Consider the following 99,132-nt stretch of genomic DNA (forward strand, 5'->3'; position numbering starts at 1 on the left):
ATCCGAGTACATCTGGGCGAAAGCAACGGCAAGTGCAATAGAGAAATTTACCACAATGCTACTTCCTAACGACTATCCAAGTATAATAAAACTACATGAACAATACTTGGCCGATCATGCAATGTGGGCACAAGAGACATTTGGTGGTAAAACGATGGTATGGGCACACAATATTCATATAGCTAAAGGAATTATCGATGAGAAATTATACCCTTATGTTGCGGGGCAGTTTTTGAAGGAACGTTTAGACAATAATTATGTCACAATTGGTAGTACAACTACGGAGGGAAATTTCACCTTATACAGCGAATATGATCCTTCCACTGGAGGTAAGATTACAACAGACACTATTCCACAAGATGTAAAAAGTTTCAATTATACTCTCGGAAAAGTGCCATATAAAATGTTTTTATTGGATAACCGTCACCTTAAAGGACAAGCAGAGAAATGGGCTAAAGCAAAAAGACCATTACTAAGTATAGGGGGACAAATCATCCCGAACAGTTCGGTATACTTTGAAACTTCATTGCTTGAGCAATTTGATATTATTTTTCATATTCGAAAAACAAGTCCATCTCATATTAAATAAAAGTACAAAATAATCCCGTTCTTGCATATGCAAAAACGGGGTTGTTTTGTGGGGATTAATAAAGTGAAACTTTAATCAGCAGGTTTTTGTTCATCCCCCACTGATTATTAGCCTTCACCAATCGTGCGTTTACCGGCAGCCCGCCCCCCCACCTAACGCTGAATTTTGAGGTGGGAGTCTTACTGCCCAGTAAATAGCGGGATAAAAGCATCTTTTTTAAACAGAAGTAGGCTGCTCTCCCCTTTTTAATATCATTTAGAACTGTCATATGACACTTTTACACTAGTGAGACTGACAAAAAAAGCAGTATGATTCGGTTATTACATAGATAGGAGTGATGAACTTTATGAAATCAAGATTCATCCATAATGGTTATTTTTTATTGCTAACTTTCGGTACAGGATTTTTTTATTTTTGTTTTTACCTAATAGCTCTGCTATTTAGTTTAACGCTTTCATTTACTGTTGTTGGGATTCCATTAATTATACGCGTACTACAGACTACCACACCCTTTATCCAATTCGAGCGCATACAAACGAAAATTTATACAGATATTTCAACAGACTCTTACGATAGAAGTATAACAATGGATACATCGAACTGGGCTCAGGTGAAATTAGCGCTTACAGATCGTCGCACTTGGTGTGCTGTCTATTGGTTAATGCAGAAATTTGTGATTGGCATTTTCAGTCTCATTAGTGCAATCATTTTTTATGTAATGCCACTTATGTTCCTGTTGGCACCACTACTGTATCGATACATCGATATGAATATTATATTTATACAGATAGATACTTTTGCCAAGTCACTCTTTGTAATGTTTATGGGTATAGTATTTACCGCCATAAGTATTAGAATAGTAGATGGTTTGACAAAGAAAATTGGGGGCTATACACGTAGTATGATTCGGCAACTAAATCAATAGAAGTTTACAGTCTGTGAGTAGTATCACAGTTTTAAATTAAAAAGTATAATAAGGCAGGAAGGATTAAATTATAATATAGGAAGTAAAATGGTAGGCTATTTAGGGGGTAAAGGACTTGTTAGATATGGTTAAGTATTGGTTTTGGTATGATTGGATTATGTTAGGAGTACGCCTACTTGCTAGTGTGTCTATCATTCTAGCTACATTAAATTTTCAGGATGGTTTAACATTACCACTTTGGATTATTATTCTTTGGGAAATTATTGCCTTCTCAATTCCATGGGTAGCCTTACTATTCAATTATAAATATTATTTGTTCACAGAAATACTGCTATATGGTGGAATATGTATATATTTAACCTCATTATTTCCGGAAGCTTACAACACATTTCTTATATCGGTGTTTCTAATTGCTGCAAATAGTAAGCATTTGTCCTATTATTGGACAGCTCCAATAACAGTTTTTATAACAACTGGAATTTTCTATGCGATTGCGCCAAGTAATAGCTATTGGATTATGGTTACCTATTATGGATTCGCATATGTAATGGGCTTCGCTTTTCATTTATTAATCGTCAATCATAAGCAAAATGAATCAATTCGTAAACAAAACGCGGTACTTGAGCAATATATGTCTCAAATTGAACGCATCACACTGGCGGAAGAACGAAACAGACTGTCGAGTGAGCTTCATGATACAGTTGGTCACGCTTATACTTCTATTATTATGGGAATGGAAACGTTGCGCACCGAACTTGCTACTGAAATGGGTATACAGAGGCTAGATTCTCTGCTTGAAATGGGACGTAAAAGCATCGAGGACGTGAGAGGTTACCTACATCAAATGGAGTCTCCGTGTCAATCGCCTTCCTTAATTCAATCTCTCAAAAATCTTGGAGCCGAATTTCAGGAGCACGCTCAGGTTAATGTAAGTTTTCGGACATACGGAGAGGAATATGAATTGTCTCGGCAAACGAAGATAGCGTTCATTCGTTGCTTACAAGAGTCCCTTACGAATGCAGTACGTCATGGTCAGGGAACTGAAATTATAGTTTCATTGCAGTTTGAACAACAATATACGAGATTAGAAGTTCAAGATAATGGAAAAGGAAATGTAGAATGGCAGGAAGGCTTCGGTATGAATACGATGAAAGAACGAGCAATGAATTTGCAAGGTCAATTGTCTGTATATACAAAGCCAGATGAAGGAATGCTTGTTACATGTACCATACCGCGACAAACTGAAATAAAAGATGGACTTATTCGTTTGTTAATTGTAGACGACCAGCCGTTTGTTCGGGAAAGTTTGAGGACACTACTCGATAGATATGAAGATTTAAATGTAGTCGGTTTGGCCGAGGATGGCAATGAAGCCATCGATTTGTGTGGGCGCCTTCAACCTCATGTTATACTTATGGATTTAGATATGCAACACATGGATGGAGTCGAAGCAACCAAAAAGATTAAGCAACAATGGCCACATATCCGCATATTGATTTTTACAACTTTTCAGGATACCGAACAGGCGTTGGAATCGCTTCGCAACGGTGCGGATGGTTTTTTACTCAAATCTATTGAAACATTGGAGCTAGCTAATACGATCCGACTTATTCACAAAGGTGGGACACTGATTGATCAGGGAATGTCTCACAAAATATTTGAGAAGTTTGATGCGCCAAAAGAGACACCACAATCAAAAGCAACCGCTTATGAGCTAACAGCTAGGGAGATAGAAATATTGCAGCTAGTAGCAAAGGGACTCCGATACACTACCATAGCATCAAGGTTATATTTATCGAATGGTACGGTCAGAAATTATGCTTCCACAGCTTATACAAAGCTAGGAGTCCGTAACAAAGAAGAAGCTGTTCAAAAGGCTCTAGAAATTGGAATTATTGAATAAGAAAAATGTTTTTTGTTTCTCTACAGCAAGATGAAATGTAGTTACAAAATACACAGAGGATAAATTTAATTGGATATCATTTTCTATATTAGAAATTAGACATCTTTATTATTGCTATAGGGAAGGCTGTTTCAGGTCTTTTCACATGAAGATTCCTCTAAGCCAAATGCCCCCTCCCTAATACACTTGTTGCCTCTGAAAATAACTATTTAAAAATATGGTTGCTAATTTCATTTCAATCTTCCTTGCACCCAAGTGGCAATATTATTTATAACATACTCTGGGATATTAGCAGGCTATAATATTCATTCGATTGACTTAATTCTCCATCTCCTTCTGTAAAGAAGTGATTTCACTTTCGATACAGTCGATAATTAATGTTATCTCTCTCTTAATTGTTTTTTCCAAAAAGGATTATCTATCATTCTTTATGAATAACATCATTACATTGATCTTTTTTCGAGAGTACAATTCCTTTATATAATTGAACTGTAATCAAGTAATAAATCGAGTAAATTACTACAAAAATAACAAGTGGTAAGCAAATACGAGAGTACGGATCGATTAAAATAGGACTAAACATGTTCATACCAAATAATATATGAGTAATCCCGTCAATTGCTGGGAATAAAAACATGAAGTATAACTCTTTATAGATTGAGTTTGTTAATAATTCTCGGCGGACAACAATTTTACGAAACGTTTGATAACGTGCCACATCTTTTGATGCTCCCGACAGAACTTTAAACATTAAGCAACTTGCCATCGTTGCTAAAAATGCAACTCCAACGAAGAACCCCATAAACATTAGTCCGCTAGCAAAATCATGACTCACAATATTGTGACTAAAAACCGGGAAAATAATAATAACTAGTTACTATTATTATTTATTTGTCACTTTTAAAGCATCTAACACTATCTTGGTTGCTTCTGCAATAAGCTTATCATCGTATTTAGCATCCTCTTTATCATGATTAGAAAGTATCGCAAGAACAATTGGTTTTTTATTTGGTGGCCAAATAATTGCGATATCATTTCTGGTTCCATAAGATCCCGAGCCAGTCTTATCAGCTACTTCCCATCCTCCTGGAACTCCGGCACGAATTAAGTTGTCTCCGGTAGTATTCCTTTTCATCCAATCTATTAATAAATCCCGTTTCTCAGTTGAAAGTACATCTCCTAGCGTAAAAGCCTGAAGACTAGTAGCTAATGCCTTTGGGGTACTAGTATCACGTACGTCTCCTGGAAGCACTTCGTTTAATTCTGGTTCAAAACGTTCAGGATTTGTAACGGTGTCTCCTACTTCTCTTAGTGATTTTTTGAATTCACTAGGTCCACCTAATTGTTTAAGAATAAGATTTTGTGCAGTATTATCACTATATCGAAGAGAAGCATCTGCAAGCTCTTTCAGGGTCATACCACTATCAACATACTTTTCTGTAATTGGATTGTAATTAACAAGATCTTCACGGGTATACAAAACTCTTTGATTTAGATCTTCTATTGATTTCTTTTGTAAAAGTACTCCCACAGCTAAAGCTTTGTGAGTAGATGCGTATGCAAACCGTTCATCTGATTGATAAGTAACGGTTTGATTCGTATCAGTGTCCAATGCATAAATACCGAGTTTAGCATCAAATTCTTTTTCAAGTTTAACAAAAGAATCATTACCAGTAATTTCTTGTTTGATTGGATTTGTTTGTTTCGTTTGTTTAGGTAATTCAGATTGAGTATTACCATCAGAACAGCCTATAAGCGTTGCACATGAAAGAAATACTACAGGTACCATCTTTTTGTAATGTAAAATGTTAAAAAACTTGTTTAAGACTATCATACATTTTCAACCTCTTTCAAGAATATATGTTTTTTTAGGTGTTATACATATCGATACAATTAAAGAGTGTATCGGATATCACTCTCTTGCATCTCACTTTTCATAAAATGAGTGAACTATCATGAACCCCTGTTTTATACGTATACTTAATAGACAACCTAAATAACAAGTTTGTTCCATTTTTATCAGTAGTCGTATCTAGAAACCTAAAAAAGTCCATTTAGAAAATCTAAATGGACTTTTTCACTCATATAATCCTATCTATAGTTAAACGAATAAGATTAAATAAATTTAATTTTTCTTATTTTATCTAATAAACTGTTTAGGCATTTCTTTAACGTGCTCATCATCATCACGCCAATCATAGGTTTCTTTCTGTGAAATATCTAAAGTTTGATCTCCAATTCTAACAATATTCTTATTTACCCATTCAATATATGGATCGGTATCTGGATAATTCCAATATATATTTTTCTCTGAATCTGTATCAAGGTTAACTAATTCACCCCTAACAGCATCCGCACTTAATGATCCTGCATTATGAAAATAAGTCTTGATGAGATATTTTCCATCTGGAGATTCCACTGTTCGAATTAATTCCCCTTTTGGAACACCTTGCAAACTAAAAAGTTTCCAATATCCAAATCCAATTATAATTACTAACATAGTAAGTATAGTTAGTAATACTTTTCTTTTCGTTTTTTTAATTTCACCTTTTGTATTTATAATACTCATTCAACTCCATTCCATAGAACCAATACCATATTATACCATCAAATAAATGGGATAATATATCAAAAATAAAAATCCTCCCGTAATAGTATTATAAAAAGGGCATGTGATGATCTCCCTATTTATAAAGTGAAACTTTAATCCCCCTCACCAATCGGGCTACCCGTCAATGCGGGATAAACATGACAATTCCCCTTTAAGAAAAATATAAAAAATCAGACAGTATACTTGAATTGCTCTTCGCAAGAGAATATACTAATAAAGCAGGCTATGACGTTCCTTCCTTCTAACTTCTTTGGCGAAATAGGGATGTTACTTTCCTGCTAAACACATAGGCTATGACAATTCTTCCTTCTTTGTAGAAATTTCAAATTGTTTTAGAGTTGTCAATTTCCTATGAAAATAATTAAACCATAAAACCTCTTTCTTCTTTGGGATTGAATAAACTTTAGTTTATCAACCATTGATGTAGAGGTTTTCTTTTCTTCATTAACAAATTACCACTTAACAACTAAATGTTATACCCCTAATTTTTCACTAAAAAATAGCTTTATACCCTCTGTGCATTTTTCTACAATTAGTGTGTTTATACATATAAAAATAAAAATCTACCACTGAAAGGAGGACAGTCGGACTATTCCCCTCTTTTATAAGGAGTGAATAATCGGCGTTCTCATGAAAAATTCTATTTATATAAGAAGAAGTTTGAAAGTAATTATAAAAAGAGAAGAAAATAAACTACCGAACATGTATTTAGCCACTGTTTTAAAAAACTTGGAAAGTTTAGGATTTACTTTTTCTGAGCCTTTAATAGAAGAGTTGCAAACACTTTCGGTTGATGCATTCACATCGTTTTACAAAGAGTTGGTAAAACATTTAAAAGAAATGGTTGGTGCACATATTCAGTTTACTCCTATGTATCCAAACTTTCCGCAACAAATGATGGATTTAAGTGACGCTGATTTATACATCAATGCCGTTATTCATTATGTGACGTTGCGCCTGCCTATATCAAAAGTTGAAGAACGACTTCCTCTTTTAGATAGCGTTGATTTGAAAGTTATTGACTTAGGAAGTGAAGAAGATTTCAATCAAATGATTTCTCAATTGATTCGTGCAAACAGCTCTATTTCCTCAACTGATAAGACAGATGTAGAATGGGCTATTACACACACTGAAGATGTTTCCTGTTTTCTACCTAATGTAATTCCTCATAAGGAAAATATGTCTTTTATAATTGGGGTTTTATTAATAAACAGAAAAATATCAGCCGATGCTGCTGCAAAGTATTTTAAAACGGCAACTGATGTTCTTCGCCTTGCAGTTGCTTTATCTGAAGGCGATGTGAGTTTAGCATCCTCCGTTCGATTCAAGAAGTTTAACCGAGCAGAAAGACGCTTCCTTTTAGGATTGTTAGAGCAATGCGGAAACATTACAGAAGATATGCTTCGATACAAAAAACGTTGGATTCGTTTAGGTGAAATTCTTCATCCAGCAGAATATCATACTCGTTTCCCAAAAACCAACCGAGCATTTGAGATGCTTCGCAACAACATTAAAGTTGAAACATTTAATGGAAAAATAGAAGCAGCTTTGTTGAATCGTGATATCATGACAGCAAAAAATCTTTTAAAAACTCGCCCGGGGGAATTTGCCAGACGTTTGGATCATTTAATCCGTTTATGTAGTAATAAGTCAACAGATGTTTTCAATATTCTCGAAGATTTTCTAAGTATAATAGGAAACGTTTCTACTCCTGTATTACTTCAACTCACGGCTCATTTTAAGCATCGAAATGATAAAAATGAATTTCGTACATTTTTTCCAAAGGGAAATGTAGCAAAAGCTATAGGTATTGAAAATACACTTCCATTTATCTCAGAGGATATTTGTTTAATGATTGTAAAAATGTGTGAAGATACTTTAAAAAATCGCTTCGCAGAACTTCCAAGTCTCGGAAAAGTATTTTTGGATGAACAGTTAAAAAATCACTTAGTTCCCTTCTCTCAACGTTCAGCCAGCAAAGCGCTTCGTACATTATCTCGAGGGAGTAAAGTAGATTTGCCAGAAGGAGATACGATTCGTTTTTTCCTATGGTGGAAAGAAGGCTATGTGAATGGACAACATACAGGACGCGTTGACATTGATTTATCTGCTGCAATGTACGACGAAGATTGGCAATACAAAGAACATGTCTCCTTCACGAACTTACGTTCAAAAAAATTTCAAAGCCTACCATAGCGGAGATATTACTTCTGCACCAAAGGGGGCATCTGAATTCATTGATTTCGATATTCCGTCTGTGCTGAAATATGGTGGACGCTATGTAGTCATGACTTTGCTTTCTTACACAGATCAACCATATAAAGATTTACCAGAATGCTTTACTGGTTGGATGGTTCGTCAATATCCTGGTTCAGGTGAAATATTTGAACCTTCTACTGTTCAAGATAAAGTGGATATTACTGCCGACACCCAAATCTCTATTCCAGTTATTTTAGACTTAAAGGAACGAAAATTGATTTGGACAGATTTGTCTCTTACAAGAGATCTAACATATGATAATACCATCGAGGCTAATCAAAAAGGTATGATACTAGTTGGAAAGGCTTTAACTAATTTAGTTAAACCGAATTTATATGACTTGTTCCGATTACATATTGAAGCTAGAGGTGAACTCGTTCAAGACATCGAAGAAGCAGAAACTATTTTCTCTTTGAATAAAGGGATTACTCCTTTCGATATCGAAAAAATAATATCTGATTTTATCGCTGACCCAAAAGGCTAACTACATTACAAACATTGATAATGTGTGGAAAATATCGATGTATAATGTCTATGTGAAACAGGACCTGATAGATGCATATCAGGTCCTGTTTTTTATTTAGTAGATACTAAATAGTCTGGTTAATCACTATTCATCTAAATACACTATACTAATAAAGTGAAATTTATTCGAAAGAAGTTCATTAGTTAATACGTAACTAATTAAGAAACACTCATATACCAGCCCAAACATCTTTTCCGTATCGCCCTTCATCTTGCACACGATCCAACCAATTTCTTGCTTCTTGTTCACTTACTTCATGAATTTCTTGATATGCTTGACAAAGGGTATCTTCTACATCCGGAGCCATTTTACTTCCATCACCACATATATAAAGATGAGCTCCATTATCTAATAACGAAATTAAATTGATTCTATCTTGTTTTATCAAATGCTGTACATATGTTTTTGGATGTCCCTCTAAACGAGAAAAAGCTGTGTGTAAAGAGATTAATCCATCTCTTTCATCATTTTCTAGTTCTGTACGATAAAGATAATCTTTTTCAGGATGACGACAACCAAAATATAGATGCGCTTGTCCTAAGTTCATACCTTTTTGCTTTTGAACACGACGCGCTTGCAAGAATCCACGGAATGGTGCAATTCCAGTACCTGGCCCCACCATAATAATTGGTGTTTCTGGATCTTTAGGTAATTCAAAGTTTGATTGCGGCGTTCGAATGAAACAGATAATCTCATCTTTATTATGACGCTGAGCTAAGTAATTAGAAGCGACTCCTTCATATGTCCCTTCCCCACTCCATGCAGGCGCATTAACAACACCGACCGTAATGCTCAGACGATTGTGTGCAACGAGTGGAGAGCTTGAAATAGAATAGTAACGCGGTTTGAGCGCAGGAAGAAGTTCTAAAAAGCGTTCAAATCGGATTTCACAAGCCTCATACTTTTCAAGAAGGTCCAACATTGAAATCCGTTTCTTTAGTATTTGTTCATGGTAAACTCCTTCTTCTAATAATGCTTCCAATTCTTTTTTATGAGGAGGACATGCTGTGAACGTTACCATTTCTCGTATTTGTGCTCGAGTGGCTGCTTCTTGAACTTCAACACTATAACTAAGAAGGTCCAATAAACTAACAGGACTGTCTAAAGGTATGTGATTTATACTTCGTCCACTTGCACTCAGTATAACTTGATCCTTCCCATTTAATCCAAAACGTTTTAAAATTCGGTTGATATTTTTCTCGCTATTAACTGGCAACACTCCAAGGTGGTCTCCTTCTTTATATGTAGCACCTTCTGGCAAGGATACCTCGATATGTCGTGTACTTCTATCACTGCTGGATGATTGGAGTTCACGATTTTCTAGTATAGATGCATACACTGCTTCATATGTTCGTGCAAGAGGAGATCCTCCAAGACGACTAACAAATTGCAGACTCAAAGTACTGCGCTCTTTTTCCATATTTTTGTTTAGTTCCAATCCAAATGCCTTCATCGCATCAGACCACATGCTTTGTTTCCATTGCTCGAGCTGTTCCTCGAAATCACCACTTGCATCTGCTTCTCCGCGTTTAGAAAATCTTGTTGCTCCTTTTTGAGCCATCTGCTCATCAATGTATCTTGGAATCCGTTGGTAGGTACTAGCCCAATTATGATCTCCACAACCAAAAACTGCGTATTGAACACCTTTTAGCTCATCTGGTTTTAATTCCTCCAACCATTGCACAAACTGCCCTGCATTACTTGGCGGTTTTCCATTATAAGAAGAAGTCACAATAAGTACCGCTCCTTCTTTTGGCAAACTTCCAATTCGATCGTTAAGAGCTACCACTTCCGTTCGAACTCCTTCTAAACTAGCTGTATCTGCTAATTCTCTTGCAATACCTTCTGCTACACCTGTATCCGAGCCATACAGAACAAGAAGTGAAAGATTATCGGCCCCAATAATAGAAGGTGGCTTCTGAACGTGCTGCTTAATTTCATCGTTTTTCAGCTTTTCCTCTGTAGGTGCAAGAACAGCAGGATGACTAATAGTTTGTTTTCGGGGTAGAATCCTAATCTTAAAATCACCGGGCTTTAGCGTTAATGTTTGTTTTACGTCCAGCTGATAGTTTTGATAATCGATTAATTCAAAATGTTGAAGAAGCATTCCCATTACAAGAGTGGCTTCATGAAGTGCAAATTGCATACCGATACATGCTCTCTGGCCATTTCCAAATGGCTTATAAGCATGATGAGGAACCTTATCCAGCTCTTCAAATCGTTCAGGTTGGAATTCTTCCACATTGTCTCCCCATGCATCTTTATCCCTATGTAGCTGTGGAATAAGAACAGAAATACGATCTTCTCCTTTCTTAATTGGGTATTTCCCACCAATCACTGTATCTTCTTTTGCATAGAGACTGAATGCTGGAGCAGTAGGCCATAGACGTAGTGATTCATTTAAAATCATCCGGATATACTTCAGTTTCATAACTTGTTCGTATATTGGAGTAGGATCTGTCAAAACACGGTCTACTTCTTCATAGGCTTTTTTCAATTTATCCGGATTCTTTAATAAAAAGTAAATTGCAAAAGATAACAATCCACTTGTTGTCTCATGTCCAGCTATTAAAAAGGTAATAATTTGGAAACGAATATTTTCATCATCTAATTTTTCACCAGTTTCCGGATCTGGCACATTTAACATACGGGAAAGTAAATCATTTTCTTCCTGATCTCCACTACTTTTACGTTCAGCAATAATATTATCTACTAAAGAAAACATAGATTGAATATCATGCTGAAATTGACGTTTCGTTCTCCACATGAGTTTATCTTCTATATCCAGCCTCTGTAATTGGTGCATCGCCTCATCTAGAGCACGGGTCATGCTAGTAATAAAAGGATGAGGTGTCTCACGATAAAAGCTATTGAATCGGTAATTAAAACCACATAGACCAATTGTATCTAACGTAAGACGAGTCATATCCTCCGGAACATCTACGTTTTCATTCGGATTAAGCCGTGCCCATTTTTGAACGAGTTGTACAGCAATATCGACCATCATGGCATGGTAATCTTTCATTGCCCGTTGGCTAAATGTAGGCATCAAAATATTATGAGCTTTTTTCCAGTTAGGCTCGTGAGTCTCGCTAGTAAATAATCCGTCCCCAGCAAAGGCACGAACTTTTGCTAAAGCACCCTCTATACTTTTATCGAAACGTGTTTCGTCACAAACTTCTGCTACCAATTCATGTCCAGAAACGACAATGATGGTATCACTTAAAGTTTGAATTTGAAAAATGGGACCATACTCTTCCGCTATCTTGATAAAGGATAGGGTCGGTTTATCTTTATCGATTAATGGGAGATTACCCAGCGGTCCATATGTTTTCGGCTGAGGAATAGCAGATACTTTTTTTTCCATTAAAAACACCCTTTCAAAAAAGCATGAAATAAAGATATGTAATTGATTACCTTATTTTATCTTTTCCCTAACTATTCATGATTATGATATTACGTATAAGCTTGGCAATTAGATTTATAACTTGTAGAAAAATACTAAATTAAAATGAAGCGAATAAATATAGTTGGACCCTTTTAATGTTGGTGTTAAAAGATAATCTAAAATTATAATGTTTATGAGAAATTGCAAACGGATCTCATCTCTTGTATTTGTTTATAAAACAATCATTTTAATTCATTTTCTTCTAAAACACTCCAAAATAAAGAAGGTGACGAGCTTAAGATTGTAGTATTCGAAAAATCAGTAGTTTAGTTAAACCAATACGATAAGCAAGTATACCTTGTTATTAATGAAAGAGGACCTGATATGAACATCAGGTCCTCTTTTACTATATAATTATTTCCCTGCTTCTTTTAGTTTTTTCTAGCTTTAAATACCGGCGCCTTAGCAGCAAAAAAACTTGTAGGAATCTTTATCTAACGTTTTATTCTTCTCTACCGATTTAACTTCTCGACAGCTTCCGCACTTGTATCTACACGTTTAACGAAAAAAACTAATAGTAGTGCAACAACATTCATGCCAAGCGCTACATAGAATGAATACTGAATTCCAGATAATAAAGCCTTTTGAGTTACTATTGCCTTCGTAGTTTCTGTGAAGGTTGTTGGATCTATATCAGACATTAAACTTTCAACTTTTGTTTTTGTTACAGAATTCATAATCGTAACAAGAATAGCAGTACCAATCGAACCGGACACTTGTTGAGCTGTATTATTAACAGCTGTACCGTGCGGATTTAAGCGAGTTGGCAATTGATTAAGACCATTTGTCATAAGTGGCATCATCACCATCGCCATCCCAAACATCCGCAGTGTATAAATAAGAATAATATGTGTATGACTAGAGTCAATTTGCAGACTTGCCAACATATAAGTTGAAACAGCTGTAATGGAAAGCCCTACTATGCCAAGAATCCGAGGACCATATTTATCAAATAGTTTACCTGTAATTGGTGACATAATCCCCATTATTACCGCACCTGGAAGCATCATCAGCCCAGAGCTCAGCGGCGAAATACCACGGACGTTTTGTACATAAGCTGGTGTTAAAATCATACCCGAAAACATGGCCACCGCGTTGACAATTGCAATTACAGACGCAAGTGCAAACATTGGGTACTTGTAAACACGTAAATCCAATAACGGCTCATCCATTTTTAATTGGCGGATAATAAAAGCAATTAGGGCAATAGCGCCTATGATTAAGGTTGTTAAGACAACTTTATTTGTCCAACCATCGGAGCTTGCAGAACTGAATCCATATAACAAACCGCCAAAACCGACAGAAGATAATAGTAATGAGAGATAATCAAGTTTTGCATTTTTGTTTTGTTTCATGACATTCTCAGATTTCCAAATCCCTAACAGTAAGCTAATGATTGCTAACGGTAAAATCATTTCAAAAAGCAAACGCCAGTCATAATACTCTACAATATAACCTGATAGTGTCGGTCCAATTGCTGGAGCTGTAATCATAACTAGTCCAAAAATCCCCATTGCTGTTCCCCTTTTTTCTCTTGGAAAGCTTACTAGCATAATATTCATTAACAAAGGCCCCATAACTGAAGAGCCTGCCGCTTGAACCATCCGACCAGTAAGTAATAAACCAAAATTCGGCGCTACAGCCGCTAAGGCAGTACCAAGAATAAAAATCACCATAGATGTAATAAATAGGCTCCTATTTGAAAAACGCGTTATTAAAAATGCTGATGCCGGAATTAATATACCATTTACAAGCATATACCCTGTAGAAAGCCACTGGATCGTTGAATAATCTTGAATGTTTAAATCTTTCATTATTGATGGCAAGGCTACATTTAAAAGGGAGTTATTTAGAAATGAAACAAATGCCCCAATAAAAAGGATTACAAGCATTACATATGGTGGTTTTCTTTTATGTAATGTTTCACTCATATATTTAATTGCCCCTTCATTATAAATTTCATTGATTCGTTTAAATCGTTTACATATTTGCACAAGAAAACATTACCCTTGCAGTATTTTGCCAAACTCTTCGAATGGATATTCTCTTTTTAGCAATTCCACTTGCCCAACATAACATTTTAAAATCTTTTTCTTGATGAAACCTTTATAAAAACGTTTGTTAACGGAATTTAAATTAGGCTGAAATACACAAAATAAGCAACTGAAAATCCCCTTCTAAAATAAAGTGAAACTTTAAATCAACAAGTCCACACACCCATTCCTTTAAATACAGGCTTGTAGATCTAGTTATGTAACCATCCATAAAAAGGAATATTACATAGGCTAAGTCTAACATTACATTTTTAAAGTGAGGAGAATAAGCGTATGGACCAATATTGGTATTTGAATTCAAAGGGAAACGGGGAACAATATACTAACCAAATTTCATTATATTCACAGCCCGAAATAACTAAATCTGAGGTAATGAATGATTTGAAGATTCCTGAGAATTGGAGTTATCGAGTCTATCCAGTTAGTTGGGATTCATCAGCCAATTATACGGGATTCAATCCCCAACCCCCTCCCTTCTCTTGGGGGCAGCAGCCAATCAATTATGCAGGGACAATACCACAAGGTCACCCTACTAATTGGACTCCATTACCAAGTCATGCAGGTTTTAATTTTCAAAAACCTCCCTTCCCCTGGGCCCAACCATTCAATCATACAGGGATGTTCGCACAAGGTCATCTTGCCGCTTTACTATCGCCGCCAGCCAAGCCTTTTCATTTCAATACCAATAACTCGGGTGTTTTTGGAAACCCTCCAGGATGGGGTGGTCCGTGGGCCCCAATGGGATGGGGAAATAACGGAGGTAACGGTCAGCTAGGAATGCTTGGAAACTTACTTACAGCAGGAAAAGGCACCATGAGTGGAATAGGAATGATTAGTAGTCTAATCGGGATGGGGAAATTCTTCTTTTAGTTAATTAAAGTGATAGAATTGGTCCGCAGCTCAAATAGTCCAGTATATAACAAAAAGCATTGGATACCCAATGCTTTTTACACTTACGCAAATAGAGACGTATTCGCATATAAAGCTGGTGAACCACCTGAATGTACGAATAAAATATTGTCTTCCTTATTAAATTTACCTTTTCTAATTAAGTCGATTAATCCCGCTACTGCCTTACCTGTATACACTGGATCAAGTAAAATACCTTCTGTTTTCGCAAGTAACTGAACTGCCTCTACCATTTCCGGCGTTGGTAACGCATAGCCTGGCCCTACATATTCATCAAAGCACGTAACAGCGTCGCGTGGGATAAAGTTTGGAATACCAACGTGTGCTGAAGTTTCCTCTACAAGTTTTGCTACTTTCTCTTCTTGCTCAGCTTTTCCTCTACTTACGTTAATCCCGATTACAGGAATATGGCTTTGCGTTCCAGAAAAACCAGTAATTAAACCAGCATGCATACCAGCGCTTCCACTTACACAAACAACTGAACTGAAATCAATTCCTTGCTCAAATGATTGCGCCATAATTTCTTGGGCACAAGCAACGTATCCCATTGCGCCTGTAGGATTTGATCCACCAACTGGAATTACATATGGTGTACTACCTTTTTCACTTACTTCTTGTGCTACTTTATGCATTTCTTCCATCAGGTCTGCTCCGTTCGGTACAACAATGACATTCTCAGCACCTAATAAGTGATATAAGAAATAGTTTCCGTTAAAGTCTCTCTTCTCTTCTGGCTCAAGCCCTTCCTCTAATACAAGAATACATTTCATTTTTTCTTTTACCGCAGCAGCAAGTGTCAGGCGGCAATGATTTGACTGAATACCACCAGCTGTAATTAATGTATCTGCACCCTTTTCCTGTGCATCTGCAACTAGAAATTCTAACTTTCTCGTCTTATTGCCACCGGCTGTTAAACCAAGTAAATCATCTCGTTTAAAATAAATAGTCGGACCACCAAGTGATTCAGAAAAATTGTTTAACTTTTCAATTGGTGTATATGATTCTGTATATTTTTTTCTCGGGAATTTAGCTAAATTCATTGTAACGCTCCTTTTGTACTTCTTTCACAATATATGTAACGTTACTATTATTACACGTAAAAATGGTGAAGTCATCTTTCTCGGTTAAAAATGTATTAGAATTTCATTTTGATAAGTAAAACCGTATTAATGATTTTAACTTAATTACGGTACATGAAATTTATATCAACGATTTTTTAAATATATCGTTCATTACTTACAATATATCAACGATTTTTCAAATATATCGATCGTAACTTGCAGTATATCAACGATTTTCTTAATATATCGATCTATCGACAAAAAACGACAGACAGGCAACCCCTTTCTCATCAACAAAAAAAGAGCCCACACATTCAAATGCAGACTCCCTCCAATCACTTATTTACCGTAAAACGAAGTAACTGCGTTAATCCCGGCTCTAAATTCATTTCACCTTTATGGCGTACGTATACGACTTTATCTCCATCAAATTTCGGAGGATTTGCTTTACTATACGTATGCCACTCATTCGTTCCTTCTATAGTGTACTCCATATATTCAGTTGCACCGACAATTATATTTTTACTATCATCTGCTGTTACATTTGGTGCCATCTGCGCAATTTTTGAATCACTAATTAATAACTTCTTTATATCCTTATCACGTTTGTAATCGTAAGCTGTCACAATTACATCGTTACCATATGCTTTCACTTGCAACCCTTGTTTAAATGAATAGCCATCAGGAGCAGTCCTCTCTCCTCCATTTGGTCCAGCCGACATCCAGCCCGTTTCAATCCCGCCCGTATTTACAACAGTAAATCCTTTTTTATCTCCGCCTGCAATTTTCTTTTTACCAGCCCAGTCCGGTAAGTTTAAATCCCAATGCGTATGACTCGTAAAGAAAACGACCTGCGGATAGTCTTTTAATATATCGTACAATTTATCAACGTTTAAATAGTCTTGTAAATATGGTGATTGTCTTGATCCAGATACTGTATCAGGTAAAACGTGATGAGAGAAAATGAAAATTGGTTTATTTTTATCTTTTTGGCTGTACTCTTCTAAATTTTGTTTTAGCCAACCTAGTTGCTCATCACTCATATATACTTCATCCCACATTTTTGAATCATGGTATTTCATATATTTTTCCGTCCCTAAAAATAGAAGCGGATAACCATCTAATTCTTTTTTATGATATACCTTTTCTTGTCCACTAAATTTCAGATAGCGGTTAAATAAAGTTTCCTCAGTTACACCATTTGGCCATGTACTTTGAGAGAGTTTCCCATCCGCTGTCCATTTACCAGCATAAAACTCATGATTCCCAACAGTAGACCATACATTTTCTGGATGCTTATTTTTATTTAACACACGCTTTACATCATCATATTGTGACTGTTGTCCAGTCGGCGTTATATCCCCATTCATAATAAGCGCTCTAGAAAGTGGCGTCACTTTGTTCATATCTTTTAGCACATGATCAAAATCCCCTAAATCCCCTTGAATATCACTAATAACATTAAAAGTTGTAGCTGATTTTCGGGCTTGCTCTTTCCCTTCCGCATGCACTGAAAACGTCGGTAATAATGCCGCCATAACTGCTAACGAAGCAACTGTCTTTTTCATACAAATTCTCCCCCTAATAATAGAATGTACAAACTGACATGTTCTGCTTTCTCTTAGGTGCTTGTCCAATTCACATTATAAGGAGGGATTGTAAAGATAGATGGAGTAAAAAATTAAGTGTTTTTTAAGAGATTTTGTTGTTTTTTGCACTCCATAGCGCTACCTTTTCAAGTATCCTATTAATATTAAATGAATGTAAAGTTACACGATAAATCTCTTGGTTTGGTATGTTGTATTTTAATCTATTTTACACTCTCTCAATAAAGCGCTTTACCCCTTCAAATTTTCTTCATTTAATCTGAATAACTCTTGTAAAATAAAATGTCCATTTTTTCTTATCAGTACATCATCAAACCAAATTTCACCACCTCCATACCCTGGTTTTTGAATGTTTACTAAATCCCAATGTATCGATATTCCCGTTGTCTGCATCATATAATGAATCTCGCATATTATTCATGGATGTAGTATATAAGGATTAAAAACTAGAGCATACTCTACAACTAGATAGATTTATTAAATGAAATAATTTTCCTACAGGGCGAAAAAATATTTTACACTGAATTTTCTGTTTATTTATCCCTTTAAGTTATATAATTAAGTAGTAATATACTTCACAAAAAAAGGATGGTGCCATGTATATGCAAAAGGAAGAATGGGTTCAAAGATTAAAAGAGGGTCGATATTATGTAACTTCTTATGAAAGTATCATGAAAAAGATACACAAACGTCCTAGCCGTATACCTGGGATATTAATTGCATTCGTATTATTGATGATCTTACCAGGAGGATTATTTAGTTATAATGATACAAGTAGTATGTTTATTATGTGGTTTTTTTTAATTGTATTTGTTGCTGCGTGGCCATCTATAATACACGTGTTTAGAAAATTTACTGCTTCTAAATATGACCCTCAAATTCAAGAATATGATCAAAAATTTCAAAGTAGTATACCAATCCCAATTAAGTATTTTTCAGTCAAAAAAATTGATGCATGTATAGTAGCGCTAGAAAGCGGAGCAGCAGATGATTTAAAAGAAGCTTTAGCAATCTGGCAAGTTACTGAAACAAGTACAGTGCAGCATACTTTGTTAGAAGAACAAAATACTCTTTTGAAACAGCAAATACGTACAACAAAACAGGCTGCAAATGCGGCAAGGGATGCGGCAGATGCTGTAGATCAACTCCGCCGTTAGTAATAGAAAACATAAAAAAAGATTCCTTCTGACAGTAGCACTCTACCATACTTTCTAACTCAGGACTTTTCACGTTGGTTAAAAGTCCTGAATCCGGTTATATCATTAGAAAAAAGACACAGAGATTCCTCCCCATGCCTACTAATTTCCTACCTTTTCACCGCATGCACATAATGCACTGTCTCAAAAGCTTTCAAATAATCGTTTCGTCCTTCAAAATATAATTTATTTATGTCTTCTGGCGATAAATGTTCATAAATGAGTAAGCCCGCCTTCTCTAACAGTGCTTCCATTTCGGCATAAGAAAAACATGATTTCATCGGTTCTCCGCCTACCGCAGCCATTTTTACCATATTTTCAACTCGATTGGACAGTCCCTTTTCTGTAAACAAGTTTTCATCGGGATAATCAAAAACGATAGAACTGCCTGCCGGAACCATCTCGAATAAACATTCTAATAAACTAGCAAGTTCCTCTTTCGTTAAATAGTACGTAACACCTAAAAGGCTAAAGAAAGTCTTTTTATGTTCAAATCCTTCATTGCTTAACTGTTCATAGGAAAATCCTTTCGTAAAATCCATTGAAACAAAATGAAGGTTTTTTGGAACTTCAAGTTCTGTTTCTTTTATTCTTTCCTTCTTAAACACCTGCGTAGAAGGATGATCCACTTCAAATATTTCTATTTTATTTTCCAATTCTCGGTGTCTAAAACTGAACGTATCTAAGCCTGCACCGAGTATGACGTATTGTTTCGCTCCTAATGTAATTTCATGTAGTAATACTCTTTCACAATATGCAGCACGTGCTAAAGGTGTTGGTGATAATTGCACTTGTGTAATCCATTTTAATATTTCTTGTGGATTATCTTGAAACTGCTGTGCAATGTCTGTATTGAAGAAATGTATTCCTTGAACCATATTCGTTTCAATATTAATTCGTTTTTTTGGCGAAATGAACTCTTTAGCTACATAATCATCAAAGATTTTCGGATTATCAAATTCACTATGATATGCCCTGCTGAAAGCTGATACTAACGACGTTACACTTGCTTCACCTTGTTTCACGCACATACACTCTCCTTCATTTTCACAACAAAAATAGGGTTCCCCTGGCCAGGAGAACCCTATTATACACCTTATTTTTATATTGGTAAATTATAGCATAAATAAGTTTTTTTGTCAAGTTTTCAGCCTACTAACGCTCCAACAATTTGTGTAATCTCTAGCAGGAAGATTTCGATCTACACTGAATATTCCAGTTCATAACAATACAAATGGAGGGCGTCATGAAAAGATTAGTCATCATTACAGTTTGAAAAACACACAGTGGAAAAACTACATTTGCAAGAGCATTAGAAAAAGAGTTACCCCACTCTTTCGTTATGGATCAAGATAATCAAGCTGAATTTATTAGCACGCATTATGAAAAATTACAACCGACAGAAGGATCAAATACACTAAAGCACAGTCTTTCAAAATTCATTGTTGATTATGCGAAAGAACATACAAATTTACACCTTATTATTTGTAATTCCAATCGCAGTAAAAACGGAAGATTCTATTTACTAAACGAATTATTTCCACAGAATGAATATGTACGCATATTAGTTCATTTTGACATTCCAGATGATGTACTTTATGAAAGAGTGGCTCGAAGCACGCGAAGTACGAATATTTTTAGAGGTGGATATTCTAGTTTCAAAGAAGTACTTGATCGACAACAAACTGAATCACTTCACGATAATGTGGTAGATCCTGTAGAAAACGAGGCTGATTATTTGTTTGTTATTCGCAATAATAAAGATGTAAGCTTTACTATAGAAGAAATTGTTCATCTAGCTAAAGGTTTATCCCCTACCCCAAATAAGAGATTATAAAAATTACATAATCATAGATTATTATGCAAATCCTTCCTCTAAGCGCCTAACATAGTATATAATAATAAGATAATCTACTTCTATATGCTCATTTTTACACAAAACAGTTCATGCATATGAAAGAAAAGAGGTACAAAAATATGAAAACAAAACAAACAATCGCTGCGTCTACACTAGCTTTAGCAATGATTGCTGGCGCGAACCCTGCTCATGCGGAAGTAAATGATGCTACTCCTCAGCAAAGTACGGGAGATCGATTAGCTGAAATTAAGCAACATAAACAAGAGTTAGATGCGAAATTGCAGCAACACAAAGAAAACGTGGATCAAACATTGAATGAACTTAACAAGGTTAAGGAAAATGTTGATACGAAGGTGAATGAACTACATGAACGTAAACAAGTTGCTGATGAAAAAATTAACGAGATTAAACAACATAAACAAGAGTTAGATGCAAAACTTCAGCAAGACAAACAAATCGCCGAAGATAAAATCGCTGAAATTAAAGAGCATAAAAAACAAGTAGAAGATAAAGTTGCTGAAGTAAAAGAGCATAAGCAAAATATCGATAACAAAGTGAATGAGATTAAAGAACATAAACAAACTGTCGATGAAAAAGTGAATGAAATGAAGCAACATAAAGAGAACATTGATCAAAAGGTTAATGAACTTAAGGAAGTTAAAAAACAAGTAGATGAAAAATTAGCTGAGTTAAAAAAAGCGAAACAAACTGCTGAAGACAAACTCGCTGAACTAAAAGAAAACAAGCCGAATACTGGTGACACGTTAGAGGAACTTAAGAAAATTAAAGGCAATTTAGACAGTCTTTCTGCTAACTTAGAACTAGCTAAACAAGATGTAAAAAACAAACTAGCTGAATTACAAAAGGCTAGAGAAGATTTACTAAATAAAATTAACGAAATTAAACAATCGAAACAAACTGTTTCAGACGATTTAACAAAGAAAAAACAAGACTTAGATATTAAAATCAACGACTTTAAGCATACTGAGAAAAAAATTGACGACAAATTAGCTGAGTTACATACAACGAAGCAAAATGTTGATAACAAGATTAATGAAGTGTCACAGTCTAAACAAACGCAAGCAGATAATAGTACTAAAAACAATAACGCTAAAGAACTTCCTAACGCTGGTAGCGAGCAATCAAACAATATGGCTCTAGGAATGCTATCTGTATTAGGCGGGATTTTATTAATAACACGCAATAAAATTAAAACGTTATTCTCAAAATAAAGCCATTATACTTATTAAAAACAATGATACAAAGGCCAACCGCATATACGGTTGGCCTTTTTCTTTATATTAACTGTCCATCTCGAAGCGTCAATATACGATCACATACATCAAGCATTCTTTCATCATGTGTAATCATAATTGCTGCTTTTTGGCTCTCTTTCACTTCACGTTTCATCATTTCAACAACTTCACGTGCGCGTTTTGAGTCTAAGCTTGCCGTTGGCTCATCCGCTAATATTAAATCTGGGTTGTTCATGAACGCACGAGCAATTGCTACCCTTTGTTTTTCCCCACCAGATAGTTGATTTGGATAATGATTTTTTCTTTCTCCTAATCCAAATGCCGCTAATAAATGATCCGCACGCTTTTCTGATTCTTGTTTACTTTCTTTTTTTAGCTTTGCAATATAAAGCAATTGTTCTTTCACATTTAAATATGGAACAAGATTTGCAAACTGGAAAATGAAGCCGATTTTTTTCAAACGAATGTCTGTCATTTCCTTTTCTGATAGCTTCGTAATATTTTGCTCACGAATGTAAATATCCCCTTTTGACGGTGATAATAGTGCACCTGCGATTGATAATAATGTACTTTTCCCTGATCCAGAAGGACCGACGATTCCGATAAACTCTCCAGCTTTCACATCAAGCGACATCGGATGAAGGGCTGTTACTTCCGTATTCCCTTCTCCGTACACTTTACTTACTTTGTCTAATTTCAATAATGAAGTCATTACATCCCGCCTCCAATTGCTTCTAATGCATCAACTTTTAATACTTGGTATAACGAAATAAGTGTTCCTAAAATACTAATTACGATAAAGATTGCTGCGTATTGTGCAATCATCGGTGTTGTTAATAAGAACGGCATACCCGCTGGTAAAATTTGTTCTAACCCTTGTACAAGAACGATACTAATTACCATCGCAACGACTGATAAGAATAACGCCTGTACGACTAAACTATTTGCTAAATATGAGTTCTTTGTACCAATTGCTTTTAATACACCTAATTGCTGTGTTTTTTGTAGTGTAATAACATAGAAGAATACACCAATTAATAACGCAGCGATCACAAGTAAGAACGCAATGATCATCGTTAATGTTCCTTGCTCTTCTTTAAATCCTGGAATACTTTGCAGTACTTCTTTTTTATCGATAACGTGAGCATTTTTAATTTCTTTATCTGTGTTAAGTGCAATTGCACTATAATCTTTTTGGTTTGGTTGTGAAATAGATCCCCATACGTCTTCATTTACATAAACGACTGGTGTATGGCTAAACATTTGATCTTTCGTAAATCCGACGATTGTAAATTCTTTCTTTGAAACAGGATCGATAATTGTATCTCCAATATCGATTCCCTTCTCTTTAATCGATTCATCAGCAACCATCTCGTTGTTTGCTGTACCTAATTTCTCACCTTTTACAATGTTCGGTTCTAAAAATGAATCTCGTTCGCTTGAGAAAATAGCGATATCAACCTTTTTCGAACTATCTTTCTTTTCATATGTTGAAACTTTCACACGAAACGGAACTGCCTCTTTGTCACCTACTTGATTTACTACGTTATCTACATCGTCTTTCTTAATTTGTGAACGAAGTAATTTATTTTCCGCATCATCTGCTAAAACGAACTTATTTGCCTCCATATTTTGAATCGATGAAGCATTATCATATGATAATCCATTTGCTAATCCTGAAATAACAAGGACTAAAAATGATAATAACACCATAATCAATCCGATTAATCCGTATCGTAATTTTGATTGTTTTAATTCACGCAGAGCTAAAAACATTTCGCTCGCTCCTTCCTCTTTCTTTCTATGCACTTATCATAAAAAAGAAATATGAACGGAATATGAACAGAAGATTACAGAGGGTAAGATTTAATTTTCAGAAAGTATTGAAAATAATTGAAATCCTTGATACAATTCAGTCAAATAATCTTGACCGAGTAATTTCATTTAAGGAGTTGATCATTTTGAAGCCCGTATTAACACTAACTACTTATAGCCAACTAAAAGCATTAAGCGATCCACTACGTGCCGAAATGATGATACGTCTATGCGAACGTCCTTATACTGGACAATTACTATCTGAGAAATTCGGCATTTCAAGGGCGAAAATTCATTATCATTTAAAAGAATTAGAAAAGAATGGTCTTATAGAGATCGTTTATACAGAGGAAAAGAATGGGATTATTCAAAAGTTTTATCAATCTGTCGCGAAAGGCTTCACCCCTGCTACAGATCTATTACCTCATTTAGAGATAGTAAGCGAATCAGGTCGCCAAATCTTTTTACAAATGATAGAAAGAACGAAAAGCCAAATTCTCGCTGCACCAGAAGAAGCTTTTACATTACGAAATGCAAGTGAAGATCCAGCTAAGTGGAATTACGTTTCATCCTGCTGGGAATTTGATGCTACGCCAGAACAATTTCAAGTGTGGGTAAAAAAGTTTTATGAATTAATGGCTGAATTAAACGAAATTACAAAAGGTGCAGATAAAGATCCGAATAGTAAACCTTATTATATTTCTACTACTGCACTTCAAATCGCTGAGAGAACAATGCAGCAATTTATTAAAAAAGAAGAAAAATCGTAATACGATTTTTTTTACATAAACGGTCAAATTTATTTTACCGAATAAATTTATTATAAAGGAGTAGATAAAGTGGACATATTAAAAAACCGGAATTTCCTCTTATTATTTTTAGGAAGAATTTTCACCAACATAGGAGATAGTTTGTATTATGTAGCCGCGATGTGGCTCGTATACAAATTAAGTGGTAATCCTTTTTATTCTGGATTGGCTGGTTCCCTTACGTTATTACCTTCTGCATTACAATTTCTTACTGGTCCATTCGTTGATAGATGGTCCATTAAAAACACCCTCGTCATTACACAAGTTCTGCAATGCATTCTTATTTTAATCATTCCTATTACACACTACTTCGACCTACTAACAGTCCACCTACTACTCATCATCATGCCTATCGTAGCCTTTATTGAACAATTCGCCTATCCCGCACAATCAAAAGCTTTACCACTTCTACTGCATAAAACACAATTATTAAAAGGAAATTCACTCTTCTCATTTGCATATCAAGGCATTGATTTAATTTGTACGACGCTTTCTGGAATATTAGTAGCACTATTTGGCGCGATCACTTTATATGTAATTGACTCTTTCACATTCGCAATTACTGCCCTTTTGTTCTTTTCATTGAAAATACCAAAGCAAACCGAAACGGGCACATCACTTTCAACTAAACAATATTTCTCTGATTTAAAAGAAGGTTTTTCAATTGTCTTCCGTTCCTTAATGGGCGTATTCTTAATCGGTTCCGTTGTCGCTAATTTTTCAATCGGTATGACGATGGCAATACTCCCTTCTTTCGCTGATTCTTTAGGCGGTGTAAAATTATATGGTTTCTTTTTAGCCGCTATATCCGACGGTTGTTTAATTGGAGCACTATTCAGTTCATGGGTTGGTAAACATAATGTTGGCCGTGTCTCCATTATTAGCTTTGCGACTGGCGCTTTCTTTTGGTTTCTCTCTACAGTTGTACCGTTTCAATGGTTATCCATTTTTTTATTCGGCTTAGCTTGGATACCAATTGGTGCGACCAACATATTATTTGCGACTATTGGTCAAATTGTAATTCCAAACCAATATCTTGGGCGTATCAATTCAGTCACACGAAGCATGGGCACAATTGCTATGCCACTCGGCTCTTTAATTGGCGGATACACTGCGAATGTATATAGTAGCCAACTCATTTTCGCGCTTGCTAGCATCGGGATTTTATTCATTTCCCTCGTATGGCTACTTCATCCGAAATTACGGGCTTTTCCAAAAGCTGATGAAATTACAGCGGATACTTTTGAGCTTCAGTTTAAAGAAGAGTGCGGGAAAGGTGCGGCTTTATAACAGAACAAACATAACCCCGTTCTAAATTGGGGACGGGGTTAAAAATATAATTATTTCATTTTGGATGTAAAATACTTCACTAAAAATATACCAATGAAGTCGTTTGAATATCTAAAATTTATTCAACAATAGCACCAACTAAAAGGTTCCGTTAACGCTTTGATGGCCATGCCCCCTGCATTTTCCTTAATTGAATAATTTGGCCTGTATGATAAGCATCATGAAGCATGATGTCCAGTAATTTACCTTCAAGTGAATTTTGTTCAAGCTCTCTTTCAGAAATTGCACTTAATACCTGTCTTAAATTACGCTGAGCATTTTCAGAGCGTTCAACGACTTCCTTCCATTCCGTATCATTATTAGATTGCTTAGTAAGATAAAAGGTGTCATTACCGTCAAGATTATGTGTCCATTCACGTCCTTCCAAGTTTGCAGCAAGTCTTTCTTTGTAATAAGTGAGATGATTAACATTCTCCCAAATGGTATTCGTTGTCTCTCCAGCTGGTTTCCACATAGCCTGTTCAGCTGTAAGTCCTTCTATAGCATGTTTAAACGGTGCATACCAACTCTCTTTATCGAATGTTGAATCTAGTGTGTTTAATAACAAGTCAATTCGTTTCAAAGTAATTTCCTCCCTACACAGTTCAAGTTTTAATACACTCCCTCTAACTCTGTAGAGATTCTACATTTTTAAATAAACTTCCTCCTAATCCCACTCCATAAACTCATCCGATTATGCAATTAAAATGACTCATATTTTTTCATTTCACACGTATACTAGCGACAAAAAAGAAGAGGCCATTTTCAAACAGCCTCTTCCATCTATTTAGGAAGCTCCACCCGAACAGTGGTCCCTTCCCCCTTCGTACTATATACCGAAACGTTTCCGTTATGCAGTTCAACAATCTTCTGCACGATTGATAATCCTAAACCGCTACCTTCTACGTTTCTTGCCCTTGCTGTATCTACTTTGTAAAAACGATCAAAAATACGATCCATTTCTTCTTTTTCCATACCAATTCCGTTATCCGATATAGAGATAATGACACTAGACTCTAACTCTTCGACAAAAAACTCAATCGTTCCACCATCGTTTGAAAACTTGATGCTATTCGTGAAAATGTTACTCCATACTTGATGAAGTAAGTTTTCATCACCTTTTATAGTGATATCTGGCACATCAAATTCAACGGCAATATCTTTCTCGCGCCATTTCCACTCAAGCATAAAAATGACGTCTTTAATTTGCTTCTGCAGATTGAATTCTCTTATTTGTAGAACCTTTTCCTCTTTATCTAATGAAGCGAGCGTCAGTAACTGTTTACATAAACTAGACATTCGCTTACTTTCGCCTTCAATAATTTGTAAGTAATGATTTCTTTCTTCCTCACTCATCTTTTCTGTTTGCAACGTTTTTGAAAAACCTTGTATGGAAGAAAGCGGCGACTGGAATTCATGTGAAACGTTCGAAACAAATTCTTGTCTCATTTCATCTAGTTCTTTAATACTCTTCGTCATCTTTTGGAAGCTTGTGGATAACGTTCCTATTTCATCTTTTCGTTTTACATCTAATTCAATTTCATATTCCCCACTCGCAATTTTTTGTGTAGCCTTCGTAAATTTACGGATTGGGCGAACGATATAACCTGCTGCAATCGCTATAAAGATAATACTTAATAGTACGATAAACCCAAGTAATACCGCTAAGAAAATTCGCATCTCGCCAAATTGGTTCTGAATGTCAGGACGAATAAATAACGCGTACTGTTTATCACCGTGCTTTACCGGTACACCAACACTATTTATTAATTCATTATCGAAAAATCCTGTAATAAAAAGACGCGTTGGATACGTAGAAATACCATTAAACGTTTCTCCTTGCAATACTTTATGAACAGTAGCATCGCTAATAGACGTCTTACGAAACGCATTGCCGATACGCTTTCCATTCTTTTGATCATCGACAATATAAATTTCATACCCTAACTTTGCAATAGAATGCAAATACGTCTCTTGATTTTCTTCACTTTGCTTTTCATATAATGACTTAACTTCTTCCGCATACTTTAAAATCTTCTCACTGTTATACGGTTTTAACTTCACTTGATAATATACGTTCGTTAATAAAAAGCCGATAATACTACTAAGTAGCATAATACCGACCGTCATAAATACAAATCTAGAATATAGTGATTTCATTTTATTTCAGCTCCAACTTATATCCGAGTCCGCGTACTGTCGTAATTTGAAAATCATCCGTTCGTTTTGAGAAACGATCTCGGAGCCTTTTCACATGAACATCAACTGTTCGTTCATCCCCTTCAAAATCCATTCCCCATACTAGTTCAATTAACTCTTCTCTTGAAAATGTTCTTCCAGGATAACTAGCAAGTTGTGATAATAGCTCAAATTCCTTTAAAGGAAGCAAAATTGTTTGACCGTTACACTTTACTTCCACACCTTTTCGATCAATTGTCGTTCCGTGCAACGTAATAATATCTGCACTCAGCATTTGATAACGACGTAATAAAGCTTTCATACGGAAAATGACTTCAGCTGGTTCAAATGGTTTTACGATATAATCATCTGTACCAGAAATGAATCCTTTTTCTTTATCCACTAACTGGTCTTTCGCAGTTAATAAAATAACAGGAATATCATGATACTTCCGTATTTCTTCACATAACGTATAACCATCAACGAAAGGCATCATAATGTCTACGATCGCAAGATGAATGTTTTCCTTCTCTAATACGTCTTGCGCTACCTTTCCATTTTCCGCCTCAAAAACTTTAAACCCCTCTTTTTGTAAATGATAATGCAATAACTCTCTAATATGTTTATCGTCATCAGCTAATAAAATATGTATCATCTTCATTAAACCCTCTCTCGTTCATCCTGCTACATCACTACATTAAGAAACAATTGGATTTTTTGCAAGAAAAAGAAAAGGATTCCTTAGAAGATACTCTTGTTATCATTGTGGTCAGCTGCTTTATTACTCTTATAACTTGGTGATGTTGTACTCTGGTGTACGAATAAGTGATCTATTACTTTTTTAGTAAGTGGCATAAAGAAATTCAGTAATAGCCCACCTAAACAAACAGTTAATATAGTCCCAACACCAATTGGTCCATGTAAAATCGTTGCCATTATTAAGAATATAAGGTAAATACATGTTCGTGATATAAAGATATTCGTTCTAGTTAATTCTTGTATGATTAAAGTTAATCGATCAATTGGAATGGGAGCAAAATTTGTTTGTAAATATATTGCAGTTCCTAATCCTGTAATAACTAATCCGATTCCAAAATAAATCATTTTACTGTACCATATTTCAGGTGTAATTAAATTGCGTAATAAAAATAGCCACACATCAATACCAATACCCGTTATGAATGCTGTTAACAACCCTAGTATCTCTGGTCTATGTCTTTTTAAAATTGAGTTACAACATATTAATAATAAAGCTATTATTATTTCCCAGCTTCCCACAGTAAGTCCCACATTTAAAGAAAGTCCTACTAAAAGCGCATCAAAAGGTGACGTTCCAAGATCTGATTGTATTGTGAAAGAAATACCAAGGGTTAATATTAAAATTCCTAATACATAAAAAACATACTTCATTTTAATCAACCTCTTCATCGTTATTTTTGTTGCATTTACAATAAAAATATTTTATATTAAATGTAACTTCAAATTGTTGCATTTGCAATAAAAATAAAAGATAAGGAGTTCATTATGAAAGAAATTCTTCGTGAAATTGGCATGATTGCAAGGGCATTAGATTCTATTAGTAATATAGAATTTAAAGAATATGAGCTTACAAAAGGTCAGTATTTGTACCTTGTGCGAATATGTGAAAACCCAGGAATCATTCAAGAAAAGCTATCTGAGATGATAAAAGTAGATCGTACAACCGCAGCCCGTGCTATCAAAAAGCTTGAACTCAATGGATTTATCGAAAAGAAAGAAGATGAATCTAACAAGAAAATCAAAAAACTTTTCCCAACAGAAAAAGGGAAAAACGTCTATCCTTTTATTAAAAGAGAAAACGATTATTCAAATACTGTTGCATTAGAGGGATTTTCGGAAACAGAAGCGGAAACTATTTCTAACCTTCTTCAAAGAGTAAGAAAAAATATAGAAAAAGATTGGGAATTTGTAAAAAAGGGAAATAAGAGAGATTATTGATTATATAAAGGAGCGAACTATTAATATGACTACACATATAGAAAAGTGCACCCTTAAAGATATACACAAACTTCAAGAAATTAGTTATGAAACATTTAATGAAACTTTTAAACATCAAAATTCACCCGAAAATATGCATCATTATTTGGAAAAGGCATTTAACTTAAAGCAATTAGAAAAAGAATTATCCAATAACTCTTCTCAATTCTTTTTTGTCTACTTCAACGATGAAATTGCTGGGTATCTGAAGATCAATACTGATGATGCTCAGTCTGAAGAAATGGGCGATGAATCACTTGAAGTCGAGAGAATTTATATAAAGAGCTCCTTTCAAAAACATGGTCTTGGTAAACACCTACTAAATAATGCTATTGAAATTGCAATAGCAAATAATAAAAAGAATATTTGGCTAGGCGTATGGGAAAAAAATGAAAATGCTATTGCTTTTTATAAGAACTTAGGTTTTGTACAAGCTGGCTCTCACTCCTTTTATATGGGCGATGACGAACAAGTTGACCTTATCATGATCAAAACACTCATATAACTTTTTTGAGAGGTGGGCTATTATGTATATTCCAAAGTATTTTAAAGTCACAAATGTTGATGAAATTTGGGATTTTGTTCAAAAAAACTCTTTTGGAACAATCGTCACAACAAAAAAAGAGAAACCAATCGCAACTCATTTGCCTTTTGGGTTAACTAAACAAGGTGATGATTATTTTATTACTGGACATATGGCTTATGGGAACCCCCAGTGGAGAACATTTGAAACCTGTGAGGATGTTCTTATAATGTTTCAGGGACCGCACTCTTATATCTCTTCTTCTTGGTATGAAAATGAAGAAGTTCCAACATGGAATTATCAAGCTGTCCATATATATGGTAAAGCAAGTATTTTAGATAAAGAGGAATTAATAGATGAATTAACAACAATGCTGAAAAAATATGAAGAGCATCGTGAAAATCCAGTATTATGGGATAAACTTTCCCCTACTCTCTTAGAAAATGAACTGAAAGGTATAGTTGGATTTAAGGTTAAGGTGGGAGACATCCAGGCTGCATATAAATTAAGTCAAAATCGAAATGAGACGGATTATATTAACATTATTGAGAAATTGTACGATGAAGAAAATCCAGATGCAAAACAAATGGCGAAACTCATGGGGAGTAGATTAAAAAATCACATATAATCCATCGTTATTCAACTCTCACATTTCAAAATTAAAGAACAGACTGGAGCGCTTTATCGGCGGTTTTCTTTAGAACGTAAAAGATTGAACTGAAAGTGACTGGCGTTTAATTAAAAAAGAATCTATTTTGAAAACAGATGATTCAAAATAGATTCTTACGTTTTAGTATTAAGATTATTTTAATCAAAAACAATTTCTAAGCCTTCGAAATATCAACAAATCCTTCTCCGAACACATCACGAACATCGTGTATAGCGATGAACGCAGCTGGATCTGTAGTTTGAACAATCCGCTTTAGCTTCACTACTTCTTGCTTATTAATAACAACATAAAGAATTTCCTTCGGAGTTTTCGTGTAATAGCCATGACCTGAATACACAGTAACCCCTCTACCCATTAAAGTCGTCACCTTCCCAGCAATTTCATCTGGTTTATCAGAAATAATCGTGATGGCCTTTTTCGGATTTAAACCTTCAATTACAAATTCCATTACTTTCGTTCCTACATATAACATAATAATTGTCAGCATCAGTTTTTCTGCACCAATGATGAAATAAGATGAAAACGCAACGATTAAATCGAAGAACAGTAGACCATAGCTAATACTCCAGCCTAAATACTTATGCGTCATTCTTGCTAAAATCGTAGTACCTGCAGTTGTTCCGCCAACACGAATGATTAGACCAATACCACACCCAATAAATATTCCACCGAAAATGGCATTTACGAGCATTTCATCAGAAGCAATCGTCCAGCCTTCTGTTAAATGAAGAAATAGCGAGTTGGTCACTACAGCAATAATCGTATAAATCGTTGTAATCTTATTTAAAAATTTATAACCGACTATTAACAAAATCGCATTTAAAATTAAGTTAACTAAACCTGGTGACCACTCAAATAAATAGTACGTAATAATCGTGATACCTGTTACCCCGCCCTCACCAAACTCGTTCGGAATAACAAATAAATTGACACCTAACGCAAAAAGAAATGCACCGATAATAATAAAAATAATGTCTGTCGTTCTTTTTTTCATACAGTACCTCACTTCTTATGTAAATATTTATTCTGCCATAAACTCTCACTATTATATCGTGGAATATTCAAATCGAACAGTGGTTTGTTTTTATTTTAATATAGGATAAAAAATCAACATTATTTATTATGTACTGCAAATAAAGTTTTGATTTCACCCGTAATTTACTCTTAAAAAGAAATGCTGAACATTGACTTGCACAAATTTCAAATAAAAAAGTACCCATCTAATTGTCATACGCAATGAGAATTAGATGGGTACTGCATGATACATTTAGTTTTTACATGTATTGTTTGGAGAAAATTGCAAATAACGACCTATACTCGCCTTATTAAGACCAAATCCATACATCATCATTATTTTCAGTGTTCGTCTTTGCTTCATGAACTCTTTCGATATGATCAACTGTGTTCCAGTTAATAGAACTTCCGCCCCAGCCTACATACTTCATATCAATTTTTACTTTCTCACCCGTATTAAATACTTGTCCCTTTGTTAAGAAAACATCAATAATATCTTTCTTCCCATTTAGCGATGGATATTCAACTACGACATATTTAGTAGCACCGTCTCCCTCATCTTCCATCGTTCCTACTTTTGCTACTTCTCCAATTACATAATCAGGTGAGCCATCTTCTTTCATATGCATACCTAACTTGTTTGTTGTATTTTCAACTGCAGTTGCAACCATATATTCTGTAAAATTACGCATCATAGATCCAGTAGCTTTTACTTCATCTCCTACTTTAACGTTTGAAAGTGAATCAATATACACACTAACAGGTTCCTCATATTGCTTAGATTTAACAACAATTACACCGTTATCTACTTCTACTACTCGTCCTTCTAACGTCGAGAAGTTCGATTCAATAGAAGCTGCACTCGCTTTTGTTAGTTCTAATCCTGGTACATTTGTTCCTGATAATGCTGCGATCCCTAAAGCACCTGCTAAAATTATTTTTTTCATACCCATTATGAAACATCTCCATTCATGATGATTTTATTTTTGATTGGTATCGACCAACCTGTAATCATTATAGTTACAGGTTATAAAAATAACAACCGTTTTCCTCATGCAATGTTGCATACTGTGATTTTCAAATGTAAATTTTAACCAAAAATGTTTGTAGATTATTCCTATATTCAGCACTAATACTAAATTCTCAAATTACAGCAGGTGAACTTATTGGAGGCGGAGAAACTAATGTCATGTACAATGTTCTTCAACTCTACGGTTTGTATAGCCGTAGTCCATTACATTCTGTAGCAGCGGAGTTAACATGTTAATAAAACCATAGAGGTTACAAGCAGGAGATATCGTGGCGACAGTAAGTCCTTCATGGGGAGGCGCAGGTGATTCTGAGATAAGATAACGATATGACTGTGAATTAGTACTTTTCAAATGATAAAGGGGGATTTACGTGTATGGAAGTAACATTTACAGTAAGTAAATGGGATGAAAAACCAATTGATGATACTAGAAAAGATTTTCCTATTAATATTGCTCATGTTGAATATGATATCGATGGGGAATTACAAGGAAAAGCTTTTGTTGAATACTTATTATATTATTTGGACTCAAATATAAATGATGGTCACTTGGCTACTGCTAAAATTTCTGGTTTTTTACACTTCGAAGGAATTTATAAGGGGCAACAAGGGACATTTACAGCTATAGAGCAAGGAATATTTGATAAAGGAAATTTAGATTCCCCAGGAACAATTATTAAAGCTACCAGTAACTTAGAAAATCTGAGAGGGTCCTATAATTATCAGTTTACAGGTCAAACTAGTAAACTAATTTTAGAGTTTGAACTTTAGCAACATACCCTATAATTTAGTGGAAAGGACATTTCTTGTAATACTAGGAATGTCCTTTTTGTTGACGAGCTAGTACGTTATAGTCACTGCCAATTTTTGTAGGCAGCGTTGATGTTAATAGTCCTTGTACAGCGAATCTCCCCTGTTCATCTTTAGATCCTTCTGTAAATAAAACAACATCCTCTCTCGTAAAAGTTCTTTCAAAGGTAATTTTTTCGCCTACTTGCAACTTCATCGATCCTCCTCCTCAAATACACTTGTAAAATAAGAAAAACCGAAACTAAAATCATTTCGGTTTTTCAAAACTATAGAAATCAATATTTACTTTAAAGAATGAACAAACAACCCACTACGCAGTTTCGGTTCAAACCACGTTGATTTCGGCGGCATGACTTCTCCGGCATCTGCGATTGCTAATAAATCTTCCATAGATGTCGGATATAATGCGAATGCTGCTTTGTATTCGCCGCTGTTCACAAGGCGTTCTAGTTCTTCTAGCCCCCGTATTCCGCCAACAAAATCAATGCGTGAATCAGAACGCGGATCATGTATTTCAAGTACTTGGCTTAATAAATGATCTTGCAGGATAGATACATCTAAACCTCTAACAAGATCATTCGCATCAAATGTTTCTTCTTTCACAGTAAGCTTATACCACTTCTCATTTACATACATACCAAATGTTTTTGGCTCATTTGGTTTATACGGAGAAACAGGTGCTTCTTCTACATAAAAGTACTGCGTAATTTGATTTAAAAACTGTTCCTCTGATAAGCCATTTAAATCTTTCACAACTCGGTTATAGTCCCAAATCGATAATTCATCATGAGGGAATAGAACCGATAAGAAGAAATTAAATTCCTCTTCTCCTGTGTAATTTGGATATTGTTCTCTTCGCATAAGTCCTACTTTTGCAGCTGATGCAGAACGGTGATGCCCATCTGCAATATAAAGATTAGGAATATCTTCAAATGCGTTTACTAAAGTCGTAATTACATCTCCATCTGCAATCTTCCACGCAATATGCTTAACACCGTCTTCTGCTGTAAATGTATAAATTGGCGCATGCTCTTCTTTCCAGCTTCTAATTAAATGCTTTACTTCATCTTTTGTACGGTACGTTAAAAAGATCGGACCTGTATTGGCGTCACACACATCTACGTGGCGAATACGATCTAGCTCTTTTTCATGACGTGTTCTTTCATGTTTTTTAATTGTATCATCTTCATACTCATCAATAGATGTACAAACAACAAGACCTGACTGCATTCTTCCTTGCATCGTCAGTTCATAAATATATAGCGCTGGCTCTTCATCTTGTATGAACACTTCTTCTCGTATAAATTGCTTTAAATTGTCACCCGCTTTTTCATACACGCGATCATCATACGGTGACAGTTCAGGATCTAAATCAATTTCTGCTTTATCAACATGCAAGAAAGAATATGGATTCCCTTTTACAACTTCCCTTGCCTCTTCACTATTTAATACGTCATACGGTAAAGCTGCCACTTGTGCCGCTTTTTCCTCTACTGGACGAATGGCCCGAAACGGTCGTATTTTTGCCACATTCCTCTCTCCTTTACACAATCATTCGAACGGCTACAACACCTGTAATTTTGCTTATATTTTCTACAATATTCTCTTTTATTATATCATCAATTCCGTTATCGATATCAATCATTGTGTATGCCCAAGAATGTTTACTACGATTAATCATATCGGCAATATTAATATGATGTTCCGCTAAGCATCCTGTAATTTGCCCTACCATATTCGGGACGTTTTGATGCATAATTGTAATTCGTTTCTTTCCGATATACGGCAATTCTACGTTTGGATAGTTTACTGAATTACGAATATTTCCTGTCTCTAAATATTCACGTAATTGACGTGCTGCCATTACTGCACAATTTTCTTCTGATTCAGACGTAGATGCGCCAAGGTGAGGCGTCGCTGTTACATTTTTCATCTTTATTACATTTTCATTTGGGAAGTCCGTTACGTAATGTGTAATAATATCTTCTTCTAATGCCTTTTGAAGAACCTTTTCATCTACAAGTTCTCCTCTAGAGAAATTAAATAGACGCATCCCTCTTTTCATCTTCTCTACAGCGTGTTCCCCAATAATCCCCTTCGTTTGATTCGTAAGAGGAATATGCAGTGTAATATAATCACACGTTGCAAAAATTTCATCAAGGCTAAATGCTCTTTGCACATGTGTAGAAAGACGCCAAGCTGTTTCAACTGAAATATAAGGATCATATCCGATAACATCCATCCCTAACGCTAACGCATCGTTCGCAACTAAAGCACCGATTGCGCCAAGTCCGATAACACCTAGACGTTTCCCTGCAATTTCTGATCCAACAAATTGTTTTTTTCCTGATTCAACAAGCTGTGGTACTTCTTCACCCTCTAAGTTTTTCGTCCAACTTACACCATTAATAATGTTACGTGAAGACATAATAAGACTGGCAATAATGAGTTCCTTTACAGCGTTTGCATTTGCCCCCGGCGTGTTAAATACTACAATTCCTTTTTCTGTACATCGCTCGACAGGAATATTATTTACACCAGCGCCAGCTCTTGCAATCGCCTTTAAGTCTTTTGAAAACTCTTCTTGATGTAAAGAGTAGCTACGAAGCAAAATTCCATCTGGATGATTGATTCTATCTCCTACTTCATAACGTTCTTCAGTAAAAACTTGCAAACCTTTTTCTGCAATTTGATTTAACGTTTGAACACGAAACATATCCCCATCTCCCTATCTATTCTCAAGCTCAAATTCCTTCATATAATTTACTAATTGCTGTACGCCTTGTACTGGCATCGCATTGTAAATACTAGCGCGCATACCACCGACTGATCGATGTCCTTTTAACGTAACAAGGCCGCGTTCCTTCGCTTTTTGTAAAAACTCATTGTTAAGTTCTTCTGACGGTGTTGTAAACGGAATGTTCATAAGTGATCGATACGCAGGATCAACTGGTGAAGTAAACAATTTAGATTCATCTAAAAAATGATAAATAAGTGAAGATTTCATTCTATTTTGTTCTTCAATCGCAGATACTCCGCCTTGCTCTTTCAACCACTCTAGTACAAGTTTTGTTACGTAAATACTAAAGGATGGCGGTGTATTATATAAGGAGTTATTTTTACTGTAAGTTTCATAATTTAACATTGTCGGACAAGAGCGATCTGCTCCCCCGATTAAATCTCTTTTTATAATCGCAATCGTTAAGCCCGCAGGTCCTAAATTCTTTTGCGCCCCCGCATATATAAGACCAAACTTCGAAACATCATATTGTTCTGACAAAATATTTGAAGACATATCCGCAACGAGCGGCACTCTTTCTACATGTGGAATTCCCACATATTTTGTCCCTTCAATTGTATTATTCGTTGTAATATGTACATAATCTAGTTTTTCATCGCTTAGTAAACCGTCCAGTTTAGGAATCGTAGTAAACTTCTCTTGCTCGGAAGAAGCAATCACTTGTACTTCCCCAACTTTTTCGGCTTCTTGCAGTGCCTTTTTAGACCATGAGCCAGTTAGTACGTATCCAGCTGTTTTATACGTATTCATTAAGTTCAGTGGTATCATAGAGAATTGTAATGACGCACCGCCTTGTAAAAATAAAACTTCATACTCATCAGGGATGCTCATTAATTCACGAAGTAAGTTACTCGCTTCCTCTATAATACTTTGAAAATAAGAAGATCGATGACTCATTTCCATAATAGACATGCCTGTCCCGTTATAATTTACAAGCTCCTTTTGCACTTTCTCTAAAACTGGCAAAGGGAGTATTGATGGTCCTGCTGAAAAATTATAGACTCTCTCCATTACCCTCATAACCTCCCTATTTCGCATTTTCATTAATTTTTAAACTTTCTGAATTATAACCTAAAATATAATATACGGTCAATTTGTTTTCTATTATTAGGGCGCAAGACGCGATGGAATCGCTTGCAAGTGCAGACTTTTTTATGGACATATAAAAAAGTGTTAAGTACATAATCGTACTTAACACTCTAATAATGAAAGAATAATAGCTAGTCGTTCGTAAAGAACCGATCAAAAATTTGATAAATAGCAGAAAGACCAATGAGCCAATAAATAGTGTCCACAAGCGCCGGCATAGAACCAAACCATTTCTCAACTACATTGTAATCTAACGCTACCAATAACCAATTCAAACCGCCAAGAATCACCAATATTACTGTAAGGTAAGACAAAAATTTCATTATGATTGCCCCCTAGGTGATAAGATGGTGAAAGGCCTTTCACTAGAAATATATGTAGTAAACTTTAAAACTTACCTATTTTATAAAAATTATTTTCGGTACCACCCGCTAATAACTGCCTCTGCTTCTTTACTATGTATTTGATACGCATGTGTACTATCATTAGAGCCAATAAACCATATTGAAAAACCTTTAAAATATGGTTTCGGTTCTAATACATCTCGGTAAGCACGCCATCCATTTAATTGTACATCTTTCGAAAACACATTTGAAACATCTGGATTCCATGGATTTTGCAATCCAAGTTCACGTGCTGGAACGTTAAATCCACCGAAGTAAACTGGCTTTCCTGTTGCATTATGTAATTGTTCCAATTGTTGAACAATATTTTGCCCACGATTATATACTGTTGTCGCAAATAAACTTTGCTTCACTTCTTCATATGTTGGATTTCTTTTTCCTGACACTTCAAACCAACTGTCTATGCTAACAATATCCACCTTTTTTAAATACGGGCGATTGATTTTCTCTTTAAACTTCGCTTCATAAGAAGGGTCCCAGCTTGCTGTTAACCACCAGTTCATTTGATACAAAACATTTCCTTTATACTGATTACGAACAAAATCAATTGTATCGCTCCAGTATCCTTCTGCATACTCCATATTCACGAAATTAGAAGCAATCTTTAGTCCATACACATTGTATTTACTTGTAATGGAATTAAAAATATCTTGCAGAATAACCGTCTTCCAATTCCAGAAGAAATCATTAATGTTACTTGGGTTCCATTCTGTCTCTCCAACATTCCCCTGCTGAATATACGGGAACGGTTCCACTATAACTTGAATATTACGCTTTAATAATTCTTGAATTAAAATAATAGCTTGTTGCTTTTGCGCTTGATTAATTACCATGTTAGTAGAAGTCACATTTGGGATATCTACTTGAATCGGTACATTTACTGTATTTAAATTTAAACGCTCCACATCCGCTAACACTTTCGCTACATTTCCAACTTCCCATACTGTGACGTTTCCTGATTTGATTTTTTCAGATTGAACAGTATTTACATCTGCCTGTACATTTCCTTGAAAACAAAAAGAAAACAACATAATAAACACTCCTAAAAAACTTATTAAACTCTTATTTTTCTTCACAACTTTCCCCCTATAATTTTTGGCTTTCTTGATTATTTTATACAACGTTTCACATTTATTCCAGAAAAAAATGAAGTGCCGTTCAACTATATTCATATAAATCTTCTAAAAATAGTAGGAAAAATAAAAAAGGAGCAGATTTCCGCCCCTTTTTATCCTTTTACGATTGAAATTATTGAATCCCTTCTGGTAACTTAATTGAATCAAACTTTTCATATGAATCAATCTTTATACTCACAACTGCATCCAATTTTTCCTTATCTGTACTAGCTTTTTTATCTGAGTTACTTTCACTCACTTTTATAGTTGTTCGCATCTCTTCAAATTTATAATCTTTTGTTATTATATATTCAATGTTAAACGCATCCATATTAAATCCTTCCGTTAATTTTTTCATATCTCCATTGATTTTTTGTAACGTATCTACCGCTTCTTTTCCCTTTAATTCAAGTGTAAGTTTATATGTGTCTCCATCTTTCTTTGCCTTCATTTTCTTAGCCAAAGCTTCTGGTAAATCTAACTCATTAAGTAAATTTTTACTGACCATTACATCATTTACATTAAATTGATCATTAGGTATCGTAACTAACTCTCCTGTATCAGGGTTTTTCACTTGAGCAGCGACCTTTCCATCTACTTCATACGTTACAATATCTGTACCACTTATTTTCATTTCAGCTCTAGAATTCTTCAGTTTCGGCTCCATCTGTATTTTCATTTTAATTTCTTCTGATTGGCCGCTCCCCTTCATTGACATAAGAGATGTCAATGTAAGATATTCCTCTTGTTTTAATCCGTCAGCTGCTTTTTTAAAAATATCTTTCGCTACTAACTCTTTTTCTTTTTTTACAGATACTGTTTTAGGTCCACTTGTTTTTTCACTGCTACAACCAGTTGTTAAACCTACTATTAGCGCCAAACTAGATATTACAACCATTTTCTTCATACTGATTCTCTCCATTTCCCACTTAAAAATATTTTCATCCCATGTATAGTAAATCAACTGAAATAAATATATATACAATAATTATTTAACCTCTAAACGAAACCAGTTATTCAATCCGTATACTAACGTAACTAAAGCTCCTATCACACCAAAAACAACAATATTTATACCAATTGACGAACCGAATAAAACAGCTATCATTGACACTATTAGTAATAGCATGGCAATACTATTTATCTTAATTTCTACTACATCGCCATCCTTTACTTTCTTTTCTTTACTTCCAAAAAAGAATTGTTTTACTTTAATATTCGCTTCATCTAATTCAAAAGGAAGCGTATATTCTTCGTTATTCTCAAGTTTCATTACTACTTCGTTATCTACCTTTACAGCAACTCTTGCTGCTCCGCCCATCATCCCTGTTGCCCTTATTACTTTAACGCTCATATTAAATCCCCCTATTCGATTTCACTGCAACTATTAAGAAATTTTCCTTGTTGTACACTACTTCATCCTCCGTTTAATAAACATAATATTCCAAAAGGTATTATAACAAGTCTCTGTATAATATTTTGTCAAAACTTGTCGCTTCTTTACAAAAAGGATATTTTATCCATTATCATAATAAAGAGACTCTTACAATCGTAAGAGTCTCTTGTATAAAGCAAAACTTTCATTAGCCGAAGGAGTATTACCTCATAAAGCTGGGCCATCTGCAAATAAGAACTTACTATCACTTCGGCTGCAAAGTTAATACCTTCCCCTCTATCCCCTCCGTATTCAATGTAGTCGTATGATACGTGCCATTTACCCAATCATCTATTTGATCATGATACCAATCGCTTCTAAAATGGCCCGACTGTCCTGGCCCTACGATATGATAACCGTTTGACATATCTTTCGTATCAATAATAAATCTCCAAGACGCCCCGTGATTTACAATGCCGTTTTCGCCGTAACTCGCTGCTTGCACGGTAACTTGGCTCCCACCAATTGGAACTGGCTTCTCACGATTAAAAGCGAGTAATGCTAACATACTCGATGATTTCGAAATGGGATGTGTAAAAGCGAGTTGATGGTAATCGCCCCACTTCCACTCTCCAACATCAGGTCCATATTCCTTCTGCAATTTCTTCATTACATTCTCGTACGATGTATGCACAACTTTTGTGAAACCTCCGTACTTCGTAAACCAAACGCTATTTTCTCCCGCTACTTCTTTTCGAATCAATTCATCAACAACTTGTGACTTTCCTTCAAATAACTCCAGTACATCTTTCGGTATTTCTTTTGAAAATAACGTATTTGAAATCTCTTTCATTAACAAATGGAATATTAATGGTGCCGCTTCATCTTTACTATCGTAAAAATTCCACTTTGTTAATTGGTCTACGCCTTCTTTCTCTACCTCATTTAAAGGTGCTTTATTTAACTCTTTTAAAAATATAGGAGTAAACTCTTTCCCATATAAATTCTTTTGATCCATCTGTAACTCTTCTAAATCTTTCACCGTATACTTTTCCTTCTCTTGCAAAAATTCTTGAATACGCATTTGCCTATATGGCTGCGCCCACGTATTGCTAATATGATACGGATAATCATCATCAACAATTTTATTATTCGCAGTTGAAATAAACCCTTGTTTTGGATTAATTACTTTTGGAAGTTGATCAAACGGGATATACCCTTCCCATTCATATTCATCTGTCCATCCTGGAACAGGTAAGCTACCATCACCTTTTTTACGCACTGGTATATTTCCATTCGCTTTATAAGCAATTGTGCCGTCGTTTGATGCAAACACAAAGTTTTGGGTTGGTGTATGAAAATCTTGAAGAGCGGTTTCAAACTCATTCCAGTCTTTTGCTTTGTTCATATTTAATACAGCTTTTAACTCAGCTGACGGTTCTAAAGCTGTCCACTTTAAAGAGAATACTGTTTTCGTTTTCTCCTTCCCCTTATCCGCAAACTCTGAAATTACTGGCCCATGCCTCGTAATCGTAACGTTATAAGGAATTGTCTTCCCGCCTTTTACTTTAATCGACTCGTCTACAACGGTAGCTTTTTCCCATTTATCGTTATACAGAAATTCATTTTCATTATTAGGATTTCTCTTCTCAATATATAAATCTTGCACATCAGGCCCTGTATTCGTAACACCCCATGCTATTTTGTCATTGTGTCCTAATATAACACCTGGTACTCCAGCGAAAATAACGCCACTCACATTTAAACCTTTCATTTCAAGTCTCGTTTGATACCAAATAGAAGGCGTCGCAAGAGATAAATGAGGATCATCTGCTAAAATTGGCTTACCTGACGCACTCTTCTCACCGCTCACAACCCAGTTATTACTACCGTTAAACTCCGGCGGAATTATCGTTTTTGAAAAACTTTGTGCTACGTCCACATTTGTATTTTTCAGTTCAGCTAGCAATCTAGGGGCATCTTTCGGATATGCAGGAAATAGCTCATTCGCTTGCTCTTTCGGAAGATTTTTCAGCGCCCAATATCGAAATGCCTGTCCGTGCCAATGTCCTCCTAAGTCAAACGCCATATACTTCCCGATCGTTAAAGTATCAACAATTGACCACTCAGCAGGTTCATAACCTAATATAGTAAACTCAACTGGTAATTTCTTTTCCTCTTTCGCCTCACGTATAAAAGCGTTAACCCCATCAGCAAATGACTGCAGGGCATCTTTCGCTTCTCCATTATATTGACTAACTGAAGCTTCGGCCGCTCGCCGTAAACCGAGTGTTCGAAACAATTTATCTCGGTCAACAGCTGCTTCCCCAACAACTTCACTTAACATACCAGAAGCTTGTCTTCTACTTAAATCCATTTGAAACAACCGATCTTGCGCTTGTACATATCCTTGTGAAAAATATAAATCATGTGCATTTTCCGATTTAATATGCGGGACACCTTTACTATCCCGCTTCACCGTAACAGCTTGTTGTAAATCCTCTAGCTTTATCGTTCCATCTATCTTTGGCATAGATTTCAGCGTATATATGTTCAAAAAAATCGCAGCGGAAATAACTAACAAAAGAACGATACTACTAGCCCAAATAAAAATTCTTTTTCCCCTTTTTCGTTTCTTCTTTATAACGACTTCCATATAACCACCCCTTTCTCACACTATTCGCTTCTTTTTGAGAAAGAACCTTTTAAAGACATTGAAAAACCCCCTTCATTTTCCTACCAATGAAGGGGGTTTTTCTTATCGTTCGCTACGCCAACTTTCATTATGCCCAAGATTTGAATCTGTCGCTACTTGGACATCATATAACATTTCACTAAAGAAGCGTTTATCTACTTCTTTTGGTACAATGCGTCTTTCATCATCAATCTCATCGTATTCATATGAACCACGCTTCACTGTACCTGCTTTATAAAATTGAATGTCAAATACACATACATCTTCTTCATCTTCATAACCAATCGGAGCTCCGCTAAATGACAATTGCACGCCTAATCCGGTACGAGTATCTTCTTTGTAAAATGTATAATATACACCGCCATCTTGAACAGACCCACGGATCCATCCAAGCTTCGTCATCTTACCGAATAACGAACGACCATTTAGTAAAATACCGCCAAATCTCTCAATAGCACTCTCATCATTCTTTTCTACTACAAACACTGGACGCTCAATTTGTAGGAACGGCTGAACAATTCCCGCACTTTCTAATTGCTCTTTCCATAATTCCTTCTCCGCCCCAGACAATTCTAACGGATGAACGAAACCAATAACAGTGCCAGATGAAAGTTCATAACTCTTCCCGTCAATTGTACAGAACACGCCACCTTCTGCATAACGGAATGCCTTCAGCAACTTCCCTTCCTTATACTCACCCCAAATGAGTGAAATAGAAAATTGCTTCATAATTGGATTATCCATAAATACAGATTTCCATGCATTATGTGACCAATAACGCTTTAACGAAAGTGCCGCTTCTAATCGTTGTTTTTGCATTGAAAGAGTAGTTCGGAGTTCCTTCTTTAAAGAGGCTAATTCTTTTTTAGCCTCTTCAGCCTTTTCTACATCATCTTTTGCATTCGGCTTTGGAAGTGACTTCATACGTTTTCCTTCTTCTGTCTCTAATTCAATTTTTGACTCTGTAGTTAAAATGGCAGTAAAACTTCGATTCCCGAAATCAATTATCTTTTCACCCTGTATAGTAAAGCCGAGGTCCGGCACCAATTGATCTTCCAGCTCTTCCTCTGTTATACCACGTGTTTTCGCAGCAAGACTTAGCGCTTCTTTTGCTGCATTACGTACTTGCTTATGTTTATATTTAAATGCTATTGCATGAATAGACATAAGTGCAAGCTTAGATGAAGACAAACCTAAAGCACGAACGGCATCCGCTGCTATCTTTCCTCTCATTTGAAGCACCCATTCATCAATTTGCTTTATAAGTATGTCGACCATTTTGTCGTCACTATACATTCCGTATAACGAAAGAATTCCACGCTTCTTCACATCTGCGTCTTGAGAAATCCATATTTGATATATTGTTTGCACACATTCTTTTAAGTCCTCTTCATTTAAAGCTCTACCAATTACTTCTGCCGTTTCTTTCTTCTCAATAACAGCATCTGAAATATACTGTTGTAAATAGGCTAACGGAATTGCAGCATCAGCAGTTTCATCAGAGTCACGTAAACGGATTTGTGGCTCATCCCCAATCAATTGCAGAAGTGAATTTCTTGTTTGTTCAGTTAAAATACGTGCACATAGTTCTTCTATTTTTTCTTCCTCCGTTTGGAATAAAAATGAGAATTTTCCTGCGAAAGATTCATTTTTACTTTCTTGCAAAGCTTCCTGTACAATTTTCGTATATTTTTCAAGCTTATACTCTATTAGTATTTTCATCACATTTTCACGAACAATCTTCTTTTTATTATGAAGTTCAACTGCTACATCTGCTGCAGCTTCCACATCTTTTGAAAGCAGTTTAACTACAGACTCACGCATTTTTTTAGATGAATCTCCTAAGCTTTTAATTAAAATTGGACGCATTTTAATCATGTTATCCTTTGCTAACTCTTCTAAAATATATGCTTTGGCCACAGCAGAATACTCATCAAATCTTTCAATGATGTACGCTTGTTCTTTTACAATTACACAAACAAGCGCTTCCTTCGCCTTATTTCTCTCTTCACTGTAGCATGCAGCTTCTTCAACTGCATAAGCGATAAGCTTTTCCTTACTTAACCCATACGAAAGCAGATCTTCTAATACTTGTTTCGGTTCTACTCCTCTGACAGAACATTCGTAAAGAAGTTCGTATAAATTAACACTATCATCATCTCCAAACTGTAGTGTAAGTACAGCTTCCCTCTTCGCTACATCATCTATATCCCAAAGAAGCGCAACCTCTAACACCGGCATACCCCAATACATACTCCTATATTTCGGATTTTTAAGTATTTGCTTCATATCCTCAAGTGACAATTTCCCTTGTAAATAATCACGATATGTATCCCGCACTGTAGACAATTTTATTTGCAAAGCAGCAACAAAAAATTCTTCTCGCATTTTCCCTATATTTAGCTCATATCCTTTTTCAGCTAACGTTCGTGCGATAATGAGATAATTCATTTTACTTACATATTGCAAAGTATGTTGAATACATTCAGGATCTTCCTCCAACATAAAGCATAGCAATTCATATTCATACGTCTTACAAAAATCCTCACTATTCAAATCATGTTGCCTTAGACGATGCGCAAAAAATCTTTCCTTAGAAATCCAAAACTGTGTACAAAAACTTTGAATTTCTTCATATGTTTCTCTATTTACACTACCAGTTTTTTTGTAGTTTTGAGACTGACCGAGAGTGTGACACATATAACGTGTTGCATAGTTTATAAAACCCCAAACATTTTTCTTCGCCAATATTTCAATATATCGCCTCGCAACATCCGAATATTTATGAACACAAAATAATAGCCGCCAAATATGTTCCGGTAAATTCCCACCTATAAATACTTCACTATCATCTTCACCTTTTAAATACCGTTTAACTGCTTCAACCTTTTCCTTTTCCCCTAGCAGTTTCAATATAAATTCTGTATGTTCTCCTAACCTCTCATTCAATAAAGAACTATATGTACGAAACTTTTCATAATCTACATCAAACATTACGAGAAGTAATGTTACTTGCTGCTTAGTTGGTAAAGTATGTAATTGTCCCTCTATATAGTTCGGATTCTCTTTTGTTAACTCTCTAAGAAAAACATCTGCTTCATTTACATAACTTGAAATACTGGATAAATATTTACATGCGATTGCTACAAGTTTGTCCAAAGGAAGTGCACTTTTTTCTAAATAAATCTTCATTTTAGAAAAACTGACATGCGCAAAACGGACTACAAGAACATTTAATAATTGCTCCTCGAGTATATGGTAAAATAATCGAAAAAAATCCGGATCTTGTTTATGCACTTTCCTAAAATCGTTTATAAATCGCTCCGCAAAATCACTTCTTTTTTGATCGCGAATTGTCGTTAGTTGAATATTTTTTAAAATCTCTTCTTCTTTTGTCTGTAAATATCGTTGTGATAATTGTTTCTGTTCTTCTGTCATATTAATATATTGAAACAACTCAGATGTACTAGTAGTCAAACTTTGTACCCCCCGCATCTTTTTATCTATTATAAAAATACCCTTATTTAATGGTAGTATAGCATAAAACCAACAAAAACGAACGTACATTCTATATTAAATTAATGTAAATTAAAATACACTACTCAACATACATTTCCTTCTCTCTAAACTTCCCATTACAGACTTCTCCCCACTAAAATCCTTTAACTTTTTGCTACACCAATTCCTCAAAATCCCCTTCACATAAGCTAACGTTTTCTTATTATTTTCAAACGCAATTTTAAGTGCCTCTAACACTTCCTCTCCAGAAAGTCTTTGTATCCAATTCTTCAATTCCTTCACAATATATGGGGATAAACTACTAATATTTTGTTCATAAAACTTATAAACTTCACTATTTGGAACGTCCTCTTCTATGGTTTCCACCTCTATCTCTTCCGCTTCTTCTTTCTCTTCAATAACTACTTGTGAACTACTATTATCCTCTTCTTTTGGCATACCAAAATGCTGCAATAATAATGGAATCTTGTATTCTTCTTCAAGGCATTTACGTAAAAATATATGTATGAACTCATTACTTTTTATAGTCTTTAACTCACGTAATACGCACTTCTCCACATTCGTATTTGAAATAGGGTTATAGTGTAACCAATTTATTATGAATACCTCTTTCGTTTCCGTATCATATAAAATCTTTCCATACTCAACAAACCTGTTTAGCAACTTCTCAACAGTCTCCATACTGTAACCTGTTTCAAGCTCTGCCACACGCTTCGGTAATATGTAAATACCACATTGCTTCGTTTTCGTACCAGTTAACAAATATATGTAAAAATAACGCTCCTCTGGCGTTAAATCTAATATGAATTCATCTTGCCAAAAGTTCACCTGCACATTACGGTATACTGCCATATGTTTCCCTCCACTCTTTGCTAGTAAATAGGAAAATTTTAATCCTTCATTATAAAGATAGGCATGCGGGAATGGTTTTGACATTCGAATTACAATTTTTTTACTACTACAACGCCGGTTTCATTTTTTCGCGCTTGTTTTGTTCTTGTAGTTGTTTTTGTTTTTGCTTTTGTTTTTTTCTTAGTGATTTATTACTTGGTAGGGGCTTATGAGGGGCTTGGAAGGGCATTCTACATTACAATCTATCAAATACAATTGTTCTTCCTACTAAATAGGAGCTATTCCAAATTATTATTTTGGATAGCTCCTTTCAAATTCGTCTTATTTTTTACTTCTACCAATGTCAGCTTCTACATACAATTTCTTCTGCTATTTGCGGGCAGTAAAACTCTCATTTCAAAATTTGGTGAATAAACTGCTTGATGTAAGTGCGAGTGGCCCTCACTGATTAAAGTTTCCTTTTATTTTTGCATTGAATCTAACATCTTCACAATAAAGGCAGCCGCCTGACCACGAGTTGCTGTGCCTCGAGGATCAAACTCATTATTCCCAATACCATTAACTACCTTTAGACTGTATAATCGTTGAACCGATTCTTTGTATGTTATTAAATGCTTATCTGTAAATGGTAATGCTACTAACTCACCTGTAATTCCTTTATATCGTAATGCTTTGTCAATCATAATAGATACTTCTTCACGAGTAATTGGTGAGTTAGGATCAAAAATCCTTTCACCACGACCATTAATAATTCCTGCACTTGCACAACGTTTAATACCGTCATGAAGTGATGGATGTGCCTCATTAATATCTACAAATGACTTATTTCCCTCTGGTAGTTTAAGAGCATTCGAGATTAATTTCGCAAACTCCGCTCTCGTTACATTTCGATATGGAGCAAATACACCATTGCCTTCGCCTTGCATAATACCTAGACTGTTTAATTTACGAATATGCCCTTCAAACCAGCCACCTGTAATATCATCTTTTGGTTTTTGTACTTCTTCTTAGGCTTTTGTACTTCTTCCTTTGGTACATTGTAGTTAATTTTAATCCAACTTGGGTCATAGAAAATCCATTCTCCAATACCTACTTTATACCAACCATTTTTAACCGCTAATACTTTGTAACGATCTCCGTTTGAAGCTTTACGTACAACACGATGTTCAATGCCCGCATCACTACGTACATTGATGCCACTACCATTTACCACTAGTTCCATGCTAGGTTCAGCTGGATTATTTTCATTTGGATTAAATGAGTCATTTTTATCTTGTAAAGGCGTATCAATCTGCGCATTTATATTTGCATACCACTGAATTCCTTGTACGAAACCAGCCCAATTACCACGTGAAATTAAAATGTCAGGACATTTTTTCCCGCTCCATTGTTGATGCTTGTAAATATGATCTGCACCAATTCCTTCTTTGTTCATTAAATAACCTGCAAGTCGTTTTGCATTTTCTAACGCTTTATTGTAATCACCGTCTTGGTTAACCGCAATCTCGATACCGATAGACTCCCTGTTTCCTGAACCATCTCCATCTCCTGCATGCCAACCATTTTCGTTTGTTGGTAAGTGTTGATAAATTTGTTTATCATCTACAGTAAAATGCCATGAAGCTGTTCGGAAAGTGCCTTCAGTTGCTTGCTTGTATAAATATTTCGCATGATTTTCAGCATTCGCACCAGCAGCTGTATTTGCGGTCTCATGGATTGTAATGTAACGTGCTTTCATCGGATTCGCAGGACGAATATCAGGATTTCCTGCTGGAACAATCCACTCCACAAATGGAACTCCTGCAAGTGTTCCATATTTCTTCGTACTCTGTGCACTATATTGAATACCTCTTGGCTTTGCAACAGGTTTCATTTGACGATCAGATCCATCATTTCGACCATCTACAGATTCAAATGCCTTTTCAATGTTTGAAATAGCTTCCTTTTCTGCTACTTGTCCCTTCTTAGCATCTTGCATTTTGTTTAATTCTTCTGTTTCATCATGTTTATGCTTATATTCTCTAAAAGCATTTTTTCATTTCCAGATACTTCTGCTTCGTTAATTTGTACATGATCAGGAACTTCCAACTTGAAATTAGAATAATTTAATCCGCTCGTTCCGTGTTCTCCTTGGGCAATATTAAGTTGATCAGTTTGAGATTTGTTGATCTCTTCTGCTGATGCTGATAAAGGTACGCTCCCTAAAATCACTAGACTTGTTGATAGTGCGATTACTTGTTGTTTGATTGTCTTATTCATTATTATAATAAATACATACACACTCCCACCGTGTATGTATCTCAACCTCCCTTTATTGTCACATTAATTTTTAAAAATATGAATCTACTATGTACTCCTAATACATTTTCTTTTTATTTATATATTTAAATTACCATATTTTATACCCATTAAGAAAATATTTATATGTCATCCCTACAGATGAATTTCATCTAACATACTTTTTATAAAATTCATCAACAAACATTATTTTACAACTAATTACAAATACCGTCAAAATAATCAATTTAAACTTAAACAAATAACTGGCATACAATTTCATAATAAGAGATCCTATACTATCGAAATACATCTATTACAAATTCCCTTTAACGTTTTCAACAATCTCATTTATCGTATTCCGATCAAACTTATCACTAATTTCATATGACTCACGATCTCCTACGAATTGCACGCCTACGATATCATTGCGATCCTTACCGTATTGCACTTCAATAATAGATCCTCGCTCTATTTGTTTCCAAATGAGACCTGCTTCATCTTTATTATCTAAAATAATGCAGTCTTCAATATTTTCATCAATCCCAATTAATTTATTATCATCCATATATCCAATCTCGTATTGTTGCCGTTCTTTCGCTTTGCCACTTACTAATATACCTTTGCTACCATATGAGTAATCCATATAGTCCTTTTTCTCCGTTTGTACCGCTTTCGGCTTTTGTGCTTCAGCTTTTTCAGCAGCCCCACAACCTGTAATAAGACTGATTGGCATAACCACTATTAATACGAATCTAGTAAATTTCTTTATCATTTGTAACCAACCTCATATATTTAATGTAAAACTCCATTTATTACTTCTATTAAAGAATAACATGATGTTAAGTAAACAGAACGAAAGATAACATATTCTTTACATACTCGCACTTTAATGAAGGACTAGGCCATTTAAACCTAGTCCTTCATAACTTTAACTTTGCTTCACATACTTAATTGTATGAAATGACGTCTCATTAAATAATTGCAAGTTTTCCCCATCATAATCTTGAACTTTATATGCTATTTTCTTTTTTTGAATTGTATCTTCTACACCGTCTACTAAACGTTTATTGAGATGTAAATAGATTGTAAAAGCTTCCTTATCATATTCCCAAGTGCCTTCAATATAATTCTTTTTATTTGGATACTCACCTTTACCATACGTTTCAAATGTCTTATCACCTTTTAGAATAAGTGACATAATGAAACCGTCTGTTCCTTTGAATCCCCAATTACCGATTAATTCCGTACCATCTTTCACATTCTTCATAACGTTATCCGTATTAATTCCAGCTTTCTTATCTAACTCTTTCAAATCTTTCACAGATACTGTACCGTCACCGATTTTAATATCCCCTTCAAGATCTTTGAATGCCTTAAGCCAGTAAATATCTCCTTCTTTCACTAACTTTTCGGATTTCTCCATTAACTCTTTATCAGTCTTATCGCCTTTTTCTCTTTTTTCTTTTCGGGTGAATACTTCATTTATTAAAGAAAAAGACTCTCTAAAATAACCAATTGCTTTTTCAAAATCCTTTTGTTGATTTACATACTCTGTAGGGGGATCTATTGACTCAAATTTATCTAACACTTTATTTAATTCTTTCACACTATCTACTATATCTGATTTCTTTTTCTTACCGTCAAAAACCTCTCTTGTAATATTGTTATGCTCCGCAAACAACTTATCAAACTCTACCCCTAATTTATACACTTTATTAGGATAGTCTTCCTTTGAAACTTTTTCTTTCTTACTATTAGACTTCGATTCTTTTACTTTAGACTCTTCCGTTTTCTCCTGTTTAGAAGTGTTCGTTTTCTCAGAAACTCCACAACCAAATAACAACATGACCGGAACTGCTACCCCTAGTAGTTTCTTTGCATTCATGACTGATTTCTCCTTCTACTTGAATAGATTACTCTTGCTATACCCATCCTCTTTTTTTATCTTGTAATTAAAGTTACAATCGCAATAACTCCTAGAATCGGTCCCCAATATTCCATTTTTATAAAAAATAATGAGTGCTTTTTGTTAAACATAACTTTTTCACCAGTTTCGGCATCTATATAAACTTTCCCATCTGGCTTATTAATATATTTACCTAAATACCAAGACATAACCCCTGATATAATAAACATTACCGCCATTGGCCAACTATGGTCTTGAAAATATGTAGCGTCCCCCGTTATAGATCCAAAGATAGCCTTACCCAAAAGAGTATTAATAATTACAATAATTGCGACTAAAAAACCCCAACCAGACCAAATAATCATCTATTTCTCCTCCTAAAGCGTACAACTTTGTACTTTATGTTAATTTGAACTGCAAACGAAAATGTTTAAAAAATCGAATATTCAGACGTTAATAATTATATTTAGCTTACATTCGATTCTAACTTTAATGTCCTAAATGCAAATGAACCAGATATAATTTGTAAAATTGTCGGAATAAGTAAAAAGAATAATGACATAAACAACATAACTATAGGAATCACAATCATACAAACTCCATAAACTTTATTATTAACCTTGTTTACTAAACACGATAAAATGAACAATCCTATTTGAACCGTTAAAATAATAGAGTAATAAGCTAAAAGTTCGTAATCAACACCTTCCATAATATTAAACGCTACAACTATTAATATTATGGAAATAATAATTCCCAAAATGCCACCAATTAAACCTAATACAAATTCAGGTGTTCTTTTCAATTCAATCCCCCTTTTTTGAAAAACTAACAACTTGTATATTTTTCCCATTCACCATCATACCAAATATTTATTGGAAAAACTATACATACTTTTCATTCTTCCTTACCTTACAGTGACCTTCTTACCATTATAGATAGCTTGTTGCAGTTACAAAATCAAAGCCTTCAAAATTACTAACCGGTTTCGATACTTTTAGAAAGTAGACATACCTCTTGAATACAATTAGTATTAACATATGAAATACGAAAAGTTTAAAAAGGCTTTTACATGATGAAAGGAAGTTGCACAACTATGGATCTTAAAACAGTTATGCAAGAACTTGAAGCTCTAGGTAAGGAACGAACGAAAAAAATATACATATCTAACGGTGCGCATGAGCCAGTATTCGGAGTAGCTACAGGTGCTATGAAACCAATCGCTAAAAAAATAAAATTAAACCAAGAGTTAGCTGAAGAACTGTATGCCACAGGCAACTACGATGCTATGTATTTTGCAGGGATTATTGCGGATCCAAAAGCTATGAGTGAGTCTGATTTTGATCGCTGGATAGACGGGGCATATTTTTATATGCTATCTGATTATGTAGTGGCAGTAACTTTATCGGAGTCAAATATTGCGCAAGACGTTGCTGATAAATGGATTGCAAGTGGGGACGAGCTTAAAATGTCTGCCGGCTGGAGTTGCTACTGTTGGCTATTAGGAAATCGCAAAGACAATGAATTTTCCGAAAGTAAAATTTCCGATATGCTTGAAATGGTGAAAGATACAATTCATCATTCTCCAGAACGAACAAAATCCGCTATGAATAATTTCCTAAACACCGTGGCAATTTCATATGTACCACTACACGAAAAAGCAGTCGAGGTTGCAAAAGAAGTTGGTATAGTTGAAGTCAAACGTGATAATAAAAAAAGCAGTTTGTTAAATGCTTCTGAAAGTATTCAGAAAGAACTTGATAGAGGAAGACTTGGTTTCAAGCGTAAGTATGTAAGGTGTTAAAAGTATGAAGGTGTCAATCTAGGAGAGATTGACACCTTTTTAGTGGACATTACTAGACTAACGGAGCTGCAAGTTAAAGGGAACCAATCATTCATCTCCCACTATACATCTCAAACTTCTTCTTTCAATTTATATACCCTATCTCTTTTCTCATCACCTTTGATAAAAATAAGTTTTCCTTCTGTAACAAAACCTTCTAATAGTAAACATACTTGTCCATATGCTTTAGGCTTATTCGTAGTGAATCTTTCATCGGGTATTTTACCAGATCGTATTAATCGTTCACATAGCTCAAGCGCACTTATTTCTTCAGAATCAATTAATTCTAAAATATCTTTTTGTAATGGTGATAAAGGGGCTGGTACCTTACATACCTCAGCTACCTCCACCTTTTCTTTTTCTTCTTCAAATAAATCTTCAAATGAAATTTGATTCATTACACCTGTTCCTTTCTAATAATTGATTTATATAACATGAATTGAATTCTATAGGTACGAAAACTTTAAATATTAGTCATTGTTATGTAGCGCTTACCTCGTTACATGAATTTCAAACTCATGTACATCATTTCATATAGTATATTTTGATTATACCAAATATACGTTCTGTCTTCTATTGTAGAATTTTTATAACAGAAATGAAAGTAATAGTGAACATTTTTCTTCTCTTTAGTTGTATAGAAAACTATGTAAAAAGTTTACATAATAAAATTATAGTGATCTGTTAAATTTCTACGCAAAAAAGCACTTGTTGCCTTTAATTGACAATCAAGTGCTTTCAGTTCATATGTTTTTTTAGTAGCATAAATTTTGTAGGTCTTCGCTTGATTTTATATTACATCTTTCTATAAAAAACTGCAGTCCAATTATATCTAACACTTGGGCTACACTTCATATCAGACATTTTTTCATATAAATGTTCTTAGTATATTATTTTTGTAACTTTAAACTAGCAATTAACTCATCTAAACTATCCGAAATCTCTTCAAATGAACCTCGTTCAAAATCCTCCAATTCAACCTTACCACTTACATTATCTAAAACAACTATCAAACCGTTCCCCTCTACACCTATTGGAGTCTTATCAACCTTATTATGATTGTTTTTATACCCTTCTAAATTACTTTCGAAGGAATCCAATTCAATATTTGGTAATACAGGTTCTAGCCTAATATAATGATTACCAATAAATCCATCTAAATCAGCAAACCAATAAGAATTAAAATAATCATCAATTGAAGTGTGCAGTTTAATTTCAAATCTTTCCTCAATCTTCGTTAAATCATTCTTATTATTTTTTTCAATAGGTTTCCATGAAATTTCTTCTTCATCATCCATTTCACCCTGATATATAAATGAATCAACTTCTTCGTTATATGGCGTTTTAAATAAAAAATCTAACCCTTTATCAAAATATTCTTTTCTTAAATTAAAATATTTGCTCATAGCATCCTTCATTACCAAAATAATCACCCTTACTTTTCTAAGAATTTTTCTAATAGTTCAGCATATTTTTGGTCATTTCCCCAAACTCCTGCGCTTTTCTCAGCATTATGAATCCCTCCTAAACCTGGATGTAGCTTTGAGGGTACAGCCACAGCTTGACCTCCACCACCAATGTGATGATGTATTAAAGTGTCATTATATAATTCTTTTAAATCATATTGGGGAAAATGTTTTCTAAACGTTGGATTGTTTATAGGTGCGAATCCTAATTCTATTTTTTGTCTATTTGACCTATTAAACGCTTCTGGGTACTTCTCTAACATCTCTTTCCAATAAAAATCTTTATCGCGTAACCAACCCTCTGCATTGGTGTTTTTTTGCCCTTTACCAACATAGGGCATCTCAACAGTTAAGCGAGGATCCGCAGTATATTTAGCCTCTAGCTTACCTAAATCAGCACCACGATATGTTCTAATAGGATCATTAATATCACCTATCTTCTTAACCGTTTCACCCGTACCCTTAACCCCACCACTCTCCAAATTCGAAATCCTACTCTGAATACTCGCCTTTGAGGCATTATGGGCTTCTTGGAATTTCCCGCTATAGTTCGTTCCAGATCTAACAACACTTCCATCTGGCAGCATTTCTACACCTTTAAAGATTGGGGATGAGGAGTCCGCACCTTTTGCTAATGTAGTTCTAGTTATATAATACTAGTAATTTTTGTTGGCTTTAATTCATAAAAATAATTTCTTTAAATTTATAGTATATCTTTCAATAAAAAAAGCACTCATTGCCTGTAGTCGACAATCAAGTGCTTTAAGTTCATATGTTTTTAAGTAGCATAAATTTATAAGTATTTTAGTAAAAGTATGACACCTTATATGCATCGTGACAAGTACATTAAAACTTACGAGCTTGTACGAGTTCATTAGTTTCAGTTTCATTTTAAGTGGTATATATTCGTAGCCAAATAAAACCTCATCTCACCTAAGCTCGTACTTTGTTTTCTGTTCTTTCATTGCACTCCATGATGATACAACCATCATTAGTCTGTACTTTTTAACAGCCCATTTTAAATAGCGACATCTTGATAACCTACTTCATCTACCCTTTCATTTATAAGACGAATTCCTAAACCATTTTCCTCATCCCATGAACAATCAAACGAGATCCCTACATCACGTCCATCACGAAGGAAATCATACGGAACAGAAATACCTACTAATGTTATATGTTCTATTAATTGATCAACTGTTTCAATTAATGGATAATCTTCATTAAATGCAACATCATAACCAAGCTCATGCCTTTTTTGTTTATAATAATTTAAAATTGGTTGTAATATGTTATGTTGGATTTTCTCCCAATTATCCATTAATGAATTGTATGCCACATATTGACCTTCATCAAATTTACCATCATCTTCTCCTCCAATTAATAATGCTATCTCCGTGTCCTTTCCTAAAAACTTTATGGTTCTGTATCCTACCCATGTATACTGATAATCAAGTTCTCCAAAAACTTTATCATTTATTGTCATTTTATAATCTCCTTATTATTTATTTGCAAATCCTCCAGGTTCAAAAGCTCCTGCGTTTATTTCACCAACTCCACCAAGGTGTCCAAATTTGGCGTTTATTTCTGTTGGCACAAGTTGTATAGTAACTCCATCATTTAACTCCTGCCATGTTAATTTATTTTTCACTCGGTATTTTTCTATATCTTTTGCCGTAATTCCACCAGCTTCCATTCCAAATTGGTTTGCCAATTCTGGTGAATTATTAAGCTGATCTGCTAACCTTTCATTTGCTTGCTTAAAATTATAATCTCTAGCAGTATTTCCTTTAGCCCCTTTTCCACCTAGCATATAATCGATTTCCAACTGTGCCTTTGCTACTGGTGAAAAATCAGGAACTCCATTTTTATACTCAATTCCATTAATACCAGCTTCATTTAAGATTTTCTGTAACGTAGGATCTGGTGGTGGTTTTAGGGTACATAAAGACTCACCTCTAACCCCTTCAAAAACGACATTTGAATTCGTTTCTGCGGGTGTTTGCTTAAATCTTGATTCATATGTACTGGCAAATTCCTCTTGCTTGAAGGCTGGTGGAACTTCAGCCTCTCTATTACCCGTACCCTTAGTTAAAACAAAAAGCGATAACTAGGGTACCAATTATCACTTACTAAGTCAAACCATTTTATGTACTATAAAGTAACAATTATTTTATTATCTATGATAGTTCTAAAATTGGTGTAATTTCTCATCATATTATTACCATATGCACTAACTGCTTCATTACCACACACCATACTTTCATAGTTATCTTTAAATTCTTTTTTTATTGACTCTTCCAAACTGTCATAGTATCTTTTGATAGCTTCCTCTGCCAATTCACGCGACCCGTGCGTTAATATAAAATTAATATCTACCATATAACCCTTTTGAGGATAAAAACCCCTTTCAGCAACCTCTTTTACAAAGTTGTTCAAATCATTCGTACACCTTTCTACAATTGGCATAAATACACTATTTAACCAATTAGTGAATTCGTTAACTGTCCGCTCCCACTCTTCCTCATTTGCTATGTTCCAATATAACTGACCGCTTGGTACATTGCACTGACGTGTATTAATATGAAATATTTTATCTTTAGATTTTAAAGGAAGAATTGCGCATTCACCATAAAATACTACATTTTTATCAGATATATTATTCCAACTTGTATAAAAGAGTACCTTATAAATGAAATTTTTATCTTTTTTACTCATCCAATGAACAGACTTAGAATATTTCCAGCCATTATCTAAATACTTTTCAGATATTAGATTACATACGCGCTCAAATGCTTTATTTGCTTTCATATTACATCTCCAATTCAAACTACCTAAGATTCATATATTTTAAACTCAATCCTCAAATCTTGAGTATTCTTCCTAAAAACCTCCAATAATTTATTACAATTTTTAGTTGGTTTATATTTAAATCTTAAATCGAATATAAAGCCATCTACTAACTTAGCATCCGGATAAACACTATAGATTTGCCCACTTTCAATAAAAGATACATAGGCATTAATTTTATCTTGTAACAATGTTAAGTGCTGAAGTTCATTTTCCCAATCTAAATGATCTGCAATCATTAATGCTAACTTATTTTCACCCATACTCTTGCCAATTCCATCTATTTTATTTTTGTCTAATATTGACACTTATCTCTCACCTCATTTATTCATCAAAATAAGTTGTCCCTTCAGGACGAACAATTTGCGGCCTTGTTCCACTAGGCACTTCGTATCCCCCTGAAAAATCTCCCTTTCCTTCACCTACGACCTTTCCACCAGAATTCTTCAATTCAGGGAATCCCTTTTCTTGATTAGTAGTATAGGGAGCAGTAGCGGAACTTTTATATTCTTGTATAATAACATTCCCATATTCATCAGATGCAATTGCGTCAACTCTTACCTTAGTCCCTTCATGTGTAACAATGGTTATTTCTCGTTCAGCATTTTCATATTGTTGTGAAAATAGATTAAAACTTTCATCAGAAAATTCTTGCCCCTGCTCTTTAAGTGATGCCCATTTTTCACTTGCTTCTTTCCACTCCAGTGGCTCTTTAGGCGCTTCACTATTCTTATATTTCCTTTCACAATATACATCATACTTAGATTGCAACTCAGCATCTTTAAATCTACCAGTATTATCAAGTAAATCAGAATTCCCTTTTCCACCTTCACCCGTACCCTTAGTTAAAACAAAAAGCGGTAACTGGGTTACCAATTACCGCTTACTCTTCCTTACTTACAAGTATTCTCCCAATTAAAGTTAAATACTTCTTCAACATCATTTTTCATTAACTTTTGTAATTATACATCAAGCCCATCTGTTACTTTCCCTTCGCTTACTCAAAGCTAGGTAAAATAGTTTATTAAATGTACAATTCTACAAAACTTTTCCTTGTTTCAAAGATCTAACAAAATAAATTAGAACGTAAACAAGTCATAAAAAATTATTCTCTTGGTAAGTGAATATTGATGAATATGTCAGTATCATTTAATTGACTGGAAACTACGTTCAGAAATTTCATTCCATTTTCCGAAATACTATGTTGAAATTTTATATCAATTATTTTTTCTCAAAGTTGTCTCCATAATCTTTAAAATACTGCTTATCTTCAATATACACTAAGTAATTATTAATTTTTTCTTGTAGTACGTCTAGATGCATGTCTTCATATTCCCAATCTAGATAGTCTATTATTAACAACTTTAGATTTTTACCTTCTACTCCAATTGCTTCTATCTGATCCACATCTATAACTGCCATATTTTCTCCTATCCTATATATGGCTATTGCAATAATCTACAATGTACTCATATATATTTTTTTCTTCATTAATAAATCTTCCATATTCGTGTTTTGCTATTAGATTTTTTGCAATACTTTTAGCTTCTTTATACTTTCCTGTATTTATTAATAATAACATATCAACAAGGTTATAATCATAAAGTTGATTTTTATCCGAAGATTTAGAGAAAGAAAGGAAATCTTCAAAACCTTCAAAAGACTCTACAGTCTGCTCCAAATATTCATAGCATTTACCTATTAATTCATTAGCAACATCTCCTAGACTTTCTACATCACCATATTTTACATCATTGTAAAAAGCCTCAAATCCGTCAACTTTGTATGCAGCGTTTGCTCGTAATCCAATAGGTTCATTACTATTAGATTCCATATTAAAAACTTCCCAAAAAATATCATCTGTTATATATGGCTTCACATACCCTCTAATTCTAACAATATCATTTTCCACACCAGTCGCACCAATATGCATATATATAAAATATTGTCCTATTTTCTTATAATAAATTCCACCTCTTGATTTTAGTTTATATTTTTTCAATTCTTTTTTTATCGAGGCACTAATCTTCTTATCTAAATCTTTTCTTTTAAGTTTCATATTATATCACTCCCTTATGTTGGGTCTAACGATTTTAACAGCAGTCCCAGGCGGAATCTCGACTCCATTAATAAATATTCCCTTCTCCTACAATAACTCCTCCACTTTCAAGTAATTCCACAAATCCATCTCTTTTATTTGAAGTTAGTGGAGCTGTAGCAGAAGATTTATATTCTTCTATTAACAATGCTCCTGTTTTTTATCATATCCAATTGCATCTACTCTAATTTTTGTTCCGTCCTTAGTTACAATTGTTATCTGTTCTTGAACATCAGTAGCCACTTTCTTAAATTCATTTATTGCTTCTATTTCAAAATCTCTTCCTTGATTCCGTAGTTTCGCCCACTTATCAGAAGCTTCTTTCCAATCTAATCGGTCACGAACACTTTTACCAGATTTAGTCTTTCTTTTTACATAATCTTGATACTTAGATTCTAATACATCATCAAAAAATTCCCCATTTGAATCAAGTCCAGCGACCTTATTACCAGTATTATCTACTCTTTTACTAGCAAGAGAAGCCTCTACACCCTTAATCTTATCATCTATAATCTTATTACTTTCTGTATGATGCTTATTCACCCAGCTTCGTTTAGACGTTATTAAACCTTAATCGTCACTTTTAAAACTTTTCGATTTGACTTTCATATCATCTATGCTTTTCGCTATTTTTTGCCAAGCTTATCCCCTTATGAATTCTGGATTTTTCCATACTTAGTAAATTTGCAATAGCATAGGTAGTAGTTTGTTGAACCTCTCTGTTAAATAACCGTTCTATTCTAAAATTAAAAGGGGTATCTCATAAGCAGGTGAAACCCGCCACTTATAAGATACCCCTTTAATTTTAACGCTCTATTAATCATGTAATTTACTTAAGAACTCTGTGAACGTATTAGCAACAAAAAATACATTTTCTCTTGCGATTTTCTCTGCTTCTTCTGCCGTAATCCCTTCACTTTCCATCAGCGCTTCCTTTTCCCATGCATCTTCATGTTCCCAAAAAACAACAATTGGATTTTCTTCATGATTTTTATAATCAAAGCAAATTAAATTTCCTGCTGGATCAATTCCAAAAGGAATTACATCTCTAGGTAAGGTAGCACGGTAGTTATTATAATCTCTTACAATATAATCACTACTCTCCTCATCAAAAGAAAGTAATGCACCAAAAACTCTTTCTATTCCTTCAACATCAAAACAATATGGTATTACATTAGCACCATGATTTACCTTTGCACACTCGATATAATCTTTTGGAAACTCAACTCCCAGTGATTGACCTATTTTCTCCATAAATTCTTCCGTAACCGAATCATCCGCATACTTCCATTCTAAATTCTTCATCTAATTCCGCCTCCCCATAATCTATTTCCACCTAAATGATTCACACTATGAACTTCTTTTATTACTAATTGCATTTTCCCCGGTATTTGATGATGATGCCATATTAATCCATCTATTCTAGGCAAACCATCATTTATTTGAGCTAACTGCTTTTTAGTGAATAATTCTTTTGAGATTTCGCCTTTCTCAATTGCTTCTTTTACCAATTTAGTACATTCCCTAAATTGATCTGTATCTTTCATAACATAGAAATCTTTCTCTAACTTTAAAGAAAACTTAACATCATCCCCTTTAAATATTGGGAATCCTAAAATATCAAAATCTACTCCTTTTTTCACATGTGTTCCTTCTGCTAAAGGCTTATTTAATATATTATTTTTCGTTTTAGTATTCAAATATGTTTCTGTTAGTTCTACAACTTCTTTAAACTCTTCAACACTATCATACCCAAATTCTTTGATAGTAGTATCATCTACTTGTTTTAAGAAATCTTCAACACTATCATATCCCTTAGGCACAATTGATCTATTAATCAAATTTCCATCTCGTCATTATTTTTAATTACTTCGTCAATTTCAGATCTATGAACAGCGTTACCCGTACCCTTAACCCCACCACTCTCCAAATTCGAGATCCTACTCTGAATACTCGCCTTTGAGGCATCATGGGCTTCTTGGAATTTCCCGCTATAGTTCGTTCCAGATCTAACGACACTTCCATCTGGCAGTATTTCTACACCTTTAACGAATGGGGTTACGGAGTCCACACCTTTTGCTAATGTATTTTCAATTATATAATATTCCCGACTTAATCTATCTAATAATCCTTAAAAATAATCTATATTGATTTTCACTAATTTAGTAATCTCTAATATCTCTACGAAAAAAGCACTCGCTACCAATAATAGGTTTTCGAGTGCTCAAATGTATATACTTCCCATCATATTTAAATCATTTTTAAGATTTGTTCCTTCACATTTTCGTCAAACTTGGCTCCTTCTACCTGTGCTCCCTTCCAAACTACATTGTCTAGTTTAGCACCGGTAAAATTCGCATCCGTGAAATTCCCATTTAAAAGGTTCGCTCCTGTTAAATCCGCGTTTGTAAAATCTGTATTTCTAGCATCTACTTCTGATAAATTAGCATCTTCTAAATATGCTTTTTCAAAGTTACCTTCTGTAAGATTCGCGTTGCTGAAATCCGTTCCCGTACAGTCGGCCTGTTTTGCATCTATTTTGTATAAATTTGCTCGTCGAAAAGTAGCATGATTTAATATCGTTCCAACTAATTCTCCATATGAAAAATCAACTTCATCAAAACATGTTTCAAAACAACTACTTATATTTACCTTTGCATATTTCATATTGGCTTTAGAGAAATTAGCTTCACCAAATCTACAATCTGCAATATGTATTTCCTCTAAATTACAGCTCCTGAAATCAGCAAACTCAAAATCACAATCAAAAAAAGATGCTCTCATTAGTGAAGAAGCTCTTAAATGGACTTGTTTTGCCATGATACCCTCTGCCATCACCTCTGACAAATCTGAAAAAGTAAGATCTAAATCACTCATATCTAGTCCATCTATAACCTCATCATTGTATTGAGATCTATTTAATATTTCCATGACTCTTATTCTATCATTACCATTCTCATTCATTATTACGATCTCCTTTCATTTAGCTTTTCAGATAGTCCTTCCAAGCAATATTTGGAGAATAAGTTACACCCATTTGATCTTCATCAAAACTTGGTATAGCCATTACTTGTGCTGGTTCCAAATACTTCATTACTTGTAGCCAATTATCAAGTAATGTATCACTATCACTCCCTAATGGATTATTTAAAATATCAATACAAAGCCCACCCCAATCTAGCTCAGATACCACAGCTGGACTATTTTGTAATAATTCCTTATCAAACATTTCTAAAATATGACCACTAAAGTATGTTCTAGCGCCTATCCCTAAGGGACCGTTAGGAAGAAACCTAACCGGTATTGGCTGGGAAGATATTTCCATCCACATCTGTAAACGTTCACGGTCGGTATTCCACGGATATGATAAAGGCCAAAAAATTTGAGTTACTCCGTAACTTGGTTTCGCAGCTTCTGCGATTTGATCAGATAACTCAAAAAAAGCAGACCATAATTTTTTAGGTATTGATTTATGAAACTCAAACTCTAAAAATGAACGATGGCTCCAGTTAACTTGAAAACGTCCTGTGTAGTTCACAGATTTATCACGATACAGGTAAACTTCTGATACTATACGCTCTGAAACTACTTTTTCCAGAATTTCCTGACGGTTATATTCTACCCGTACCGTTTCACAGTTGCCCCAATGAGTAGGAGCAAATTTTTCATTTGACTCAAACACATCCAAAAGACGACCTAATAATTCTTCTTCGTTAAAAGATACTGTAGGATACATTGTAATTGTGAAAAAATCTGGTTTCATGTATATCCCCCTTAATATTAAAAAATATAGTCACATAATAATTTTTATTCACAGCTTTTTCCACCTACCTCCACCAGGTAAACGTGTATTGTTCTCCCATTTATGAGTCACTTTACCGCTATTTGGATCAGTGTAGTAAACATCACTATCCTTACCCAAAGGCCCACTTGGTCTTGGATGAGGAGGAATCCCATTCAAATCGGGTTTATCGCTTGATATTGTCACAATATGACTTCCATTTTTATCTTCGAGCATCTCTCTTTCAGCTCGCATTTGACTGTCATTATGAATAACGTGTTCTTTGTCACTTATTTTGTGTTTGTGATCATGAACTAAATCGATTTCATCCTTAGCATTACGACCTATACTATCTGGACGCGTAAGATGCCCTTCACTGGATGTATACGTAACAACCTTGCCGGAGTTATTGTCCTCTAATGTACGATTTAGGTGTTCTCCCAAAGCTTTTCTTCCTTTTATTTCTTCTTCTCTTCCACGCTCTTGACTTTTCCTTAAATTTTCACGCTTAACATCCCACTCTTTACGTTCTAAAGGCTCTTTTGTTTCTTCACAATGACGATTATACCTAATGTTATCTGCTTCCTTGTAATCCCCCCGTGCTTTGGCTTCATCTATTTTTATTCGATAGTATTTTTCTCTTTCCGGGGTTAGTTTAATTTTGTTTGGGTTTGCGTTACTACCAGTACCCTTAACCCCACCACTCTCCAAATTCGAGATTCTACTCTGAATACTCGCCTTTGAGGTATCATGGGCTCCTTGGAATTTCCCGCTATAGTTCGTTCCAGTTCTAGCGACACTTCCATCTGGCAGTATTTCTGCACCTTTAACGAATGGAGTTACAGAGTCCACACCTTTTGCTAATGTATTTTCAATTATATAATACTAATAGTTTCTGTTAGCTTTAATTCATAAAAATAACTTTTATAAATTTATAGTATACCTTTCAATTAAAAAAGCACTTGTTGCCTTTAGTCGGCAATCAAGTACTTTAAGTTAATATGTTTTTAATTATGGATAATTTTATAATTTTTGTAGTGCAGTTTGACACCTTTTATATATTGTGACAACTACTACGTTAAAACTTACGAGTTTGTACGAGTTCGTTAGTTTAATATACATTCCATGTGTTTATATTCATCGCCATGTAAAATGTCATATCGCCTAAGCTCGTACTTCGTTTTCTATTCTATCATTGCACATATTACTCTATGATGGTACAACCATCATGGAGTATATATTTTCAAACACCCTATTATTTTTTCTATCCATTTCACATAAACTTTATTTTTCATTCATCATTATATTTTTTAATCGTGTAATTTACTTAAAAAATCAGTAAATGTATCTGCAATATAAAATACATTTTCTCTTGCCAGTTCTTCTACTTGTGCTTCTGTTAAACCTTCTTGACGCATTAACATTTCTTTTTCGCCAGCATTCTCATGCTCCCAAAATACCACAACAGGGTTATTTTTGTCATTTTTATAGTCAAAACATATTAAATTTCCTGCTGGGTCAAAAGCAAAAGGAACTAACTCTTTAGGTATAGTAGGGGCATAAGTACGATATACTTTAACAATATATTCGCTACTATCCGTATCATAAGAGAGCAATGTCCCAAACACTCTTGTTACTCCATCCACCTCAAACTTATATGGTAATACCGCTGAACCATTATTAGTAGTAGCACACTCTACATAATCACTTGGAAATATAAAATCCATCTGCTTACCCACTTCATATATATATTCTGCTGAAACCGGCTCATCTGGTACTGGCCATGTTAAATCTTTTCTCATCTAATTCCGCCTCCCCATAATTTATTACCACCTAAATGATTTACACTGTGCTTTGCTGAAACAACTAATTGCATTTTTCCAGGCACCTGATGATGATGCCATGTTAAATCTACAATTCGTGGCAATTCCAACTCTATCATTTTTAATTGCTTAGGTGTAAAAATATCTCTCGGTATCTCTCCTTTGTTTATGGCTGCCTTCAATTGCCTTGTACACTCTTCAAATTGTGCATCATCCTTAGCTATAAATAAACTTTCATCTAACTTATGAGTAAACTTAACATCCTCACCTTTAAAAATCGGAAAACCTAAAACATCGTAATCTATACCTTTCATATGTGTGCCACCTGCTAGCCCTTTATTAATTATATTATGTTTTGGTGAAGCATTTAAATGAGCATCAACATACCCTACTACCGCTTTAAATTCCTCAACACTATCATATCCAAACTCTTTAATAGTAGTATCATCTACTTTTGTTAAAAAGTCTTCAACACTATCATAACCTTTAGGCACAATTGACCTATTAACCAAATTCCCGTCTATATCGTAGTCGTTTTTAATTACTTCGTCAATTTCTGATCTATGAACAGTGTTACCCGTACCCTTAACCCCTCCACTACCCTTAGCAAGTTGATAAGCGTCATCCTTAGCTACCGTACTTGCCTTTGAAAACTTTCCAGCTACTTCTCCAACAGTTGAAAATTCTATATAAGGAAGCTTCATTCCTATTCCAGTATCCACCGTCCTAACTGCTACTGGAATAGGAGTATTTTTCACAGTATCTAGTGCATTCTTTAAAGTCTTATTTTCCTTAAGCGATTGTACCACATTATTTCTACGCTAAAACACAAAAAAGCACTTGTTGCCTCAAATAGACAATCAAGTGCTTTAAGTTCATATGTTTTTAAGTAGCATAAATTTGTAAGATTTATAAGATCTGTAAGTTTTGTATTAACAGTACGACACCTTTTACATGCCATGACAACTACTACGTTAAAACTTACGAGTTTGTACAAGTTCGTTAGTTTAATGTACATTCCATGTGTTTATATTCACCGCCATATAAAATGTCATTTCGCCTAAGCTCGTACTTCGTTTTCTATTCTATCATTGCACACAGTACTCCATGATGGTACAACCATCATGGAGTATCTATTTTCAAACACCCTATTATTTTTTCTATCCACTTCACATAAACTTTATTTTTCATTCATCATTATATTTTTTAATCGTGTAATTTACTTAAAAAATCAGTAAATGTATCTGCAATGTAAAATACATTTTCTCTTGCACGTTCTTCCACTTGTTCTTCTGTTAATCCTTCTTCTCGCATCAACATTTCTTTTTCACCAGCATTTTCATGTTCCCAAAATACCACAACAGGGTTATTTTTGTCATTTTTATAGTCAAAACATATTAAATTTCCCGCTGGGTCAAAAGCAAAAGGAACTAATTCTGCCGGTAGTGTATCCTTGTAATCATCAAATACTTCTATAATATTTTCATCATCATCCATATCGTAACTTAATAACGTTCCAAAAACCTTTCTTTTCCCTTCAACTTCAAACACCTCTGGACTAACATGCGCTCCATTATTCTTCATCACACATTCTATATAATCTAAAGGAAAATTAATGTTCAATTCCTGTTCAACATTCTTTACATCTTCTCGTATAATAGGTTCATCTGGTGATCTCCATTGTACCTTACTCATCTGATTCCATCCCCCCATAATGCATTTCCACCTAAATGGTTAACTTTATGCGTTTTAGACACTACTAACTGCATTTTACCAGGTACTTGATGATGATGCCAAGTCAATCCTTTTATTCTAGCTTCCTCATTATAAATATCCCGGAGCTGTTTCTCTGTAAAGATTTCCTTTGGTATATCTCCCTTCTCTATTGCTTCTTTTAATGCCTTTGTACAGAACTTAAACTGTTTATCATCAGATGCTATAAACATCCCTTTATCCAACTTTGTTTGAAACTTAACAGCATCTCCTTTAAAAATAGGAAATCCTAGTACATCGTAGTCTACACCTTTCACATGTGTACCTCCCGCTAATGATTTATTTAAAATATTATTTTTAGGTGAGGCATTCAAATATTCATCAACATAACCTACCACTTCTTTAAACTCTTCAACACTATCATACCCAAATTCTTTGATGGTAGTATTATCTACTTGTTTTAAGAAATCTTCAACACTATCATATCCCTTAGGAACAATTGATCTATTAATCAAGTTCCCGTCTTTATCGTAATTATTTTTAATTACTTCGTCAATTTCAGATCTATGAACAGCGTTACCCGTACCCTTAACCCCACCACTCTCCAAATTCGAGATCTTACTCTGAATACTCGCCTTTGAGGCATCATGGGCTTCTTGGAATTTCCCGCTATAATTCGTTCCAGATCTAACGACACTTCCATCTGGCATGATTTCTACACCTTTAGCGAATGGGGTTACGGAGTCCACACCTTTTGCCACTAGACCTTTAATGAAGTAGTCCGCATCATTAATCTTATCTACGGTTTTCCAACCTTGTATTTTTAAATTTTTTAATAGATTATTTTCCTTAAGCGATTGTACCACATTTTTACCCAAATTTGGATTAAAACCAGGCATTCCTTCTTTGAATTTTAATAATTTGGCTAAATCAGCTAATTCACTCGTCCCTTTGAATGCTTTTACTCCTTTTCCTACCGCTCCAACAACTGGGATTGCATCTAATCCGCCAAAAATGATGTTTCCTACCCGCTCTTCTTGGCTCAATTTCCGGTGTGTTCCCCAGTCTTCTCCGTCGATACCGCTTTTTATTTGTACACCTCCGTATACTACTGCGGCAGCGGCCCCGAGTGGTGGACAAAGGATTGTTGTGATGATGATTCCTACGCCTATTCCTATGTCTCGCACCATTTCTAGTTTTTTCTGTTCATCTTCTATCGATTTGTATTCAAATCCTCGTGTGGATGGGACTACTTTCTTGTATTCTTCATAATTTAATTTTGCATCTGGATTTTGTTTTTTTAGTTCTTTGTACTCCCCTCTCAGTACGTTATCAAATGCAGGTGAATCTCTAAAAATATCTTCTACTGTTATTTTATCTTTCTTCTTCTGTATTGTTTGTGGTACACTTCCGTAGCCTGCATGCGCACCTGGTAATACTGTCGTTGTTGTAGAGCCAATTCGGTTATTTGTTTCGAAACTGAGAATAGATGTATCTCTCATTTTTTGAGCGAATTTATCCATTTCTACTAAAAAAGGTTTATCTATATGTTCAGAGACTATTCGCCCTACTTCTCCGCAATATTTTTGTAATGTCGTATAACTATCAAGTAATTCACTGATTTTTTGCGATTGATCTTTAGGATTAAAATGTATACTACCATCCGAGTCTAAATCTCGTATTCTTCCATCAATTCTTTTTAATGACTCATTTGCTTCCCGTAATTTCATGAGTGCATCTTTTGTAATTCGATTCATACCATCTCCCATGTTTTGCCATGGTTCAGGTCTATATTTCACATCCATCTCGTTTTCATCCCCCAGCCGTATGGTGATTTCTACAACTTATTTAATATTTCACGTAATTGTTCGTCCTTTTCAAGCATTTCTACACATACATTTCCTACAACTTTCGCCGACCTCAAATAGTGTTCAGACAATTCAAGTGTTTTGTGTAATATATCAGGATATTTTTCAATTACTCTCATCGCTTCACCTTTTTGATAAAAATCACAGCTTAATAAACTCTCAATATTCGTTCCAATGACGTCTACATGGATTTTATATATATTTTCTAATTTCATTACTATATCAAGTAGTTCTTGAAAATTAACTAATACTTCTTCTCCACCACCAGAACCACCATCTCCCATTGATACTTGCATTATTCAATACCTCCTAACGAAAATTGTCTCGGGTCAATTAATTTTTTATACGGCATTTTTAACACGTCATACAATTTCTTATTTACAGCATAGAGACTCACCCAGTCATATCGATTACGTTCTACATCAATTTGAACGAAATCTTCTCCTTCAGTGAAATATAAGAAACATTCCCATTTTCCTCCTCTATTACTCCGAGGCCTCGTATACGTTTCTATCGCTATAACATCTTTATTTGATAAATCTTTTTCCTCAAATGTTTGTTGTTCTTCTTCTGTCATTCTCTTTGAGAAAAATGTATCTTCTATTTCCCTCGGTTCTCTCAATAAGAAAGGGATGCGTGTTAATAATGAAAAATATACGTCTGGCTTTGGTATGTAGTCGATCTCGTATTTTTTATTTGGCTCTATTTCCGTTAATACAGCCACTCGATCTTTATCCTCTTTTAAAAAGCCAATTAATACATTATTCATTCTCGTGTATTCATGACAATTTTCATATTCCTTTAATAGTTCAATTATTTGAAAAGCTGCAGGGGTAATTCCATTTTCACTTGTAAGTAGGCCTTTTTCTTTTAAACTCGTAGTTGCTTTCGTGACACATTCTGCATCAAGTAAAATAATTGCGTCACGGTTTGGCAATCCAAATATATCGGTAACCCCAGCTGCACCTGCGAGAACATATAATTCAGCAGGTGCAAAACTCATTTCTTTCCCCATTCTTTTATCCCTCGTTTCTCCATCACAGTTGTTTTATCGCCCTTACTTCCGATTTATCTCCGTACGTTTGAATGCTTTTATCTAACTCTTTCAAAGCTTTCGTATGTCCTTCAAATGCCTCTACCATTTCTGAATTATATTGAATGATCAAATCAAGATAACTTAAAAATGCATCTCTCGTTTTTCCATTCCATTTCGCACCTGTGACATATGCTTTTAAGTCTTTCGCTTGGTTTAAAGAATCCTTCATACCATTTTCAATGTTTTGTGCGTAAGAAATGGCACTTGCAGTGTTACTTCCTATAATTTCAACCTCTTTACCACTCATGTTGGTTCCCTCCATTCTTTGTATGCTTAATGGATAAAGTTTTCAAATTCCTTTTTCTTTTCTTCAAAAGCCTTGGTCGCTGCGGCGTATGCTGACGCTTTCTCCGATTCTGCTTTCGCTTTATATTCCAAATACTTTGCATAAGCTGTACTTTTTGCAGATCCAATATCGCTTAATGCACTTTTAAAATAGGATAATACTGTATTTAAGTCTTCATCCTTTTCATGACGTTTTTGTTCAAATTCAACTGCCGGAATTTTATTAGCTTCTAAGCCATTACTTTTACTCTCATAATCTCTCTTCGCTGATTCAACCTCTTGAATGAATTGCTTTAACTCTCTTTCTTTATCTTTTAAATAATCATGTAAATCATCATACCGATCTCGTTTCCTCGCACTTTCTGTAAAACCAGACGCATTTAAAAAAGCATTGTACAATTCATCTAACATCTTTCTCCCCCTTTAGCACAATAACTATGTAGTTAAATCCGTATATTTAAACATGAATATTCATTACATTAAGAATTAACAAATAATTATTTTTACATATTGCTATTTTATCAAAGGGATTTTAACATTTCCATATTTTATGAATAGCTTTCGCATTTTTCTTCAATAAAGTGAAACTTTAATCAATATGACTATGTATTTATGTGCAGAAATAATAAAAAACACTGCCAGGCGCAGTGTTTTTTATTACTACCTTTTATCCAATTCATTCGTATTAAATCCTTGCTTGAGAGAGTAAGACCAGTTCTTTCTTATTTCATCAACAACTATTTCTGGATAATCCCAATGAAGCGTACGAGTAGGCTCCCGGATTCGTTATACTATTCCTTAGGATGTTTTATTTTTATATTCATTCCAATATTTTGGCTCAGTCGCGCTTAAAAGAACGATAGAAAAAGGATCTGATATGAATATCAGATCCTTAACTTTAATTTCTTAATACATACATCTTTTTACACGATAACTGGTTCATACGTGCTCAAATTATCATACTCAGTTTTTACAATACTAGGCGGAAGGTTAACACATCCTCAGATTCACCTTTTCCTGTAGCAGTGCATAATGTTTAATAAAATTAAAGCATATTTTTACTTACCAGACTTAATTTTTTCGTTATATTCCTCTAAAGTTAACCCTTTTTCTTTTAGATAAACAGCAACTTCTTTTCCTACATAACGATAGTGCCATGGCTCATACTTAATGCCAGTAATATTCTCTTTATCTTTTGGATAGCGGAGAGTAAATCCATATTCTGCAGCATTCTTATCTAACCATTTGAATGCATCGGTAGTTTCAAATTTTGCATTTAAATCTTCTACAGTATTCTGCCATTCAACTGAAATAATGTCTAACGCTAATCCAGTATGATGTTCACTTGCACCAGGATACTGAAGATATTCCAATGCCTTAGCACTAGCCTCTTTATCCGACAAGCCTTGAGATTTATAGCTTTTAACTGAAGCATCATAATACGTTTGTTGTAATTTTATAGCTCGATAACCTGATCTTAAATAAAGATTGATTCCCTCTTTTTTTGCAGCTGCTACCATACCCTGATAGGAAGTTGCAATTCTACTATCTATTTTCATATTTGGCTTCGCATTTTGGGTGATACTTGTTAATTCAATTCCTAGTTCCTTTGATAACATATGCTCTCTATTTACAAGGATAATTCTCCAATCATTAACATCAGAGATAGGTAAAACATCTTTTTTCTTCGCATGTATTTCATTTTTATTTTTATCGTTATTATTAGTAGTTGCCTGAGATGTTTGCTTTCCACTACAAGCAGCAAGACTCCATCCCATTGCTAATACCAATGCTAAAATTATAAATTTTTTAATTGTATCTCATTCCCTTTTTGTTTATTAGTCTTTATACCAATTTCCCAACACGTCTCTAGGAATCTCCTTGAAATCCTTCAAAGAAACGGGGCCGACAAATTTTTTAATTCCATGTTTTTTAGAATTTTCATCCGAATAATCTTTTAAAAATTGAATTTTAAATTGTTTCTTACCATCAGCATAGTCGGTTACTGTCGGTACGATTGCCGCTTGTCGTATACCAAAAGTTTTATCTTCATACTTAACAAATTGTACATAAGATAATCCTCCAACTAATGTTTCTAATTTTTCTTGCGCAGAAATAAGATTTCCAAGAGAATAATAGATTAGCGTTTCATGTCCATCTTTATTTTGTTTCCACTCAATTGGTTGAATTACATGTGGATGATTTCCAATTACTACATCTACACCTAAATCTGTTAAATATTGAGCAACTTCTTTTTGTTGCTTTGAAGGTGTTGAGGTATATTCTACTCCCCAATGCACCATAACAATCACCATATCAGAGCTACTCTTTGCCTTTTCCACATCATTTTGTATCGCTTTTTTATCAATTAAATTTAAAGCCCAAGACTTATCAGCTGGAATTTTAATTCCATTCGTACCATATGTATAATTGAGTAACGCAAAACGAATACCATTTTTTGTAATCGTTTTTATTTCATTACGCTCGTTTTGACTCTCATTAATACCTACCGGGATAACATCCGGATATTTCTTCCAGTATTCTCTTGTATTCGCAACACCTTTAATACCCATATCCATAGCGTGATTTGTCGCTTGCGTCACTATATTGAATCCAGTATCCACTAAAGATTGGCCTACTTCTTCAGGTGTATTGAAAGTCGGATATCCCTGTACTTTTAAATTATTTCCGGCAATCGGAGTCTCCTGGTTCACGATAGCAAGATCACTTGATTTAACAGCTTTTTTGATATTTTCATAAATATAATTATAATCATATGAACCGTCTTTTTGTTTGCCATCTTTAATTACTGCGTCATGATATAAATTATCACCCGTTGCTATTAAATTCACAACCGATTGTACTTTTTTATCTTCCGTAAAATTAGGAGACTGTTGGATAGGACTTTTATCTACCCAATTTGGTGCTTTTAATGATGTATCTATATTGGATTCAGCCGGTGGTAATGAAGCTTTAGATGTCTTAACATCAGTATTACCACAAGCGGTTAAAAGCACTAAAAAAATAAGACATACTAAAAAAAACTTTTTACTTCTCTGTAAAGTATCTAACATGTGATCCTCTTTTCTGTTTTATTCCTTATAACTAGTTCTAACAAATCATTCTTTACAACAACGTATTTTGGTTTTACCCTTAATTATGGAAGGACACTCTGTTACACCTGCTTCGGAATATACTAATAATTATTTTCCGCTTTCTAGCAATCTATCGATTCCATCAGAAGTGATAGATTACTAGAAAAAGATGATCCATCAGGATGTCGACTAGTTTGATATACCTGTTCCAATTGCAGTAACTCGTTTAATATTTAAACAAGATAGAAGAATCGTTCATATAGCCTCTTCTCTCGCTTTATGTTTAAGGTGCCTCCCAAAAAAGGGATCGTTGCTGTACCCCATCGCCATCAAGCTAAGGAAAAGAAGATACCCCAAACCAAATAAAATAGGGGCATCTCCTTTTTATATATCTAACCTTATTTCTTTGTTCATACAACAGAACTTATATTTCTTTCCACTGTTACAAGCACAGATATCATATATGTCCATTGGACGTGTGCGTCCTTTCATCGCCTTTTTCAAATCTGTTAGATCTTCATTTAATTCTAAACTAATGATGTAATAAAAATCATATTCATCACAAATCGCTGCTATTTTTTCTGCTTGTGCTCTTGTTCTTACTTTTATCATAATCGGATGAGTTTCTGAACCTAATGGATACATAAGTTTCATCTCTTTTCTTTTTATCTTTATTTTATAAAATAAAGATAAAAAAATGGAGGGAAATTCATGAAAAAATCATCTCATTCTAAAGACTTCCGTTTACTTGCAAAGGAATTACAACAGGTGTTTTCATCAAACTTTTTAACACATTTAGCGAAAGAAACACAATTTGTGCAACGTACCAGTAAATTTAGAGCACAAGATTTAGCTGCTTTATGCATAGGAATGGGCCAAGATATTGCCAGTTATTCTCTGACACGGCTATGTGGTGTTTTAGAATCAGAAACAGGTGTCCTTATGAGTCCGGAAGGACTAAATGTTAGATTAAACGAAAAAGCAGTAGAATTTTTACGTTCTCTTTTCTCTCAACTTTTACAAAAACAATTATTGTCCACTATATCGCTACCTTCTTCTTTTTCAGCGTACTTTCGACGTATTCGTATTTTAGATGCCACTACATTTCAAGTTTCCGATCAACTCGCAGCTGTTTATCCTGGTTCAGGTGGAAGTGGGAAAGCTTCTGGGGTAAAAATACAACTAGAATATGATTTGTTAAGTGGTCAATTTTTACATGTCGCATTGGGGCCTGCGAAAGAAAATGATGTGAATTATGGAAAAATAGTTCAACCTACCGTGGATTTACAAGACCTCTGTATAAGGGATTTAGGGTATTTTAGTTTGGGAGATCTAGATGCGATTCAACAAAACGGGGCTTACTATCTATCTCGACTCAAAATGAATACCAAACTGTTTCAAAAAAATGAAGAGGTCCTTACTTTTAAAAATGGCGCAAGTAAGAAAAAATATCAATATACGATGATTGATTTAGAAGCAATTATGGAAAATCTACAACCAGGTGAATTGTATGAAATTCCTGTTGTCTATGTTGGACGTGATTATTTACTACCTGTAAGAGCTGTGATTTATAGGCTTACTCCAGATCAGGAGGCACAACGTAGAAAGGATCGAGCATATAAAGAAAAAAAGAAAAACATGACGTTTAGTGATAGAACAAAAAAATTACAAGGTATCAATGTATACATTACGAATATTCCATCGGAATTTGTTTCTAAAGAAGCTATCCATGAATTCTACTCTCTTCGTTGGCAAGTGGAAATTATCTTTAAAACATGGAAATCTATTTTTCGCATTCATTCCAATACAAATGTGAAGAAAGAACGATTAGAATGTCATATCTATGGAAAATTAATTGCTCTCTTACTTTCTTCTACTGTCATGTTCCAAATGAGACAAGTATTACTGGTGAAAAAACAAAAAGAATTAAGTGAATGGAAAGCGATGTATATGATTCATGATTACTTCCGCGTATTATATCGACAAATACAAGAACAATCCAAGCAATTAATAACAAGTTTTCTTCGTCTATTCCACCTACTTGAGAAAAATGGTCGAAAATCACATCGTTATCGGAAGAAAACAGTATTTGATATTTTAGGCATTGCATACGAGCAGCATATAGAACAATAAAATAAATACAATTTTAAAAATAGTAGCCCGCTAGGGTTATTTCCTCTGCACTTTTTTATAAAGATCCTTACTATTCCATAGTCGGAGAAGAATTCTTATGTATTTTTGTCAATTTAGTTTCCTTAGCTTGATGGCGATGTTGCTGTACCCCTTTACATAGTGCGAAATTTTTGCAACTAATTTCTTTCATTCAAGCGACAAACATTATACCGATAACAATAAGTAAGACCCAAGAACTTATTTTACCAATATACGAAAAAAGTAGCAATCTTTTGCCCCATATAAAGAAGCCAATTAGGAGAAATGAACGAGAGATTCATTCTATTCAATTCCTTCATTGATTAATAAAAAAACAAGCCACCCAACTATTGGATGGCTCTATACTATAAAGAGAATTTGTTATTGGATTACTTCAATTTCCCTTCAAAAACAATCTTCCTACCGCACGGCTCAACTACTGTTTTGCCGTCTTTCTTTACTTCATGAAAGATTGGCTCTTCCATACGACGAGACGGAGCGTAGCCTTCTTGTTCCATACGTGCTAAGCAGTCTGTAATTGTTTCATTTTCAAGTACTTCAAATTTCTTTTTATTAGGTTGTTTTGTCATGCCCTAACCTACTTTCTATTTTTCTTGATGCGAATTGATTTTTCATGTAGACCATATATAACATTGCGAGAATTCCCATTATAATCATAACCGCAATAAAAAAGCTTGTATACTGTATTTTTTCTATAAATACGCCGCCTAATACAGGTCCCATAATACTTCCTAAACTAAAAGCGATTCCGGATAATATATTACCTGCCGGTAGTAAGTGTCTCGGTAATAAGTCAGTCATAAATCCAAGCCCTAAAGAGAAGCACGATCCAATAACCATACCCGCTAAAAGCATGCAGGCAAAGACAATCCAGTAATATTGATCAAATACGGCGGCAAGTAGAAAAATGCCCGTACTTATGCTAAACGTCCAAGTTAATATACGGTCCCTTCCGTATTTATCACTTAATATACCGAGCGGAATTTGTGTAATAATACCCCCAACTGCAAATGCTGGTAACAAGAAGGATACATCTGAAACAGACCACCCTTTACGAAGTGCGTATACTGGTAAGTTACTGTTTAACATTGCTTCAAGTACGCCATATGCAAGTGGCCCCAGCAGTGCAATCCATCCTAATCCAACAACTTGTTTATAACGAGAAAATGATGATTCACTCTTCGCTTCTCTTTCATCTTGCGCTGGGAATGCATTTTTTGTTGGAAGTAGTAAAAGCCAACCTATTAGACAAAGTATAGTAGATATAATAAATGGTGTTGCAAGACCGTACTGCACAGTGCTTGCTAAATACGGACCAACGGCAAAACCAATTCCAAAGAATACACCGTATATCGATACTTGTCTCCCTATTTTACTTGGGTCTGATGTTGTCGTGATCCATGTTTGTGTTCCGACATGAAGCATATGATCTCCAACTCCAACTAGAAATCTAAGATAAACCATACCCAAAATGAAAATGTTTGTGTAAAAAAGAATAATGAAATAATAACGAGAAACCCACCTATAACAATAATCGGCTTCATTCCAAACCTTTGCATCGGTTTTTCAAGAAACGGCGAAATAACTAATATCCCAATGTACAATGCCGTCGCATGAATACCATTAATACTTGAACTAACCCCTTCTTGTTCAAAAATCATTGCAATGGCCGGTAAGAGCATTCCTTGTGACAAACCCGAGATTGCTACAATCCCAACCATAATCCAAAAAGTAAAACGCATTGACATCCTCTGTCCCTCTCCTTCTCATGCTTCCACTTTTCATTATAAACTGTTTCTTCAAATGCGTGTACGAATATTCGCAATAAAAAACAAGCTAAAAGAATGAACCTTTTAGCTTGTTATCTTATCCTTCCCAAACTTGCGCTTTCACATTGTAATGAAAGTGTTTAAAATATGGATTTTCATAAAATGAAGGTCCATATAAGTAATGTTGCATATGAGCTGTTAGTGGCTGCTGCATTTGTAAAGGAACTACAGCTGGTGAAACTTGCATATACATCGGATCTATCATTATTTTTGTATAGATATGATGATTATATGGCGAATAAGCGATTAAGGATGGTTTATGCATTGATAATCTCCCCTTATACATACAAATGTTATAGTATATGCAACACTTCTCATTTCGGGGATTATTTCTGTTCTAACCAATCCTCTACATGTTTTATAAATACATCTAAACAATCAATAAACGGCGAGTGTCCGCAATCTTCTAATACCTTCAACTCTGCATTTGGCAAATGTTTCGCTAATTCCTCACCGACTACTTGCGGTACGACATAATCTCTATCACCTTGTATGACGAGTGTTGGCGCTTTAATACGATGAATTTGTTTACTTCCCTCTACAACCCCATTATGTTCATCTGAAATATTAAATGTAATGAGCGCATAATTCACATCTACGAAATTACGTTGCGTTAACATATCATCTAAATACTTTTCATAACGATCCGGTTCAGGTTGATTATGTGTATATATTAATAGATTCCATACTGTACGGTAATATAGTTTGTTCATATTTTTTATCGCATCTAATACTGGAGCGATTTGTACTGGATCTTGCGCAATTTCTTCTTTCGTCTTTACTAAACTTGATACAATCGGCTGCCCATTCGTATCTTTTTTAAAGATTGGGTATCCTTTCATTCCTACTGATTCTACTAAAATTAACTTTTCTACAAAAGTTGGGTGATTCGCTGTAAATTGCATCGCAACGCCACCACCCATTGACCAGCCCATTAATGAAAATTTCTCTAGCTTTAACTCGTCAATAAATAATTTTACATCGTCTGCAAAGTCTTGTAATGAATCTATCGACTGATTATACGTTGATTGTCCAAACCCTCTTAAATCAAGAGCGTAAATATGGTATTGATCTTGCAACTTTTCAATAACTAAATCAAAGTGTTGTGACGATGTCATGTTCCCGTGAATGAGTACAAGAATATCTGTATTTCGCCTTCCAACTTCCTGATATGCAATCGTTTCTCCGTTCGATAGTGAAACAAACTCCATTGTTGCAGGCTTAATCATCACAAGTTCCCCCATTCTATTTAATAGAAAGAAAATTCTTTACTTAATTAAAGAATAGCACGTAGAATATACGTTCGCAACATAAAACCTATAAGAATTTTTTACATAAATCAACATGTCTATTACTAGACAATTATTATAAAAAAGTATATAGTTAGCTAGGTAACTAATTTGAAAGGATCAAAATACATGGACGAAAAACAACATTTTTTTCACATCGTCAGCCAGACTTCTCGAAAGTTTACGAAGAAATTTAATGAACGTGTATCTCCAACAGGGTTATTTAGTGCGCAATGGGCTGTTATTTTCCGCATTAATCAAACTGGTTCTTGTACGCAAACAGAATTGTGCCAGTATTTAAATGTTGAATCACCAACGATGACTCGTACGTTAACACGTATGGAAACGATGGGATGGATTATTCGTACAGAAGGTAAAGATCGCCGCGAGAAGCTCATTTCTTTATCCGAAACAGCGATAAAGATGATTCCAGTATGGCAAGAAGAAGTTGATACTTTCGAAGAAAAAACGCTAGAAGGTATTAATGAAGATGATTTACATCAAGCATTTCAAGTGTTACAACAAATTATTAAAAATTTAGATTAAATTGGAGGGATGACGATGCAAAGTGAGAAACTTTGGACGAAGGATTTCCTCGGAACTTGTTTTAGTAGTCTATTTCTTTTCTTAACATTTTACATGCTTATGACTACTCTGCCTGTCTATGTCATAGACGGCCTAAAAGGAAAACCTGAGGAAATTGGTTTAGTTGCAACTGTGTTTCTTATTTCTTCTGTTTTATGTAGACCATTCACAGGAAAATGGCTCGATGATTTAGGAAGAAAGAAAATATTATTTATTTCACTTTCATTATTTTTAGCCGCTACTGTTATGTATTTCGGTGCGCAAAGTTTATTCTTATTACTTGCCCTTCGCTTCTTGCACGGTATTGGGTTTGGGATGGCAACGACAGCTACTGGTACGATTGTAACTGATGTTGCGCCAGCTCATCGACGAGGCGAAGCGCTTGCATATTTCGGCGTATTTATGAGTCTGCCGATGGTAATTGGTCCTTTTTTAGGTTTAACAATTATTTCTCATTTTTCGTTTACTGTATTATTTATCGTTTGTTCCGTATTTTCATTACTTGCATTTTTATTAGGACTACTTGTAGATATTCCGCACGAAGCACCTGTTAGCAAACAAAAACGTGAAAAAATGAAATGGAAAGACTTAATCGAACCATCTTCTATTCCGATTGCACTTACAGGATTTGTTTTAGCCTTTTCTTATAGTGGTATTTTATCCTTTATTCCTATTTATGCGAAAGAACTCGGTTTAAGTGAAATTGCAAGTTACTTCTTTATTTTATACGCACTTGTTGTTGTCATTTCTCGTCCATTTACAGGAAAGATTTTTGATCGCTTCGGTGAAAATGTACTCGTTTACCCTGCTATCATTATTTTCACAATCGGAATGTTCATATTAAGCCAAGCACAAACTTCATTTTGGTTCCTTGGCGCAGGTATGCTAATCGGTTTAGGTTACGGAACATTAATTCCGAGTTTCCAAACGATTGCGATTTCTGCCGCTCCAAACCATAGACGTGGTTCTGCGACAGCTACGTATTTCTCATTCTTTGATAGTGGTATTGGTTTTGGTTCTTTCATTTTAGGTATTGTCGCAGCGAAATCCAGTTATCATAATATGTATTTTATCGCAGCTATTATCGTTGCGTTCACTTTACTTTTATATTATGGATTACACGGACGAAAACAAAAATTCAAGAAACAACCTACAGACGGAAAAATTTCCGCTTAACGTTAATAAGGAAAGTAAACTTCCCCGTTTACTTTCCTTATTTTGTATTTCTTTCAAGACGAGCGTATACTTATAGTAGAAATAAAAAGGAGGGCCATATATGAAACTAAAAAAATCTCCCCTACTCTTACTTATACTAACATTCATATTTGTAATTACAGGGCTTGGGTTTACTTACTTCAAACAAAATAAAACGACCCCATCAAAACATAATGTGACAAAAGAAAACTGGTTAAATGACCCTTACTTACGTTGGTCGTACACACACATGAAAGAATTCACTTTAGTTAATGACGTAAAAAACAATCCTGACCAAATTGCTCACTTCCCTTCCGCATTGCAAAACTTAGACGATTTTGCTGTGGAGCGTAGATTCGGAAATACAACTCCTCTAAAAAAACTTTTAGATGATAACAAAACAGATGCTTTTGTCGTTGTACATAATGGACAACTTGTTTACGAACGATATTTCAATGGGTATAAACAGAATGAACCTCATGGTATGGCATCATTAGCAAAAGTCTTTACCGGGGCAATTATACAATCTCTCGCTGAAGAGAATCGTATCGATTTAGAGAAAACAGCTGACACTTACATAAAAGAATTAAAAAACACACCGTTCGGTAATGCCACACTTCAGCAATTAATGGACATGCAAGTTTCAGCTGAATATCCTACTCATGGATATGAGCAACCTGGGCTAGAAAATCAAGATGCACAATTATATTTAGCTAGCAATATTTTACCCCGCGGCAAAAATTACGACGGTCCGATGAAAATTTATGATATGTTACGGGAAGCCGAAGAAACTGCACCGCCTGGTTCTTCCTTTTCTTACAATAACGGATCAACAGAAACGCTCGCTTGGATTATTAGAACTATTACTGGTAAATCACTGGCTGAAAATGTAAGCGAACGAATTTGGTCTCAAATTGATATGGAAGAAAACGCGTATTACGTTACAGATGAAACAAAAGTAGAACAAGCTAGTGCTGGATTAAATGCAACTGCTAGAGATATGGCGAAATTCGGGCAATTACTATTAAACAAAGGTGAATATAACGGAAAACACATTCTCCCTTCTTCTATTACAGAAAGTGTAAAAAATGTCCAAGAAGGTGAACTTGCAATTGGCCCTGGAGCTTCCATTTCTTATCATAATCAATGGTGGATTCCGCACAATGAACAAGGTGCTTTCGAAGTGTTAGGTAGTTACGGACAAACACTTTATATCGATCCAAAAACAAATATGGTGATCGTTCATTTCTCTTCTAACGCAACGCCAAGTAATGAAATACATTCGGTTTACTCAAATATGTATATTGATATTGCACATCATTTAGAAAAGCTTCCACAGTAGTGGAAGCTTTTTCATTACAGTACATTATTTACACTACTATACCAATTATCTTTTCGTTATTAGAAAAGATTGAAAAAACAATTACCTAAAATACACCTATCGAAAATTTTATAAGCAGTTTACAATTTTAATTGAGCGTTTAACTTATACATCCACATCTTTTGGAGAATGTATTAAAACACTTCCCTTACAAAGATTGTCTGTTCATATTGGTCGAAAATTTCTTCTATAGATGAAAATAAAGTTTCTTCCGGGATGATGAACTTTATTTTTTGACCATTTTGCAACAGTTGCTTTGAAGCCAGCTAGTAACCTTTCTCTATACTATCCCTATAAGTGCTACCCCATTTCCAACCGTTTTTCTTCTAGTATATTAAAAGCAGAATTTGATACGAGGCTCTATATCAATCTATCAATAAATTACCACTCTGTAAATATCTGAATTTTCTTTATATTGAAGGTTATCTCCTAAACAACCTCGAATAATTGTAATACATATACATAAGGAGGTTGATCTATTTTGTTTCGTTCCTTTACAAATGGTTGCGTCGCCTTAGTGCAACGCTTCTTGCCAGAACCGTTTATTTTATCATGTTTACTAACTGTTTTCGTTATCTTCTTTGGTATGTTTGCGACTCACCAAACACCTGTAGAAATGATTAATCACTGGGGTAATGGAATTTGGGGACTCCTCGCCTTTTCTATGCAAATGGCACTTGTACTCGTGACTGGATCTGCTTTAGCAAATGCTCCTCTTATTAAAAAAGGATTAACGAAAGCTGCCAGACTACCAAAAACGAATGGACAAGGCATTATTGCCATTTCAATTGTAAGTTTATTTGGTGCATACATAAACTGGGGCTTTGGAATTGTTGTATCTGTTTTATACGCAAAAGAAGTGGCAAGGCAGCTGGACGGATTAGATTATAGACTAGCAATCGCCTCTTCTTACTCTGGATTTCTCATTTGGCATGCCGGTCTTTCTGCCTCTATCCCTCTTACGTTAGCAACAGGCGGTGAAACGTTAATTAAAACGACTGCTGGAAGTATTAAAGAGGCGATTCCAATAACAGAAACGTTATTCTCACCATACGCTCTCGTTCCAGTTATTATTTTTCTCATTACGATGCCTCTCATTAATAAAGCGATGCATCCAGATGAAAAACATACGATTACAGTAGATCCTAGCGTGTTCCATGAAGAAGCTGCTGCTCAAGAAGTAGAAAAAAATACGTTCGCTGAAAAGATGGAAAATAGCATTATTATTACACTTTGCGTTGGATTGTTAGGTCTCATTTATATTTTCAATTACTTTTATACGAAAGGTTTTAACCTTACTCTCGATATCGTGATTTTTATGTTATTAATTGCAGGTCTTATTTTCCACCGTACTCCGATTCAGTATATTCGTGCTTTTTCAGACTCTACGAAAAGTGCTTCTGGCATTTTACTTCAATTTCCGTTTTACGCAGGAATTATGGGCATGATGATTGGAGCAAATAGTGAAGGACTTTCACTTGGAGGAGCTATTTCTAATTTCTTTATTAGCATTTCAAATGAAACGACTTTTCCGCTCTTTACATTTTTAAGTGCTGGCATTGTTAACATTTTCGTTCCATCTGGCGGCGGTCAATGGGCTGTGCAAGCACCAATTATGATTCCAGCTGGCGCTGAACTTGGTGTACCTGCTGCAAAAACAGCAATGGCAATTGCATGGGGCGATGCTTGGACGAATTTAATTCAACCTTTCTGGGCATTACCAGCATTAGCGATAGCTGGTTTAGGTGCTCGTGACATTATGGGATTTTGTGTTGTGAACTTACTATATGCGGGTTTCATCATTAGTCTATGCTTTTTATTTATTTAAACGAAAAGCTAGTTTTATACTAGCTTTTTTACATAATAAATCACTTATTTCCCATGAATTTTATAATCTTCTCCCACTCTAACTCCGTAAGATGTAATGACTCAAATGCAAAAAAATCTTCGCACACTTTTTCAATTAGATGTGGATTTCCCCTCAAAAAATTCCACTGTAATACTTTAGGAAGAAAATGAATTTCATATTCTTTACTTCCCCGTACTACCTCATCAACTTCTCTTTCACAAATTCCTCTTATTAAATAATCATTTCTTAACTCTATTTGAATTTGCTGAAATGTTTCGCTACATTTTTTCAATTGAAGTAAACACGTAACATACTTCCGAAAAAGTTCGCCATCATACTGAACACAGTTTATAATACGATCGACTTCATTCATAATGCACGAGCCTTTTCTTCTATTTGTAATAACCATTTCTCACGCTTTGATACTTTACTCGTTTTCACAGATTGAAACACTGACCGTTTTATATCGCGAATGCCACAAAAACGTAAAACACCTCTCTTCATTATAATCCAATCTGCTGATCGATATAACAATGCGACGTACCATAGAGGCGAGTCTAACGTATTAATAACCCACGCTTTTTTCCCTTGCAATAATCCTTTCGGCAGAGCCCCTTCATATTTATAAGCAAATCCAGCTACGAAAATACGATCAATAAAACCTTTTAAAATTGCTGGCATCCCCCACCACCATATTGGATAGATGAATAGAAGTGTATCTGCTTCTTCTACTAACATTCTGTACCGAGCAGTTTCCTCTTCATTTACTAAATCACGTCTTTTCTTCTCTTCATTGAATACGAGGACTGGATCAAATTGTTCTTTGTATAAATCAAGTACGGTAACTGAATGATTTGTTTCCTGTAGTCCTTTTTGCACATGATTGAAAATCGCCGCGTTAAAACTGGAAGGACTAGGATGAGCATATATAATTAGTACGTTCACTACAAAACAACTCCCTCTATACGTTAAAGTTTCCCCTTCTTTAACATCTTCTCTACAATTTGTACGTTTTTCGAACTTTGCAACAATCGATTTAATAATATAAGTAACTCTTCTTTTTCTAAATCTTTCAGTTTCTCTTTAACTGCACTCTCACCAGCACCTTGCATATCATAAACAACTGCCGCCATATGTTTACAATAATTTTCATAGGGACACTCACAGTTACTTTCTGAAAAATCTTCGAGATCGATAACTACTTCATAATTCCCTGCATTTCCAGTAACGAAAGCAAACACTTTTTTATCTTGTATTTCAACATCTTCTACATGCCCATCTTCATAATATTCATATCCCTTATCTACAATGTACTTTGGGATCCATTTCGTTATATCTTTTAATAAGTAAGCGTACATAATTGTACCCCTTCCTTTAATTCCCTTTTGACTTCGAAAATCCTGCATGTTATTCTAATTACTGTTAAGTAGCAAGTCTACGTGACAAAACGACTGACACCTATTCGGCGAAGGTGTCTCTTTTCATTTGCAGCCGATATGAATTGCCTCTTTCAGGCACATTCAATTTTTGACACTACACACTCAACACCATTCCCTGTATCAGGCTGCTTTAGCAGTCTTTTACTCTACATACTCCGTTATTTTAAGAAAAAAAGAGAGCTTAGCTCCCTTTTCTCGCCTTATACAATACCCCTTTTTCAGCATAGAGATATTCATCAGCTAATGTAATTTTCCCATCCAGTTTTAGTTCGTCTAATAATCTTGATAAATAAAATTGATGCAACATCTTTTTCGTGAATTTTCCTTCATGATGCGAAACGATATGTTCTTGAATATCTAACAATGATATCGGCTTATCTTGCTCTATCATATATTCATAAACTGTACTACGCAGTTTTACGTATTTTTCGAGTGTCACAGTAATGCGCAACCCCTTTCTTCTTAATATAAATTTTCGTAATCGGTTTTTTTGCAATAAAAAAACCTCTCCGATAAGAAGAAGTTACGTATATATCTTCGTCTTATCTCCCAGAACAAATATGTTCTGCTGGAATTAGCACCTGCATCGCGGTTGCTGGGTTTCATCGGGCCAGTCCCTCCACCTCTCTGGATAAGAAAATATTCACTTAATTCTTACTATACGTAATTCCACTCTAATTGTCAAACAAATATAATAAATTATATTTTCTTCCTTACTGTTCATACTACCCATATACGAACACGCAAGGAGGATTATGAAATGCATCAAAATGCTCGCGGATATGTACAAGATTCTTTTCAATCATTACAAGAAGCTAAAAATTGTTTAGAAGAAGCGCTCGAAACAGTTGAAAAAGATTTTAATCGCGCTCGTATTGAACAATCACTTTATGCTGTTGAACAAGCTATTCAACGTTGCGAGTACACCGTTCACATTTTAGAAAAAGATTAAAAACTTCCCATCAATTGATGGGAAGTTTTTTCAAATGGCATACTTCATAATTATTGCCGTTATGATTAAAAAATATACAGAATTAGCAATTTCTAAAATTCCTACTTTTATAATAGAAATTTTTTTACCATACAACATAATCGCTCGAATGACACTTGGTATAAAAATGAGAGAACACCACGGATTAATCGCAAATACAATTATCGTTAATACGATATGATATCCCCAAGATATAAGACGATACTTCGGATTATTTTTTTCACGAATCATCGTTTTCACATAGAACGTACTACCTAAAAAGTATAAAAATGAAATAAGTGCAATGAATATAGCTGTATGATCGATTTGCTTCATTGAAAAGTAATAACTAATTAACCCACCGATACAAAACACAATAATCGCACAAATATCATTTAATAGTGCTCTTTCATTTTTTTGACGAGCGTAATACATATTCACTATAAATAATGGAATCATTACTATTACGAATAAAAGAATTCGCCACTCATATAATAAAGAAATCATCCCAAATAGGAACGCAATAATAAAATAAACAATGGCAGCTTGTAAAAACTCTTTTTTTCGTCTTTGCTTTATGTACGTAAGAAATGGATATGTGGCTAAATAGATAAAGAACCACGCTAAAAACAATGGAATATGATAAATAGTAGGTTTCCCAAGTACGACACTTAATAAAAAAGGAATAACAAGCATAGCCCATGCACCATGTTGCTTCGGAATAACTAACTTCATTAACTATACACCTCCCTTTTGAAAAAAGTTCTCACCTACAATTATACAAATAATTTTATATAATAGCGGATGCATATTGAAACGATTTTTTGACAAAAAAATGCTCCTTACATTATGTAAGAAGCATGAAAGAGGCAAACGAATATGTAAGTCGCGACCCTACCTTATATGAGTATGCTTTTCTATGTCACGTTATGCTCATCTAATATACCGTATTTCTTTTTAAATCTTGTAAGAATCGTAATCCATGAAGTACTAAATAGTAATAAGAAAATAACATTCGAAATCGCATGGCTCAAATCAAAGTAAAAACTTGCGATATAATACGAAATGACAGTTTCCCATGTTGCTTCTCGTATAAAACCGAGAAGGCCCCAGAAATTCATAATCCAGCCAAATAAAAAGCCAACAATTACTCCGTAAAGAAGTCTCCCCCATAGCTTTTTCATAAAAAATGTATTACGAAGTAAACCTGCTATAAAACCAATCATGCCCCACGAAAACATTTGCCACGGTGTCCATGGACCTTGTCCTAAAAAAATATTAGATACGATTGCTGCTGTAGCACCAATCATAAAACCAGTTTCACTTCCAAATACAATTGCAGAAACGATAATGACAAAAGAAGTTGGTTGTACACTTGGTAAAATAGAAAATGGCACCCGGCTTACTGCTGCAATTGCCGCTAATACAGCAACGAGAACAATTTCACGTGAAACAAACGCCTTTCTTTCAAAACGGATATAGAAAGGTAACATAATAACCGCTAATATAAACAAACTACTTAACATGTAATAACCGTCCATAACAAGTGTCGTAAAAAGCAATGTGCCGATTATTACTGCAAAGATACATATTATGAATGCAACATATCGTTTGGACAAGCTTCGTACACATCCTCCCACGTTAATGCATATGGCAAGTCTTTTCGAATGAATCGATTAATAGATGTTGTATAAAAGAAGTTGCCGCTAAAAAATTCTTTCGGTGCATCATTCATAATGACTGTTCCATCAAATAACATCATACATTGATCCACGTATTTCGCTGCAAACTCAATATCATGCGTTGCCATTACAATTGTTGTACCTTCTTTTTGTAGCTTCCTAAATAGCTCTCCTACTCTTTCTTTCTTCCATGGATCCAATCCCTTTGTCGGTTCATCAAGTAATAATAAAGTCGGCTTTGATAATAACGTCGTACATAACGCAAGTAATTGTTGCTCTCCTCCGCTACAATCGTGCGGATGGCGTTCTTTAAGCGAATACAACCAAAACTGTTTTAGCGTATCTTCTGCTATTTCTTTTCCTTGTTCTCCATATAATTCACGCGCACGTTCATAAACCTCATCCCATACTGTATCAAATGTAAAATGGTAATACGGATGCTGCGATACATACCCAATACTTTTAAACCGTTCTTTCGAATCGATTTTATGTATCACTTTTCCGTTCCACTTTACTTTTCCTCTTCTCGCTTTTTGTAATCCTGCTAAAATCGTTAACAGTGTAGACTTACCTGTACCGTTCTTCCCAACGAGCGCTACCCATTTTCCTTTTTCAATCGAAACTGATAAATCACGTAAAATAAGCGGACTATTTTTTTCATATTGGAACGAAATATGCTCTGCGCTTAAAATTACCTCTTGCTTTTCACTTTGTGCTATTGGGTCATTTACATATGATATCGCTGCAAAATCATTCATTTTCATTTGCGCCTCTCGCACTGTAAACGGAATATCTCTCACATTCCACTCTAAAAATAGCCTTGGAATTTGCGGAATAAATGGACGGAATGTTTCTACTCCCCACATATCCGTAATAACAATTTTAGGACTACCATCATACATAATACGGCCATTATCCATACAAACAACGCGTGTTGCAAGCGGGATAACTTCATCTAAGCGATGTTCACTTAAAATAATCGTAATTCCAAGTTCTTCATTAATCCGTTTTAATAATCCTAAAAACTCTTTTGCAGCGATTGGATCTAACTGCGCTGTCGGTTCATCTAATAATAGCAATTTCGGCTGCATAACTAATACCGCAGCTAAATTGACAAGCTGCTTCTGCCCACCAGATAACGTATGAACAGATTGATGCAATAAATCTTGAAATCCTAAAAAGCTAATAAGCTCTGCTATTCTTTTTTGAATAATATGTGATGGTAATCCGATATTTTCTAAAGAAAATGCTAATTCTTGAATCACTGTATCCATAACGATCTGGTTTTCTGGGTTTTGAAATACCATCCCAATTTCTTGGGCAGATAACAAATCAGCTACTTCCTCTATTAAAACACCCTCATAAAATATCTCTCCAGAACGCGTACCAATTGGAAGTAACTCCTTTTTAAAATGTTTTAATAACGTCGTCTTCCCAGATCCCGATCCTCCAGCAAGTGCAATAAACTCACCTTTTTGAACAGAAAGAGAAATATGCTGTAACGCGTATTCGTTTTCATCAGCATATACAAATGATAAATTGTTTATTTCTGCATGCGCCACCATATCCATTCTCTCCCTTCCATCATAATTGGTAAACTAATAAACAGTGTAAATAATACAAACATCATTCCATCGTATTGCTGGAATAAAATAGATTCGACTTTCGGATAAATAATCAATTTCCCTCCGCCATAATTACTACATACAATAGCAGCTATAAATAAAATGATTAAATAACTGAGCGTATACCAATCACGCCTTTCCATTCTATAGCGAATATACGCCGTACGCTTCGTTACACCAAATCCACGAGCTTGCATAGAATCTGCCGTTTGCAGTGCATCTTCTAATGAACAAATTAATAATACTTGCAGCAATTGCGTACCATTTTTGACGCGTTCAATTATCGAACCTGAATCTACCTGCACACCTTTCGTTTTTTGGACGAGTGTGATTTTCTTTAATCGTCTTATAAACAAAGGAACAAATCTCACTGTAATCATCGTTAACAATGCAACTTTCGGTGAAATTCTTGAAAACAAATATAAAAATTTATGACTGGAAATAATATCATTGTATGACGCAAACGTAAACATAACTGCAACTAATAATAACCCCATTACTATTCCAAACATAATCGCCTCAAGCTTAATACGGCTATCACCTAACCAAAATAACGTAGTTCGACCTCTATGCGTTAATAACGAATTAAATAAAATTACCATAAAAAAGAAAACAATTGTGCTCGGTAGCATCTTTCTTATCTTTTCGCCATTTCCTTGCATCACATTTAACATAATAATTAATACTATTGCTCCAATTAAAAAAAGAGGATGAAGACACATCGTACATAGTATCATCACCCCGATATAATAGAAAAAATTCACAAAAGGATGTAAAGAAGAAAAACTTATTTTCATAGCCCTTTACCGAATGCCTTTCTTATTGTAATACGTATACCCACTCAATTGTATCTCCTGGTTTTACCGTAACTACACCAGCACTATGGTTTGGAAAAGCACCGTTCACACGATATTTCCATCCACTAGTATCCGCAATATCTTTTTCATATAAATCATTAATACCTTTTACATAAATACTATCTCTAGATCCGCTTGCATCAACATCTAATCCTGTACGTTGTAATACTTTATACACAGTGTCGCCTTCTTGTACATCCATCTTTTTCGCACCCATTATATATCCGTTATTTCCTTTTACCGAGATTGTTACTTGTTTTGCTTGCGGTTTCGGTACTGGTACTGGATCTGGTTTTGGTGGTTCAGGTTTTGGTACTGCCGGAGTCGGTATCGTTTTCTCCGCTTTATTCGGATCTTCTTTTTGCTCCTGCTTCGGTGTTTCTTTCGGCTGATTCACAACCTTTGCTTCTTCTTTTACTTCTGGTGCTTTCGGTTGTTGTTTCTCTTCTTGTGCTTGTTGCTGCTCTGGTTGCTTATTTACAGCCGGCTGTTCTTTCGGTTGTTCCTGTTGTTTCTCTTCTTTCTTTACCTCTGGTTGTGCCTGCGGCTTTTCCTCTTTCGGCTTCTCTTCTACTTTTTGTTCTTGTTTCTCTTTCTGCGCTTCTTGCTGCTTTTGCTCTGATTCAGCTTGCTTTTCTTCTGTTTTTTCTTCCGGCTTCGCTTCATCTTTTTGTTCTTCTTGTTTCGCTACCTCTTCTTGCTTCGGTTCTACCTTCTTCTCAGGCTTTACAGCTGCCTCTTCACATCCGGCAAGTAGCCCGAGCGAAAGCAGTAAAGAAATGAACCATTTCACCTTACTCATCCTATCTCTCACCTTTCATACGAAAATTAGGAGCAAATAATTGCTCCTAATTTTTTGTTAAGCTGCTTTACGTCTCCATAATACATATGCAGAAGCAATACATAATACACCCATACCTACTTCTGTTGCTGCACCATGAGAAGATGCTCCTGTTTTTGGTAGACTGTTACCGTTTCCGATTTTTTTATTCTTAACCGGTTCGTTATCTACAACTACTTTTAGATTTTCATCTTTTGTTTCTTGTTGTACTTGTTTTTGTTCTTTCGGTTCTTCAGTAACTTCTTTTTCTACTACATTATTTTCTGGTTCAACGACCTTTTCTGGCTCTTCAATCGGTTTTGGCTTAATTACATTACCAGCGTCTACATTAGACCAATCATAAATAGATTTTCCCATTTCCTTAAATTGAAGTAATGCTAAAAGAGCCTGTTCTGTAGCCATTCCGTTACCATTTTGATCACTTGGTAACCATTTAAATTCACCATTTGAAAGTTGATATGATAATAGGTTTTGCATTGCCTTATGAAGACGATTTTGATCTACATCTTTAACAAGCGATAATCCAATAATTGCTTGCGCAGTACTATTTGAATTTTCTTGTCCATCAGCTGAAAAACCACCATTTTGCAGCTGTTCGTTATATAAATACGCAACAGCTTTTTGTATAGCTGGTTTCACATCTGATCGCTCTTGATAAGGAGCTAATGCTGATAAAACCATACCTGTTACATCAACGCTACTAGCACTATCTTTACTACCTGAACTATTATAAGTCCATCCACCGTCTGTATGCTGATTATTTAACAGTGCTTCCACTAGAGCAACTCTGTTCCATTTTGATTCAACTGGAATCTCATACTTCTTCGTATCAAATGCAAGTAAAGCAAATGCATAACCTGTAACAGAATTCACTTTATCTGACTCATACAATTTTTGAACTAAATTATGTCCACCTACATTTTTAGGGTCTGCACTCATTGCATTCATCATAATAATTGTTCTAGCTAAATCTGTCGCTGAAAAACGGTTAATACGCTTTTCTACTTTTTCAGTTACTGACTTAACATAATTTAATTTTGTCTCAATTGGCACATTCTTTCCAGAACGAGAAAGCGCTACAGCTACCCAGTCACTTTCAATTCCATCTTGTAACATCTTATCTGATGTTTTAGAAATGGCTTCGTTTAATTGTGCACTTGGATCTTGAATGTTCTCTTGCTTTGGTTGTTCTGGTTTTTTACTATCTTGGTCACCTTGGTTTTTCACATCTAGCGTTTTACCGTCTTGGTCACCTTGGTTTTTCACATCTGGCGTTTTACCATCTTGATCACCTTGGTTTTTCACATCTGGCGTTTTACCGTCTTGGTCACCTTGGTTTTTCACATCTGGCGTTTTATCATCTTGACCTTCTGATTTTGGTTCTTCTGTTTTACACGTCCCGAACTTATCTAACGTTTCTTTCAATGTTTCCTGGCTTACATTGCTCCAGTCTGAAACAAAGCGAAAGACAACAACATCTCCAGATTTTAATTTATAACTATCTGCTCCGACTTCTGCAGACTTATCATTTACATCATACAGCCAAGCACTTGTAGCCCCGGCCATTAAACCATCGATGCCTTTTACATATGTTCCAAACGACATCGTTTCAGATTCTACCTTGTCCCCCATGACCTTTTGCAGCAAACTTAAAGCTGTTTCCCCATCTTTAATTTGCTCTTCTTTCGGACATAACATAATGCCTTTTTGTGATTCCCCAATAATTGCAAGTTTTGCTGTATTTTCTTCAGCAAACGTAATATGTACTGTATTCGCAAAAGAAACAAATACAAGTGTCACTGCCATTAACGACGTAAGCAGCCACTTTTTCAACATTGCCATCCCAAAATTTCCTCCCTTACTACCATTTACACAAAAAAAGGCCCTTCAAGGGCGTGCGATTGACACTCTCTTTTTGTAAGTGTCGAACAAAAATGTACAACACCTCCTATCCGCATCATTCGCGGCTATATTTGTATAGGAAAAATAATTTTGTTTATGAACGTATCATTGTGATAACATTCACTTTTCTTGGCACAACTTACTCCCATTTAAGTTATCGTAAAACGATAAACCTATACATTCTGTAAATTTTAAATTTCTGTATTATTTTACTATTGACAAAGAATTTTGTCCATGCTTTATCGGATTTATTTTCTAAGAATAATAACTTATTAACTCTTAACGATGTAAACTCTTTTCACTAATAATGACGCCATCTTCATCCGCATAGACATATTCATTTGGATTCCATTCTACTTGTCCAAAGTGCAATGAAATATTTCGTTCTCCTTTTCCTTCTTTCACACTTCTATTTGGCATCGTTCCTAACGCTAAAATACCAATATTAATATTCTTTAGTTCACTAGAATCACGAACATACCCATTCACAATAATTCCTGCTAGCTTTCTTTCTTCCGCAATAGCTGCCAAATTATCACCGAGTAACGCACAATTCGTAGACGCTCCGCCATCAACAACTAATACTGTTCCTTCTGGTAATGTTTGCAATCCTTCCTTCACTAGTACATTATCATCTTTCACTTTTACAGTTGCAATTTTCCCGTGGAATTGTTCTTTCTTCCCAAAAGACCGAAAAGACTGGCGACATATTTGTAATTCCTTTTCAAATTCATCACATAGATCAGTAGTTTTCCACATCTTGTTCCCTCTTTTCCTTTTTCTTTCTACATAACATATTCTTGGCTTATTATCGTTTCCCTGTCTAATATTGCAATAATTTGTATGTACGGGAAAGGATACAAAAACTATTGCCTTAAGAAGCTACCTTTATTATAATCTATTTCACAGATTAAATTCAGAATATTAAAAATTAACCAAGTGAAGAAGGAGGGATTTTATGCAAATACAAACTGAGGCAAAAAAACAACCTAGTAAACCAAAGTTTAAAATGCCCGATGCGTACGTACTACTATTTTTTATTGCCTTACTTTGCGCCATTGCTACGTACTTCGTTCCTGCTGGAGAATTTAAAAGGGTTACAAACGGGACTGTTACAACGACAATACCAGGTAGCTATCATTCTGTTCCGCAATCACCTGTAGGATTTGTTTCTTTTTTTACCGCTATTGAAAAAGGAATGACACTTGCTGCCCCTATTATCTTTCTAATTTTATTTACAGGTGGAGCCATTGCAATTCTTGAAAAGACAGGTGCCCTTGACGGTTTAATCTATCATGTTATTAACAAATTTCGTAATCAGCAATTATTTTTCATATGTATTGTCGCCGCACTCTTTTCCATTCTCGGAACGACTGGCATTATCGTTAACTCAGTTATCGGCTTTATCCCTATCGGCATCATCGTTGCCCGCACATTAAAATGGGACGCTATCGTTGGCGTAGCAATTATTTATTTAGGCACTTATGCTGGTTTTAATGCTACTATTTTATCCCCCTCACCTTTAGGCATTTCACAAAAGATCGCAGAACTTCCGATGTTTTCGGGAATTGGTTTACGCACAGCAATTTATATATCTTTTTTACTTGCTACCATTCTATATATAAATTGGTATGTAAAGCGCTTGAAAAAATCGAATAAAGGAAGCATCCTTGGCGACAACTGGTTTCCAAGTAACGCTCTTTCAAGCGAAAAAGAAGCAGAGAAAAAGGAAGTTCCTTGGACGATACGTCATAAATTAATTTTACTCGTTCCAGCTTTATCATTAATTGCATTTTTAATAGGCGCTTTTCGTCTACATTGGACGGACGCAGAAATGACCGCTACTTTTATTTTCATAGCAATTACAGCCGGAATAATAGGTGGCATGAAAGCAAACGATATCGCTTCTACTTTTCTAACTGGCTGCCAAAACCTTATCTACGGTGCTTTAATTGTCGGAATGGCTCGCTGTATTTCAGTCATTTTAGAACAAGGAAAATTGCTTGATACAATTGTTAACCAACTCGCACAAGCTCTCGAAGGACAAAACCCTGTATTTGGTGTTATCGGCATGTATCTGAGTAGTGCCGCATTACATTTCCTCATTTCATCCGGGACAGGAGAATCGGTTATTTTTATTCCGATATTAGCTCCATTAGCTGATTTTATGCACATTACACGCCAAGTTACAGTACAAGCTGTTATGCTCGGAGAAGGTGTAGTAAACTGCTTAAATCCAACTTCCGGTGTTTTAATGGGCGTTCTCGCAGCAAGCGGGATTTCTTATGGAAAATGGATTCGTTTCATGGCTCCACTTGCACTCATTTGGTTTATCATTGGACTTGTTTTTCTTATTGTTGGGGTGAATATTGAGTGGGGACCTTACTAAATACTTAACTAGATAAATAAGTACTATCGTTCCATATAAATATCTATTCTATTTCCCTCACTAGTCCTATAAAAATCATTTATTCTAGTAAAAATATAAGAAGGGATTGATCATAATGATCAATCCCTTTTATCAAAATATAATACCTTTAAAAATCTTAGTTCCAGATTTTATTTACCCATTCTGGATGATCAATAAAAGGATTGCGGTTATGTTGATATTTTGTAAAAATCACTTCATTACGCTTTCGCTCTAAATCATCGACCGGGTCTTGTTCATTCCATTTTAATAAGACAGATAGTTTCCCCATGTATGGATCTTTATTGTTATTCACTTTTTCATTTAGTTCTAAATCTATTTCGCCGTTGTCTCCCTCGTAACGAACAGCCATATAAAACAGCATTCTAGCAATATCTCCCTTTACACTATCACGAGGTTCCCAAGAATCACTATCATATTTACATTCTGTCGCTTCAGAATGATTCACACCACCATTATCAAAATCTAGATTTCCACGTGAACTATTTACAGATACATCCGTCGCTCTTAAATGATGTAGATCTGTTCCAGGTCCTGCAGTCGTTCCAAAGTCACCGTGAGATTTTGCCCAAACATGCTCTCGGTTCCAGTTATTTACTCCTGATCCATTCGTAAGTTTCCCTTGCGAACGACCAGTATATAAGAGTATCACATTATTTTTATTATTTGGATCTTCATCAGTATCTCTTAACGCTTCCCAAACCGCACTGTATGATAACTTTGTATGATTATCAATAATATTATGCAGTTCCTTCTTTAATTCTAACCCCGTTTTCCCTATTGCGTTATTATAATATGTATCGTCATAATTTTTTACAATAATCTCCTGTGCTGATGCAGGAACCACTTCACCGTGTATAGTATCTGTGAATGATAGAGATGCAGAACCTAAAATAAAAAATGAAGATAGTGTAACCATAGCAATCTTTGTATTTCGAAACTTCATATACCCATTCCCCTCGTAGAATATAGTTTAGATCAGTATTTCTGCTTTCTAATTACCCTGATTTTAAAAAAAATAGATAACAAGATTCCTTACGGAATTTGTTTCGATATTATTGAATTTCCCAGATACAATGGATGTATGGAAAGGATCCATCGGGAATTTGCTCATTTCCCCTGTAGCTCTGTCTACGATAAAAAGTCTGTTACCCGAGCCATTGCTATCACTACCAACACACTAGCTGTTTCGATAACTGATTGGGCTTTTGGATAGTAGTTCAAAAGGTAGCCCCCAAAAGTTGTCATTGTATTCTCGTAGGCGAGGTTGTGGTTACGCAATGAGCTTCTGGGAAATCCCATAGTATCGAAGCATATTCCAAATAACCAATGAAAGGAGGTCCTTCCAAATGAACTTATTTGTCGGATTAGATGTCAGCTCTGAGAAACTAGATGTGTGCTTTTTATCAGACGATAACCAATTGACAATTCTTCTTGAAGCGAGTCTCGGAAATGACGTGAAAGGCGCTCATCAAATTAAACAAAAAATTTTAGAATTTCAAAATGTGTACTCGTTTTCTCAAATCGTCATAGGCATGGAGTCAACTTCTATGTACAGCTTTCATCCTGCTACATTTTTTAATGAGGATCGAGAATTAAAGCGTATAAATACCGTCGTTACCATCGAAAATCCTTTTCGCATCAAGCAATTCAGTCGAATATTTGATGAAGATAAAACAGATAAAAATGATGCGATGCGAATCGCTGACTTTTTAAGAATCCAAAGATTCACTACGTCTCCCATTAAAGAAGAGAAATATATGGCTCTTCAACGTTTAACTCGCACACGTTACCAATTAATTGGACAACTTGTAGAAACGAAACAACATTTTCTCGAAAATTTAACTTACAAATGCAACACGCTCACGCGTGAGTTAAAGAATAGCGAAACTCCTTCTTCTGTATTTGGAGCTACCTTAATCGCTTTAATGACAGAAGATTATGGGTTAGAAGAATTAGCTCAAATGCCTTTAACAGATTTCGCCTCTTTGCTTCAAGAAAAAGGTAACGGCCGGTTTAAAAATCCAGAAGGATTAGCGAAAACGATTCAACGAGCCATTACTATGTCTTATCGTTTAGGAGAAGTCGCTCAAGAATCCATCAATATTATCCTGAGTATTCTTGCTCGCGAAATTCGTGCACTCGAAGCCAGTATCAAAGACCTTGATAAGGCAATTGAACAGCTCGTAATGGTCCTACCAGAATACCAATGCTTGACGAGTATTCCTGGTGTTGGAAAAGTGTATGCTGCTGGATTACTAGCTGAGATCGGACAAATCCAACGATTTGAAGACCAAACGAAACTAGCTAAATATGCCGGATTAAGCTGGAAAATCAAGCAATCTGGAAATTATCAGTCTGAAAATACGCCCTTAACCAAACAAGGCAATCGTTATCTTCGCTATTACTTAGTTGAGGCTGCCAATTCAGTAAGAAGATATTTGCCTGAATATCAAGCATTTTATCAAAAGAAATACAAAGAAACACCCAAACATCAACACAAAAGAGCCATCGTCTTAACCGCAAGAAAATTTGTGCGTCTGGTGGATACGCTACTACGTAACCATCAACTCTACACGCCACCAAGGAGCGTGATAGAAAAATAACACTTTGTTATTGACGCAATCTTGGAAACGGCCCGAAAAAATTTCATTTTTGGTCGGGTCTATTTCCGTATGCTGAAAAAATCGCACCTAGAAAAAATCAGTCTTGTTTTACTCTTGACTTATTACCACTAGAC

At 34.9% G+C, this 99,132-nt stretch carries 90 protein-coding genes, 11 pseudogenes and 1 riboswitch (1 of these 102 only partly in view); of the genes and pseudogenes, 23 read left to right on the top strand and 78 right to left on the bottom strand.

The genetic code is table 11. From position 1 onward, the window contains the following. The 3 genes from V6946_RS16395 to V6946_RS16405 form a co-directional block, all read left to right on the top strand. On the top strand, positions 1-589 hold the 3' end of the coding sequence (locus V6946_RS16395; RefSeq protein WP_406622074.1) for an erythromycin esterase family protein. It extends 749 nt beyond the left edge of the window; 589 of the gene's 1,338 nt are visible here — the last part of the coding sequence; its start codon lies beyond the left edge, outside the window; it ends in the stop codon at positions 587-589. A gap of 346 nt (positions 590-935) precedes the next feature. Further along, positions 936-1,514 (top strand): sensor domain-containing protein, encoded by a 579-nt coding sequence (locus V6946_RS16400; protein WP_006922767.1) that lies wholly within the window; start codon positions 936-938, stop codon positions 1,512-1,514. 115 nt (positions 1,515-1,629) lie between these two features. Then, a complete protein-coding gene (locus tag V6946_RS16405; protein WP_006922769.1) occupies positions 1,630-3,417 on the top strand; it encodes a hybrid sensor histidine kinase/response regulator transcription factor in 1,788 nt (595 codons plus the stop codon). 230 nt (positions 3,418-3,647) lie between these two features. Here the strand turns inward: V6946_RS16405 and V6946_RS16410 are convergent. From V6946_RS16410 to V6946_RS16425, 4 genes and pseudogenes are all read right to left on the bottom strand, one after another. Further along, positions 3,648-3,839, bottom strand: a pseudogene (locus tag V6946_RS16410) (hydrolase); the annotation flags it as partial. Beyond that, positions 3,839-4,219: a hypothetical protein gene (locus V6946_RS16415; protein ID WP_006922771.1), complete on the bottom strand. Its 381-nt coding sequence runs from the start codon at positions 4,217-4,219 to the stop codon at positions 3,839-3,841. The gene V6946_RS16415 and the pseudogene V6946_RS16410, both read right to left, overlap by 1 nt. An 81-nt stretch (positions 4,220-4,300) precedes the next feature. After that, complete coding sequence (gene bla / locus V6946_RS16420; protein WP_000636454.1) at positions 4,301-5,251, bottom strand: class A beta-lactamase; 951 nt, start codon at positions 5,249-5,251, stop codon at positions 4,301-4,303. A gap of 306 nt (positions 5,252-5,557) precedes the next feature. Further along, the gene (locus V6946_RS16425; RefSeq protein ID WP_000022539.1) at positions 5,558-5,986 is read right to left on the bottom strand and encodes a DUF5412 domain-containing protein; all 429 of its coding nucleotides are present in this window, start codon (positions 5,984-5,986) and stop codon (positions 5,558-5,560) included. A 672-nt stretch (positions 5,987-6,658) separates the two neighbouring features. On the opposite strand from V6946_RS16425, the pseudogene V6946_RS16430 reads away from it, so the two are divergent. Next, a pseudogene (locus tag V6946_RS16430) lies at positions 6,659-8,771 on the top strand (TerD family protein). Between the two features lie 211 nt (positions 8,772-8,982). Here V6946_RS16430 and cypD read toward each other — a convergent pair. Both cypD and V6946_RS16440 read right to left on the bottom strand, forming a co-directional pair. Beyond that, positions 8,983-12,180 carry a bifunctional P-450/NADPH--P450 reductase gene (cypD, locus tag V6946_RS16435; protein WP_006922775.1) on the bottom strand — a complete coding sequence of 1,066 codons (3,198 nt, stop codon included), beginning with the start codon at positions 12,178-12,180 and terminating at the stop codon, positions 8,983-8,985. A gap of 533 nt (positions 12,181-12,713) precedes the next feature. Beyond that, positions 12,714-14,192 (bottom strand): DHA2 family efflux MFS transporter permease subunit, encoded by a 1,479-nt coding sequence (locus V6946_RS16440; protein ID WP_366981864.1) that lies wholly within the window; start codon positions 14,190-14,192, stop codon positions 12,714-12,716. 396 nt (positions 14,193-14,588) lie between these two features. Between V6946_RS16440 and V6946_RS16445 the strand changes: the two genes are divergently transcribed. Then, a complete protein-coding gene (locus V6946_RS16445; RefSeq protein ID WP_000373135.1) occupies positions 14,589-15,185 on the top strand; it encodes a hypothetical protein in 597 nt (198 codons plus the stop codon). A gap of 83 nt (positions 15,186-15,268) precedes the next feature. Here V6946_RS16445 and V6946_RS16450 read toward each other — a convergent pair whose 3' ends face one another. The 3 genes and pseudogenes from V6946_RS16450 to V6946_RS16460 form a co-directional block, all read right to left on the bottom strand. Continuing rightward, positions 15,269-16,264 carry a D-cysteine desulfhydrase gene (locus V6946_RS16450; RefSeq protein ID WP_006922782.1) on the bottom strand — a complete coding sequence of 332 codons (996 nt, stop codon included), beginning with the start codon at positions 16,262-16,264 and terminating at the stop codon, positions 15,269-15,271. A 356-nt stretch (positions 16,265-16,620) separates the two neighbouring features. After that, entirely contained in the window at positions 16,621-17,853 is a 1,233-nt protein-coding gene (locus tag V6946_RS16455) for a DUF4073 domain-containing protein (protein WP_006922783.1), read from the bottom strand. A gap of 270 nt (positions 17,854-18,123) precedes the next feature. Continuing rightward, a pseudogene (locus tag V6946_RS16460) lies at positions 18,124-18,351 on the bottom strand (aminopeptidase); the annotation flags it as partial. Positions 18,352-18,488: 137 nt separating this feature from the next. Here V6946_RS16460 and V6946_RS16465 point away from each other — a divergent pair. Further along, positions 18,489-19,049, top strand: coding sequence for a hypothetical protein (locus V6946_RS16465; RefSeq protein ID WP_006922792.1), 561 nt, complete (start codon positions 18,489-18,491; stop codon positions 19,047-19,049). A gap of 149 nt (positions 19,050-19,198) precedes the next feature. Here the strand turns inward: V6946_RS16465 and V6946_RS16470 are convergent, their stop codons facing one another. Beyond that, positions 19,199-20,119: a class I SAM-dependent methyltransferase gene (locus tag V6946_RS16470; RefSeq protein WP_006922793.1), complete on the bottom strand. Its 921-nt coding sequence runs from the start codon at positions 20,117-20,119 to the stop codon at positions 19,199-19,201. 215 nt (positions 20,120-20,334) lie between these two features. Here V6946_RS16470 and V6946_RS16475 point away from each other — a divergent pair. Together V6946_RS16475 and V6946_RS16480 are read left to right on the top strand one after the other, a co-directional pair. Beyond that, positions 20,335-20,925: pseudogene (locus V6946_RS16475) on the top strand (AAA family ATPase). Between the two features lie 140 nt (positions 20,926-21,065). Then, the gene (locus V6946_RS16480) at positions 21,066-22,178 is read left to right on the top strand and encodes an LPXTG cell wall anchor domain-containing protein (RefSeq protein ID WP_006922797.1); all 1,113 of its coding nucleotides are present in this window, start codon (positions 21,066-21,068) and stop codon (positions 22,176-22,178) included. Positions 22,179-22,242: 64 nt separating this feature from the next. Here the strand turns inward: V6946_RS16480 and V6946_RS16485 are convergent, their stop codons facing one another. Both V6946_RS16485 and V6946_RS16490 read right to left on the bottom strand, forming a co-directional pair. Continuing rightward, positions 22,243-22,914: an ABC transporter ATP-binding protein gene (locus tag V6946_RS16485; RefSeq protein WP_000202606.1), complete on the bottom strand. Its 672-nt coding sequence runs from the start codon at positions 22,912-22,914 to the stop codon at positions 22,243-22,245. Continuing rightward, positions 22,914-23,978, bottom strand: coding sequence for an FtsX-like permease family protein (locus V6946_RS16490; protein WP_006922800.1), 1,065 nt, complete (start codon positions 23,976-23,978; stop codon positions 22,914-22,916). Before V6946_RS16490 ends, V6946_RS16485 begins: the two co-directional genes overlap by 1 nt. 185 nt (positions 23,979-24,163) lie before the next feature. Here V6946_RS16490 and V6946_RS16495 point away from each other — a divergent pair, with 185 nt between their 5' ends. Both V6946_RS16495 and V6946_RS16500 read left to right on the top strand, forming a co-directional pair. Further along, positions 24,164-24,787, top strand: a complete 624-nt coding sequence (locus V6946_RS16495; RefSeq protein WP_000805790.1) for an ArsR family transcriptional regulator — start codon at positions 24,164-24,166, stop codon at positions 24,785-24,787. A 69-nt stretch (positions 24,788-24,856) separates the two neighbouring features. Further along, positions 24,857-26,116, top strand: coding sequence for an MFS transporter (locus V6946_RS16500; RefSeq protein ID WP_033692555.1), 1,260 nt, complete (start codon positions 24,857-24,859; stop codon positions 26,114-26,116). Positions 26,117-26,267: 151 nt separating this feature from the next. On the opposite strand, the gene V6946_RS16505 is transcribed toward V6946_RS16500, so the two are convergent. The 4 genes from V6946_RS16505 to V6946_RS16520 all read right to left on the bottom strand — a co-directional run bounded on the left by V6946_RS16505 (position 26,268) and on the right by V6946_RS16520 (position 29,743). Continuing rightward, on the bottom strand, positions 26,268-26,738 hold the full coding sequence (locus tag V6946_RS16505) for a DinB family protein (protein ID WP_006922808.1): 471 nt from the start codon (positions 26,736-26,738) through the stop codon (positions 26,268-26,270). Between the two features lie 200 nt (positions 26,739-26,938). Next, positions 26,939-28,315 carry a cell wall metabolism sensor histidine kinase WalK gene (locus V6946_RS16510; RefSeq protein WP_006922809.1) on the bottom strand — a complete coding sequence of 459 codons (1,377 nt, stop codon included), beginning with the start codon at positions 28,313-28,315 and terminating at the stop codon, positions 26,939-26,941. Position 28,316: 1 nt separating this feature from the next. Then, positions 28,317-28,994, bottom strand: a complete 678-nt coding sequence (locus V6946_RS16515) for a response regulator transcription factor (RefSeq protein ID WP_006922810.1) — start codon at positions 28,992-28,994, stop codon at positions 28,317-28,319. An 80-nt stretch (positions 28,995-29,074) separates the two neighbouring features. Continuing rightward, positions 29,075-29,743 carry a YitT family protein gene (locus tag V6946_RS16520; protein ID WP_000878277.1) on the bottom strand — a complete coding sequence of 223 codons (669 nt, stop codon included), beginning with the start codon at positions 29,741-29,743 and terminating at the stop codon, positions 29,075-29,077. Positions 29,744-29,857: 114 nt separating this feature from the next. On the opposite strand from V6946_RS16520, the gene V6946_RS16525 reads away from it, so the two are divergent. The 3 genes from V6946_RS16525 to paiB are packed head-to-tail and all read left to right on the top strand — an operon-like array spanning position 29,858 to position 31,500. Then, positions 29,858-30,310 (top strand): MarR family winged helix-turn-helix transcriptional regulator, encoded by a 453-nt coding sequence (locus tag V6946_RS16525; protein WP_000658990.1) that lies wholly within the window; start codon positions 29,858-29,860, stop codon positions 30,308-30,310. Between the two features lie 25 nt (positions 30,311-30,335). Further along, complete coding sequence (locus tag V6946_RS16530; RefSeq protein WP_000207064.1) at positions 30,336-30,854, top strand: GNAT family N-acetyltransferase; 519 nt, start codon at positions 30,336-30,338, stop codon at positions 30,852-30,854. A gap of 22 nt (positions 30,855-30,876) precedes the next feature. Further along, the gene (paiB, locus tag V6946_RS16535) at positions 30,877-31,500 is read left to right on the top strand and encodes a protease synthase/sporulation negative transcriptional regulator PaiB (protein ID WP_000275824.1); all 624 of its coding nucleotides are present in this window, start codon (positions 30,877-30,879) and stop codon (positions 31,498-31,500) included. A 196-nt stretch (positions 31,501-31,696) separates the two neighbouring features. Here paiB and V6946_RS16540 read toward each other — a convergent pair whose 3' ends face one another. Beyond that, on the bottom strand, positions 31,697-32,536 hold the full coding sequence (locus V6946_RS16540) for a YitT family protein (RefSeq protein WP_000747497.1): 840 nt from the start codon (positions 32,534-32,536) through the stop codon (positions 31,697-31,699). A gap of 331 nt (positions 32,537-32,867) precedes the next feature. After that, positions 32,868-33,509 (bottom strand): F0F1 ATP synthase subunit alpha, encoded by a 642-nt coding sequence (locus tag V6946_RS16545; RefSeq protein WP_006922815.1) that lies wholly within the window; start codon positions 33,507-33,509, stop codon positions 32,868-32,870. Between the two features lie 452 nt (positions 33,510-33,961). Between V6946_RS16545 and V6946_RS16550 the strand changes: the two genes are divergently transcribed. Continuing rightward, the gene (locus V6946_RS16550; protein WP_006922816.1) at positions 33,962-34,357 is read left to right on the top strand and encodes a DUF3224 domain-containing protein; all 396 of its coding nucleotides are present in this window, start codon (positions 33,962-33,964) and stop codon (positions 34,355-34,357) included. Between the two features lie 61 nt (positions 34,358-34,418). On the opposite strand, the pseudogene V6946_RS16555 reads toward V6946_RS16550, so the two are convergent. The 16 genes and pseudogenes from V6946_RS16555 to V6946_RS16630 all read right to left on the bottom strand — a co-directional run. Continuing rightward, positions 34,419-34,592, bottom strand: a pseudogene (locus tag V6946_RS16555) (dehydratase); the annotation flags it as partial. Positions 34,593-34,678: 86 nt separating this feature from the next. Beyond that, positions 34,679-35,926: a DUF1015 domain-containing protein gene (locus tag V6946_RS16560; RefSeq protein WP_006922820.1), complete on the bottom strand. Its 1,248-nt coding sequence runs from the start codon at positions 35,924-35,926 to the stop codon at positions 34,679-34,681. A 13-nt stretch (positions 35,927-35,939) separates the two neighbouring features. Next, positions 35,940-37,112, bottom strand: coding sequence for a 3-phosphoglycerate dehydrogenase family protein (locus V6946_RS16565; RefSeq protein ID WP_000490228.1), 1,173 nt, complete (start codon positions 37,110-37,112; stop codon positions 35,940-35,942). A gap of 12 nt (positions 37,113-37,124) precedes the next feature. Beyond that, on the bottom strand, positions 37,125-38,207 hold the full coding sequence (serC, locus tag V6946_RS16570) for a 3-phosphoserine/phosphohydroxythreonine transaminase (protein WP_366981860.1): 1,083 nt from the start codon (positions 38,205-38,207) through the stop codon (positions 37,125-37,127). 209 nt (positions 38,208-38,416) lie between these two features. Beyond that, on the bottom strand, positions 38,417-38,608 hold the full coding sequence (locus V6946_RS16575; protein ID WP_000670805.1) for a DUF378 domain-containing protein: 192 nt from the start codon (positions 38,606-38,608) through the stop codon (positions 38,417-38,419). Between the two features lie 89 nt (positions 38,609-38,697). Next, positions 38,698-39,765 carry a glycoside hydrolase family 113 gene (locus V6946_RS16580; RefSeq protein ID WP_006922823.1) on the bottom strand — a complete coding sequence of 356 codons (1,068 nt, stop codon included), beginning with the start codon at positions 39,763-39,765 and terminating at the stop codon, positions 38,698-38,700. A 172-nt stretch (positions 39,766-39,937) separates the two neighbouring features. Continuing rightward, positions 39,938-40,711: a DUF6612 family protein gene (locus V6946_RS16585; protein ID WP_000738991.1), complete on the bottom strand. Its 774-nt coding sequence runs from the start codon at positions 40,709-40,711 to the stop codon at positions 39,938-39,940. Positions 40,712-40,792: 81 nt separating this feature from the next. After that, positions 40,793-41,158: a hypothetical protein gene (locus V6946_RS16590; protein ID WP_006922825.1), complete on the bottom strand. Its 366-nt coding sequence runs from the start codon at positions 41,156-41,158 to the stop codon at positions 40,793-40,795. A gap of 286 nt (positions 41,159-41,444) precedes the next feature. Beyond that, positions 41,445-43,835 carry a penicillin acylase family protein gene (locus V6946_RS16595; protein WP_006922827.1) on the bottom strand — a complete coding sequence of 797 codons (2,391 nt, stop codon included), beginning with the start codon at positions 43,833-43,835 and terminating at the stop codon, positions 41,445-41,447. Positions 43,836-43,937: 102 nt separating this feature from the next. Next, a complete protein-coding gene (locus V6946_RS16600; protein WP_366981859.1) occupies positions 43,938-47,351 on the bottom strand; it encodes a DUF4132 domain-containing protein in 3,414 nt (1,137 codons plus the stop codon). Between the two features lie 111 nt (positions 47,352-47,462). Further along, positions 47,463-48,245, bottom strand: coding sequence for a DnaD domain-containing protein (locus V6946_RS16605; RefSeq protein WP_006915109.1), 783 nt, complete (start codon positions 48,243-48,245; stop codon positions 47,463-47,465). Positions 48,246-48,706: 461 nt separating this feature from the next. Continuing rightward, positions 48,707-50,504: pseudogene (locus V6946_RS16610) on the bottom strand (S-layer homology domain-containing protein). Positions 50,505-50,838: 334 nt separating this feature from the next. Then, positions 50,839-51,297 carry a hypothetical protein gene (locus tag V6946_RS16615; protein WP_006915118.1) on the bottom strand — a complete coding sequence of 153 codons (459 nt, stop codon included), beginning with the start codon at positions 51,295-51,297 and terminating at the stop codon, positions 50,839-50,841. Between the two features lie 156 nt (positions 51,298-51,453). Beyond that, a complete protein-coding gene (locus V6946_RS16620) occupies positions 51,454-52,410 on the bottom strand; it encodes a DUF3994 domain-containing protein (protein ID WP_000992208.1) in 957 nt (318 codons plus the stop codon). Positions 52,411-52,466: 56 nt separating this feature from the next. Further along, positions 52,467-52,796 (bottom strand): hypothetical protein, encoded by a 330-nt coding sequence (locus V6946_RS16625; protein ID WP_000587853.1) that lies wholly within the window; start codon positions 52,794-52,796, stop codon positions 52,467-52,469. A gap of 101 nt (positions 52,797-52,897) precedes the next feature. Beyond that, on the bottom strand, positions 52,898-53,236 hold the full coding sequence (locus tag V6946_RS16630) for a DUF4064 domain-containing protein (RefSeq protein WP_000831724.1): 339 nt from the start codon (positions 53,234-53,236) through the stop codon (positions 52,898-52,900). 291 nt (positions 53,237-53,527) lie between these two features. On the opposite strand from V6946_RS16630, the gene V6946_RS16635 reads away from it, so the two are divergent. Further along, complete coding sequence (locus V6946_RS16635) at positions 53,528-54,235, top strand: DNA alkylation repair protein (protein WP_006915126.1); 708 nt, start codon at positions 53,528-53,530, stop codon at positions 54,233-54,235. 110 nt (positions 54,236-54,345) lie between these two features. Here V6946_RS16635 and V6946_RS16640 read toward each other — a convergent pair whose 3' ends face one another. From V6946_RS16640 to V6946_RS16775, 28 genes and pseudogenes are all read right to left on the bottom strand, one after another. Continuing rightward, a complete protein-coding gene (locus V6946_RS16640; RefSeq protein WP_006915127.1) occupies positions 54,346-54,672 on the bottom strand; it encodes a DUF3895 domain-containing protein in 327 nt (108 codons plus the stop codon). A 492-nt stretch (positions 54,673-55,164) separates the two neighbouring features. Continuing rightward, on the bottom strand, positions 55,165-55,680 hold the full coding sequence (locus V6946_RS16645) for a SecY-interacting protein Syd (protein WP_002101116.1): 516 nt from the start codon (positions 55,678-55,680) through the stop codon (positions 55,165-55,167). A 29-nt stretch (positions 55,681-55,709) separates the two neighbouring features. After that, positions 55,710-56,327, bottom strand: coding sequence for a hypothetical protein (locus tag V6946_RS16650; protein ID WP_000936294.1), 618 nt, complete (start codon positions 56,325-56,327; stop codon positions 55,710-55,712). 93 nt (positions 56,328-56,420) lie between these two features. Next, positions 56,421-56,624: a hypothetical protein gene (locus V6946_RS16655; protein ID WP_114556408.1), complete on the bottom strand. Its 204-nt coding sequence runs from the start codon at positions 56,622-56,624 to the stop codon at positions 56,421-56,423. Positions 56,625-56,758: 134 nt separating this feature from the next. Continuing rightward, positions 56,759-57,226: a DUF6985 domain-containing protein gene (locus V6946_RS16660; RefSeq protein ID WP_000154325.1), complete on the bottom strand. Its 468-nt coding sequence runs from the start codon at positions 57,224-57,226 to the stop codon at positions 56,759-56,761. Between the two features lie 15 nt (positions 57,227-57,241). Beyond that, positions 57,242-57,829 (bottom strand): annotated as a pseudogene (locus V6946_RS16665) (HNH endonuclease); the annotation flags it as partial. A 65-nt stretch (positions 57,830-57,894) separates the two neighbouring features. Beyond that, positions 57,895-58,551 (bottom strand): hypothetical protein, encoded by a 657-nt coding sequence (locus V6946_RS16670; RefSeq protein WP_366982116.1) that lies wholly within the window; start codon positions 58,549-58,551, stop codon positions 57,895-57,897. A gap of 23 nt (positions 58,552-58,574) precedes the next feature. Then, positions 58,575-58,898 (bottom strand): DUF6572 domain-containing protein, encoded by a 324-nt coding sequence (locus V6946_RS16675; protein ID WP_000025258.1) that lies wholly within the window; start codon positions 58,896-58,898, stop codon positions 58,575-58,577. A gap of 16 nt (positions 58,899-58,914) precedes the next feature. Next, complete coding sequence (locus V6946_RS16680; protein WP_033659867.1) at positions 58,915-59,361, bottom strand: hypothetical protein; 447 nt, start codon at positions 59,359-59,361, stop codon at positions 58,915-58,917. Between the two features lie 334 nt (positions 59,362-59,695). Beyond that, a pseudogene (locus tag V6946_RS16685) lies at positions 59,696-60,012 on the bottom strand (DUF6572 domain-containing protein). A gap of 13 nt (positions 60,013-60,025) precedes the next feature. Continuing rightward, positions 60,026-60,649 (bottom strand): hypothetical protein, encoded by a 624-nt coding sequence (locus tag V6946_RS16690; protein ID WP_000769506.1) that lies wholly within the window; start codon positions 60,647-60,649, stop codon positions 60,026-60,028. Between the two features lie 180 nt (positions 60,650-60,829). Further along, on the bottom strand, positions 60,830-61,231 hold the full coding sequence (locus tag V6946_RS16695; protein WP_006915134.1) for a hypothetical protein: 402 nt from the start codon (positions 61,229-61,231) through the stop codon (positions 60,830-60,832). A 273-nt stretch (positions 61,232-61,504) separates the two neighbouring features. Continuing rightward, entirely contained in the window at positions 61,505-61,993 is a 489-nt protein-coding gene (locus tag V6946_RS16700) for an SMI1/KNR4 family protein (protein ID WP_000792752.1), read from the bottom strand. Further along, positions 61,990-62,759: pseudogene (locus V6946_RS16705) on the bottom strand (HNH endonuclease). The gene V6946_RS16700 and the pseudogene V6946_RS16705 overlap by 4 nt, the downstream one beginning before the upstream one ends. Positions 62,760-62,938: 179 nt before the next feature. Continuing rightward, on the bottom strand, positions 62,939-63,652 hold the full coding sequence (locus V6946_RS16710; RefSeq protein ID WP_001004771.1) for a pentapeptide repeat-containing protein: 714 nt from the start codon (positions 63,650-63,652) through the stop codon (positions 62,939-62,941). A gap of 19 nt (positions 63,653-63,671) precedes the next feature. Continuing rightward, positions 63,672-64,451, bottom strand: a complete 780-nt coding sequence (locus tag V6946_RS16715) for a hypothetical protein (protein WP_000801403.1) — start codon at positions 64,449-64,451, stop codon at positions 63,672-63,674. A 48-nt stretch (positions 64,452-64,499) separates the two neighbouring features. Next, positions 64,500-65,321 carry a hypothetical protein gene (locus V6946_RS16720; protein ID WP_000378878.1) on the bottom strand — a complete coding sequence of 274 codons (822 nt, stop codon included), beginning with the start codon at positions 65,319-65,321 and terminating at the stop codon, positions 64,500-64,502. Positions 65,322-65,779: 458 nt separating this feature from the next. Then, positions 65,780-66,271, bottom strand: coding sequence for an SMI1/KNR4 family protein (locus V6946_RS16725; protein ID WP_001224283.1), 492 nt, complete (start codon positions 66,269-66,271; stop codon positions 65,780-65,782). Then, a pseudogene (locus V6946_RS16730) lies at positions 66,268-67,104 on the bottom strand (HNH endonuclease); the annotation flags it as partial. The pseudogene V6946_RS16730 and the gene V6946_RS16725, both read right to left, overlap by 4 nt. Positions 67,105-67,498: 394 nt before the next feature. Beyond that, positions 67,499-67,987 (bottom strand): SMI1/KNR4 family protein, encoded by a 489-nt coding sequence (locus V6946_RS16735; RefSeq protein WP_000049179.1) that lies wholly within the window; start codon positions 67,985-67,987, stop codon positions 67,499-67,501. Beyond that, positions 67,984-69,810 carry an HNH endonuclease gene (locus V6946_RS16740; RefSeq protein WP_366982112.1) on the bottom strand — a complete coding sequence of 609 codons (1,827 nt, stop codon included), beginning with the start codon at positions 69,808-69,810 and terminating at the stop codon, positions 67,984-67,986. The genes V6946_RS16735 and V6946_RS16740 overlap by 4 nt, the downstream gene beginning before the upstream one ends. A 32-nt stretch (positions 69,811-69,842) precedes the next feature. After that, positions 69,843-70,169 (bottom strand): MFS transporter, encoded by a 327-nt coding sequence (locus V6946_RS16745; protein ID WP_366982111.1) that lies wholly within the window; start codon positions 70,167-70,169, stop codon positions 69,843-69,845. Then, positions 70,169-70,888 (bottom strand): DUF5081 family protein, encoded by a 720-nt coding sequence (locus tag V6946_RS16750; RefSeq protein WP_048657060.1) that lies wholly within the window; start codon positions 70,886-70,888, stop codon positions 70,169-70,171. The genes V6946_RS16745 and V6946_RS16750 overlap by 1 nt, the downstream gene beginning before the upstream one ends. Before the next feature lie 22 nt (positions 70,889-70,910). After that, the gene (locus V6946_RS16755; RefSeq protein WP_000014535.1) at positions 70,911-71,216 is read right to left on the bottom strand and encodes a WXG100 family type VII secretion target; all 306 of its coding nucleotides are present in this window, start codon (positions 71,214-71,216) and stop codon (positions 70,911-70,913) included. A 26-nt stretch (positions 71,217-71,242) separates the two neighbouring features. Further along, complete coding sequence (locus V6946_RS16760) at positions 71,243-71,665, bottom strand: hypothetical protein (RefSeq protein WP_006920446.1); 423 nt, start codon at positions 71,663-71,665, stop codon at positions 71,243-71,245. 647 nt (positions 71,666-72,312) lie between these two features. Continuing rightward, positions 72,313-73,044 (bottom strand): M15 family metallopeptidase, encoded by a 732-nt coding sequence (locus tag V6946_RS16765; protein ID WP_366982110.1) that lies wholly within the window; start codon positions 73,042-73,044, stop codon positions 72,313-72,315. A gap of 48 nt (positions 73,045-73,092) precedes the next feature. After that, complete coding sequence (locus V6946_RS16770) at positions 73,093-74,328, bottom strand: CapA family protein (protein ID WP_000887602.1); 1,236 nt, start codon at positions 74,326-74,328, stop codon at positions 73,093-73,095. Positions 74,329-74,733: 405 nt separating this feature from the next. Then, positions 74,734-74,994 (bottom strand): SEC-C metal-binding domain-containing protein, encoded by a 261-nt coding sequence (locus V6946_RS16775; protein WP_353052701.1) that lies wholly within the window; start codon positions 74,992-74,994, stop codon positions 74,734-74,736. A gap of 66 nt (positions 74,995-75,060) precedes the next feature. On the opposite strand from V6946_RS16775, the gene V6946_RS16780 reads away from it, so the two are divergent. Next, positions 75,061-76,482 carry an IS4 family transposase gene (locus V6946_RS16780; protein ID WP_406622078.1) on the top strand — a complete coding sequence of 474 codons (1,422 nt, stop codon included), beginning with the start codon at positions 75,061-75,063 and terminating at the stop codon, positions 76,480-76,482. 407 nt (positions 76,483-76,889) lie between these two features. Here the strand turns inward: V6946_RS16780 and V6946_RS16785 are convergent, their stop codons facing one another. The 4 genes and pseudogenes from V6946_RS16785 to V6946_RS16800 all read right to left on the bottom strand — a co-directional run bounded on the left by V6946_RS16785 (position 76,890) and on the right by V6946_RS16800 (position 79,579). Further along, positions 76,890-77,090 (bottom strand): NETI motif-containing protein, encoded by a 201-nt coding sequence (locus V6946_RS16785; protein ID WP_000166303.1) that lies wholly within the window; start codon positions 77,088-77,090, stop codon positions 76,890-76,892. After that, positions 77,074-78,269, bottom strand: a pseudogene (locus tag V6946_RS16790) (MFS transporter). The gene V6946_RS16785 and the pseudogene V6946_RS16790 overlap by 17 nt, the downstream one beginning before the upstream one ends. A 118-nt stretch (positions 78,270-78,387) precedes the next feature. Further along, the gene (locus V6946_RS16795) at positions 78,388-78,615 is read right to left on the bottom strand and encodes a hypothetical protein (protein WP_000549500.1); all 228 of its coding nucleotides are present in this window, start codon (positions 78,613-78,615) and stop codon (positions 78,388-78,390) included. Between the two features lie 61 nt (positions 78,616-78,676). After that, the gene (locus V6946_RS16800; RefSeq protein WP_006920435.1) at positions 78,677-79,579 is read right to left on the bottom strand and encodes an alpha/beta fold hydrolase; all 903 of its coding nucleotides are present in this window, start codon (positions 79,577-79,579) and stop codon (positions 78,677-78,679) included. Between the two features lie 189 nt (positions 79,580-79,768). Here V6946_RS16800 and V6946_RS16805 point away from each other — a divergent pair, with 189 nt between their 5' ends. The 4 genes from V6946_RS16805 (at position 79,769) to V6946_RS16820 (ending at position 84,627) form a co-directional block, all read left to right on the top strand. Continuing rightward, on the top strand, positions 79,769-80,185 hold the full coding sequence (locus V6946_RS16805) for a MarR family winged helix-turn-helix transcriptional regulator (RefSeq protein ID WP_000343680.1): 417 nt from the start codon (positions 79,769-79,771) through the stop codon (positions 80,183-80,185). Between the two features lie 15 nt (positions 80,186-80,200). After that, positions 80,201-81,400, top strand: coding sequence for an MFS transporter (locus tag V6946_RS16810; protein ID WP_001190318.1), 1,200 nt, complete (start codon positions 80,201-80,203; stop codon positions 81,398-81,400). 100 nt (positions 81,401-81,500) lie between these two features. Next, on the top strand, positions 81,501-82,760 hold the full coding sequence (locus tag V6946_RS16815; protein ID WP_006922568.1) for a serine hydrolase: 1,260 nt from the start codon (positions 81,501-81,503) through the stop codon (positions 82,758-82,760). Positions 82,761-83,280: 520 nt separating this feature from the next. Further along, positions 83,281-84,627 carry a short-chain fatty acid transporter gene (locus V6946_RS16820; protein ID WP_366982199.1) on the top strand — a complete coding sequence of 449 codons (1,347 nt, stop codon included), beginning with the start codon at positions 83,281-83,283 and terminating at the stop codon, positions 84,625-84,627. A gap of 40 nt (positions 84,628-84,667) precedes the next feature. Here the strand turns inward: V6946_RS16820 and V6946_RS16825 are convergent, their stop codons facing one another. From V6946_RS16825 to V6946_RS16840, 4 genes are all read right to left on the bottom strand, one after another. After that, the gene (locus tag V6946_RS16825; protein WP_006922564.1) at positions 84,668-85,021 is read right to left on the bottom strand and encodes a hypothetical protein; all 354 of its coding nucleotides are present in this window, start codon (positions 85,019-85,021) and stop codon (positions 84,668-84,670) included. Beyond that, the gene (locus V6946_RS16830; protein ID WP_001101580.1) at positions 85,018-85,593 is read right to left on the bottom strand and encodes an NAD(P)H-dependent oxidoreductase; all 576 of its coding nucleotides are present in this window, start codon (positions 85,591-85,593) and stop codon (positions 85,018-85,020) included. Before V6946_RS16830 ends, V6946_RS16825 begins: the two co-directional genes overlap by 4 nt. 23 nt (positions 85,594-85,616) lie before the next feature. Beyond that, on the bottom strand, positions 85,617-86,006 hold the full coding sequence (locus V6946_RS16835) for an SWIM zinc finger domain-containing protein (RefSeq protein WP_000271528.1): 390 nt from the start codon (positions 86,004-86,006) through the stop codon (positions 85,617-85,619). A 262-nt stretch (positions 86,007-86,268) separates the two neighbouring features. Continuing rightward, positions 86,269-86,526 (bottom strand): hypothetical protein, encoded by a 258-nt coding sequence (locus V6946_RS16840; RefSeq protein ID WP_000171476.1) that lies wholly within the window; start codon positions 86,524-86,526, stop codon positions 86,269-86,271. Between the two features lie 100 nt (positions 86,527-86,626). Next, positions 86,627-86,725, bottom strand: a riboswitch (SAM riboswitch). Positions 86,726-86,847: 122 nt separating this feature from the next. On the opposite strand from V6946_RS16840, the gene V6946_RS16845 reads away from it, so the two are divergent. Beyond that, complete coding sequence (locus V6946_RS16845) at positions 86,848-87,039, top strand: hypothetical protein (protein ID WP_000554032.1); 192 nt, start codon at positions 86,848-86,850, stop codon at positions 87,037-87,039. 30 nt (positions 87,040-87,069) lie between these two features. Here the strand turns inward: V6946_RS16845 and V6946_RS16850 are convergent, their stop codons facing one another. The 7 genes from V6946_RS16850 to rraA form a co-directional block, all read right to left on the bottom strand. Further along, positions 87,070-87,792: a YwiC-like family protein gene (locus tag V6946_RS16850; protein ID WP_006922561.1), complete on the bottom strand. Its 723-nt coding sequence runs from the start codon at positions 87,790-87,792 to the stop codon at positions 87,070-87,072. A gap of 182 nt (positions 87,793-87,974) precedes the next feature. Further along, a complete protein-coding gene (locus V6946_RS16855) occupies positions 87,975-88,676 on the bottom strand; it encodes an ECF transporter S component (RefSeq protein WP_000044901.1) in 702 nt (233 codons plus the stop codon). Then, the gene (locus V6946_RS16860) at positions 88,649-90,310 is read right to left on the bottom strand and encodes an energy-coupling factor ABC transporter ATP-binding protein (protein WP_033692498.1); all 1,662 of its coding nucleotides are present in this window, start codon (positions 90,308-90,310) and stop codon (positions 88,649-88,651) included. The genes V6946_RS16855 and V6946_RS16860 overlap by 28 nt, the downstream gene beginning before the upstream one ends. Then, on the bottom strand, positions 90,283-91,161 hold the full coding sequence (locus V6946_RS16865; RefSeq protein WP_033687086.1) for an energy-coupling factor transporter transmembrane component T: 879 nt from the start codon (positions 91,159-91,161) through the stop codon (positions 90,283-90,285). The genes V6946_RS16860 and V6946_RS16865 overlap by 28 nt, the downstream gene beginning before the upstream one ends. 22 nt (positions 91,162-91,183) lie before the next feature. Next, positions 91,184-92,023, bottom strand: coding sequence for a DUF4430 domain-containing protein (locus V6946_RS16870; RefSeq protein ID WP_006922556.1), 840 nt, complete (start codon positions 92,021-92,023; stop codon positions 91,184-91,186). Between the two features lie 57 nt (positions 92,024-92,080). Then, the gene (locus V6946_RS16875; protein ID WP_366982200.1) at positions 92,081-93,904 is read right to left on the bottom strand and encodes a DUF4430 domain-containing protein; all 1,824 of its coding nucleotides are present in this window, start codon (positions 93,902-93,904) and stop codon (positions 92,081-92,083) included. Between the two features lie 339 nt (positions 93,905-94,243). After that, positions 94,244-94,723, bottom strand: a complete 480-nt coding sequence (gene rraA / locus V6946_RS16880; protein ID WP_000266039.1) for a ribonuclease E activity regulator RraA — start codon at positions 94,721-94,723, stop codon at positions 94,244-94,246. A gap of 199 nt (positions 94,724-94,922) precedes the next feature. Here rraA and V6946_RS16885 point away from each other — a divergent pair, with 199 nt between their 5' ends. Continuing rightward, a complete protein-coding gene (locus V6946_RS16885; RefSeq protein ID WP_366982201.1) occupies positions 94,923-96,353 on the top strand; it encodes a Na+/H+ antiporter NhaC family protein in 1,431 nt (476 codons plus the stop codon). Between the two features lie 157 nt (positions 96,354-96,510). Here the strand turns inward: V6946_RS16885 and V6946_RS16890 are convergent, their stop codons facing one another. After that, complete coding sequence (locus V6946_RS16890; RefSeq protein WP_000672193.1) at positions 96,511-97,338, bottom strand: endonuclease I family protein; 828 nt, start codon at positions 97,336-97,338, stop codon at positions 96,511-96,513. A gap of 403 nt (positions 97,339-97,741) precedes the next feature. On the opposite strand from V6946_RS16890, the gene V6946_RS16895 reads away from it, so the two are divergent. Beyond that, complete coding sequence (locus tag V6946_RS16895; protein ID WP_256426878.1) at positions 97,742-98,998, top strand: IS110 family transposase; 1,257 nt, start codon at positions 97,742-97,744, stop codon at positions 98,996-98,998. The last annotated feature ends 134 nt before the right edge of the window (positions 98,999-99,132 follow it).

The organism is Bacillus sp. PPSBB_2 (assembly GCF_045291115.1).
Taxonomy (GTDB): Bacteria; Bacillota; Bacilli; order Bacillales; family Bacillaceae_G; genus Bacillus_A; species Bacillus_A cereus.

Coding starts and splice junctions, on each gene's coding strand:
- V6946_RS16780 (WP_406622078.1), top strand. CDS start 75,061: ATGAAAAAATCATCTCATTCTAAAGACTTCCGTTTACTTGCAAAGGAA.
- V6946_RS16585 (WP_000738991.1), bottom strand. CDS start 40,711: ATGAAGAAAATGGTTGTAATATCTAGTTTGGCGCTAATAGTAGGTTTA.
- V6946_RS16415 (WP_006922771.1), bottom strand. CDS start 4,219: ATGGGGTTCTTCGTTGGAGTTGCATTTTTAGCAACGATGGCAAGTTGC.
- bla (WP_000636454.1), bottom strand. CDS start 5,251: ATGATAGTCTTAAACAAGTTTTTTAACATTTTACATTACAAAAAGATG.
- V6946_RS16490 (WP_006922800.1), bottom strand. CDS start 23,978: ATGTTTTTAGCTCTGCGTGAATTAAAACAATCAAAATTACGATACGGA.
- V6946_RS16755 (WP_000014535.1), bottom strand. CDS start 71,216: ATGAGTGGTAAAGAGGTTGAAATTATAGGAAGTAACACTGCAAGTGCC.
- V6946_RS16625 (WP_000587853.1), bottom strand. CDS start 52,796: ATGATTATTTGGTCTGGTTGGGGTTTTTTAGTCGCAATTATTGTAATT.
- V6946_RS16590 (WP_006922825.1), bottom strand. CDS start 41,158: ATGAGCGTTAAAGTAATAAGGGCAACAGGGATGATGGGCGGAGCAGCA.
- V6946_RS16785 (WP_000166303.1), bottom strand. CDS start 77,090: ATGACAAAACAACCTAATAAAAAGAAATTTGAAGTACTTGAAAATGAA.
- V6946_RS16620 (WP_000992208.1), bottom strand. CDS start 52,410: ATGAATGCAAAGAAACTACTAGGGGTAGCAGTTCCGGTCATGTTGTTA.
- V6946_RS16450 (WP_006922782.1), bottom strand. CDS start 16,264: ATGAATTTAGCTAAATTCCCGAGAAAAAAATATACAGAATCATATACA.
- V6946_RS16745 (WP_366982111.1), bottom strand. CDS start 70,169: ATGCAAGTATCAATGGGAGATGGTGGTTCTGGTGGTGGAGAAGAAGTA.
- V6946_RS16715 (WP_000801403.1), bottom strand. CDS start 64,451: ATGAAACCAGATTTTTTCACAATTACAATGTATCCTACAGTATCTTTT.
- V6946_RS16810 (WP_001190318.1), top strand. CDS start 80,201: ATGCAAAGTGAGAAACTTTGGACGAAGGATTTCCTCGGAACTTGTTTT.
- V6946_RS16400 (WP_006922767.1), top strand. CDS start 936: ATGAAATCAAGATTCATCCATAATGGTTATTTTTTATTGCTAACTTTC.
- V6946_RS16815 (WP_006922568.1), top strand. CDS start 81,501: ATGAAACTAAAAAAATCTCCCCTACTCTTACTTATACTAACATTCATA.
- V6946_RS16520 (WP_000878277.1), bottom strand. CDS start 29,743: ATGAAGTATGTTTTTTATGTATTAGGAATTTTAATATTAACCCTTGGT.
- V6946_RS16865 (WP_033687086.1), bottom strand. CDS start 91,161: ATGAAAATAAGTTTTTCTTCTTTACATCCTTTTGTGAATTTTTTCTAT.
- rraA (WP_000266039.1), bottom strand. CDS start 94,723: ATGTGGAAAACTACTGATCTATGTGATGAATTTGAAAAGGAATTACAA.
- V6946_RS16885 (WP_366982201.1), top strand. CDS start 94,923: ATGCAAATACAAACTGAGGCAAAAAAACAACCTAGTAAACCAAAGTTT.
- V6946_RS16595 (WP_006922827.1), bottom strand. CDS start 43,835: ATGGAAGTCGTTATAAAGAAGAAACGAAAAAGGGGAAAAAGAATTTTT.
- V6946_RS16515 (WP_006922810.1), bottom strand. CDS start 28,994: ATGAAGATGATACATATTTTATTAGCTGATGACGATAAACATATTAGA.
- V6946_RS16825 (WP_006922564.1), bottom strand. CDS start 85,021: ATGAATGAAGTCGATCGTATTATAAACTGTGTTCAGTATGATGGCGAA.
- V6946_RS16770 (WP_000887602.1), bottom strand. CDS start 74,328: ATGTTAGATACTTTACAGAGAAGTAAAAAGTTTTTTTTAGTATGTCTT.
- V6946_RS16445 (WP_000373135.1), top strand. CDS start 14,589: ATGGACCAATATTGGTATTTGAATTCAAAGGGAAACGGGGAACAATAT.
- V6946_RS16565 (WP_000490228.1), bottom strand. CDS start 37,112: ATGTTTCGTGTTCAAACGTTAAATCAAATTGCAGAAAAAGGTTTGCAA.
- V6946_RS16455 (WP_006922783.1), bottom strand. CDS start 17,853: ATGAAAAAGACAGTTGCTTCGTTAGCAGTTATGGCGGCATTATTACCG.
- V6946_RS16670 (WP_366982116.1), bottom strand. CDS start 58,551: ATGAAAGCAAATAAAGCATTTGAGCGCGTATGTAATCTAATATCTGAA.
- V6946_RS16640 (WP_006915127.1), bottom strand. CDS start 54,672: ATGAATCAAATTTCATTTGAAGATTTATTTGAAGAAGAAAAAGAAAAG.
- V6946_RS16735 (WP_000049179.1), bottom strand. CDS start 67,987: ATGAGTAAGGTACAATGGAGATCACCAGATGAACCTATTATACGAGAA.
- V6946_RS16530 (WP_000207064.1), top strand. CDS start 30,336: ATGACTACACATATAGAAAAGTGCACCCTTAAAGATATACACAAACTT.
- V6946_RS16805 (WP_000343680.1), top strand. CDS start 79,769: ATGGACGAAAAACAACATTTTTTTCACATCGTCAGCCAGACTTCTCGA.
- V6946_RS16850 (WP_006922561.1), bottom strand. CDS start 87,792: ATGAAGTTAGTTATTCCGAAGCAACATGGTGCATGGGCTATGCTTGTT.
- V6946_RS16800 (WP_006920435.1), bottom strand. CDS start 79,579: ATGATTAAGCCTGCAACAATGGAGTTTGTTTCACTATCGAACGGAGAA.
- V6946_RS16485 (WP_000202606.1), bottom strand. CDS start 22,914: ATGACTTCATTATTGAAATTAGACAAAGTAAGTAAAGTGTACGGAGAA.
- V6946_RS16750 (WP_048657060.1), bottom strand. CDS start 70,888: ATGGGGAAAGAAATGAGTTTTGCACCTGCTGAATTATATGTTCTCGCA.
- V6946_RS16550 (WP_006922816.1), top strand. CDS start 33,962: ATGGAAGTAACATTTACAGTAAGTAAATGGGATGAAAAACCAATTGAT.
- V6946_RS16480 (WP_006922797.1), top strand. CDS start 21,066: ATGAAAACAAAACAAACAATCGCTGCGTCTACACTAGCTTTAGCAATG.
- V6946_RS16465 (WP_006922792.1), top strand. CDS start 18,489: ATGTATATGCAAAAGGAAGAATGGGTTCAAAGATTAAAAGAGGGTCGA.
- V6946_RS16775 (WP_353052701.1), bottom strand. CDS start 74,994: ATGTATCCATTAGGTTCAGAAACTCATCCGATTATGATAAAAGTAAGA.
- V6946_RS16710 (WP_001004771.1), bottom strand. CDS start 63,652: ATGAATGAGAATGGTAATGATAGAATAAGAGTCATGGAAATATTAAAT.
- cypD (WP_006922775.1), bottom strand. CDS start 12,180: ATGGAAAAAAAAGTATCTGCTATTCCTCAGCCGAAAACATATGGACCG.
- V6946_RS16875 (WP_366982200.1), bottom strand. CDS start 93,904: ATGGCAATGTTGAAAAAGTGGCTGCTTACGTCGTTAATGGCAGTGACA.
- V6946_RS16650 (WP_000936294.1), bottom strand. CDS start 56,327: ATGCTGCCAGATGGAAGTGTTGTTAGATCTGGAACGAACTATAGCGGG.
- serC (WP_366981860.1), bottom strand. CDS start 38,207: ATGGAGAGAGTCTATAATTTTTCAGCAGGACCATCAATACTCCCTTTG.
- V6946_RS16760 (WP_006920446.1), bottom strand. CDS start 71,665: ATGTTAGATGAATTGTACAATGCTTTTTTAAATGCGTCTGGTTTTACA.
- V6946_RS16575 (WP_000670805.1), bottom strand. CDS start 38,608: ATGAAATTTTTGTCTTACCTTACAGTAATATTGGTGATTCTTGGCGGT.
- V6946_RS16835 (WP_000271528.1), bottom strand. CDS start 86,006: ATGTACGCTTACTTATTAAAAGATATAACGAAATGGATCCCAAAGTAC.
- V6946_RS16425 (WP_000022539.1), bottom strand. CDS start 5,986: ATGAGTATTATAAATACAAAAGGTGAAATTAAAAAAACGAAAAGAAAA.
- V6946_RS16440 (WP_366981864.1), bottom strand. CDS start 14,192: ATGAGTGAAACATTACATAAAAGAAAACCACCATATGTAATGCTTGTA.
- V6946_RS16605 (WP_006915109.1), bottom strand. CDS start 48,245: ATGGCAGTATACCGTAATGTGCAGGTGAACTTTTGGCAAGATGAATTC.
- paiB (WP_000275824.1), top strand. CDS start 30,877: ATGTATATTCCAAAGTATTTTAAAGTCACAAATGTTGATGAAATTTGG.
- V6946_RS16690 (WP_000769506.1), bottom strand. CDS start 60,649: ATGAAACTTAAAAGAAAAGATTTAGATAAGAAGATTAGTGCCTCGATA.
- V6946_RS16725 (WP_001224283.1), bottom strand. CDS start 66,271: ATGAGAAAAGATTTAACATGGCCAGTACCAGATGAGCCGGTTTCAGCA.
- V6946_RS16895 (WP_256426878.1), top strand. CDS start 97,742: ATGAACTTATTTGTCGGATTAGATGTCAGCTCTGAGAAACTAGATGTG.
- V6946_RS16470 (WP_006922793.1), bottom strand. CDS start 20,119: ATGTGCGTGAAACAAGGTGAAGCAAGTGTAACGTCGTTAGTATCAGCT.
- V6946_RS16870 (WP_006922556.1), bottom strand. CDS start 92,023: ATGAGTAAGGTGAAATGGTTCATTTCTTTACTGCTTTCGCTCGGGCTA.
- V6946_RS16525 (WP_000658990.1), top strand. CDS start 29,858: ATGAAAGAAATTCTTCGTGAAATTGGCATGATTGCAAGGGCATTAGAT.
- V6946_RS16510 (WP_006922809.1), bottom strand. CDS start 28,315: ATGAAATCACTATATTCTAGATTTGTATTTATGACGGTCGGTATTATG.
- V6946_RS16700 (WP_000792752.1), bottom strand. CDS start 61,993: ATGAAGAATTTAGAATGGAAGTATGCGGATGATTCGGTTACGGAAGAA.
- V6946_RS16845 (WP_000554032.1), top strand. CDS start 86,848: ATGCATCAAAATGCTCGCGGATATGTACAAGATTCTTTTCAATCATTA.
- V6946_RS16860 (WP_033692498.1), bottom strand. CDS start 90,310: ATGGATATGGTGGCGCATGCAGAAATAAACAATTTATCATTTGTATAT.
- V6946_RS16635 (WP_006915126.1), top strand. CDS start 53,528: ATGGATCTTAAAACAGTTATGCAAGAACTTGAAGCTCTAGGTAAGGAA.
- V6946_RS16615 (WP_006915118.1), bottom strand. CDS start 51,297: ATGATAAAGAAATTTACTAGATTCGTATTAATAGTGGTTATGCCAATC.
- V6946_RS16740 (WP_366982112.1), bottom strand. CDS start 69,810: ATGGATGTGAAATATAGACCTGAACCATGGCAAAACATGGGAGATGGT.
- V6946_RS16545 (WP_006922815.1), bottom strand. CDS start 33,509: ATGGGTATGAAAAAAATAATTTTAGCAGGTGCTTTAGGGATCGCAGCA.
- V6946_RS16890 (WP_000672193.1), bottom strand. CDS start 97,338: ATGAAGTTTCGAAATACAAAGATTGCTATGGTTACACTATCTTCATTT.
- V6946_RS16660 (WP_000154325.1), bottom strand. CDS start 57,226: ATGACAATAAATGATAAAGTTTTTGGAGAACTTGATTATCAGTATACA.
- V6946_RS16540 (WP_000747497.1), bottom strand. CDS start 32,536: ATGAAAAAAAGAACGACAGACATTATTTTTATTATTATCGGTGCATTT.
- V6946_RS16645 (WP_002101116.1), bottom strand. CDS start 55,680: ATGAGCAAATATTTTAATTTAAGAAAAGAATATTTTGATAAAGGGTTA.
- V6946_RS16795 (WP_000549500.1), bottom strand. CDS start 78,615: ATGCATAAACCATCCTTAATCGCTTATTCGCCATATAATCATCATATC.